Source organism: Pseudosulfitobacter pseudonitzschiae, from assembly GCF_900129395.1.
Classification (GTDB): Bacteria; Pseudomonadota; Alphaproteobacteria; order Rhodobacterales; family Rhodobacteraceae; genus Pseudosulfitobacter; species Pseudosulfitobacter pseudonitzschiae.
Window position 1 is genome coordinate 1 of sequence record NZ_FQVP01000005.1, and the last position, 111,643, is coordinate 111,643.

113 protein-coding genes and 1 riboswitch (1 of these 114 cut by a window edge) are annotated in these 111,643 nt (G+C 62.1%); of the genes, 59 read left to right on the top strand and 54 right to left on the bottom strand.

Translation table 11 applies throughout. The features are described from left to right. Positions 1 to 194 precede the first annotated feature (194 nt). Positions 195 to 686, top strand: coding sequence for a MarR family winged helix-turn-helix transcriptional regulator (locus BUC08_RS14570; RefSeq protein WP_037926298.1), 492 nt, complete (start codon positions 195 to 197; stop codon positions 684 to 686). A 24-nt stretch (positions 687 to 710) separates the two neighbouring features. Here the strand turns inward: BUC08_RS14570 and BUC08_RS14575 are convergent, their stop codons facing one another. The 5 genes from BUC08_RS14575 to BUC08_RS14595 form a co-directional block, all read right to left on the bottom strand. Next, positions 711 to 1,418 carry a DUF1194 domain-containing protein gene (locus BUC08_RS14575; protein WP_037926295.1) on the bottom strand — a complete coding sequence of 236 codons (708 nt, stop codon included), beginning with the start codon at positions 1,416 to 1,418 and terminating at the stop codon, positions 711 to 713. After that, positions 1,415 to 2,086, bottom strand: coding sequence for a DUF1194 domain-containing protein (locus BUC08_RS14580; RefSeq protein WP_051694355.1), 672 nt, complete (start codon positions 2,084 to 2,086; stop codon positions 1,415 to 1,417). Before BUC08_RS14580 ends, BUC08_RS14575 begins: the two co-directional genes overlap by 4 nt. 41 nt (positions 2,087 to 2,127) lie before the next feature. Continuing rightward, positions 2,128 to 2,556, bottom strand: a complete 429-nt coding sequence (locus tag BUC08_RS14585; protein ID WP_037926289.1) for a VOC family protein — start codon at positions 2,554 to 2,556, stop codon at positions 2,128 to 2,130. Between the two features lie 104 nt (positions 2,557 to 2,660). After that, positions 2,661 to 4,031, bottom strand: coding sequence for a tetratricopeptide repeat protein (locus tag BUC08_RS14590; RefSeq protein ID WP_037926286.1), 1,371 nt, complete (start codon positions 4,029 to 4,031; stop codon positions 2,661 to 2,663). Then, positions 4,015 to 4,869, bottom strand: coding sequence for a hypothetical protein (locus BUC08_RS14595; RefSeq protein ID WP_037926283.1), 855 nt, complete (start codon positions 4,867 to 4,869; stop codon positions 4,015 to 4,017). Before BUC08_RS14595 ends, BUC08_RS14590 begins: the two co-directional genes overlap by 17 nt. 323 nt (positions 4,870 to 5,192) lie before the next feature. On the opposite strand from BUC08_RS14595, the gene BUC08_RS14600 reads away from it, so the two are divergent. From BUC08_RS14600 to BUC08_RS14620, 5 genes are all read left to right on the top strand, one after another. Further along, entirely contained in the window at positions 5,193 to 6,026 is an 834-nt protein-coding gene (locus tag BUC08_RS14600) for a thymidylate synthase (protein ID WP_037926280.1), read from the top strand. A 3-nt stretch (positions 6,027 to 6,029) separates the two neighbouring features. Further along, entirely contained in the window at positions 6,030 to 6,509 is a 480-nt protein-coding gene (locus tag BUC08_RS14605; RefSeq protein WP_037926277.1) for a dihydrofolate reductase, read from the top strand. Positions 6,510 to 6,587: 78 nt separating this feature from the next. Beyond that, positions 6,588 to 8,396, top strand: coding sequence for an AAA family ATPase (locus tag BUC08_RS14610; protein ID WP_081855380.1), 1,809 nt, complete (start codon positions 6,588 to 6,590; stop codon positions 8,394 to 8,396). Between the two features lie 526 nt (positions 8,397 to 8,922). Next, positions 8,923 to 10,101 (top strand): cytochrome P450, encoded by a 1,179-nt coding sequence (locus BUC08_RS14615; protein ID WP_037926271.1) that lies wholly within the window; start codon positions 8,923 to 8,925, stop codon positions 10,099 to 10,101. A gap of 85 nt (positions 10,102 to 10,186) precedes the next feature. Then, positions 10,187 to 10,462, top strand: coding sequence for a hypothetical protein (locus BUC08_RS14620; protein WP_051694329.1), 276 nt, complete (start codon positions 10,187 to 10,189; stop codon positions 10,460 to 10,462). A 58-nt stretch (positions 10,463 to 10,520) separates the two neighbouring features. Here the strand turns inward: BUC08_RS14620 and BUC08_RS14625 are convergent, their stop codons facing one another. Further along, positions 10,521 to 10,727 (bottom strand): cold-shock protein, encoded by a 207-nt coding sequence (locus BUC08_RS14625; protein WP_028958257.1) that lies wholly within the window; start codon positions 10,725 to 10,727, stop codon positions 10,521 to 10,523. 188 nt (positions 10,728 to 10,915) lie between these two features. Between BUC08_RS14625 and BUC08_RS14630 the strand changes: the two genes are divergently transcribed. Beyond that, positions 10,916 to 11,236, top strand: a complete 321-nt coding sequence (locus BUC08_RS14630; protein ID WP_037926269.1) for an arsenate reductase family protein — start codon at positions 10,916 to 10,918, stop codon at positions 11,234 to 11,236. Positions 11,237 to 11,276: 40 nt separating this feature from the next. Here BUC08_RS14630 and BUC08_RS14635 read toward each other — a convergent pair whose 3' ends face one another. The 8 genes from BUC08_RS14635 to BUC08_RS24945 all read right to left on the bottom strand — a co-directional run bounded on the left by BUC08_RS14635 (position 11,277) and on the right by BUC08_RS24945 (position 18,210). Continuing rightward, the gene (locus tag BUC08_RS14635) at positions 11,277 to 11,822 is read right to left on the bottom strand and encodes a DoxX family protein (RefSeq protein ID WP_037926267.1); all 546 of its coding nucleotides are present in this window, start codon (positions 11,820 to 11,822) and stop codon (positions 11,277 to 11,279) included. Beyond that, positions 11,819 to 12,568 (bottom strand): HvfC/BufC N-terminal domain-containing protein, encoded by a 750-nt coding sequence (locus BUC08_RS14640; protein ID WP_037926264.1) that lies wholly within the window; start codon positions 12,566 to 12,568, stop codon positions 11,819 to 11,821. The genes BUC08_RS14635 and BUC08_RS14640 overlap by 4 nt, the downstream gene beginning before the upstream one ends. Beyond that, positions 12,565 to 13,416: an MNIO family bufferin maturase gene (gene bufB, locus BUC08_RS14645; protein WP_037926261.1), complete on the bottom strand. Its 852-nt coding sequence runs from the start codon at positions 13,414 to 13,416 to the stop codon at positions 12,565 to 12,567. Before bufB ends, BUC08_RS14640 begins: the two co-directional genes overlap by 4 nt. 64 nt (positions 13,417 to 13,480) lie before the next feature. Then, positions 13,481 to 13,786 (bottom strand): BufA1 family periplasmic bufferin-type metallophore, encoded by a 306-nt coding sequence (locus BUC08_RS14650; protein ID WP_037926257.1) that lies wholly within the window; start codon positions 13,784 to 13,786, stop codon positions 13,481 to 13,483. Positions 13,787 to 14,037: 251 nt separating this feature from the next. Then, positions 14,038 to 16,020: a threonine--tRNA ligase gene (thrS, locus tag BUC08_RS14655; protein ID WP_037926250.1), complete on the bottom strand. Its 1,983-nt coding sequence runs from the start codon at positions 16,018 to 16,020 to the stop codon at positions 14,038 to 14,040. 89 nt (positions 16,021 to 16,109) lie between these two features. Further along, positions 16,110 to 17,261 (bottom strand): MFS transporter, encoded by a 1,152-nt coding sequence (locus BUC08_RS14660; RefSeq protein WP_159436696.1) that lies wholly within the window; start codon positions 17,259 to 17,261, stop codon positions 16,110 to 16,112. Positions 17,262 to 17,465: 204 nt separating this feature from the next. Beyond that, positions 17,466 to 17,897, bottom strand: coding sequence for an SRPBCC domain-containing protein (locus BUC08_RS24940; protein WP_037926245.1), 432 nt, complete (start codon positions 17,895 to 17,897; stop codon positions 17,466 to 17,468). Continuing rightward, positions 17,884 to 18,210, bottom strand: coding sequence for an ArsR/SmtB family transcription factor (locus BUC08_RS24945; RefSeq protein ID WP_037926240.1), 327 nt, complete (start codon positions 18,208 to 18,210; stop codon positions 17,884 to 17,886). The genes BUC08_RS24940 and BUC08_RS24945 overlap by 14 nt, the downstream gene beginning before the upstream one ends. A gap of 117 nt (positions 18,211 to 18,327) precedes the next feature. On the opposite strand from BUC08_RS24945, the gene BUC08_RS14670 reads away from it, so the two are divergent. The 5 genes from BUC08_RS14670 (at position 18,328) to BUC08_RS14690 (ending at position 21,937) form a co-directional block, all read left to right on the top strand. Further along, positions 18,328 to 19,080 (top strand): alpha/beta fold hydrolase, encoded by a 753-nt coding sequence (locus BUC08_RS14670; RefSeq protein ID WP_037926237.1) that lies wholly within the window; start codon positions 18,328 to 18,330, stop codon positions 19,078 to 19,080. Beyond that, complete coding sequence (locus tag BUC08_RS14675; RefSeq protein ID WP_037926234.1) at positions 19,080 to 20,066, top strand: alpha/beta hydrolase; 987 nt, start codon at positions 19,080 to 19,082, stop codon at positions 20,064 to 20,066. The genes BUC08_RS14670 and BUC08_RS14675 overlap by 1 nt, the downstream gene beginning before the upstream one ends. After that, entirely contained in the window at positions 20,066 to 20,494 is a 429-nt protein-coding gene (locus BUC08_RS14680) for a VOC family protein (RefSeq protein ID WP_037926231.1), read from the top strand. Before BUC08_RS14675 ends, BUC08_RS14680 begins: the two co-directional genes overlap by 1 nt. A gap of 17 nt (positions 20,495 to 20,511) precedes the next feature. Next, positions 20,512 to 21,126, top strand: coding sequence for a hypothetical protein (locus BUC08_RS14685; RefSeq protein ID WP_037926437.1), 615 nt, complete (start codon positions 20,512 to 20,514; stop codon positions 21,124 to 21,126). Positions 21,127 to 21,223: 97 nt separating this feature from the next. Beyond that, positions 21,224 to 21,937 (top strand): alpha/beta fold hydrolase, encoded by a 714-nt coding sequence (locus BUC08_RS14690; protein ID WP_037926433.1) that lies wholly within the window; start codon positions 21,224 to 21,226, stop codon positions 21,935 to 21,937. Positions 21,938 to 21,995: 58 nt separating this feature from the next. Here the strand turns inward: BUC08_RS14690 and BUC08_RS14695 are convergent, their stop codons facing one another. Continuing rightward, positions 21,996 to 23,636, bottom strand: coding sequence for an ABC transporter substrate-binding protein (locus tag BUC08_RS14695; RefSeq protein WP_037926228.1), 1,641 nt, complete (start codon positions 23,634 to 23,636; stop codon positions 21,996 to 21,998). Positions 23,637 to 23,847: 211 nt separating this feature from the next. Further along, on the bottom strand, positions 23,848 to 25,176 hold the full coding sequence (gene phaZ / locus BUC08_RS14700; protein ID WP_051694327.1) for a polyhydroxyalkanoate depolymerase: 1,329 nt from the start codon (positions 25,174 to 25,176) through the stop codon (positions 23,848 to 23,850). Positions 25,177 to 25,304: 128 nt separating this feature from the next. Here phaZ and BUC08_RS14705 point away from each other — a divergent pair, with 128 nt between their 5' ends. The 3 genes from BUC08_RS14705 to phaR all read left to right on the top strand — a co-directional run bounded on the left by BUC08_RS14705 (position 25,305) and on the right by phaR (position 28,517). Next, entirely contained in the window at positions 25,305 to 27,110 is a 1,806-nt protein-coding gene (locus tag BUC08_RS14705) for a PHA/PHB synthase family protein (protein ID WP_037926225.1), read from the top strand. 171 nt (positions 27,111 to 27,281) lie between these two features. Beyond that, complete coding sequence (locus BUC08_RS14710; RefSeq protein WP_037926223.1) at positions 27,282 to 27,725, top strand: phasin family protein; 444 nt, start codon at positions 27,282 to 27,284, stop codon at positions 27,723 to 27,725. A gap of 216 nt (positions 27,726 to 27,941) precedes the next feature. Beyond that, a complete protein-coding gene (gene phaR / locus BUC08_RS14715; RefSeq protein WP_037926221.1) occupies positions 27,942 to 28,517 on the top strand; it encodes a polyhydroxyalkanoate synthesis repressor PhaR in 576 nt (191 codons plus the stop codon). 92 nt (positions 28,518 to 28,609) lie between these two features. On the opposite strand, the gene BUC08_RS14720 is transcribed toward phaR, so the two are convergent. The 14 genes from BUC08_RS14720 to BUC08_RS14785 form a co-directional block, all read right to left on the bottom strand. Continuing rightward, positions 28,610 to 29,797: a DegT/DnrJ/EryC1/StrS family aminotransferase gene (locus tag BUC08_RS14720; RefSeq protein WP_037926219.1), complete on the bottom strand. Its 1,188-nt coding sequence runs from the start codon at positions 29,795 to 29,797 to the stop codon at positions 28,610 to 28,612. Positions 29,798 to 29,925: 128 nt separating this feature from the next. Next, on the bottom strand, positions 29,926 to 31,230 hold the full coding sequence (locus BUC08_RS14725) for an NAD(P)/FAD-dependent oxidoreductase (protein ID WP_037926217.1): 1,305 nt from the start codon (positions 31,228 to 31,230) through the stop codon (positions 29,926 to 29,928). Between the two features lie 61 nt (positions 31,231 to 31,291). Then, on the bottom strand, positions 31,292 to 32,656 hold the full coding sequence (locus BUC08_RS14730; protein WP_037926214.1) for a glutamine synthetase family protein: 1,365 nt from the start codon (positions 32,654 to 32,656) through the stop codon (positions 31,292 to 31,294). Continuing rightward, positions 32,656 to 33,336 (bottom strand): type 1 glutamine amidotransferase, encoded by a 681-nt coding sequence (locus tag BUC08_RS14735; protein ID WP_037926211.1) that lies wholly within the window; start codon positions 33,334 to 33,336, stop codon positions 32,656 to 32,658. The genes BUC08_RS14730 and BUC08_RS14735 overlap by 1 nt, the downstream gene beginning before the upstream one ends. Before the next feature lie 63 nt (positions 33,337 to 33,399). Continuing rightward, entirely contained in the window at positions 33,400 to 34,734 is a 1,335-nt protein-coding gene (locus BUC08_RS14740) for a glutamine synthetase family protein (RefSeq protein WP_037926208.1), read from the bottom strand. A 122-nt stretch (positions 34,735 to 34,856) separates the two neighbouring features. Continuing rightward, positions 34,857 to 35,663, bottom strand: coding sequence for an ABC transporter permease (locus tag BUC08_RS14745; protein WP_037926206.1), 807 nt, complete (start codon positions 35,661 to 35,663; stop codon positions 34,857 to 34,859). After that, complete coding sequence (locus BUC08_RS14750; protein WP_037926204.1) at positions 35,660 to 36,541, bottom strand: ABC transporter permease; 882 nt, start codon at positions 36,539 to 36,541, stop codon at positions 35,660 to 35,662. Before BUC08_RS14750 ends, BUC08_RS14745 begins: the two co-directional genes overlap by 4 nt. A 41-nt stretch (positions 36,542 to 36,582) precedes the next feature. Beyond that, positions 36,583 to 37,311: a transporter substrate-binding domain-containing protein gene (locus BUC08_RS14755; protein WP_037926200.1), complete on the bottom strand. Its 729-nt coding sequence runs from the start codon at positions 37,309 to 37,311 to the stop codon at positions 36,583 to 36,585. 26 nt (positions 37,312 to 37,337) lie between these two features. Beyond that, positions 37,338 to 38,117, bottom strand: a complete 780-nt coding sequence (locus BUC08_RS14760; protein ID WP_037926197.1) for an ABC transporter ATP-binding protein — start codon at positions 38,115 to 38,117, stop codon at positions 37,338 to 37,340. Between the two features lie 255 nt (positions 38,118 to 38,372). After that, a complete protein-coding gene (locus BUC08_RS14765) occupies positions 38,373 to 38,810 on the bottom strand; it encodes a tellurite resistance TerB family protein (RefSeq protein ID WP_037926191.1) in 438 nt (145 codons plus the stop codon). A 53-nt stretch (positions 38,811 to 38,863) separates the two neighbouring features. Next, a complete protein-coding gene (locus tag BUC08_RS14770; RefSeq protein WP_037926184.1) occupies positions 38,864 to 39,310 on the bottom strand; it encodes a tellurite resistance TerB family protein in 447 nt (148 codons plus the stop codon). A 9-nt stretch (positions 39,311 to 39,319) separates the two neighbouring features. Beyond that, positions 39,320 to 39,997, bottom strand: a complete 678-nt coding sequence (locus tag BUC08_RS14775) for a hypothetical protein (protein WP_051694325.1) — start codon at positions 39,995 to 39,997, stop codon at positions 39,320 to 39,322. Next, entirely contained in the window at positions 39,987 to 40,283 is a 297-nt protein-coding gene (locus BUC08_RS14780; protein ID WP_037926172.1) for a DUF1330 domain-containing protein, read from the bottom strand. The genes BUC08_RS14775 and BUC08_RS14780 overlap by 11 nt, the downstream gene beginning before the upstream one ends. Before the next feature lie 10 nt (positions 40,284 to 40,293). After that, a complete protein-coding gene (locus BUC08_RS14785) occupies positions 40,294 to 41,073 on the bottom strand; it encodes a 23S rRNA (adenine(2030)-N(6))-methyltransferase RlmJ (RefSeq protein ID WP_037926170.1) in 780 nt (259 codons plus the stop codon). A gap of 139 nt (positions 41,074 to 41,212) precedes the next feature. Here BUC08_RS14785 and BUC08_RS14790 point away from each other — a divergent pair, with 139 nt between their 5' ends. Beyond that, on the top strand, positions 41,213 to 41,731 hold the full coding sequence (locus BUC08_RS14790) for a methanogen output domain 1-containing protein (RefSeq protein ID WP_037926168.1): 519 nt from the start codon (positions 41,213 to 41,215) through the stop codon (positions 41,729 to 41,731). Between the two features lie 58 nt (positions 41,732 to 41,789). Continuing rightward, entirely contained in the window at positions 41,790 to 42,671 is an 882-nt protein-coding gene (locus BUC08_RS14795) for a GGDEF domain-containing protein (RefSeq protein ID WP_051694322.1), read from the top strand. A gap of 17 nt (positions 42,672 to 42,688) precedes the next feature. Here BUC08_RS14795 and BUC08_RS14800 read toward each other — a convergent pair whose 3' ends face one another. Next, positions 42,689 to 44,335: a CTP synthase gene (locus BUC08_RS14800; protein WP_037926166.1), complete on the bottom strand. Its 1,647-nt coding sequence runs from the start codon at positions 44,333 to 44,335 to the stop codon at positions 42,689 to 42,691. 183 nt (positions 44,336 to 44,518) lie between these two features. Further along, on the bottom strand, positions 44,519 to 44,881 hold the full coding sequence (gene secG, locus BUC08_RS14805) for a preprotein translocase subunit SecG (protein WP_037926163.1): 363 nt from the start codon (positions 44,879 to 44,881) through the stop codon (positions 44,519 to 44,521). A 128-nt stretch (positions 44,882 to 45,009) separates the two neighbouring features. On the opposite strand from secG, the gene nthA reads away from it, so the two are divergent. Genes nthA through BUC08_RS14820 form a run of 3 tightly spaced genes read left to right on the top strand, consistent with a single transcriptional unit; the run spans position 45,010 to position 46,612 of the window. Beyond that, complete coding sequence (nthA, locus tag BUC08_RS14810; protein WP_037926160.1) at positions 45,010 to 45,627, top strand: nitrile hydratase subunit alpha; 618 nt, start codon at positions 45,010 to 45,012, stop codon at positions 45,625 to 45,627. After that, a complete protein-coding gene (nthB, locus tag BUC08_RS14815; protein WP_037926158.1) occupies positions 45,624 to 46,301 on the top strand; it encodes a nitrile hydratase subunit beta in 678 nt (225 codons plus the stop codon). Before nthA ends, nthB begins: the two co-directional genes overlap by 4 nt. Continuing rightward, positions 46,298 to 46,612 (top strand): nitrile hydratase accessory protein, encoded by a 315-nt coding sequence (locus BUC08_RS14820; RefSeq protein WP_037926154.1) that lies wholly within the window; start codon positions 46,298 to 46,300, stop codon positions 46,610 to 46,612. Before nthB ends, BUC08_RS14820 begins: the two co-directional genes overlap by 4 nt. A 2-nt stretch (positions 46,613 to 46,614) precedes the next feature. Here the strand turns inward: BUC08_RS14820 and BUC08_RS14825 are convergent, their stop codons facing one another. After that, a complete protein-coding gene (locus tag BUC08_RS14825; protein ID WP_037926152.1) occupies positions 46,615 to 47,010 on the bottom strand; it encodes a DUF6524 family protein in 396 nt (131 codons plus the stop codon). A 187-nt stretch (positions 47,011 to 47,197) separates the two neighbouring features. Between BUC08_RS14825 and BUC08_RS14830 the strand changes: the two genes are divergently transcribed. The 3 genes from BUC08_RS14830 to BUC08_RS14840 are packed head-to-tail and all read left to right on the top strand — an operon-like array spanning position 47,198 to position 49,104. After that, positions 47,198 to 48,490 carry an adenylosuccinate synthase gene (locus BUC08_RS14830; protein WP_037926150.1) on the top strand — a complete coding sequence of 431 codons (1,293 nt, stop codon included), beginning with the start codon at positions 47,198 to 47,200 and terminating at the stop codon, positions 48,488 to 48,490. A gap of 9 nt (positions 48,491 to 48,499) precedes the next feature. After that, positions 48,500 to 48,733 carry a DUF2842 domain-containing protein gene (locus tag BUC08_RS14835; protein ID WP_037926148.1) on the top strand — a complete coding sequence of 78 codons (234 nt, stop codon included), beginning with the start codon at positions 48,500 to 48,502 and terminating at the stop codon, positions 48,731 to 48,733. Continuing rightward, positions 48,733 to 49,104 carry a glyoxalase superfamily protein gene (locus BUC08_RS14840; protein ID WP_037926145.1) on the top strand — a complete coding sequence of 124 codons (372 nt, stop codon included), beginning with the start codon at positions 48,733 to 48,735 and terminating at the stop codon, positions 49,102 to 49,104. Before BUC08_RS14835 ends, BUC08_RS14840 begins: the two co-directional genes overlap by 1 nt. Before the next feature lie 62 nt (positions 49,105 to 49,166). Here BUC08_RS14840 and BUC08_RS14845 read toward each other — a convergent pair whose 3' ends face one another. Further along, on the bottom strand, positions 49,167 to 51,305 hold the full coding sequence (locus tag BUC08_RS14845; RefSeq protein ID WP_037926143.1) for a hypothetical protein: 2,139 nt from the start codon (positions 51,303 to 51,305) through the stop codon (positions 49,167 to 49,169). A 133-nt stretch (positions 51,306 to 51,438) separates the two neighbouring features. Here BUC08_RS14845 and BUC08_RS14850 point away from each other — a divergent pair, with 133 nt between their 5' ends. Beyond that, positions 51,439 to 52,098: a thiamine diphosphokinase gene (locus tag BUC08_RS14850; protein ID WP_037926141.1), complete on the top strand. Its 660-nt coding sequence runs from the start codon at positions 51,439 to 51,441 to the stop codon at positions 52,096 to 52,098. On the opposite strand, the gene BUC08_RS14855 is transcribed toward BUC08_RS14850, so the two are convergent. The 3 genes from BUC08_RS14855 to BUC08_RS14865 are packed head-to-tail and all read right to left on the bottom strand — an operon-like array spanning position 52,095 to position 55,126. Beyond that, positions 52,095 to 53,009 (bottom strand): DMT family transporter, encoded by a 915-nt coding sequence (locus tag BUC08_RS14855; RefSeq protein WP_037926139.1) that lies wholly within the window; start codon positions 53,007 to 53,009, stop codon positions 52,095 to 52,097. The genes BUC08_RS14850 and BUC08_RS14855 overlap by 4 nt on opposite strands. Positions 53,010 to 53,062: 53 nt before the next feature. Continuing rightward, complete coding sequence (locus BUC08_RS14860; protein WP_037926136.1) at positions 53,063 to 54,436, bottom strand: L-serine ammonia-lyase; 1,374 nt, start codon at positions 54,434 to 54,436, stop codon at positions 53,063 to 53,065. Continuing rightward, positions 54,437 to 55,126, bottom strand: coding sequence for a glutathione S-transferase family protein (locus BUC08_RS14865; protein WP_037926421.1), 690 nt, complete (start codon positions 55,124 to 55,126; stop codon positions 54,437 to 54,439). Positions 55,127 to 55,502: 376 nt separating this feature from the next. Between BUC08_RS14865 and BUC08_RS14870 the strand changes: the two genes are divergently transcribed. The 7 genes from BUC08_RS14870 (at position 55,503) to BUC08_RS14900 (ending at position 62,973) form a co-directional block, all read left to right on the top strand. Beyond that, positions 55,503 to 56,534: a Hint domain-containing protein gene (locus BUC08_RS14870; protein ID WP_051694320.1), complete on the top strand. Its 1,032-nt coding sequence runs from the start codon at positions 55,503 to 55,505 to the stop codon at positions 56,532 to 56,534. A gap of 72 nt (positions 56,535 to 56,606) precedes the next feature. Continuing rightward, positions 56,607 to 57,395 carry a ribose-5-phosphate isomerase RpiA gene (gene rpiA / locus BUC08_RS14875; protein ID WP_037926133.1) on the top strand — a complete coding sequence of 263 codons (789 nt, stop codon included), beginning with the start codon at positions 56,607 to 56,609 and terminating at the stop codon, positions 57,393 to 57,395. 18 nt (positions 57,396 to 57,413) lie between these two features. Beyond that, positions 57,414 to 58,883, top strand: coding sequence for an FAD-dependent oxidoreductase (locus BUC08_RS14880; protein ID WP_037926130.1), 1,470 nt, complete (start codon positions 57,414 to 57,416; stop codon positions 58,881 to 58,883). Between the two features lie 75 nt (positions 58,884 to 58,958). Further along, a complete protein-coding gene (gene hflK, locus BUC08_RS14885) occupies positions 58,959 to 60,128 on the top strand; it encodes an FtsH protease activity modulator HflK (RefSeq protein ID WP_037926127.1) in 1,170 nt (389 codons plus the stop codon). Next, positions 60,128 to 61,021 (top strand): protease modulator HflC, encoded by an 894-nt coding sequence (hflC, locus tag BUC08_RS14890; protein ID WP_037926125.1) that lies wholly within the window; start codon positions 60,128 to 60,130, stop codon positions 61,019 to 61,021. Before hflK ends, hflC begins: the two co-directional genes overlap by 1 nt. A 1-nt stretch (position 61,022) precedes the next feature. Continuing rightward, positions 61,023 to 61,220 (top strand): DUF2065 family protein, encoded by a 198-nt coding sequence (locus BUC08_RS14895; protein WP_037926122.1) that lies wholly within the window; start codon positions 61,023 to 61,025, stop codon positions 61,218 to 61,220. Between the two features lie 277 nt (positions 61,221 to 61,497). After that, positions 61,498 to 62,973 (top strand): DegQ family serine endoprotease, encoded by a 1,476-nt coding sequence (locus BUC08_RS14900; protein ID WP_037926120.1) that lies wholly within the window; start codon positions 61,498 to 61,500, stop codon positions 62,971 to 62,973. Positions 62,974 to 63,039: 66 nt separating this feature from the next. Here BUC08_RS14900 and BUC08_RS14905 read toward each other — a convergent pair whose 3' ends face one another. Then, the gene (locus BUC08_RS14905) at positions 63,040 to 63,567 is read right to left on the bottom strand and encodes a peptidoglycan-binding domain-containing protein (protein ID WP_037926115.1); all 528 of its coding nucleotides are present in this window, start codon (positions 63,565 to 63,567) and stop codon (positions 63,040 to 63,042) included. A 202-nt stretch (positions 63,568 to 63,769) separates the two neighbouring features. Between BUC08_RS14905 and BUC08_RS14910 the strand changes: the two genes are divergently transcribed. Both BUC08_RS14910 and BUC08_RS14915 read left to right on the top strand, forming a co-directional pair. Continuing rightward, entirely contained in the window at positions 63,770 to 64,093 is a 324-nt protein-coding gene (locus BUC08_RS14910; RefSeq protein WP_037926112.1) for a 2Fe-2S iron-sulfur cluster-binding protein, read from the top strand. After that, positions 64,093 to 64,809, top strand: a complete 717-nt coding sequence (locus BUC08_RS14915) for an FG-GAP repeat domain-containing protein (RefSeq protein ID WP_037926109.1) — start codon at positions 64,093 to 64,095, stop codon at positions 64,807 to 64,809. The genes BUC08_RS14910 and BUC08_RS14915 overlap by 1 nt, the downstream gene beginning before the upstream one ends. A 67-nt stretch (positions 64,810 to 64,876) precedes the next feature. Here BUC08_RS14915 and purD read toward each other — a convergent pair whose 3' ends face one another. Beyond that, entirely contained in the window at positions 64,877 to 66,142 is a 1,266-nt protein-coding gene (gene purD, locus BUC08_RS14920; protein ID WP_037926106.1) for a phosphoribosylamine--glycine ligase, read from the bottom strand. A 78-nt stretch (positions 66,143 to 66,220) separates the two neighbouring features. On the opposite strand from purD, the gene xseA reads away from it, so the two are divergent. Beyond that, entirely contained in the window at positions 66,221 to 67,771 is a 1,551-nt protein-coding gene (gene xseA, locus BUC08_RS14925) for an exodeoxyribonuclease VII large subunit (RefSeq protein ID WP_037926103.1), read from the top strand. Here the strand turns inward: xseA and BUC08_RS14930 are convergent. Together BUC08_RS14930 and BUC08_RS14935 are read right to left on the bottom strand one after the other, a co-directional pair. Then, complete coding sequence (locus BUC08_RS14930; protein WP_224769681.1) at positions 67,768 to 68,721, bottom strand: cyclase family protein; 954 nt, start codon at positions 68,719 to 68,721, stop codon at positions 67,768 to 67,770. The genes xseA and BUC08_RS14930 overlap by 4 nt on opposite strands. A gap of 227 nt (positions 68,722 to 68,948) precedes the next feature. Beyond that, positions 68,949 to 69,341, bottom strand: coding sequence for a hypothetical protein (locus tag BUC08_RS14935; RefSeq protein ID WP_037926415.1), 393 nt, complete (start codon positions 69,339 to 69,341; stop codon positions 68,949 to 68,951). Positions 69,342 to 69,568: 227 nt separating this feature from the next. Here BUC08_RS14935 and BUC08_RS14940 point away from each other — a divergent pair, with 227 nt between their 5' ends. Beyond that, positions 69,569 to 71,272: an NAD(P)H-dependent oxidoreductase subunit E gene (locus BUC08_RS14940; protein WP_037926101.1), complete on the top strand. Its 1,704-nt coding sequence runs from the start codon at positions 69,569 to 69,571 to the stop codon at positions 71,270 to 71,272. A 2-nt stretch (positions 71,273 to 71,274) separates the two neighbouring features. Here the strand turns inward: BUC08_RS14940 and BUC08_RS14945 are convergent, their stop codons facing one another. Then, a complete protein-coding gene (locus tag BUC08_RS14945) occupies positions 71,275 to 72,147 on the bottom strand; it encodes a lytic transglycosylase domain-containing protein (protein ID WP_143186754.1) in 873 nt (290 codons plus the stop codon). Positions 72,148 to 72,240: 93 nt separating this feature from the next. On the opposite strand from BUC08_RS14945, the gene ftsY reads away from it, so the two are divergent. The 3 genes from ftsY to BUC08_RS14960 all read left to right on the top strand — a co-directional run bounded on the left by ftsY (position 72,241) and on the right by BUC08_RS14960 (position 75,360). Continuing rightward, the gene (gene ftsY / locus BUC08_RS14950; protein WP_037926095.1) at positions 72,241 to 73,653 is read left to right on the top strand and encodes a signal recognition particle-docking protein FtsY; all 1,413 of its coding nucleotides are present in this window, start codon (positions 72,241 to 72,243) and stop codon (positions 73,651 to 73,653) included. Between the two features lie 169 nt (positions 73,654 to 73,822). Next, positions 73,823 to 74,725: an EamA family transporter gene (locus tag BUC08_RS14955; protein WP_037926409.1), complete on the top strand. Its 903-nt coding sequence runs from the start codon at positions 73,823 to 73,825 to the stop codon at positions 74,723 to 74,725. After that, entirely contained in the window at positions 74,722 to 75,360 is a 639-nt protein-coding gene (locus BUC08_RS14960) for an inner membrane-spanning protein YciB (RefSeq protein WP_174861651.1), read from the top strand. Before BUC08_RS14955 ends, BUC08_RS14960 begins: the two co-directional genes overlap by 4 nt. A gap of 69 nt (positions 75,361 to 75,429) precedes the next feature. Here the strand turns inward: BUC08_RS14960 and BUC08_RS14965 are convergent, their stop codons facing one another. Then, the gene (locus tag BUC08_RS14965) at positions 75,430 to 76,314 is read right to left on the bottom strand and encodes an alpha/beta hydrolase (protein WP_037926093.1); all 885 of its coding nucleotides are present in this window, start codon (positions 76,312 to 76,314) and stop codon (positions 75,430 to 75,432) included. Positions 76,315 to 76,424: 110 nt separating this feature from the next. Further along, positions 76,425 to 76,502, top strand: a riboswitch (SAM riboswitch). A gap of 68 nt (positions 76,503 to 76,570) precedes the next feature. On the opposite strand from BUC08_RS14965, the gene metZ reads away from it, so the two are divergent. The 5 genes from metZ (at position 76,571) to BUC08_RS14990 (ending at position 82,593) form a co-directional block, all read left to right on the top strand. After that, positions 76,571 to 77,749, top strand: a complete 1,179-nt coding sequence (metZ, locus tag BUC08_RS14970; RefSeq protein ID WP_037926090.1) for an O-succinylhomoserine sulfhydrylase — start codon at positions 76,571 to 76,573, stop codon at positions 77,747 to 77,749. A gap of 199 nt (positions 77,750 to 77,948) precedes the next feature. Beyond that, positions 77,949 to 79,055, top strand: a complete 1,107-nt coding sequence (folE2, locus tag BUC08_RS14975) for a GTP cyclohydrolase FolE2 (RefSeq protein ID WP_037926087.1) — start codon at positions 77,949 to 77,951, stop codon at positions 79,053 to 79,055. Between the two features lie 195 nt (positions 79,056 to 79,250). After that, complete coding sequence (locus BUC08_RS14980; RefSeq protein ID WP_037926084.1) at positions 79,251 to 79,496, top strand: hypothetical protein; 246 nt, start codon at positions 79,251 to 79,253, stop codon at positions 79,494 to 79,496. A gap of 71 nt (positions 79,497 to 79,567) precedes the next feature. Then, positions 79,568 to 81,016 carry a TrkH family potassium uptake protein gene (locus tag BUC08_RS14985; protein WP_051694352.1) on the top strand — a complete coding sequence of 483 codons (1,449 nt, stop codon included), beginning with the start codon at positions 79,568 to 79,570 and terminating at the stop codon, positions 81,014 to 81,016. Continuing rightward, positions 81,016 to 82,593, top strand: coding sequence for a thiamine pyrophosphate-binding protein (locus BUC08_RS14990; RefSeq protein WP_073194268.1), 1,578 nt, complete (start codon positions 81,016 to 81,018; stop codon positions 82,591 to 82,593). The genes BUC08_RS14985 and BUC08_RS14990 overlap by 1 nt, the downstream gene beginning before the upstream one ends. A 201-nt stretch (positions 82,594 to 82,794) precedes the next feature. On the opposite strand, the gene BUC08_RS14995 is transcribed toward BUC08_RS14990, so the two are convergent. After that, a complete protein-coding gene (locus BUC08_RS14995) occupies positions 82,795 to 83,061 on the bottom strand; it encodes a hypothetical protein (protein WP_037926076.1) in 267 nt (88 codons plus the stop codon). Positions 83,062 to 83,188: 127 nt separating this feature from the next. Further along, positions 83,189 to 85,012: a serine protease gene (locus tag BUC08_RS15000; protein ID WP_081855383.1), complete on the bottom strand. Its 1,824-nt coding sequence runs from the start codon at positions 85,010 to 85,012 to the stop codon at positions 83,189 to 83,191. A 228-nt stretch (positions 85,013 to 85,240) separates the two neighbouring features. Here BUC08_RS15000 and BUC08_RS15005 point away from each other — a divergent pair, with 228 nt between their 5' ends. The 10 genes from BUC08_RS15005 to BUC08_RS15050 all read left to right on the top strand — a co-directional run bounded on the left by BUC08_RS15005 (position 85,241) and on the right by BUC08_RS15050 (position 97,311). After that, a complete protein-coding gene (locus BUC08_RS15005) occupies positions 85,241 to 86,182 on the top strand; it encodes a glycine--tRNA ligase subunit alpha (protein WP_037926073.1) in 942 nt (313 codons plus the stop codon). Continuing rightward, positions 86,179 to 86,697 carry a DUF6446 family protein gene (locus BUC08_RS15010; protein ID WP_037926070.1) on the top strand — a complete coding sequence of 173 codons (519 nt, stop codon included), beginning with the start codon at positions 86,179 to 86,181 and terminating at the stop codon, positions 86,695 to 86,697. The genes BUC08_RS15005 and BUC08_RS15010 overlap by 4 nt, the downstream gene beginning before the upstream one ends. 53 nt (positions 86,698 to 86,750) lie before the next feature. Next, on the top strand, positions 86,751 to 87,572 hold the full coding sequence (locus BUC08_RS15015) for a DUF1206 domain-containing protein (protein ID WP_037926064.1): 822 nt from the start codon (positions 86,751 to 86,753) through the stop codon (positions 87,570 to 87,572). Between the two features lie 114 nt (positions 87,573 to 87,686). After that, the gene (gene glyS, locus BUC08_RS15020) at positions 87,687 to 89,948 is read left to right on the top strand and encodes a glycine--tRNA ligase subunit beta (RefSeq protein ID WP_037926400.1); all 2,262 of its coding nucleotides are present in this window, start codon (positions 87,687 to 87,689) and stop codon (positions 89,946 to 89,948) included. 146 nt (positions 89,949 to 90,094) lie between these two features. Beyond that, positions 90,095 to 92,632, top strand: a complete 2,538-nt coding sequence (locus BUC08_RS15025; protein ID WP_037926061.1) for a putative PEP-binding protein — start codon at positions 90,095 to 90,097, stop codon at positions 92,630 to 92,632. 129 nt (positions 92,633 to 92,761) lie between these two features. Continuing rightward, on the top strand, positions 92,762 to 93,391 hold the full coding sequence (locus tag BUC08_RS15030; protein ID WP_037926397.1) for a cell wall hydrolase: 630 nt from the start codon (positions 92,762 to 92,764) through the stop codon (positions 93,389 to 93,391). Positions 93,392 to 93,491: 100 nt separating this feature from the next. Beyond that, positions 93,492 to 94,412, top strand: coding sequence for a dihydroneopterin aldolase (locus tag BUC08_RS15035; protein ID WP_037926058.1), 921 nt, complete (start codon positions 93,492 to 93,494; stop codon positions 94,410 to 94,412). After that, entirely contained in the window at positions 94,409 to 95,419 is a 1,011-nt protein-coding gene (folP, locus tag BUC08_RS15040; protein WP_037926055.1) for a dihydropteroate synthase, read from the top strand. Before BUC08_RS15035 ends, folP begins: the two co-directional genes overlap by 4 nt. Next, a complete protein-coding gene (glmM, locus tag BUC08_RS15045) occupies positions 95,416 to 96,762 on the top strand; it encodes a phosphoglucosamine mutase (protein WP_037926048.1) in 1,347 nt (448 codons plus the stop codon). Before folP ends, glmM begins: the two co-directional genes overlap by 4 nt. A gap of 54 nt (positions 96,763 to 96,816) precedes the next feature. After that, on the top strand, positions 96,817 to 97,311 hold the full coding sequence (locus tag BUC08_RS15050) for a hypothetical protein (RefSeq protein ID WP_037926045.1): 495 nt from the start codon (positions 96,817 to 96,819) through the stop codon (positions 97,309 to 97,311). On the opposite strand, the gene BUC08_RS15055 is transcribed toward BUC08_RS15050, so the two are convergent. The 3 genes from BUC08_RS15055 to ilvC all read right to left on the bottom strand — a co-directional run bounded on the left by BUC08_RS15055 (position 97,305) and on the right by ilvC (position 99,938). After that, positions 97,305 to 98,237, bottom strand: coding sequence for a DMT family transporter (locus BUC08_RS15055; protein ID WP_037926043.1), 933 nt, complete (start codon positions 98,235 to 98,237; stop codon positions 97,305 to 97,307). The two genes, BUC08_RS15050 and BUC08_RS15055, sit on opposite strands and share 7 nt — an antisense overlap. A 146-nt stretch (positions 98,238 to 98,383) precedes the next feature. After that, positions 98,384 to 98,767: a hypothetical protein gene (locus BUC08_RS15060; protein ID WP_143186755.1), complete on the bottom strand. Its 384-nt coding sequence runs from the start codon at positions 98,765 to 98,767 to the stop codon at positions 98,384 to 98,386. Between the two features lie 148 nt (positions 98,768 to 98,915). Further along, entirely contained in the window at positions 98,916 to 99,938 is a 1,023-nt protein-coding gene (gene ilvC / locus BUC08_RS15065) for a ketol-acid reductoisomerase (RefSeq protein WP_028958172.1), read from the bottom strand. A gap of 132 nt (positions 99,939 to 100,070) precedes the next feature. Here ilvC and BUC08_RS15070 point away from each other — a divergent pair, with 132 nt between their 5' ends. The 3 genes from BUC08_RS15070 (at position 100,071) to BUC08_RS15080 (ending at position 102,168) form a co-directional block, all read left to right on the top strand. Beyond that, positions 100,071 to 100,526, top strand: a complete 456-nt coding sequence (locus BUC08_RS15070; RefSeq protein ID WP_037926392.1) for an Lrp/AsnC family transcriptional regulator — start codon at positions 100,071 to 100,073, stop codon at positions 100,524 to 100,526. Next, entirely contained in the window at positions 100,523 to 100,981 is a 459-nt protein-coding gene (locus tag BUC08_RS15075; RefSeq protein ID WP_028958170.1) for an Lrp/AsnC family transcriptional regulator, read from the top strand. Before BUC08_RS15070 ends, BUC08_RS15075 begins: the two co-directional genes overlap by 4 nt. Positions 100,982 to 101,043: 62 nt before the next feature. Next, positions 101,044 to 102,168 (top strand): aminotransferase class V-fold PLP-dependent enzyme, encoded by a 1,125-nt coding sequence (locus BUC08_RS15080; protein ID WP_037926036.1) that lies wholly within the window; start codon positions 101,044 to 101,046, stop codon positions 102,166 to 102,168. A 100-nt stretch (positions 102,169 to 102,268) separates the two neighbouring features. Here the strand turns inward: BUC08_RS15080 and BUC08_RS15085 are convergent, their stop codons facing one another. After that, entirely contained in the window at positions 102,269 to 103,462 is a 1,194-nt protein-coding gene (locus tag BUC08_RS15085; protein WP_143186756.1) for a UbiH/UbiF family hydroxylase, read from the bottom strand. Between the two features lie 49 nt (positions 103,463 to 103,511). After that, a complete protein-coding gene (locus BUC08_RS15090) occupies positions 103,512 to 104,159 on the bottom strand; it encodes a pyrimidine 5'-nucleotidase (RefSeq protein WP_037926386.1) in 648 nt (215 codons plus the stop codon). Between the two features lie 107 nt (positions 104,160 to 104,266). Between BUC08_RS15090 and BUC08_RS15095 the strand changes: the two genes are divergently transcribed. Then, on the top strand, positions 104,267 to 104,911 hold the full coding sequence (locus BUC08_RS15095; protein WP_037926030.1) for a GntR family transcriptional regulator: 645 nt from the start codon (positions 104,267 to 104,269) through the stop codon (positions 104,909 to 104,911). Between the two features lie 190 nt (positions 104,912 to 105,101). Continuing rightward, the gene (locus tag BUC08_RS15100; protein ID WP_037926027.1) at positions 105,102 to 106,100 is read left to right on the top strand and encodes a hypothetical protein; all 999 of its coding nucleotides are present in this window, start codon (positions 105,102 to 105,104) and stop codon (positions 106,098 to 106,100) included. Here the strand turns inward: BUC08_RS15100 and BUC08_RS15105 are convergent. Further along, positions 106,097 to 107,974, bottom strand: coding sequence for a glycosyltransferase (locus tag BUC08_RS15105; protein WP_037926024.1), 1,878 nt, complete (start codon positions 107,972 to 107,974; stop codon positions 106,097 to 106,099). The two genes, BUC08_RS15100 and BUC08_RS15105, sit on opposite strands and share 4 nt — an antisense overlap. A gap of 125 nt (positions 107,975 to 108,099) precedes the next feature. Then, positions 108,100 to 109,260 carry a glutamine-hydrolyzing carbamoyl-phosphate synthase small subunit gene (gene carA, locus BUC08_RS15110; protein WP_037926022.1) on the bottom strand — a complete coding sequence of 387 codons (1,161 nt, stop codon included), beginning with the start codon at positions 109,258 to 109,260 and terminating at the stop codon, positions 108,100 to 108,102. Positions 109,261 to 109,457: 197 nt separating this feature from the next. Here carA and BUC08_RS15115 point away from each other — a divergent pair, with 197 nt between their 5' ends. Beyond that, on the top strand, positions 109,458 to 109,919 hold the full coding sequence (locus BUC08_RS15115) for a GatB/YqeY domain-containing protein (protein WP_037926020.1): 462 nt from the start codon (positions 109,458 to 109,460) through the stop codon (positions 109,917 to 109,919). 99 nt (positions 109,920 to 110,018) lie between these two features. On the opposite strand, the gene BUC08_RS15120 is transcribed toward BUC08_RS15115, so the two are convergent. Continuing rightward, positions 110,019 to 110,501: a DUF2244 domain-containing protein gene (locus BUC08_RS15120; protein WP_028958161.1), complete on the bottom strand. Its 483-nt coding sequence runs from the start codon at positions 110,499 to 110,501 to the stop codon at positions 110,019 to 110,021. A gap of 159 nt (positions 110,502 to 110,660) precedes the next feature. Continuing rightward, positions 110,661 to 111,643 carry the 3' portion of a cytochrome c oxidase subunit I gene (ctaD, locus tag BUC08_RS15125; RefSeq protein WP_037926015.1) on the bottom strand. 709 nt of this gene lie beyond the right edge of the window, so the window shows 983 of its 1,692 coding nt (coding positions 710-1,692); its start codon lies off the right edge, out of view; it ends in the stop codon at positions 110,661 to 110,663.

The following is a 111,643-nucleotide window of genomic DNA, read 5'->3' on the forward strand; positions in this document are numbered from 1 at the left end:
CTCGGTAAAACGTGTCTTCTTCATCGGAATCTCCTCGTTCATCCTGCCGAGAAAATTCTACTTCCGCATCCCCTTAAGATCGGGGGGGATTACCCATCTCCCTGCACATACCGACCTTAAATCCCACGCCCCCCCCATCCCCCCAAACCCAACTTAACGGTTTCTTGTCAAATTCTCCCCATTCTCCCCCGCAGGTGCCCGGAGCGGCGAACAGTCCCCCGGGCAAGAGTTTCATATTCAGCTACCTCGAGGCGCTGTCGCTGGTCGAACGGCTGCACCGCCTGTTGCTGGACGTGATCAAGGATGAATTCGAACGGGTGGGCGTGCTGGAAATCAACGCCGTGCAGGCGCTGTTGCTGTTCAACATCGGCGACAACGAGGTGACGGCCGGCGAATTGAAAAGCCGCGGCTACTATCAGGGCAGCAACGTCAGCTACAACCTGAAAAAGCTGGTCGAAATGGGCTACATGCACCACCAGCGCTGCGAGATCGACCGCCGCTCGGTCCGCGTGCGCCTCACCGAGAACGGCCGCCGGATCCGCACCACCGTCAGCGACCTCTTCGAACGCCACGCCGAGGGATTGCAGGCCGCCAACGTGCTACAGGCCGACGGCATCGACGACATCACCGACACGCTCAAACGCGTCGAACGCTATTGGTCCGACCAGATCCGCTATATCTACTGACCGCGGACAGGGCAGGGGGCGGGCCTACTCCAGCCGCCCGATCACCAGCGTCAGCAACTCGCGCTCCAGCTTGCGCTGCATCGCCTCGGCATAGTTGTCAAACCCCAGCGCCGTTTCGACAAAGGCATCGCGCCCGAAAATCACCTCGGCCCGGAAATACGAACTCAGCGGCCCGATCCCCGATTGCCGGTCGTCGCCCGTCGCAGGGGCATCCTCCCCGATCACCAGCGCGTTGACCGTGATGCCGCTGTCCGCCAACTGGTGTTTCACATCGCGCGGACGCGGCCCCAGGTTCGACCGCCCGTCGCCCGAAATATCCAGCGTCCGCTGCGCGCAATCGGCCTGCTCCAGCAGCGCCGCACCATAGAGCATCGCCGACCCCAGCCCCGTGCCGGGCGACCGGGGCACGCGCTCAGTGCCGCGCAACGTCGCGATGATCCCGTCCAGAACCGCCTCGGATGTCACAGGCGTCCACGGCACCAGCAACGTCGTGTCCTGCGGCCCGCTCCATTCATAAACCGCCAGCGTCACCGGCGCCTGTGGCTGCTGCATCAGCGCCTGCCGCACCGGACCCGCGTCCAGCGCCACCGCCAGCCCGTCCAACTGCTGGCGGTATTCGCGCGCATCCACCGACCCCGACACATCCAGTCCCAGCGCCAGCGCCTGGCGGCACGCCGCCTGCACCGGCCCGCCCGCGACCAGCGCGCAGAACAACACCGCCAGCCGGATCATCCCGGCCCGCCGCCGCGTGATACCGCCCCCAGCACCGGCGGCGACAGCTCGCGCACCAGCTTGCGGCGCATCGCGCGCTCGTAATCCTCGAACCCCTGCGCCACTTCCATGAACGCGCCCGGCCCGTGCAACACCTCGGCCTTGTAAAAGGCGATCAGCCCCACCTCGGCCTCGTAATCGGCGGCGTTCACCACCAGCCCGTTGACCGTGACCCCGGCAAAGCCGAACTCGCGGTAGGCCGCCTGCGGGCCAAATCCCTCGTTGTTCTGCCCGTCGCCCGCCATGTCCAGCGTCTGCTGCAAACAGTCAGGCCCGCGCGCCAGAACCCCCGCGCCATAGCCCAGCGCATAGCCCATCGCCGTGGGAAAATCATTGTACGACCGCTGTGACGCGGCCACCGTCTCGGCGGCCATCAGCAACTCCGCCGGTCCCCGCACCATGACCCAGTCCAGCACCATTTCCTGATTGTACCGCCCCGACCACTCGTAAACCGCCAGCGCCACGGGGTCGTCCGTGGCGAAAAACGCCGCCCGCACCTCGGGCGCGGTCAGCGCCGCCACCAGCCCCTGCCGCTGCAACGTGTCCTCGGCGGCATCCACCGACGACGACACATCCAGCGCCAGAACCAGCGCCAACCGGCACTGTTCGGCGGCGGCGGGCAGGGCCATCAGGCCCCACCACACTGCGATCAGGGCGTGCTTCACCGGGCTTACCAGTGCCCGGTGTTTTCCATGCTGGCCCACGGCTCTTGCGGGTCCAGCCGGTCACCGGCCTGCAGCAACTCGATCGAGATGTTGTCGGGCGAGCGCACGAACGCCATATGCCCGTCACGCGGCGGGCGGTTGATGGTCACGCCATTGTCCTGCAATGTCTGGCACATCGCATAGATGTCATCGACCTCGTAGGCCAGGTGCCCGAAATGACGGCTGTCATCGGGCAGCGCATCGTCGCCGTCCCAGTTATGGGTCAGCTCGACAGGGCAGTCCTCCTGCCCCTCGGGCGCCATGAAGATCAGCGAAAACCGTCCCTGTTCGCTGTCCATGCGGCGGATCTCTTTCAGGCCCAGCATTTCGTAAAAGGCCATGGATTTCTCCAGGTCCTTCACCCGAACCATCGTGTGCAAATACTTCAGCGCCATTGTCGCGTCCTTTCGTCCTTGAAGTCAGGCCAAAGACTAGCACGCACAGGGCCGAGGGCCAGAGCACATTGGCGTGCACATTGGCGTGGGCGCGGGGCAGGGCCTCAGAACACCGATTGAAATCCGATGTTCAACCCCATGCTCTGCGTGTCGAAACGCCCGATGTTCGAATGATTGCGGCTGATGTCCAGCGTCACCTTGGGGGCAAACCCATAGCTGTCCAGTTCGGTGAACAGGAACGACGTGGACAGGCTGGCCGACACATCCTGGCGCGGATCGGGACCATAGACCGCATCGTCATAGCTGCGAAACTGTCCGCTCAGCGCCACCGAGGTGCGCGCGCCGAACACCTTCTGACCCAGAACATAGGTCAGGCCCAGCTTGGCACGGCTGTGGGTCAGCGTCTTGCTGTCGGTCACGGTGCGGCCCGCTTCGGCGTCCAGCGTCAGCCTGCCGTCGTCGGCGGTGGGCCGCGACCAGCTCAGCCCCAGCGATCCGGTGGTGCCCGACCGCACGTCATTGTCCTGCCGCTCGGCATAGCCGATGTCGGCCGACCAGGTCAGATAGTGTTTCTCGGGCAGGGTGAACGTGCTGCTCCAGTCGGCGCGCACCTCGTCCGACAGGTGACTGCCGCCATACCAGATGCGCCCGTAACTCAGGCTGTAGCTGTGGCGCGGCTTGCCCGGTCCGGTGGTGAAATCGCGGCCGATCTGGGCGCGCAGTTGCTGGTACAGGAAATCGCCATCCTCGACCCCCGCAGGCACCGCATCATCGGTCAGCACCACCCGCGTCTCCGCCCACCTCAGCGCGGCATAGTTGCGGTGTGTCTCGGTGATGTTGAAATTGTACCGCAGCCGCGCTTGTGACGAGATCTCGACCCCCGACAGCGGCACCGCCGTGGGATCGACAAAGACCAGACCGCCCAACACGATGGTGTTGTCACGCGGCGCGTTGTTGACGTTGTCGCTGGGCACCAGCCCGAACGACAGGTTGACCGACCACGGGTTTGCCATGCGCACGAACTGGTAATCGCGGATCGCGCGGGCGCGGGTGGCCTCCGAGGGGGCAACCTGCGCTGCACGTCTCAGCCACAGTTGCGCGCGGGTCTTGTGATTGTCCGACGACAGCGCCTGCGCCATCGCCAGCGCCGCACCGTATTTTTCGACATCGCGGTCGGCGGCTTTCCACGCCTGCCGCGCGGCATCCTGCGCCGCCTTGAAATCGCCCGTGGTCCGCAACCCCTGCGCCAGCAGGATCAGGCTGGTGGCGTCCTGCGGATCGCGCTGGACCAGCACGCGCGTCAGCTCGATCGACGCACGGGCATGGCCCTCGGACAACAGCTTGGCCGCCGCCATCCGCGCCTGATCCGGGCTCAGCGTCGTGGTCTGCGCCACGGCAGGCACGGCCGACACCGACAGGGCCAGCGCCAGCCACAGCGCCGCAGCGCGCCGCGTGGATTTACTGCGTCGTGACAAAGCCGCCCACTTCGCGGACGTCGTCGCCTTCGACGAACAGGATGCCCGCAATCTCTTCGCCGTTGGGTCCGGCAAAGACACCTTCCCATTTGCCACTGCGCGTCGCGTCGCCGCCGACAAATTCGGTCGCCTGCGCGGCAACGATGGTCTGGGTTTCAAAGTCGATGGTGCTGTCCTGCATCGAGATGAACCCGTCCAGCGTCCCGATCTGGGTGCCGGTCGTGTCATACAGCCGGCGGTTTCCCACCGTGCCGCCCACCGTGCCGGTGTCGTCGAAATCGCCGTAATCGACCCGCATCGCCACATCGCCGGTGACAAATTCGACCAGGTTGCTGCCGCCGGGGCCTGCATCCAGCGTCGTGCGCACCGCCGCATATTCACCGTTGTAGGAATAAATCCCGGTATTGGGCAGTGTCGGGTTCGCCCCCAGCCGCTGCGCCCCTGCGCCGCCGTAGCCAAAGTCGACATAGGCCGTGGTCCCCGCCGCCGCCACCTGTGACTGACCGCTGTCCGACCGCCGGAACACGGCGAAATACTGAACCTCGTTGGTGCCCGGCGCAGGGTCGCTTTCATAGGCGTTGAAGCCGTTGGCGAATGTCTCGGTCTGGATGCGCTTGTAGGCGTTGTTCGGATCGTCGAACGGAATGTTGTTGATCGTCAGCGTGTCCGACCCCGGATCGTAGGCGATGTTGTTCAACGTCAGGAACGTGCCTTCGTCGTCCAGATAGGCGCTGCCCGGGGTGGTGTCGTCACCGTCTTCGACCGTGTTGAAAGGATTGCCATCGCCACACGCGGCAACCAACGCCAAAATGGCGATGCCTGAATATAAACGGGTCATTTGCGACCACCTTTTTTTGAACTGCTGCCTCTTATTGCGGTCAAATTCACTGCTAACTCACGCAAAGTCAACGAATCTGTGAACATCCCTGCCGCAATGTGTCCATAAAGCGACCACGATATAGCGGTTCCCGTATGGGACGGCGCTAGATAAGGTGACGCCCTAACAGATTCTGTGCCAGAAGGATTCGCGCCATGCCGTTTCGCCCCGACCCGCGTCACACCCGCGCGCGCGCCGCGCACCGCCCGACCGGCACACCCACCCATTGCAAACCGCGAGCGCCGCAAACAGGTCTCCGGCAGACAGGCAAAGGACACTGACCCATGCAGCAGTACCACGACGCATTGCGCACGATCCTGGAGCACGGCGAAACATCGACCGACCGCACAGGGACCGGCACGATCTCCTATTTCGGACACCAGTCACGCTATCGCCTGTCCGACGGCTTTCCGCTGGTCACGACCAAGAAACTGCACCTGCGGTCCATCATCCACGAGCTGCTGTGGTTCCTGTCCGGCGACACCAACATCCGCTACCTGAAGGAAAACGGCGTCACCATCTGGGACGAATGGGCAGATGAGAACGGCGACCTCGGCCCGGTCTACGGACACCAGTGGCGCGCCTTTCCCGGCCCCGTGGCCACCGATCTGGGCACCGCGCAAGAGCCGCTCTTTCTCAACAAGCCGATCGACCAGATCGCGCAGCTTGTCGAGATGATCAAAACCTCACCCGACAGCCGCCGCCTGGTCGTGACCGCCTGGAACCCCGCCGACGTGCCGCGCCAGGCGCTGCCGCCCTGCCACACGCTCTGGCAGGTGCGCGTCTCGAACGGACGGCTGCACCTGCAACTCTACCAGCGCTCGGCCGACATGTTCCTGGGCGTGCCGTTCAACATCGCCTCCTACGCGCTGCTTCAGGTGATGCTGGCCCATGTCACGGGTTACCAGCCGGGGGATTTCATCCACACCCTGGGCGACGCGCATATCTATTCCAACCACCTCGACCAGGTTCAGCTTCAGCTCTCCCGCACCCCCAAACCGCTGCCGACCCTGCGCATCAAACGCGAGGTGTCGTCCATATTCGACTTCAAATACGAGGATTTCGAGATCACCGGCTACGATCCCGATCCCACCATCCGCGCGCCCGTGGCGGTCTGAGCCATGATCACACTGATCGTCGCCCGCGACCGCAACGGGGCCATCGGACGGGACGGGGACATCCCCTGGGACATCCGCGAGGACATGAAATCCTTTCAGCGTGAAACGCTGGGCGGGGCCATCATCATGGGGCGCAAAACCTGGGACAGCCTGCCGGTCAGGCCGCTGGCGCGGCGGCTGAACATCGTCGTGTCGTCGCAACAGGTGGACGCAGAGCATGTGGCCACATCCGTGGGTGACGCGGTCCGGATCGCCTCCGACCTCGGCTACAACCGCATCTACGGCATCGGCGGTGCCGGCATCTACACCGAGATGCTGCCGCTTGCGGACCGCCTGATGCTCTCCGAGGTCGCGACCGAGGTGGCGGATGCCGACACGTTCTTTCCAAGCGTTGATCTGGACGACTGGCGCCTGATCAGCACCCGCCACTTTGAGGGCGCGTCGCCGGAATGCGAATTGCGCGAGTATTTGCGGAAGGTCTAGGCGCGGGGCGTCGGGCAGGGGGCTTGATTGCGGTTGGGGGATGGTGAAGGGTGAACGTGGATTTAGGGGAGTGATCAGGTGAGCGGACGACGATACACCCTTAAAGGAAAATTGGGCGCTCTCCGGAGCTTGAATGATTTTGATCTGCCGGCACTGGCGGTCATAATTGGGAAGAATGGTGTTGGGAAAACTACCCTTTTAAAGGCAATAGAACTTGAAGAAATAAAATCGGATGGCCTCCCAAAGGCGGCGGTGAGTTACTACTCCCTTGAAAGCTTGAAGCCACAGAATCGTAGCGCGTCAGATAATTATGACAATCAAGCTGTTAAATATGGAACTGAACTTGATCGAAGCGTGGATGGCGTTTCCTTGCGAGAAGAAATTAAGAATATTTATTTAAATGCCTTAAAAAATGCTGGCAAAGCTGGGAGCATTGATGGAGAGACTGCAAGGAAAATTGGACTGCAGGTTCAAAGTGCGCGGCATCGTTTGAGTGACCTTTTAGATTACGCTACCCCGGAGCAAAGTGAGTTTATTCGAGAGTACTCGACATTTAAAAATGCTTTGCATGAACGGGAACGAAACGCAAAGCTGAAATCAGGAGAAGGCGGGTTTTCAGAAACTGTCCTTCTAGCTGCTTCCATGAAAAAAAAGCTGGTGCACGAGTTAGATGTCTATGACTTTCTGAAAACCTCAAGGCGGCTTGAGCCATTAATTTCAGATAGAATTTCGAGTTTATACACCACCTACAAACTTGAACAATATTATCGGGCGATCGATCTGGTTCAGGAGAATGAAATCAGATTTGAGGATGCAATGTTTGAATATCTTAATAACCATCCGCCACCATGGATTATTTTAGATGAACTTCTAGCCGAACTTCGTTTAGAGTTTTCAAAGGAAGGGCTTTTCTCTTTTAAAGTTTCGAATCCAGCCAAGGACAAGCTGTCAATATCAACATTTCAAGATTATAAGTTTTCGGCACATTTGCTTCATGCTGGGTCTAAGCAAAAATCTAAATTCGAATCTCTTTCATCGGGAGAACTGGTATTACTTTCAGTGTGTTTGATGCTCTTCAACCTTAATACGGGTGCAGTTGCCCCAAAGTTGTTGTTGCTTGATGAAATAGATTCAGTTTTGCACCCTGCGATGGTCCCATCTTTGTTGAGATTGCTGCAGCGGATGGTTGAAAGGCATAATATTGAGGTAATACTCACATCTCACTCTCCGACCACAGTGGTTTCAGTTCGGGAAAGTTCCGTCTTTCAGTTGGAATTGGAAGGTCGCCGTCATAGCCTAAAACAACATAAAATGTCAGACGTTGTTTCTTCATTGTCGAGTGGATTTATGACGCTAGAAGATGGCTTGTTGGTGTTAGGTGAACGCTATGGGCCGATTACAATAGTTTCGGAGGGTAACAATTCTATTATATTGAGTAAGTGGTGTGAGTTGTTTTTTCCGAAATTGAAGGTATTGAAAGGAGCAGAGTCCAAATCAGGTTTTCGTCAATTATGTACGCTGAGCCACTTTCTTGACGGACAGAATACCAGACATAAGTGGCTGATAGTTGTGGATTGCGATAAGTTTGGGGAGCTGGAGAAAATTAAAAGTGGCCATGCGGTCGAGTCTTTCGCGTTTGATTTTCACGAGAATAGAATTTGTAAGACTGGGATCGAAAACATGTTCAATGAAGATCTGTTGAAAGACTATGCTCGGTTGCGGACAGGCGAGAAAGGCGAAGCCTTAATTTTTGAATCGCCGCAGAAACGAGAATTTGCGAACTTCATAAAAGAGAAAGGTAAGGAAGAGCATTTTGTGAATTTTTTAAAATTGAAGGAAAAGGTCGAGAGTATGTTGACTTCTGTTTCATCCGAAAATCCCGATTAAATTTTTGATAACAGCATTTCGGCATGCACGTCGCTCTTTAGTGTCTCAATGTCGACGCAGCTACTCATGACTTGGGGCTTCGTTGCCCTATTGGTCCGGACGCTGCCCTCTCCAAACCACACCAACCAAACCGCCTGCGTCCTCGGCACAGTTCTCGCGGATTGCGCGTTCGGCATTTTGAATGATCCACTAGATCATCCGATCCGGATGCGCCGGACGGCGCTCCCGGGGCTCCGCCCGTTCGCGCCTGAAAACGTCCACTGGACGTTTTCCGGGACGGCGCTCACCCCCCCAAATTAACCATTCCGTTAACCCATCCTTAACCCGCCCCAAAATCCGTACAATTCCCCCCGGAATACGTACAACACCCGAAAAACGCGGGAATTTGCGCGCAAATTCCCACCGCAATCTTGTACAAGATTGCCTGCGATACGTACCAATTCGCCCGATTCCCCGCCGCACGCAGGCCCGAAAATCCGGCATTAATCCCCCGTGCGTTCTGTAAAATCCGCGCTACACTGCGCCCATGATTGACCTCGCAAACCTCCCCGCCGGCTTCCACGACAACCCGTTTCCGCACTATGACCGGCTGCTGGAATCCGCCCCCCTCTGCCTGCAGCCCGACGGCTCTGTGTTGCTGTCCCGCCATGCCGATCTCAGCGCGGTCTACAAGGACACCACCACCTTTACCTCCGACAAACGTATTGTTTTCAAACCGAAATTCGGCGCGGGCACGCCGCTTTATGAACATCACACCACTTCGCTGGTGTTCAACGATCCGCCCCTGCACACCCGCGTGCGGCGCATCATGGCCTCGGCCCTGGCCCCGCGCGCCATTCAGCGCATGGAGGCGGGCCTGGTCGACACCGTGGACCGCCTGCTGGATGACATGCCGCAACACGCTGATCTTATTGAGGATTTCGCCTCCACCATCCCCATCCAGATCATCGGAAACCTGCTGGATATCCCCCATTCCGACCGCGCCCCGCTGCGCGACTGGTCGCTGGCCATCCTCGGCGCGCTCGAGCCGGTCCTGACCCCTGCGCAACTGGCCGCCGGGCAGCAGGCGGTGACCGAATTCAAGACGTATCTTCAAGGACTTATCGCCCATCGCACCGCCCATCCGGGTGATCCCGACACCGATGTTCTGACCCGCCTGATCCAGGGCGACAGCGACGGCACCCTGACCGAGATCGAGCTGATCCAGAACTGCATCTTCATCCTGAACGCGGGCCACGAAACCACGACCAATCTGATCGGCAACGGCCTGGCCCTCCTGCACGATCACCCTTCGGAAAAGCAGCGTCTTATCAATAACATGGACCTGATCACCCCCTGCGTCGAAGAGGTCCTGCGCTGCGCCTCCCCGAACCAGTTCGGCAACCGCGAGACCGCCACCGACTGTGTGATCGCAGGCCACAGGATCGCCGCAGGCACCAACCTGCACCTGTGCATCGGCGCGGCCAACCGTGATCCGCAAGTGTTTGAGAATGCGGATGTTTTCGACATCACCCGCACGCCGAACCGGCACCTTGCCTTCGCCGGCGGTCCCCACGTCTGCGTCGGCCTGACCCTCGCCCGGATGGAAGGCCGCATCGCCATCGCCCGCTTCCTGCAACGCTTCCCGGGTTACGCCATCACATCCCGCGAACAGGGCGGCCGCATCCGCTTTCGCGGCTACAGATCACTTGGTGCAACCCTGTGAAACTACAGAAAAAACTGGACAGGTTAAAAGAGTGTGACCAAAATAAGGCACATTGAAATGCACATCACCCGAAACGAGGATCGACATGCGCCTGAAATCCATTTTGACCGCCACACTTGGCCTGACCGTCCTGGGCACCATGCCCGCACTGGCCTCTGACAGCCCCAAGATCTACGCCTATCCCAGCAGCGCAAATTACTGCCCTGCCGGCCTGCAACCCGTTACAATCAATGGGGTAATCTGCTGTGGCACACCGAACCAGACGATGACCTACAGCCAGGTCATGCAGCACCCCGTCCAGCGCCGCAAAGCCAGCACCTACGACTGCCCCATCGGCACCAAGGGCTGCACCTACGACTGAACCCTCTGCCGCCGGTCAACAGGCCCGACATCGCACCGGGCCTGTTGTCTGCAATCGCTCACAGCAAGCTCAGGTCCGAAGCCATCTGCCGCCCGTCGCGCCCTTCGGACAGCTCGTAGCTGACCTTCTGGTTGTCCGCCAAACCTGTCAATCCAGACCTTTCCACTGCTGAAATATGGACAAAAACATCATTGCCACCTTCGTCCGGTGCGATGAAGCCGTAACCTTTTGTGGTGTTGAACCACTTCACGGTGCCAGTTGGCATAATCCCGTGCCTCCTTCTGCCTTACATACACTCCCGTGGCCCCACGGGACATTGCCGTGACATCGCAAGGGGTTCTGGCCCGATGCACCGCCACATCTATCAAGATTGATCAACCTTGGAAAAAATCAAGAAAAAGCCATGCAATCCGGGGTCGGATTCCCTATTTGATGCTCAACAGGAGGACAATGATGCTGATTTACGGGCTGAAAACATGCGATACCTGCCGCAAGGCGATCAGGGCATTGCCACAGGCAACCTTTGTGGACGTGCGCAAGGAGGGCGTTCCCGCGGATGTGATGGCACAGGCGCAGGCCACCTTTGGCGACGCGCTGACCAACACCCGCAGCACCACCTGGCGCGGGCTGGATGACGCCACGCGGGCGCTGCCGCAATTGCAGGTGCTGGCAGAGCACCCCTCGCTGATGAAGCGTCCCCTGATCGTGGACGGCGACCGGATGCACCTGGGCTGGGACGCGGCCACGCGGGCGGCGCTCGGCGTCGAAGGTTAGTCCGCCCTGCGCGCTGGACTGAGGGGCAGGGCGGTCGGCGCTACAGCTCTGCGCGGCGTGTGGATCGCAGGGCTGCGTCCAGGCTCAGCGGTCCTGCGCCCTTGATCACAAGGATCATCAGCAACAGCACCCACAGCGCGCGCTGGTCCACAATCGCCGCGTTCGAGATATGGTCAAACCACGCGCCCGTGGTCTTTGCGCCCACGTCATGTCCGTAGATGTCCACATAGCTTTGGACCGCGACAAAAACGATCATCCCCAGCGCGCTGAGCCGTGTCATCAGGCCGATGGCGATGCACAGCGGCAGCAGGAATTCCGCCCAGGTGCCCAGCACCGCAACCAACCGATAGCCCCAGCCCAGGTGCGCCGCGTCATAGCCTGCGGCCTCGACCGCCTTGGGGAAGATCTGCATATAGGCCGTGTCCGACAGCCACAGCAGGCCGCCCGCGCCTTCGCCCAGCTTGGTCAGCGCCGACACCCAGAAATACAGCAGCAGCACGCCGACAAAGACCACGCGGGCCAGCGTTGGCAACAGCCATTCGGCACGGTCCAGGGCAGTGGTCAGGCGGGTGTATGTGCGGATCATGCAGGGTCTTTCGTGATCAGTCCCGTTACGGCGTTCTGCGCAAACAGCAACGCCATCGGTGTGGCGATGTCACAGGCGGGATCGACCGCACCGGCCGCATCTTGCGCGGCCTCCAGCGTTTCACCTGCCATCAATGCCGCAATCCAGGCACCTTGGGCCGGAGAGAGGGGATGCGGCACGGGATCATAGTCCGCGCGGGTGATCAGCACATGCTGGGCCACGGGCTGCGGCTTTGGCGCGCCGTCCTCGGTGTTGAACCGCCAGATGTCGTAGAGGGGCCACACGGACGGGATCAGGTGCACGGCAGGCGCAACCGCGAACCGCACCGCCCCAAGCTGTTCTGGCGGAAGATCACCCAGTCGTGCGGCATCCAATGGCACGCAGTCGGCAGCGTGATAGGACAGGCGCAGCGCCTGTTCCAGCCCGGCCACGTCGCTCAGATAGCCCAGATGCGCCAGTTGCGGCACCTCAGCCAGAAAGCTGTCAAAGCCGTCGCCATAGCGTTGCATGATCGGCAAGGTCGGCGGCTGTGCGCGGATGAAAGCACCGGCGACGAGGTCGAAATTCTGCGCTCCGATCAGCTTGCGTACCGCCGGAAAGCCTGCGCGCATCACATCCGTGAGCGATTGCATGACGTTGTTTCGGTAAACGTCAAAGCGTTTGCCCGCCACTGCACCCGTCCCGTCGTGCAGGCCTTCGGGGGCTGGCAGCACAGGGTCCAGAAGGGCGTCGTAAAACCGTTTCATGCAGGCGCCAGTGCGGCGGCGGCCCGGACCGCTTCGGCGCGCAAGGTGGGCCAGTCGGGCACATCATTGTCCCATTCCACCAGCACCGGCCTTGGCCCCGTGCGCGCCAGAACACGGTCCAACAGGGTCCAGACCGCGCCGACAACCGGCGCACCGTGGCTGTCGATCAACAATGGCGCACCGCGATCGTCGATGTCCTCGGCATGGCCGCCCACGTGCAATTCGCCCACGGCCTCAAGCGGGTAGGCGTCGATATAGGCCTCGGCGCTGGTGCCCAGATTGGTGGCGGAGATGAACACGTTGTTCACGTCCAGCAACAGCCCGCAGCCGGTGCGGCGCACCAGTTCGGCCAGGAATTCGGTCTCGGACCATGTGCTGTCGTCAAAGGCCAGATAGCTGGACGGGTTTTCCAGCAGCATCTGGCGGCCCAATGTGTCTTGCACCTGATCAATATGCGCCGCCACATGGGCCAGCGTCGCGTCCGTGTAGGGCAGGGGCAGCAGGTCGTTCATATACTCGGCCCCGTGGGTGGACCACGCCAGATGTTCGGAAAAGCTGTCGGGTTTCAGCCAGTCGCACAAGTGTTTCAGCCGCGCCAGATGGTCGGCGTCCAGATCCTGCGCCCCGCCGATGCTAAGCCCCACGCCATGCACCGAGGTGGCAAATTGTTCGGAAAGCGCCCGCAGTTGGGCGATCTGCCGGCCACCGTCGCCCATGTAATTCTCGGCATGGACCTCGATCCAGTGCGCGGGTCCGGGATCGTCGGTCAGCCCCTGAAAATGCGCAGGTTTGAAACCGACGCCGGGGGCGTTTGGCAATGTGTTGGGGGTGCGGCGTGCGTCCAGCATGGCGGCGGCCTTTCACGCAGGGGGGCGTGCACCGGGCCGGATAGGACCCGGTGCAACAGGTGCCTCAGGCAGAGGGCAGATCGCGGTCCAGTTCTTCCAGCGCGCCGGTGCGGGGCGTGCCGTCGGCCATGGCGGGCAGTTCGATTTCGGTGCAGGTGCCTGCATCGACCAGCGTCCAGGCGTTGCCCTGGTAATCCACGGTCGAGGTGCCCGCACAGGTGGTGCCTTCGCCCGCCTTGCACGAGTTTTCACCCGCCAGCGACACGCCATAGCATTTCTCTTTGGTCGCGGCGCTGACGCTTGTGGCTTGCGCGGTCATCGCCGCGGCGACAGCGCCCAGCAGGGCGGCGGTTTTCATCGGTTTGGACATCTTCAATCTCCCTTAAACATATCACCTTGGTGCGGGCACTCACGGCCCTTGCATCCAGAGTAGTGGTGCGTTCGTGTACTCTACCACTCACGAGCCTGTTATTCACATGTGTGTTAGCAGGTGGCGGCACAAGAGGGCCAAATCTTACAGGATTTCGGCAATCCGGCCACAGCATCGCGGGCTTTGATCGTGTTTTGTAACAATTTCCGCGGCGCGGCACCGGGGCTGATGCCGGTGCCGCGCCAAATGTGTCAGGCTTTCTGATCGGGCGGGGTGGCTTCATCCGCCAGCGTCACCAGAACGTCGTCCAGCGATTGCACGCTGGTCTGTTTTTCGCCCAAACGCCGTACGGACAGGGTGCGCTCCTCGACCTCGCGGGCACCCACGGCCAGGATGACAGGCACCTTGCCGACCGAATGTTCGCGGACCTTGTAGTTGATTTTTTCGTTGCGCAAATCCGCCTCGGCGCGCACGCCCTTGGCCCGAAGTGCGGCGACAACTTCCTGCACATAGTCATCCGCATCCGAAATGATCGACGCCACCACAACCTGACGCGGGGCCAGCCAGAACGGCAGCTTGCCTGCGTGTTCCTCGATCAGGATGCCGATAAAGCGTTCAAAACTGCCCAAGGTCGCGCGGTGCAACATGAACGGGCGCACCTTGGCACCGTCCTGCGCGATATAGGTCGCATCCAGCCGTTCGGGCAGGTTGGGGTCGACCTGGAACGTGCCACACTGCCAGACGCGACCGATGGCGTCGGTCAGGTAAAAGTCCAGCTTGGGGCCGTAGAACGCGCCATCGCCGGGTTCCAGCGTGTAGGTGCGGCCGGTCTTGCGGATCGCCTGCTCCAGCGCGTTTTCGACGTAATCCCACGACTCTTCGGTGCCGACACGTTTTTCGGGGCGGGTGGCGAATTTGATCTCGAAGGTGGGAAAGCCCAGCTCGGCATAGATGTCGGCCAGGAATTCGATAAAGCGGGCGCATTCCGCTTCGATCTGGTCCTCGGTGCAGAAGATATGCGCGTCGTCCTGGGTAAAGCCGCGCACACGCATGATGCCGTGCAGGGCACCCGACGGCTCGAACCGCGCGCAAGACCCGAATTCGGCCAGCCGCAGCGGCAGATCGCGATAGGATTTCAGGCCCTGGTTGAACACCTGCACGTGGCAGGGGCAGTTCATGGGTTTCAGCGCGTTGATGCGGGTTTGCGCCTTGTTCTTGACCTCGGCGTCGTCGTTTTCGCCGTCACGGCTTTCGTCGACTTCAACGATGAACATGTGGTGCTGGTACTTGTCCCAGTGCCCCGAAGCTTCCCACAGCTTGCGGTCCACGACCTGCGGTGTGTTGATCTCGCGGTAGCCGCCCGCGCGTTGCTTGCGGCGCATGTAGTCTTGCAATTCGGTGTAGATGGTCCAGCCGTTGGGGTGCCAGAACACCTGACCGGGGGCCTCTTCCTGCATGTGGAACAGGTCCATCTCGCGGCCCAGCTTGCGGTGGTCGCGTTTGGCGGCCTCTTCCAGCATGTTCAGGTGCGCGCGCAGCTTTTCCTTGCCGGTGAAGGCCACGCCGTAGATGCGTTGCAGCATCTGGCGGCTGCTGTCGCCGCGCCAGTAGGCACCGGCAATCGACATCAGCTTGAACGCGTCGCCGGGCACCTGGCCGGTGTGTTGCAGGTGCGGGCCACGGCACAGATCCTGCCAGTCGCCATGCCAGTACATGCGCAGCGGCTCGTCGCCGGGAATGCTTTCGATCAGCTCGACCTTGTAGGGCTCGCCCCGGTCTTCGTAGTATTTGATCGCAACATCGCGCTCCCAGACCTCGGTGCGGACGGGGTCGCGTTTGTTGATGATCTCTTTCATCTTCTTTTCGATCTCGCCCAGGTCTTCGGGGGTGAACGGCTCGGCGCGGTCAAAGTCGTAATACCAGCCGTCCTTGATGACGGGGCCGATGGTCACCTTGGTGTCGGGCCAGATTTCCTGCACGGCGCGGGCCATGATGTGCGCCAGATCGTGACGGACCAGTTCGTTGGCCTGCTCTTCGTCCTGCATGGTGTGAATGGCGATCTGCGCGTCGGCGTTGATCGGCCACTGCAAATCCCAGTGCTGGCCGTCTACGGTCGCGCTGATGGCCTTTTTGGCCAGGGATTTCGAGATGCTTTCGGCGACTTCGGCGGCGGTGATGCCGGCATCATAGTCGCGTGCATTGCCATCGGGAAAGGTAAGGGAGACTTGGGCCATCTTGGCACTCCTCGTCAGTTTGGCGCCCACGGAACGCCCGGTTGCGGGTTATATGTGTGCCAGCCTTTTGGCGGGGCTGCGCGGCTGCGTCAAGGGGCAGGGGCGGTTGATTGTGACATCCGGGCCGACAGCAGCAGGTGCGCAAGCGCCGCGACCATTCCGATTGTCGCGGCAAGGCCCAGGGCCGACAGGCCTGCGCGCAACAGCACCCAGCCGCCGATGGCCGACCCGACAGCCGCGCCCACGTAGATGGCGGCAGCGTTCAGCGCCAGCACCACCGTGGCCTGCGACCCGGCCAGCCCGATCAGCCGCGTTTGCTGTGCGGCCATGAAGGCCCAGCCGGTCATCGCCCACACGGTCGTCAGGCCCATCAGCATGATGTCCGACAGCGGCAGCAGCGAATAGACCGGCAACAGCACAATCTGGCACAGGCACAGCGCCACCAGCGTGCGCTTCCAGCCCAGCCGGTCGGTCAGGATGCCGCTGGCCAGATTGCCGATCACGGCGCCGACGCCGGACACCGCCAGCACCAGTGTCACGCCATCGCGGCCATAGCCCATCGTCTCGCTCAGCAGCGGGGCCATATAGGTGTAAAGGATATAGGTCGCGCCAAGGAATGTGCTGGTGAACAGAACCGCAAAGATCATCCGCAGGTCGCGCAGCACTTCACCCAGATCGCCCAGCGTGATCGGCTGGAATTTCAGGCCCGCTGGCACGTGCCGCCAGATCATCACGATACAGGGCAGGGCAAGGGCGACAACGCACCAGAACCCCCAGCGCCAGCCAAAGGTATAGGCGATGTAGCTGCCCGCAGGCACACCCAGCACCTGTGCCACGCTGAACCCGAAAAAGACCATCGCCAGCACCCGTGCGCGCTGCGCGGGGGGAAACAGGGCGGCGGCGGTGGCAGCGGCCACGGGTGTAAACAGCCCCGCACCGGCCGCGGCCAGCACTCGGGCGGCATTCAGCACCGGCATCGACGGGGACAGCGCTGACAGCAGCGCGGCCAAGGCGAACATCACCAGACCCAGCGCCATCACCCGCCGCCGCCCGATGCGGCCGGTTACGGCGACCAGCACCGGCGACAGCACCGAATAGGCCAGCGCATAGACGGTCAGCAATTGTCCGGCGTGGGCAGGCGTGACGTTCAGATCGGTGCCCAGCGGTTCCAGCATCCCGATGATGATAAAGGCCCCCACGCCGATCAGAAAGTTCGACAGAGTCAGGACAGGGATCAACATTTTCGGGGGCGCTTGCATGATTTTGCTTTTGGTCCGTGGGCACACAAAGAGCAAGGCCTGCTCGCGGCGCGGGCCTTTGACGTAGCGTTGTATCGCGTCGGGGTCAGACGGGCAGGACCACTTGGCTTGTCGGCACTGGGCCACCCGCAGCTGACATCCCCAGAAGACGCAGTTCGGTGGGGACCGTATCCATATCCGCGCCCCCTACATCGACGATTTCATCGCGGTGCCGGTTTCCAGCCACGACTTCAAGGACGACGCCATGCGCGCCCAGCCTTCGGCGACGCCATCCTGACCTTTGGGGAGGTCATAGTGTTCGATGGTCAGCTTGCACATGTCCCCCTGGGGTTCGATCAGAAAGGCCATGCGCGAGGCGGGGGCGTCGGGGGCGAAGAAATGCGGCTCGAAGGTTGCCTCGATGCGGGTCTTGGGCACGACCCTTGTCGGCCGTTGGGTCAGCAGCGGGTTGCCGTCGGGCAAGAGCCACGTCAGCGTGCCGCCTTCGATGGCCTCACCTTGGACGCTGTTACACATGAAGTGATAGGCCGCCATGCTGTCGGGATCGCTGAGCGCATCCCACAGCGCGTCCTGGGTGCAGCGGATAAAGATTTGCATTGCGAAATCAGGTTTGGTCATGGTTCGTCCTTCCAAGGCCGCTTTTGAGGTCAGGACCTGCAGGCGCCGCCGGCTTGACCGGCGATGGCTCGATCCAAAGCTCTATGGCCTCCTGCAGGGGCAGCGCGTTCAGGCAATGATAATTGAATCGCCCGACTTTGCGGAACACGATCAACCCAGTGTCTTCCAGCACATGCAGATGTTTCATGACGCCAAAACGGGCCGTATCCAGTTGCCCCTGAAGGCCGGTCAGGGTCTGGTCGTCGGTGCGGCGCAAGCAGTCCAGCACTATGCGCCGCGCGGGGCAGGTTAGGGCGTTGAAGATCGTATCCATGGTCCGCTTTTAAGCGATCCTGATATCACGTGACGATATGGTAACTAAACTTTCCAGGTTGAACGTGCCGCCCACCCTGCGCAGACTGCGCCCAACACCGCACTCAAGGAGCCGCCCATGTCCGACCCGCAGTATCTGGAAACGCCACAAGGCCGTCGCATCGCCTATCATCTGACGGCGGGGGACGGCCCTTGCGTGGTGTTTCTGGGCGGGCTGAAGTCCGACATGGAAGGCACCAAGGCGGTGCATCTGGAAGCATGGTGTGCAACACAGGGGCGTGCGTTCCTGCGGTTCGACTATTCCGGCCACGGTCAAAGCAGCGGGACATTCGAGGACGGGTGCATCGGCGACTGGGCCGAGGACACGGCTGCCGCCATCACCACGCTGACCACGGGCAAGGTGATCCCCGTAGGGTCGTCCATGGGCGGCTGGCAATCGCTGCTGTTCTGCCGCGCGCACCCTGAACGGGTTGCCGGGCTGGTGACCATCGCCGCCGCGCCCGATTTCACCGAAGATGGCTATTGGGCCAGCTTCACCGAGGATCAAAAGGCCACGCTGGAGCGTGAGGGTCAGATCGCCATGCCGTCGGACTATATGGAGCCTTACATCATCACCAAACGCTTGGTCGATGACGGGCGCAATCAACTGGTGCTGCGCGATCCGCTGCCCTTGCCCTTTGCCGTGCGTTGCCTGCAAGGCACCGCCGACAGTGCCGTCAGCACCGAAACCGCCGTGCGCCTGCTGAACCACGCCGAAAGCCCCGATATGCGGCTGCTGCTGGTCAAGGATGCCGACCACCGCTTTTCCGACGGGCCGTGTCTGGGGCTGATCGAACAGGCGGTGACGGATGTCATCGCGGCGGCGTCCTGATGGCGCGCGCGCTGGGCTGGGTGTTTATGGGGCTGCTGGTGGCGGTGGCCGCACTGGTGGCCTTTGGCCCGCGCGAACCGGCACCGCTGGACATGTATTTCGACACCGCGCAGCTTGACGGCGGCGTCGCGGCGCATTTCGCACGCACCGAGGCGCGGTTTGACGATATCACGCCGGGCACCGAAAAGCGGGTGATCTGGGCCGGGGCGCCAGAGACCAAGACCGAGTGGTCGGTTCTCTATGTGCACGGCTTTTCCGCAACCTCCGAAGAAATCCGCCCCGTGCCCGACCGTGTGGCGCAGGCGCTGGGCGCGAACCTGATCTACACCCGTCTGCAAGGCCACGGACGCGGGTCCGCCGCGATGGCCGAGGGCACCGTTGCCGGCTGGATGGCCGACATGGCCGAAGGGCTGGCCGCCGCGCGGGCGCTGGGGGACAAGGTGCTGTTGATCGGGACATCGACGGGGGCCACGGTGATCACGGCGGCGGTGAACAGCCCGGTGGATATGGACGGGGTTGCGGCCGTGGTCCTTGTCTCGCCCAACTACGGCATCAACAACCCCTTTGCCCGCATCCTGACGTGGCCTGCCGCGCGCACATGGGCGCCGTGGATTGCCGGCGACACCATCAGCTTTACCCCGCGCAATGCCGAGCAGGCGAAATACTGGACCACGTCCTATCCTTCGGTTGCGACCCTGCCGATGGGCGCGCTGATCAAGGCGGTGAACGGGTTGGATCACGGGCTGTTCCTGGTGCCTGCCTTGTTCTGGTATTCCGACAGCGATCAGGTGGTGCGGGCCGAGGCCACCGACCGCATCCGCCGCCGCTGGGGGGCGGATTGGGGCACCGTGGCGACACGCGCCTATCCCGATCTGCAACCGGGTGACGACCCCAGCGCACATGTGGTGGCGGGGGATATCATGTCACCCAGCCAGAACGATATGATGGTGGCGGGCATCCTGGGATGGTTGAAGGAGATCGAATGATGGAACAGCGGATCAGCCTGATCACACTCGGCGTGCGCGACATGGCAGCACAGGCCGCATTTTACACCGCGCTGGGCTGGCAGGCGGTGGACAGCCCTGACGGCGTGACGGCCTTTGACCTGATCGGGCAGACGCTGGGCCTGTACCCGCTGGCGGATCTGGCGCGGGACCTTGGGTTGCCCGAGGATGAACTGGGGCGCGGGGCGATGACCCTGTCCTATAACGTGCGCGCCAAGGACGAGGTCGCCCCGCTGCTGGCCCGTGCCGAAGCGGCAGGCGCGCGCATTCTGAAGCCCGCGCATGACGTGTTCTGGGGCGGGCATATCGGATATTTCGCCGACCCCGAGGGGCACATCTGGGAAGTGGCGCACAACCCATTTGCGCCGCTGGGACCGGATGGCGCGTTTCAGTGGAACGGGGCCGCCTGATGCGCCCGCCCCGCAGTATGCGCGGGCTGGAAGACCTGGGGCGCGTGCGGCTGTCGAAACATTTCTTCATGCGCGATTTCCTCTATTCCGAGATCGGCAGCCTGCACGGCATTCCCACCGTGCCCGTCGATCCCGACCTGGCCATCGCCAACGGGCGGATGCTGTGCACCGAACTGCTGGACCCGCTGACCGAAACCTTTGGCCGCCTGGCGATCCGGTCGGGGTATCGGTCGCCCGCATTGAACCGCTTTGGCAACGAAAACGGGCTGAACTGTGCGCGCAACGACAATCCGATGGAATGTCACATCTGGGACCGGGCAGGCGGGGACGCGGCCATCGCGGGCACCTCGCTGGCGATCCCGTGGTTTTCAGACCGCTATGCGCAGGGGCGCGACTGGCGCGATCTGGCGTGGTGGCTGCACGACCATCTGCCCTATTCCGCGATCTGGTTCTTTCCCAAGCTGTGCGCGTTCAACCTGGACTGGCGGCCCGCACCGCTGCGCACCATCTCAAGCTATATCGCGCCACGGGGGATGTTGTTACGGGCCGGCGAAGACCCCGAGGAGGGGCCGCAAGCGCGCCGCGCGCGCTATGCCGATTTTCCGGTGTTTCGGGGGTTGGGGTTGCCTTAGGCAAGTGCTTGCCCCCCACAAGGGTTAACACTTGTGACAGGCGCGTGCATACGACATGGTGCCGGACAAACGCAGCAGCAACAAGCGCGAGACAGGCATGGCCGAACCTTTGGTTCTTCTTCCCGAGATGATGTGCGACGCGCGGCTGTACAGCGAACAGATGGCGGCCTTTTCCAACGAGATTTGCGTGACCATCGCCCCCGTGACCCAGGGCGAGCGGATCGAGGAAATCGCGTCGAACCTTCTGGACCAGTTGCCCAAGCGCTTTGCGCTGGCGGGGCTTGGCTTTGGTGCGATGGTGGCGATGGAGATCCTGCGCCGCGCGCCGGACCGGGTCAGCCGCATCGCGTTGATGTGCACCAATGCGCAGGCCGAAACGCCACAGATGGCTGCCGCGCGCGAGCCGCATATCATTGCCGCGCGCACCGGTCGGCTGGCCGAGGCCGCGCGGGGACACATTCGCGCCGAGCACCTGGCCGCAGGCGGCTATGCGGCAACTGTGCTTGCTGCCTATACCCAGATGGCGCTGGATCTGGGGGCCGAGGTCTTTGTCCGTCAGTCCCGCGCGATGCAGCGTCGCCGGGACCAGCAAAGCACCCTGCGCAAGTGCAAGGTGCCGACCCTGATCCTGTGCGGGGCTGAGGATACGCTCATGTCAGCGAAACATCACAGCTTCATGGCCGAACTGATCCCCTATGCCAGATTGGTGGTGATCGAAGGCGCGGGTCATTTGCCCCCGTTGGAGCAGCCCGAAGACACCAATGATGCACTGAGAGCGTGGATGAAGCAGCCGCTGGTGCTGCGCAGCTAGGGCAGGGGCCCGGTGCGGCCCGACCCGTTGCCGGATCGGACCAGTTCGCAAAGCGCCTTCAGGCGGCGTAGCCCAGTTTGGCCACGTGAATTTCAAACGTCGGATGCATTTCCGCGCCGATCACTTCGGGTTTGTGGTGGCGATAGATCGACCGCCAGTAGGGCTGCACGATCACGCCTTCGTCCTGCATGATCTTTTCGATCTTGGCCATGACCTCGCGGCGCTGGTCGGCATCGGCAATCGCCAGCGCGTCGCTCAGCAGGCTGTCGAATTCGGCGTTGGAAAACGCGGTTTCGTTCCAGGCCTCGCCCGAGCGGTAGGCCAGCGCCAGCACCTGCACACCCAAGGGGCGCTGGGCCCAGTCGGTGGTGGACAGCGGGTATTTCAGCCAGTCGTTCCAGAAGGTCGAGCCGGGCAGGATCGTGCGTTTTACGTTGATGCCCGCGTCGCGCAGCATGGCGGCGGCGGCGTCGGTGGTGTCCTTGCGCCATGTGTCGTCGATCGAGATCAACTCGTGTTCGAAATCGGCCATTCCGGCCTCTTCCATCAGGGCCTTGGCGCCGGCGGGGTCAAAGACGGGCGCGGGCAGTTCGGCATATTCGGGATGGATGGGCGACACGTGGTGGTTTTCGGCCACACGTCCGTTGCCCGCAAATCCCAGCTCCAACAGGACGCTGTTGTCGATGGCCATCGCCAGCGCGCGGCGCACGCGGGCATCGGCATAGGGTTTCTGGCCGTCGATCTCGGCCTCCTGGTTGGCGCGCATCACGATCGTGTTGGCGGTGACCGCTTCGGATTTGGTCCAGCCGATGTCGTCCAGGATCGGGATGAACTCGCCGATGCTTTCATAGATCATGTCGACCTCGTCGGCATCGACGGCCGCCACGATGCTGGCCTGATCGGTGCCAAAGTCCAGGTATTCGATGCGGTCCAGATAGGCACCTTCGCCCCACCACTGGTGGTCGGTGTTCTTGACCAGAACCGCCTTGCTGCCGACGTCAAAGGACTCGGGCAGGTAGGGGCCGGTGCCGATGGGGTTGTCCAGCGGGTCGCCATTGAAGGACTGGTGCACAATCGCTGCCGGATAGTCGGAAAAGCCTGCAATCAGGGTAATGTCCGGCTTGGCCGGTGTCAGCACGACGGTGCTGTCGTCCGCCACGGTGATCGCGCCCTCGCGGGCCTTGCCGCTTTCCGGGTCGACCAGCGATGACATGCGCGAGGCCATCGAGTTGCCCTCGACGCCCTTGTCACACCAGCGTTCGATGTTGAACGCCACATCTTCGGCGGTAAAGGCGTCGCCGTTGCTCCATGTCACGCCGGGGCGGATTTTCAGCGTGTACTCGGTGGCGTCGTCGTTGACCTCCCAGCTTTCCAGCAGGGCAGGCTTGAAGCTGCCATCGATCTGGTATTCGACCAGATACTCCAGATAGCCACGGGTAAAGTTCGACATCTGCGGCCAGTCAAAGGTGCGTGGATCTTTCAGCGCCTTGATCGAGGATTCAATGCGCAGCGTGCCGCCCGTCTGGGCATGGGCAGCAGCACGGACGGGCTGGATCAGGCCGAGCAGGCCATAGGCGGCACTGGCACTGACGCCCAATGCGGTGGCGCGGGTCAGGAACTCGCGGCGCGACAGGGTGCCTGCGGCAACCTCGTCTGCGTAGTCGCGTGCGGCGGGATGGATCGGTTTGGAAATGGTCATGAAACTCTCATCTGTTCTCGTGAAGAGCCAAAAGCGATGCGTCACAATAAGGCGCAGCCACTCCGAACGCGGTCATCGCGCTCTGTCGTCGTGTTCCATGAAATAGGTTAAAAGTGACAATTTCAACAGAAACGGCCCTGTAAAATGAAAAGCGCCCCACCGGTGTCAGGAGGGGCGCCTTGTCAGGTCAGGACAAATTGTCAGTGCGGCTTCAGACCGGTTGGTCCGTGGTTCCGTTCTTGCGCAGGGCTTTGGGCGTCGCATCCGGCTTTTTGCTGGTGTTCGCTGCCGCCTTGGAAGGCGCCTCGGTGCCGCTGTTCTTCGAGATGAATTCCAGCACCATCGGGCGGATGTTGTTGCGCCAGCTGCTGCCTGCGAAAATGCCGTAGTGACCGGCGCGGGGTTCCACGTGGCTGGCCTTTTTCGAATCCGGCAGGCCGGTGCACAGGTCCAGCGCCGCGATGCACTGGCCGGGGGCGGTGATGTCGTCCTCGCCGCCTTCGACCGTTTTTACGGCAACCGTGGTGATCTTGCCCATGTCGACCTGACGGCCCGCGACCACGAATTCGTTCTTGGCAATCTCGTGGTTCTGGAAGATGCGTTCGACCGTGGACAGGTAGAATTCCGCGGTCATATCCATCACGGCAAGGTATTCGTCGTAGAATTCGTTGTGCTTGTCGTGGTCCGACGCTTCGCCGCGTGCGGCGCGCGAAATCTGGTCGTTGAACGCCTTGGCGTGTTTGTCCGCATTCATCGAGATGAACGACGACAGCTGCAACAGGCCGGGATAGACCTTGCGGCCGACACCCGCGAATTTGAAGCCGACGCGCTGGATCATCGCCTTTTCAAGCTGGCCCATGGTGACCCTGTGGCCGAAATCGGTGACTTCGGTTGCGGCCGCACCCGGATCGATCGGCCCGCCGATCAAGGTCAGGCTGCGCGGTTGGGCTTCGGGTTCTTCTTCGGCCAGATAGGCGGTGGCGGCCAGGGTCAGGGGCGCGGGCTGGCACACGGCGATCACGTGGGTGTCCGGTCCCAGATGTTTCATGAAGTCGACGAGGTACAGCGTGTAATCCTCGATATCGAACTTGCCCGCGCTGACGGGGATGTCACGCGCGTTGTGCCAGTCGGTGATATAGACATCACAGTCGGGCAGCAGCGAAATCACGGTTTTGCGCAGCAGCGTGGCATAGTGGCCCGACATGGGGGCCACCAGCAGCACGGTGGGCTTGTCTTCGCTGTGGCCCGGTACGTCAAAGTGGATCAGGTCGCCAAAGTCGCGCTCGACGACCTTGCTGATCGACACGATGTGATCCTTGCCGTCCTTGGCGGTGAAATGTGGGATGTTCCAGTCAGGTTTCACTACCATACGCTGGAAGCTACGTTCGGTGACTTCGCCCCATGCACGCATCCATTCGAATGCAGGGTTTGGGATCATGGAAAAGGCAGGGTATGATCCCATTGCAAGGGCCGAAGCGCCAAGCCATTGATTCGTCGTTCTGATTGTCTCCATCAGATCGTATGTGGCCATGTTACGCATTTCGGGTCTCCTGTTTCTGCCGGGTGTGCCCGGCGCAGTCGTCGCATAGCCTCCCCGAAGTCGGCGACGTGATAAAGGGTAGAATACTACATAATGCTGCAACTGCAAAGTACGAGGTTCGTTTCACTATGACAACAAAAGACGCTACATCTGGTGAAATGTCCGGGGAAACCCTCGATAAATTGACAGAAAACCTTTCCAAAGTGGATGAACTGCGCGAACGCCTGTCGCGGGTCATGACGCAGCGCAGCACACATAACGCTGCGTTAGACGGCCCGAATCAGGAGCTTTTCGGCAAGGCCGCGACCGCCTATTGGCAGGATGCGATCCACAATCCGGCGAAGCTGATCGAACAGCAGATGGGATATTGGGCGAAAACCATGGCCCATTTCGTCGAAGCGCAGCAGGCATTGACACAAAAGGGCATGTCGGCCCCGGAAGACACCGGCCCCACGGACCGCCGCTTTGCCAACCCGATGTGGAACCATCACCCCTATTTCAACTTCATCAAGCAACAGTATCAGATCAACTCGGCGGCCTTGCTTGAGGCGGTGAACAACGTCGAGGACATGGACCCCGCCGAAAAGCGGCGGCTGGGCTATTTCACCCGCCAGATCGTCGACCTGATGAGTCCCACCAACTTTCTGGCCACCAACCCCGACGCGCTGGAAAAGGCCGTGGCCACCGAGGGTCAGAGCCTGATCGACGGGCTGGAGAACCTGATCAAGGATCTGGAAACCAACAACGGTGAACTGGTGGTGAAACTGGCCGACGAACAGGCCTTTGACATCGGCAACAACATTGCCACCTCGCCGGGCAAGGTGGTGTTCCGCAACCGTATGATGGAGCTGATCCAATACAGCCCCAGCACGGACGAGGTGCACGCCACACCGTTGATCATCTTCCCACCCTGGATCAACAAGTTCTACATTCTGGATCTGAAGGCGCAGAACTCGCTGGTCAAATGGATCGTGGATCAGGGCTATACGCTGTTCATCGTATCGTGGGTGAACCCCGATGCCTCCTACCGCGAGGTCGGTCTCGAGGCGTACATCGAGGAAGGCTATATCACCGCCATCGAAGAGGTGAAGAAGATCACCGGTCAGAAGCAGGTCAATGCGGTGGGGTATTGTATTGCCGGCACAACCCTGTCGATGACCCTGTCGATCCTCAAGCAGCGGGGCGACACGTCGGTCAAATCCGCCACGTTCTTTACCGCGCTGACGGATTTCAGCGAACAGGGCGAATTTGCCCCCTTCCTGACCAACGATTTCGTGGATGGCATCGCCGCCGAGGTCGAGGACAAGGGCGTGCTGCCATCCGTGATCATGGCGCGGACCTTTTCGTTCCTGCGCTCGAACGACCTGGTCTATGCGCCTGCGATCCGCAGCTACATGATGGGCGAAACGCCCCCGGCCTTTGACCTGCTGTTCTGGAACGGGGACGGCACGAACCTGCCCGCCAAGATGGCGATGCAATACCTGCGTGGCCTGTGTCAGGATGACCGGCTGGCCCGTGGCGAGATGGAGCTGTTGGGGCACAAGCTGTCGCTGGCGGATCTGGAACTGCCCATTTGCGCCATCGCTTGCGAAACCGACCACATCGCCCCGTGGAAGGACAGCTTTCGCGGCGTGCAACAGATGGGGTCCAAGCAAAAGACCTTTGTCATGACACAGTCGGGTCATATCGCGGGGATCGTCAATCCGCCGTCGAAGAAAAAATATGGCCACTATACCAACACCGACCTTTCCGGAGATCATGCCGCATGGCTGGAGGGCGCGCAGTTCCATGAGGGCTCGTGGTGGCCACGCTGGGGCGCATGGTTGAAGAAGCGGTCGGGCAAGCTGGTTTCTGCACGTATGCCGGGTGATTCTACGCATCCCGTCCTGTGCGATGCGCCCGGAACCTATGTGTCGAACAAGCCAAAGGCCTGATTTTCCCCGAGAATTACGCTAGGTCAGCTTTTTTTGCTGCAATGCAGCATTTTACTTGCAATGCCGCAGTGCAGCATCTATATTGATGTCAGACGCCAAACGCGGGGATGCCCCGCAACCAAACGCCGAATGCGGGGATGCCCCGCTTTGCAACCCGAAAGGACAAGTACAATGGCCAAGACACAAGATATGACCGCGATGTTCAAAGACATGATGGGTGCATTTCCCGTCGACACAGCCGCGATGGAAGACGCTTTCAAATCCGCAACCACACTGAACGAAAAACTGTCCGGTGTTGCCCTGGAAGCAGCCGAGAAATCCACCGAAGTGTCCAACAAATGGACCAAGGAAACTCTGGCCAAGCTGGCAGAAATGTCGAAAGCGAAATCCGAGCCCGCAGACTATGCCAAAGCGATGACCGAATTCGCGTCGTCCACAGCCGAGTTCGCAGCCGAAAACATGGCCGCCTTTGCTGAAATCGCCAAAAAAGTTCAGATGGATACCGTTGAACTGATGATGGCCGCTGGCAAAGACATGAGCGAAGAAGCTCAGACAGCGATGAAAAAAGCGACAACAGACGCTCAAGCGGCTGTGAAAAAAGCCACAGCGAAGTAATTCGTTTCAAATAACCGCGCGATTTCCTCCCTGTCATTCGCGGTAAATCAGGGTGGGTTCCGAAAGGGACCCGCCCTTTTTTTGTGCCGCACCGCCTGACGGGCTTCAAACCGGTCCGGGCAGGGGGGCACTTCACCGCAATTTGATGATTTCCTTTCCATTTCTGATTTCGCCCCCTAAGCTGCATTGCAGCACGTAGTCTGGGAGGGTTATTCCGTGACGACCAAAGACAAGCCATTGCTGATCAAGCGGTACGCAAGCCGCAGGCTGTATAATACCGAAACGTCTGATTATGTGACGTTGGAAGATATCTCGGGGTTTATCCGCGACGGACGCGAGGTTCAGATCGTCGATCTGAAGTCCGGCGACGACCTGACGCGGCAATATCTGTTGCAGATCATTGCCGAACACGAAAGCCGTGGCGAAAGCGTTCTGCCGGTGGATGTGTTGAATGACCTGGTGCGCAGCTACATGGGTGGCAACGCCAGCGTGGTGCCGCAGTTCCTGGAAGCATCCTTTGAGATGTTGCGCAGCGGCCAGAGCCGTATGCTGGAAAACATGGGTGCCATGAACCCGATCGCCAAGATGCCCGGCCTTGAGGCGATGCAGAAACAACAGGCGGCTTTTGTCAAAGCGATGACAGGCGGCATTGGTGGTCTTCCGACCAACTGGTCCACCACGCCGCAGATGGACACGCCAGAGGACGACGTTGACGACGCGCCCGGCGAAGATCTGGATGCGATCAAGAAACAGCTGGCCGAGCTTCAGGCGAAGCTGTCAAAGTTGAAGTAACGCGCAGGCTGCTGTCCTGCGTGGTCTTGTCCATGCAAAAAAGGCGGCCATCGAGGCCGCCTTTTTCGTGGTCCGTGAGTGTGGTGGTAATCTCAGGTCCCGTAAGCGCGTGTCTCGCCAAAGGCTGTTTCGGCTGCACCCAGCAGGATGTCGGCGACGGCGTCATGTTCGGCGCGTGTCAGGTGCACGGGCAGGCGCACGTCACAGGCACGCATCAGCATCGCGCGTGTCTGCGGCAGCTCGGGCAGGTCTTTGATGAATTTCCAGTTCCAGAAAGCGCGGGCGTTGTCGTCGCTCAGGCCAAACACCTGAACGGTGACGCCCTGTGCCTTGGCCGCGGCGACAAAATCCAGAACCTGCGCGTCCGATACGCCTTGGACGTTGAACTGGATTGAATCCGGTGCGCGGGTTTCAGGGGCCATCGGGGCGGGCACGTCGATCCATGCGCTGGTGTTCAACTGGGCCGCAACATAGTCGTGGCCTGCCAGACCGTCGGTGACGCGGCGCGCCAGCTCGGGCAGCTGCGGGCGGATCACGGCGGCACTCAGGTTGCCCATGCGCAGGTTGTACAGGGGCAGGGTGTTCTGATGGGTGGCAAAGGCCTCTTGCAGAACCGGGTGTTTTTTCCAGTTGTGCTCGTACGCGCCCGACATGATCACTGCGCGCGCCACAAGGTCGGCATCGTCCGTGATCAGAATGCCGCCTTCGCCTGCGTTGATCATCTTGTAGGACTGGAACGAGAAACAGCCGATGCGACCCAATGTGCCGATTTTGCGCCCGTGCCACAGTGTGCCCAGCGAATGTGCGGCGTCTTCGATCACCGGAACGCCTGCGGCGTCGCACAGGCCCATGATCGCATCCATGTCTGACGTGTGGCCGCGCATGTGGCTGACGATCACGGCGCTGACGGTCGGCAGTTTGGCTGCGAAATCGTGCATGTCGATGCGATAGTTGTCGCCCACTTCACATAGCACGGGCAGGCAATCGGCGTGCAAAACGGAAGAGGGGACAGCGGCAAAGGTAAATCCGGGGATCAGCACCCGCGCATCGCGGGGCAGGTCCAGCGCCTTGAGCGACAAGAACAGCGCCGCCGAACAGGACGACACGGCCAGCGCGTATTTGCTGCCCATCATCTGTGCGAACTCTGCCTCAAGCAATGTGACGGGCGAGTCGGATGCAGCGGTGTAACGGAACAGGTCGCCCGATTGCAGAAGCCGGTCAATCTCGGCCTTTGCGGCCTCTGGGATCGGCTCGGCGTGATGCATGTTTGGCAGGGACATATTTGTGTTTCCTTAACTGCGGTTTTCAATTTCGTAAAACAGTTACGCAGAAAAGGAAACGCTTTTGTGACGGGGCACCCGTTTTCGGCGGTGTTGTGCAGTTTTCAAACGATGCGTGAAGGGGCGCGTCAGATGCCCAGACGGTCGCGCAGCGCGTACCATGTCATCGCCAGCGCCAGCAGCGGCGCGCGCATGGCCGGGCCGCCGGGGAAGGGCGTGGTGGGGATCGCGGCCATGGCGTCGAACCCGTCGCTTTGCCCCTCGATCGCCAGTGCCATCAGTTGCCCCGCGTGGGTGGCGGTGCCCAGCCCGTGTCCCGAATAGCCCGAAGCCGACAGGATGTTCGGCGCAATCCGCGCCAGATAGGGCAGGCGTTTCATCGTGATGCCCAGCGTGCCGCCCCAAGCATAGTCGATGCGCACATCTTTCAGATGCGGAAACACCACGGACATGGGCCCGCGCACCTTGGACGAAATATCGGCGGGGAATTTGTAGCCATAGCTTTCGCCGCCGCCGAACAGCAGGCGGCCATCGTGGCTGAGGCGGAAGTAGTTCACGACAAAGCGGCTGTCGGCCACCGCCACGTCTTGTCGCAACACGTCTTTGGCCGCTGCGCCCAGCGGTTCGGTGGCCGCGATGAAATTGTTGATCGGCATGACCCGCGCAGCCGTCTTGCGTTCCAGTCCGCCCAGATAGCCGTTGCAGGCCAGCACCACGTGATCGGCGACGACACGGCCGCCGTCGGTGCGCACCGACGCCTTGGTTCCGTGGTCGATGTGCTGGGCGGCAGACCCTTCGAATATGCGCACGCCTGCGGCCTCGCAGGCCCGGGCCAGTCCCAGCGCCAGGTTCAGCGGATGCAGATGCGCCGCGTCGTGGTCCAGAATGCCACCGCAATAGTCGGGAGAGGGGCAGACTTCGGCGGCAAAGCTGTCCGCGTCAAATGTCTCGATCTGATAGCCGTAAACCCGGTCCATATGCGCGGCATAGTCATGCAAGCCTGCGACGTCGCCCTTGTCCGAGGCGCTCCACGCGACGCCGGGTTTCAGGTGACAGTCGATCTGGTGCCTGGCGATCAGCCCCTTGACCAGGTGCTTGGCATCCTCGCCCAGATCCCACAGCGTGCGCGCGGCCTCGATCCCCAGCATCTTTTCCAGCTTGGGTTGCTCGACCCGCTGGCCCGACCCCAACTGCCCGCCATTGCGCCCGGACGCGCCAAAGCCCACGCGCTGCGCGTCGATCAGCACCACGTCACGCCCCGCTTCGGCCAGATGCAGTGCTGCGGAAAGCCCGGTGTAGCCGCCACCAACCACACAGACATCCGCCTTGGTCTCGCCTTTCAGTGGCGCAAAGGGGGGCAGGGTGTTCGCGGTCGCGGCATACCAGCTGTCAGGGTAGGCCCCCAAGGTGTCATTCGCGTAAAGCAGGTTCACTGGGGCTGCATTCCTTCGAAGGTTCAAAAAGCCCCCCGGAGAACCGGGGGGGCAACACGCGTTAGGCGTTCAGCAAGAGGTGCTCGCGTTCCCACGGGCTGATGACTTGCAGGAACTCGTCATATTCGGCGCGTTTCACGATGGAATAGACGCGGCCAAAGTCGGGCCCCAGCACTTCTTGCAACGCGTGGGCGGCGTCGAACCCTTCCAGCGCCTGACCCATGTCGCGGGGGATGTCGCCTTCGCCTTCATAGGCATCGCCCTTGAACTCGGGCTTGGGCTGGGTCGCTTCGATCAGGCCCAGATAGCCACAGGCCAGCGAAGCCGCGATGCCCAGATAGGGGTTGCAGTCCATGCCCGCGATGCGGTTCTCGACCCTGCGCGCTCCGGGTGAGGACAGTGGCACGCGGATGCCCGTGGTGCGGTTGTCGCGGCCCCATTCCAGGTTGATCGGTGCGGCGTGGTCCTTCACGTACCGGCGGTAGCTGTTCACATAGGGCGCCATCACGGCCAGCGCGTCGGGCATGTGGTTTTGCAGCCCTGCGATGAAGTGATAGAATTCGGGCGTTTCGGCCCCGTCGGCGTCGGAAAAGATGTTCTCGCCGGTTTTCAGGTCCAGCACCGAATGGTGGATGTGCATGGCCGAGCCGGGTTCCTGCGCGATGGGTTTGGCCATGAAGGTGGCGAAACAGTCGTGACGCAGGGCCGCCTCGCGGATCAGCCGTTTGAAGTAGAACACTTCGTCGGCCAGCTTGATCGGGTTGCCGTGGCGCAGGTTGATTTCCAACTGGCCCGCGCCGCCTTCCTGCGTGATGCCGTCGATCTCGAACCCTTGGGCCTCGGCGAAATCGTAGATATCGTCGATCACGGGGCCGAATTCGTCGACGGCGGTCATCGAATAGGCCTGACGCGCCGCGGCCGGACGGCCCGAGCGGCCCATCATCGGTTCGATTTCCTTGGCAGGGTCGATGTTGCGCGCCACAAGGTAGAATTCCATCTCGGGGGCCACGACCGGTTTCCATCCCTTGTCGTGGTACAGTTGCACCACGCGGCGCAGCACGTTGCGCGGGCTGAAAGGCACCGGCACGCCATCGCGGTCATAGGCGTCGTGGATCACCTGCAACGTCCAGTCGCCGGTCCACGGGGCGGCGGTGGCCGTGTCCATGTCGGGGCGCAGGATCATGTCGCGTTCGATAAACCCGTCTGCGCCCGCTGCTTCGCCCCAGTCACCGGTGATGGTCTGGAAAAAGATGCTGTCGGGCAGGTGGAAGTAATCCTGCCGCATGAATTTTGACGCAGGCACCGCCTTGCCGCGGGCAATGCCGGGCAGGTCCGAGACGATACATTCCACCTCGTCCAGACGCCGCCCCTCGAGATAGGCCTGCGCCGCTTCGGGAAGGTCTTCCAACCAGCTTTCGTCGGCCATTATGCTCTCTCTTTCTTGAAAAACTCGGCCATGAATGTGCCGATCTCTGAACTGTTGTCCGCGTCGTTCAAATGCGAACTGGCGTCCTGCAGCTGTGCATCCGGCACCACGCCCTTGCCGCGATAGCGGATCAGCCCGTCGATCACCTTGCTGTCAAACTCGGGGTGGGGCTGGATGGTCCAGATGCTGTCGCCATAAAGCAGCGCCGCCGTGGCGCAGAAATCGCTGGCCCCGACCACGCGGGCGCCGGGGGGAACCTCGACCACCTGATCCTGATGCCAGGCGTTCAGGGCCATCTTGGCCCCGTGAAGGTCGTATTCCGTACGCCCCACCGACCAGCCGCCATCGTATTTCACCACCTTGCCCCCCAGGGCTTGAGCGATGATCTGGTGACCAAAGCACACGCCGATCAGCGGTTGGCCCGCATCGCGGATCTGGCGGATGAAATCTTCGAGCGGGGGAATAAAGGGCAGGTCTTCGTATGCGCCGTGTTTCGAGCCGGTGATCAGCCATCCGTCGGCGTCGTGGATGCTGTCGGGGAATTTCATGTCCACCACGTCGAAGGTCACGAATTCCAGATCGTGCCCCCCAAGCAAGCGTTGGAACATCGCGTCATAGTCGCCGTGGTCTTTGTATACTTCCGCTGCGGCGTGGCCGGTTTGCAGAATGCCGATCTTCATGAGTCACCTGATTTGATCAAATTTCCGCAGGGCGACGGGTGTCGCCCTGCGTTGGAGTAAAGCCTACACGGTATCGAGGTAAACTTCGACCCGCTCTTCCGGGGTCAGCTCTTCCATGTATTTTGCCTCTTGGCGCTTGGTCATCGTAAAGTTGCGGATCAGGCCGGGGGCAAAGATGCGCGCAATCTCGGGGCTGGCTTCAAAGGCGTCTATGGCCTTGGTCCAGTTGGCGGGCACCTGCGGCAGATCCTGATCATAGCCGTTGCCGGTGATCGGCGCAGGCGGGTCGATCTTGTCTTCCAATCCGTTCAGCGCGGCACCCAGAACGGCGGCGACAGACAGATAGGGGTTCACGTCGCCACCCGCCTGACGGTGTTCGATCCGCCGCGCGGCAGGTGCGCCCGAGGGCACGCGAATCGCCGCTGTGCGATTTTCGTAGGCCCAGGCCACGCCCGTGGGCGCGTGCGCGCCGGGCACCAGACGGTCAAAGCTGTTGTGATGCGGCGCAAAGATCAGGGTCGAGCCGGGCATCGCCGCGAGACAGCCCTGGATGGCATGGCGCAGCGCGTCCGAACCCAGTTCGGTGCCGTCGTCAAAGATGTTCTTGCCGTTCTTGTCGAGGATCGAGAAGTGCATGTGCAGGCCCGAGCCTGCGTAATCTTCGTAGGGTTTGGCCATGAATGACGCGGCAAAACCGTGTTTGCGGGCCATGCCGCGCACCAACATCTTGAACAGCCACGCATCATCCGCTGCCTTCAGGGCGTCGGGCTGGTGCATCATGTTGATTTCGAACTGGCCCAGACCGGCCTCGGAAATCGCGGTGTCTGCGGGAATGTCCATCAGGTCGCAGGCGTCGTAAAGCTCGGTAAAGAACTGGTCGAACTGGTCCAGTGCGCGCAGGCTGAGGATCTCGCCGGCAACACGGCGTTTGCCCGAGCGGGGCGATACAGGCACCCGCAGGTCACGGCCCGAATCGTCGATCAGGAAGAACTCAAGCTCGACCGCGACCACGGGCGTCAGCCCCAGATCGGTAAACCGTTGCTGCACGGCGGCCAGCGCATGGCGCGGATCGCCCTCAAAGGGGCGGCCATCCTCGTGGAACATCCAGATCGGCATCAGCCCCGTGGGCGTGTCCAGCCACGGCATCCGCACGAATCCGCGGTTGGTGGGTTTCAGCACGCCGTCGCGGTCACCGCTTTCCATCACCAGCGGGCTGTCGTCGATGTCTTCGCCCCAGATATCAAGGTTCATCACTGACATTGGAAAACGGGTGCCGTCTTCGATCACCTTGTCGGCAAAGCGCACAGGTACACGTTTGCCGCGTGGTTGTCCGTTCAGATCAGATGCCGCGACGCGGATCGCGCGAATGTCGGGGTTGGATTTCAGCCAGTCGTCCATGGGGTGCTCTCGGTTTATTCTGCCCATGAATATCTCTGCGAAGGGTGTAAAGTCTACGAAATTTGATCAAAAGTTTTCGCAAGCTTCGAAAAACCCCTTATCCGACCAATTTCAGAGCAGTGTCATCTGATCAAATTCATGCGCATTTTGAGCCGTGGCCGCGTGTTTGCAGGCAGGTGCCGGTTCAGATGCCGGTTCACAAGCCCGAACAATGAGACGATGACCAGCGTCAACAGGATGAAATATCCCGCAAGGATCGGATAGGGCACGAAAGGGTTGAACGTCTTGTCAGCGAAATAGCTCGCGTAATAAAGAGCGTCGCCACGTTGCTGCCAGGCAGGAAAGCCGCTGAAGAACACCAGTGTCGTGGCGTGAAACAAAAAGATCGCCTCGTTCGTGTAGGCGGGCCAGGCCAGCCGCAGCATGGTCGGCCAGACGATGCGTCGGAACCGGGGCCAGCCGGACATGCCATAGGCATCGGCTGCTTCGGTGTCGCCCTTGGGGATGGATTGCAGCGCGCCATAAAAGATCTCGGCCGAGTAGGCGGCGGTGTTCAGGAACAGCACGATCAGCGCGCCCAGCCATGCAGCCGTGAAGTTGCCAAAGAAGGGATAGCTGCTCTTGAGCGACAGAAACAGGAAGTAGGCAAAGAAGAACTGGATGAACAGCGGCGAGCCGCGGAACAGGAAGATGAACCATTCGGCAGGCTTGCGCAGCGCTGCGCGCGGTGACGCCTTGGCCACGGCCAGGGCAGTGGCCATGAAGAAACCGGTCAGCAGGGCAAAGACGCCAAAGTAGATGTTCCAGATCATGCCCGAACCGATCAGGGTGACCTGCTCACACAAGGTAAAGTCGGACCGGGGCAGCAACCGTTCGCCAAAGCCCAGCGACCGGAAGGCGTAGGACTGGATGGTGTCGATACAGCTCATGCCGCTTTCCTTTGGGCTTCGCCGCCGGCTGTGGCCTGTCCCAATGTCAGCCGCGCCATCAGGCGACCCAGCAGGGTTTCGGACACTTTGGTCATCAGCAGGTAGAAAATCAGCAGCGCGAGGAAATACCACATGCGCCAGTCGCCATGCGGGTAGCTGGTGAATTTCGAGGTCTTGGTGCCACCCAGTTCGCGCGCCCAATAGACGATGTCCTCGATCCCCAGCAGGAACAGCAGCGGTGTCGCCTTGATCAGCACCATCCACAGGTTCGACAGGCCGGGCAGGGCAAAGACCCACATTTGCGGCACAAGGATGCGCCAGAAAGTCTGGCGCTGGGTCATGCCATAGGCCTCGCCGGTTTCCAGTTGCGCGCGGGGCACGGCGCGCATGGCGCCGAACAGCACGTTGGCGGCAAAGGCGCCGAACACGATGGCAAAGGTGATGACCGCCAGGCCAAAGGCATAGGTTTCGTGCATCCACTCCGGGCTGCTGCCCAAGGGCAGCTTGGCCGCCTGACACACAATGAAATCGTTGCCCTGGCGCACCGGCTGGTCCCAATCGGGGCACAGGATGCGGTGGCGGGTGTATTCGAACAGCTGATCCAGCGCGATCACGAAGAACAGGAAAAACGCAATGTCCGGCACGCCGCGCACGATGGCGATATAACCTTTGCCCAGCCATGACAGGGGGGCAAAGCTGGCGCGGGCAGCCATGGCCCCCAGAAAACCAAAGGCCAGCGCCACGGGGGCGGTGACCGCCAGCAGGCCCAGCACCTTGAGAAAGGACAGGTAGAACGACAGATGCACCCCTGTTGTCAGAAAACAGGAGAGCCAGGTCAGTCCGCCCAGTGTCGATGGATCAGTGCAATATGAAAACATGGGTGTTCAGGGCGGGGGAGTGATCCCGCCCTGATGCTTTATCAATAGGTTGCGGTTTCGTCGCCGAACCACTTTTTCAGAAGGGTGTTCAGCGAACCGTCGGCTTTCATCTCGGTGATGACCGCGTCGAATTTTTCTTTCAGCTCGGTGTCGCTTTCACGCAGACCCATGCCGATGCCGCCGCCCAGGGCCACGTCTTCGCCAACGAACACCAGTTCGCCGTTCGACGCTTCGACCAATGGCACCAGATAGTCACGGTCGGCGAACACCGCGTCCGCTTCACCGTTGCGCACGGCGGCGACGGTTTCTTCGGGGGTTGCGAATTCAACCAGTGTGGCACCGCTTTCGGCAATGTAACCGGCCTGAATGGTGGCGGTCTGTGCCGCCACGATAGCCTCTTTCACATCCACACCTTCGGCTGCGGCGACATAGGCCGACTCGGTGGGGGGGAAGTAGTCCTGGGTAAAGTCGATGACTTCGTCACGCTCGTCGGTGATGCTCATGCCCGCCATGATGGTGTCGTAGTTGCCCGACACCAGGTTCGGGATGATGCTGTCCCAGTCGTTCTTGACCCATTCACAGGTCAGTTCGGCGCGTTTGCACAGCTCGTCGCCCAACTCACGCTCGAACCCGTCGACTTCACCGGCGTCGTTGATGAAGTTATACGGAGGGTAGGCGCCTTCGGTGCCCATGCGGATGGTCTTGTCCTGGGCGATGGCAAAGGTGGCGCTAACAGCCAGCGCGGCGGATGCAAGGATGATCTTTTTCATGATTAACTCCCGTTTGGTTTTTTAGTTTACGCAGCGTGGGTTGTCGCAGAGAGGAACCCGCGCAGTCGTTCGGATGAGGGCGCGCCGAACAATGTGTCGGGCGGCCCTTGTTCTTCGATCAGGCCCTGATGCAGGAACACGACGTGATCTGACACGTCAGCGGCCAGTTTCATGTCATGTGTCACGATCATCATGGTGCGGCCCTCGGTGGCCAGGTCCTTGATAACCTTGACGACTTCCTGTTCCAGCTCGGGGTCCAGCGCGCTGGTCGGCTCGTCGAACAGCAGCGCTTCGGGTTCCATGCAAAGGGCGCGGGCAATGGCGGCGCGCTGTTGCTGGCCGCCGGAAAGCTGGGCGGGATAGGCGTCGCATTTGTCACCGATGCCAACCTTGTCCAGATAGGCGCGTGCGGCGGCCTCGACGTCCTTGTGGTCGCGTTTCAGCACCGTGATTGGTGCTTCCATGACGTTTTGGAGGATCGTCATGTGGGCCCACAGGTTGAACTGTTGGAACACCATACTCAGGTTTGTGCGGATGCGCAAAACCTGGGCTGCATCGCTCGGACGGCGGCCATGACCGGTGCCGCGCCAGGTGACCGGTTCTCCCTTGAACAGAACTTCGCCTTGCTGGCTGTCTTCCAGCAGGTTGCAGCACCGCAACAGCGTGGATTTGCCAGAGCCGGACGAGCCGATCAGGCTGATCACATTGCCGCGCGGCGCGGAGATATCGACGCCTTTCAGCACTTCGAGCGCGCCGTAAGCTTTGTGAAGGTTCTGGATTTCGATGACCGGTGACGTGTCAGACAAGGGCAGGCCTTTTGGGCTCGGTTGGCAGGTTAGAGGGTATAAGGGACAAATTTTGTGCAGTTTGCAATGTGGATTTGCGTGCAAAGTGATCTGTCAGGTCCGGTTGACGCCAAGGCAACGGGCATATGCCGCGAAAGCGGGCGGTTGCTGTGGCAGCGGAATGGAGGTGCTGCCCTCCCGGCGCTGATACGCGAACTTCGGGATACTTTGGCCCAAAACAGCCTGTGAGGGCCGTCATGGGACGTGCGGACGCGTTTAGGTGCCGGTGACCTGTTGGCGCGCGATGGCGCTGTCGCGGTCGGTGACACCCAGCAGGTTGGCGGCGAGCCGCAACAAAGCGTCCTCTTCCTGCGCGCGTTCACCGTCGGCCAGAACGACGGTCCACATGGCCTCGATCACGCCAAGACGGTGCTCGTAAGGCACGGCGTCTTTTATCGCGCGGGTAAAGCGGACGGTGTCAGGGGCCTGTGATTCGAGTATCTCCGCGTCGCGGCGCAGGGTTGTGGCGGCACCGGGTGTCAGCCCGTAGCGGGCGGCGATCACACTGTCGATGGTGGCTTCTTCGCCGCTGTCATAACTGCCGTCAGACCGTGCGATCCGTACCAGAAGGGCGGTTAACGCAAGACGGGCGTCGGTGTCGGGCAGTTGGGCGGGCTCCGGCTGAATCAGCCGTTTGAGGAAATCAGCAAACATGGGATTGATATAGGCGGCGCCGCGACCAAGGCCAATGGCCGTTTCATCACCGACTAGTGACCGGGGGCGGCCCCTGTGGCCTCGGCCTGAATCACGGCACTGTCGGCATCGGTGATGCCTAGGGCCGCTTCGATCTCGTGCAGCGAAAGCTCTTCCGAAGTTTTGCGGCGTCCATCCGCCAGAACCACCTTCCACATGGACATGGCCAAGGACAGGCGATCCTCGTATCCGACCTCCTGGCGCAGGATGCGGGCGAATTCCTTTGTGCCCGGTGCATGTCGCTCCAGCGCTTCGCACGAGGCGCGCAGCTTTGCGGCCTCAAGCGGCTTCAGCCCGAAAGTGGCCTGCAGGATGCGGTCGATCTGGCTGACCTCCTCGACGGTATAGCTGCGGTCGGCCAGGGCAACGCGGACAAGCAGGGCGCCAAGCGCAAGCTGGGCATCGGGCTCGGGCAGGGGAGCCTGGTCACGGGGGCGGCGGGGGAAAAGACGATCAAACATGCGATGATCCTAGCCCAAGTCCGGTGGCGGACCAAAGCGCAAATTGTCCAATGCCAGCCCCTGATCATCGAAATTTGAAAGCACGAAGCCTGCAATGTCGGATGCGCCGTCGCTGCGGGAAAACCCGAAACTGTCCTCGCCCAGGGGACCCAGTTGCAGCGTGCCGAGGCTGGAGCCGTCGCGGCGCAGGAATTGCACCTGTGCGGTGCCGCCTTCGCCGCCGCGCAGATCAAAGGCCAAGGCAGGTTGGTCGCGGTCGAATTGCACGGCGATTGCCCCTTCGCCCTGGGCGTCGCGTTTGGGAAAGCCTGCGGTGCCATAGCCCACCAGAACCGTCCGCGCCGCCCCACCCATATGCACCAGCGCCAGATTCTGGCCCGGGTCGCCGGCAATCAGCACCAGCGGCGGCCCAAGGGCAGCGCCGGTCACGTTGTCGTGTGTGCCCATCGTGCCCAGGCTTTGCCCCGAGAACCGTTCGCCAAAACGCGCACCATTGAGTTCCAGCACCGTATCGTGATGGATGCCGGGACCAAAGCTGGCCGGTTGGTCGTCAAAGGTGATGATCCGTGTCAGCGCCAGGGTGTCGGGATCGACAACGCAGACGGGGGTGTCGCAGGCCGCGGCGGCGTCTGCCAGGACAAGTGCAGCGCAGGCGCTGCACCACAGGGATGTCCGCTTAGGGATCATAACCTTCGACAATCACCAGATTGCCTTCGGCGATGTCTTTGCGCAGGTCATAGGCGGCCCGGTAGGCGTCACTTTCATAGCAGGCGACGGCATCGGCATAGCTGGGGAATTCGATCACCACGGTGCGGCTGTTCCACGTGCCCTCGGGGTTGACCTGCTGGCCGCCGCGCACCACGAAACGCCCGCCATATTCCGCCAGCGGGGCGGCATTTGCAGCTTGGTATTTCTTGTAGCTTTCCACGTCGTGCACGATATTGTGTGCGATCCAGTATCCTTTGGCAGCCATGGGTCGGTCCTTAGTTCAGCGTATCAATGCGATCTTTCAGCCGTTTTGCCTCGGCGTCCAGACCGAAGGGCGGATTTATCACAAAAAGCCCCGAGCCGATCATGCCGTGGCCCGGACGTGCAGGGGGAAAGCGGACCTCGGCGCGCAGGGCGTCGGGATAGGTTTTCGACAGGGTTTTCAGCATCGGCACGTGCAGGGCCGAGGTCAGCACCGGATACCACAGCGCCACAATCCCCACGTTCCAGGCGCGGGTGAATTTGGCGATATGGCGGGGGATCTCGTCATAGTCGTCCTTGATCTCGTAGGACGGATCGATCAGCAGCAGTCCGCGGCGTGGCATGGGAGGCAGCAGGCTGTGTGCCATGTCGAACCCGTCGCGCTGGTGGCAGGTGACGGGATAGGGCGACATCGCATAGGTCAACGCGCCGTGTTCGCGCGGGTGCAGTTCGGCCAGGTGGATCGTATCGGCAGGGCGCAGCAGGCGCGCGGCGATCATCGGCGATCCGGGGTAGGTTTGCGGTCCGTCCTCGGCGCGGACCTGTTTCAGAACACGGGTAAAGGGGTGATCGGGCGCGAACCAGCTCTGCGCCCGTTGAATCCCCCGCGCGGCCTCGCCGGTCTTGCGTGCCTCGGCGGCGTCCAGATCATAGCTGGCGCGGCCTGCATGGGTTTCGATGTAGGACAGCGGTTTGTCCTTGCGGGTCAGATAGGCCAGCATCCATGCAAGCAGGCCGTGCTTGTGCACGTCCGCCATGTTTCCGGCGTGATAGATGTGTTGATAGCTCAGCATGAGCCCTTGTGCGGTATGCGCTTGCAGCGCGCAAGGCAGGGCGGACAGGGGTGCTGCGGAAAATGGCGGTGGATAACCATTTGTTCAGACCTTGGTGCGATGGTTTTGTCCTGCACTGTTGTAAATATTGGATAGGTCGATGAAAGATACCGTTTCTTCTCAACCCGAGGCGGAAGGCCCGGGGCTGACACGTGATGTGTTCTTCGCCGATATGATCGGCGAACTTGCGGGCGCCTTGGAAGAGGTGATCGGGCTTGAGGATGCCGCAGGTTTTGTTGCGATGGTTGGCAACCGGATCGGGGACGATCTGTCGGACCTCTATGCCGGTTTGCCCGACTTTCCGAGCGAAACACCCGAAGACATCGGGCGCATCTGCGTCGATCTCAAGGAAAAGATCAGCGGAACCTTTGCTCTGGAAGAGGCGACCGAGGATCGCCTGATTTTCACCAATTGCGACTGTCCTTTTGGCAAGCGGGTCGAGGGACGTCCGTCGCTGTGTATGATGACAACCAACGTATTTGGACGGATTGCCGCAAATGCCACAGGTTATGCGCGGGTGCATGTGTCTGAATCCATCGCGGCGGGGCACGCGCGTTGCCGCGTCGAATTGGGTTTGAAGCCTGATGAAAGCGCCAATGGTCACGAATTCTTCCGTTAATTCGGGGTCGCCAGTTGCACAGTTGCACGCTGTTTTCGCGCGCGCACCGGAACCGGTCATGCTGCTGTCAGAAGAGGGCGACGTTGTATATGCCAACGAACGGGCCCAGGCGCTGTTGACCGCGGGGCCCGAGGGGTCGGACGGCGGTTTGATCGGGGCCATAATCCCGCAACTTGGCGTGGTCCGACGCTCTTCTGTGACAATTCCCTTGCGTGTGACTTTGAAAACCGGCCCCGTCTGGTTCAAGGCGTGGCGCGTCCCGGGGGACAGTTTGGGCATGGATGGGGCAATGGCCATGTTGTTTGGCGATTCCTCTGGCGTCATGCGCAGCCGATTCATGGTCTTGCGCAACGAGGTGGCCAACATCGAATGCCTCCGCGCCCGTGACCTGAAGGTGGCCCAGCAACTCAAGACCGAGGCGCAACACCTACGCCGTCTGGTCACCACCGACCAATTGACCAACCTCACCACGGGGCAGGAACTGCGGCGCTCTGTGACCAAGGCGCTGCAAAGTGGCACCAAAACCGGTGCGTTGCTGTTCGCCGATCTCGACGGGTTCAAGGAAATCAACGACACCCATGGTCACAGAGCCGGGGATGCGGTGCTGGAACAGGTCGGCCAACGGTTGCTGGAACACAAGCGGTCCGATGACGTGTCGGCCCGTGTCGGCGGGGACGAATTCGCCTTTTGGATCGCCGATGTGGACGCCGCGATTGCCACGCGGATTGCCCACCGCCTGCGCCGCCAGATCGAGAGGCCGGTGTCGTGGCGCGCCCCGGACGGGCAGCGGTCGGACCTGGTGGTCGGCGCGTCCTTTGGCATCGCCTGCTATCCACAGGACGGCGCGGATTACGCGGCGCTTGCCGATGTTGCGGACGCGCGGATGTACACCAACAAACGCGACCGCAAGGCGCTGCACTCACACAGCGCCCCACGGTAAGGCGGGGCTCACTCCAGTCAGACCAGACGGCTGATCTCTTTCGCCGCGCGCACGAAATCCTTGAACAGGGGGTGCGGTGCAAAGGGTTTGGATTTCAGTTCGGGATGGAACTGTACACCGATGAACCACGGATGGTTCGGCCATTCCACGATCTCGGGCAGGCGGCCATCGGGCGACATGCCGCTGAACACCAGGCCGGCTTTTTCCAGCGGTTCGCGGTATTTCACATCCACCTCGTAGCGATGGCGGTGGCGTTCGTCGATGGTGGTGGTGCCATAGGCGATGGCGACTTTCGAGCCTTCTTTCAGCACCGCGTCATAGCTGCCCAGACGCATGGTGCCGCCCTTGTCGTCGCTGACCTTGCGCGTCACCTTGGCGTTGCCTTGCACCCATTCTTTCAGGTGATAGACCACCGGCTCGAACCGTTTCTTGCCCGCCTCGTGGTCGAATTCTTCCGATCCCGCGGTTTCGATCCCGGCGACGTTGCGCGCCGCCTCGATCACGGCCATCTGCATGCCCAGACAGATGCCCAGATAGGGCACATTGTTCTCGCGCGCGTATTGCGCGGCCTTGATCTTGCCCTCGGTGCCGCGTTCGCCAAAGCCGCCGGGCACAAGGATTGCGTGGAACCCATCCAGATGCGGCGCCACATCGGCCGATTTGTCGAACAGTTCGGCATCGACCCATTCGATCCGCACTTTGACGCGGTTGGCCATGCCGCCGTGCGTCAGCGCCTCGGCAATGGATTTATAGGCGTCTTCCAGCTGGGTATATTTGCCGACGATGGCCACTTTGACCTCGCCCTCGGGGTGGTGCACCCGGTCGGACACGTCCTGCCATGTGCTCAGGTCGGGGCGCGGTGCCGGGCTGATCTGGAAGGCGTCCAGAACCGCCTGATCCAGCCCCTGTTCGTGATAGGCCAGCGGCGCGTCATAGATGGTGGGCAGGTCATAGGCCGCCACAACTGCCTCTTTGCGCACGTTGCAGAACAGGGCGATTTTCTCGCGCTCTTTCTCCGGGATTGGCTGTTCGGACCGGCAGACCAGGATATCGGGCGCGATGCCGATGGATTGCAGCTCCTTGACCGAGTGTTGCGTCGGTTTGGTTTTCAACTCGCCCGAGGCCGCCAGATAGGGCAGCAGGGTCAGGTGCATGAAAATGCACTGGCCGCGGGGTTTGTCGTGGCTGAACTGGCGGATCGCTTCAAAGAAGGGCAGGCCTTCGATGTCACCCACCGTGCCGCCGATCTCGCACAGCATGAAATCAACCTCGTCATCGCCGATGTCGATGAAATCCTTGATTTCGTTGGTCACATGGGGAACCACCTGAATGGTCTTGCCCAGGTAATCGCCGCGTCGCTCTTTCTCCAGCACGGTGGAATAGATCCGCCCCGAGGATACGGAATCGGTTTGCCGCGCGGGCACGCCGGTGAACCGTTCGTAGTGGCCCAGGTCCAGATCGGTTTCGGCGCCGTCATCGGTGACAAAGACTTCGCCGTGTTCAAAGGGGGACATCGTGCCGGGGTCGACGTTCAGATAGGGATCAAGCTTGCGCAACCGGACGGAAAAGCCGCGTGCCTGTAACAAGGCCCCCAGTGCTGCCGACGCGAGTCCCTTGCCAAGTGAAGAGACCACACCGCCAGTGATGAAGATATAACGCGCCATGAGTTCGGATGCTCCCCGTGTTGCAAATGCGATTTTTGGATGGACCAAAACCACCAGAATCGGCTGCGATTTTCACAGCACCACGGGGCCTCAGTATAACAGAAGATTTCAGTGCAAGGCAAGCCATGCCGCAACATGATGTTGCAGCGCGGCATCTTGCCTCAAGGTATAGCGATTAAAGGGTCATTCGCCTGCGGGAACCAGGGGCGCTTCGGCGTCGCCCTGGGTGGGCGGTGTCAGACCTTCGGCGGGCGGGGTCAGCGGTGTGCTTTCCTGCGTTTCAGGTGCGGCGCCCAACCGGTCGATGACCGAGGTGCCTGCTGCCTTTTCTGCCGCGATGATGGTCAGGGTGATCGACGTGGCGATAAAGCCTGCTGCCAGAACCCATGTGATCTTGCCCAATGCCGTTGCGGCCGCGCGCCCGGTCATGGCACCGCCGCCGCCACCGCCCATACCCAGACCACCGCCTTCCGAGCGCTGAAGCAGCACTACGACAATCAGCCCGAAGGCCAGAATAAGGTGGATGATCAGGACGACGTTTTCCATGGATGCTCACGATGCTCACGTTCGGTTTTGCGGGTATCTATGCAAGTTTCGCAGGCGGGGCAAGGGTGCGTGGCCGGTAATGCGGATGGCGCTGGACAAATGGCCGGGGGCTGCGCCATTCTGCGGCCATGCCACATGACCACCATGACCACGATCACGCCCATGCCCTGCTGCCGCCGGACCCTGCTTTGCGGGTCAGGGCGCTGGAGACAATCCTGACCGAAAAGGGATTGATTGACCCTGCGGCGCTGGACGAAATCATCGACACCTATGAAAACCGCATCGGTCCGCGCAATGGGGCGCATGTGGTGGCGCGTGCATGGTCTGATCCCGCGTTTCGCACCGCCTTGTTGGAGGATGCGACGGCTGTGGTGTCCGAACTGGGCTATTACGGGCGGCAAGGTGAACATATGGTCGCGGTCGAGAACACGGATGCGGTCCACAACATGGTCGTCTGCACCCTGTGCAGCTGTTATCCGTGGCCGCTGTTGGGCATTCCGCCGGGCTGGTACAAATCCGATGCCTATCGCGCCCGCGCAGTGCGCGAGCCGCGCAAAGTGTTGGCCGATTTCGGTGTGACATTGCCCGAAACCACCGCCGTGCGGGTTTGGGATTCGACCGCCGAGGTGCGGTATCTGGTGATTCCTCAGCGCCCGGCGGGCACCGAAGGGATGGATGAGGCTGCGCTGATGGATCTGGTCACCCGCGACTCGATGATCGGCACCGGTCTGGCGTTGAACCCATGACCCGCGTTCATGACATGGGCGGGCGCTTTGGCGACGGCGCGGTCGTGCCAGAACCCGAAACCGAGGTGTTCCACGCCGACTGGCATCCGCGCGCGTTGGCGGTGACGCTGGCCTGTGGATCGCTGGGTCAGTGGAACATTGACACCAGCCGTCATGCCCGCGAACGGTTGGCACCCAAGGATTACGCAGCCTTCAGCTATTACGAAAAGTGGATGGCGGGGCTGGCCGATATGCTGGTGGAAAAGGGTGTGCTGACGCCCGAGGAACTGGCCAGCGGTCATGCCATGGGGACGTCGCCACTGGCCGAACGCAAGATGACGGCGGATGCGGTCGCGGGTGTTCTGGCGCGTGGCGGACCAGCGGACCGGCCTGCTCAGATCGCGCCAAGTTTTGCTGCCGGCGACGCGGTGCGCACGCGGCGGCACGCTGAAAACGCATTCGTTGATGGCGGCCACACCCGCTTGCCGGCCTATGCCGCCGGGGCGCAGGGACGTATCGTGCGTCTGCATGGTCACCATGTTCTGCCCGATGCGGCAGCGCACGGGTTGGGCGACCGGCCCGAGCCGCTGTATGCAGTGGCCTTTCCCGCATCAGAACTTTGGGCGCGTCCCGAGCATCCGCGCGACGAGGTGGTGCTGGACCTGTGGCAAAGCTATCTGGAGCCAGCGAGATGACACGCCCCGAACCGGTGTTCGAGGCGCCCTGGCACGCGCAACTTTTTGCACTGACGGTGCATCTGAATGAAGCGGGCCGCTTTGATTGGCCTGACTGGGCTGCGCGGTTTTCGGCCACATTGGCTGAACATGGCCTCGCACGGGAGCTAAACGGCGGCGATGACTATTTCGCAGCTTGGCTGGAAACGCTGGAAGCGCTGCTGGCCGAAAAAGGCTGGGCCGAAGCCACCGCCGTCGCCGAAATGCGCGATGCGTGGGAGGCGGCCTATCTGCGTACGCCACACGGTGATCCGGTGACGCTGGACGGCTGATCCTATTCGTCGATGTCGTCCACATCGGCCTGACCGGACAGGCGGCGGCGCACCAGGCTCCACGACAGGCCAATGCCCAGAACCGCACTGAGCGCCAGCAATCCCAGCCAGGTGTTGACGTTGGTGTTTTCCAGGCTCAGCAAGTTCAAATCATAGAGCACCCACAGCCCCGATCCCATCACCGCAAGCACCAGCGCCATTCCGAACCCACCGATGGAACGCAGCGTTGCACGCAAATAGATGATGTAGCCGATCAACAACAAAAGCCCTACCAGCACCGCGATCGACAGGTTCTTAGAACCATAGTCACGCGCCCACCGCACATAGTTGAACTCGGTCGGATTGTAGGTCAGGGCCAGCAGCACAAAAGCCGCCAGCCAGCGCAGGATAAAGCCCATCGCGGTCTCCGGTGTCTGGTTTCCACAGGAATTGCCCAAAACCGTCCCTTGTGTAAAGGGTGTTGGGTCAACATCATTTATCCAGAGTTAATTGCAGATATGCGGGTCTGGGTTTCAGTTTGTGGTTTCGCGCATGTGTCTGGCGGACTATACCGACTCCGGTTTGCAAACATAAAGGACCTGCATCATGGCCAATGTCGTCGTTGTCGGCGCCCAATGGGGTGACGAAGGAAAAGGCAAAATCGTCGATTGGCTCAGCGAGCGCGCCGACGTGATTGCACGCTTCCAGGGCGGGCATAATGCAGGTCACACGCTGGTGGTCGACGGGACAGTGTACAAATTGCATGCGCTGCCTTCGGGCGTGGTGCGCGGCGGGAAACTGTCCGTGATCGGCAACGGTGTGGTGCTGGACCCCTGGCATTTGGTCAAGGAGATCGCAGGCATCCGCGAGCAAGGTGTAACCATCACCCCCGAAACGCTGATGATCGCCGAGAACACGCCGCTGATCCTGCCGTTCCACGGTGAACTGGACCGCGCACGCGAAGGTCAGAATTCGGTCGCCAAGATTGGCACCACAGGGCGCGGCATCGGTCCGTGCTACGAGGACAAAGTGGGCCGCCGCGTGATCCGCGTGGCTGATCTGGCGGATAACGCGACGCTGGAACTGCGGGTGGACCGTGCGCTGGTGCACCACAACGCGTTGCGTGCGGGATTGGGGCTGGAGCCGGTGGACCGCGCCGACCTGCTGTCGCAACTGCGCGAGATTGCACCGCAAATCCTGCCCTTCGCCGCTCCGGTCTGGAAAGTGCTGAACGAAAAGCGCAAGGCGGGCAAACGCATCCTGTTCGAAGGGGCGCAAGGCGCGCTTCTCGACATCGATTTTGGCACCTATCCCTTTGTGACCTCGTCCAACGTGATCGCAGGGCAGGCGGCCACGGGGACCGGCATGGGCCCCGGTGCGATCAATTACGTGCTGGGCATCGTCAAAGCGTACACCACCCGCGTCGGCGAAGGCCCGTTCCCGACAGAACTGCTGGATGAAGATGGCCAGCGTCTGGGCGAGCGGGGCCACGAATTCGGCACCACCACGGGCCGCAAGCGCCGCTGTGGCTGGTTCGATGCCTGCCTGGTGCGCCAGACCTGTGCCACCAGCGGCGTTGACGGCATTTCGCTGACCAAGCTGGACGTGCTGGACGGTTTCGAAACGCTGAAAATCTGCGTGGGCTACGAGTTGGACGGCGAACGGATGGACTACCTGCCCACCGCCGCCGACCAACAGGCGCGCTGCACACCAATCTACGAGGAAATGCCGGGCTGGTCGGAATCGACCGAAGGCGCGCGCAGCTGGGCCGATCTGCCCGCCGAGGCGATCAAATACGTGCGCCGTGTCGAAGAGCTGATCGAATGCCCGGTGGCCTTGCTGTCCACCTCGCCCGAGCGCGAGGACACGATCCTGGTGCGTGATCCTTTTGCGGATTAAGGGGGCGATATGGCGCTAAGCTACAAAGCACGGCGGCGCTGGTCGCTGATCATCCTGCTGGTGGGGCTGCCGCTCTATGTGATCCTTGCGGTCAACATTGTGGCGCTGTTCGACCGGCCGTCGATCTGGGTCGAACTGCTGGTTTATGTGGGGCTTGGCGTCTTGTGGGCCTTCCCGCTCAAGGCCGTGTTCAAGGGGGTCGGGCAACCGGACCCCGACGCGGACCACGGCAGGGGCGACTGATGCAGGCGGCAGCGCCGATCCCGATCCTGCGCAGCTTTGACGAAGCCAAGGCGCGGGAATTCTACGTGGATTTCCTGGGGTTCGAGGTGGTGTTCGAGCACCGCTTTGCGCCCGACCTGCCGTTGTACATGAGCCTGCGCATGGGCGACTGCGAAGTGCACCTGTCCGAACATCATGGCGATGCAGCACCGGGTGCCGCGCTGCGCATCGGATTGCCGGATGTGGCGGCCTATGCCGCAGCACTGTGCGCCAAGAATTATGGTTTTGCCCGCCCGGGCGTCCAGCGGCAGCCTTATGGAATGGACGATATGAGCGTGGCCGATCCCTTCGGCAACCGCCTGATCTTTTGCACCCCCGTGCCGGACAGCTGACCCCAAATGCCAAAACGGCGGCCCCCCAGGCCCGCCGTTTCAGTCTCTTTCAGCTGTGGCAGTCAGCCTGCGGCGCGTTGGTCGGGGCGGAACCCGATATCGCCCGAGACAGCAAAGCGCCCGCCTTTGATCTTTTCGATCTTCCCGGCCCGGAGCAGTTGGCCAAAGGAACGCAGGCCGTCTTCGCGGCTAAAGTCGGTGCCGATCACCTGACGCACCTTGGTCATCAGCTGCGGACGCGAGAACTGGTCACGTTCTTCCACAAAAGCCAGGTAGGCGGCGGCGGCCTCCAACAGGTCGGGCAATTCATGCGCGCCCATGTCTTCGGCGAATTCGGCAAAGCTGTTTGTGGTGCTGCTGGTGTCCACAACGGCAACGGGCTGTTCCACGCGGCGCGGGCGCACCGGGGTGGTCAAGGCGGCCGGTTGAACGGCGTCAACACGCTGTTCGGCCACCAGTTTCAACGGCGCGGGGCGTTGCGTGTCAGGGCGACGGTCGCGGCCTGCGCCACGCAGTTCGGGACGGCGCGGTTTGACCACGTCGGCCAGGTCGGTCTGATAGGCGCGCACTTCCAGCGCATCCTCGGCCAGTTTGTCGCCGACAATACCATCGTCCGAATTCTTCGCAGCCACAGCCGCCCGCAGGTGGGCGAAGGCATCGCGGCGGCGCGCGCTTTCGGGTTCACCCATTTCGGCGTCGGTCTTGGCCATCAGGCGGGCCACATCACTGTCGTCTGCGGCGTCTTCCAGCTTGGCCGCAGCGGCACGGGCCACGTGGGCGGCGCGGGCTGCCTCGTCCTCGTCGGCTTCATCCTCGATCAGGCCTGCTTCGACATCGGCCAGTTCGCGCAACAGGGCGTCTTCATCCTCCTCCGAAAGCGAGGAGGTCTTGGCCGTCGCAGCGGGGGCGCTCAGGTCGTCCTCATCGTCGGCCATCTCTTCAAGATTGCCCTGCGCGATGGCGGCTTCCAGATCGGCGCGCTTGACCTTGACGATACGGGTGATGCGCGGGGCAGGGGCAGCGGCGTCTTCTGCGCTGTCCTCGTCCTCGACGATCATGATCTCTTCGTCGTCGTCATCCCCATCATCGCTGTCGTCAAAGAGGTTCATGTCGTCGGCGTCCGTATCGTCGCCGGACATGACCTGGTCTTCCGCGTCCTCTTCCGGGGATTCGCCGTCCAGACGGGCCAGGATCGCCGCCACGTCGCCGTCGTCCTCATCTTCGGCCACGGTCATGGTGTCGTCTTCGTCCAACGCGGCGCTTGCTTCGGCTGCGGCTTCGGCGATCACCTCTGACGCGGTGCTTTCACGGGCCGCGTCCTGCGCGTCATCTTCGTCCTGCGCCATCATTGCGTTCATCAGCGCATCGTCTTCAGCGGTTTGCGCGTCTTCGTCTTCGAAAGCGTCGTCTTCAAAATTCTCGTCCGCGTGGATGGCGTCGGACAGCAGTTCCTCGGCGTGTTCATCCTCGGAATAGTCGTCGTCCAGATCCTCGTCGTCAGCTTGCGACACCACGGCACGGATACGCTCAAGTTTGGCGGCGATGCTGTCGGCATGGGGGATCACGCGGTCGCGGGGTGTGCTTTCGACGGTTTCGGCCACGGCCATCGCGGCCTGTTCGTCTTCCTCGGCGTCAGCTTCTGCGGTGTCCCCGGTCGCGTCGGCAAAGAAGGCCTCGGCGGCGCTGTCTTCAAGGGGCTCTTCCACGGCCTGTGCGTCGGGCGCTGTGTGCAGCATGTCGCCTGCTTTGGCGTGGTCAAAAGCGTCGTCGATATCGTCACCCTGTTGGGTGTCCGCAACCGTGTTGTCGTCCTGCAGCTGGACCTCATCGGTTTCCGGGACCATGTCGGGGGCGACGTCTGGGGTGGCTTCAGTTTCTTTTGGTGCAGCCGGGGCAACAGGTGCAGCAGCGGCCGGTGCGGCTTGTTCCGCAGGTGCCGCTTCGGGTGCGGTGGCACTCAGGAAAATGCGGCCCTCGTTCATGCGCGCCTCGACGCGGCGGGCGATCTCGCGCTCTGCGATACGTGCCAGCATCTCGGCGTCGGGTTGCGGGGGTTCAGCACCAAAGTAACGGTCATCGCTGGCCAAATCGCGGAAATACTCCGCAATGGCTTTCATTGTGTGGAAAGAATCGTCAAACCCTTCCAACGTGCACGAGAAGGTGCCGTAGGAGACCGTTAAAATTTTATTGTTACTGATCATAATAGGCGTCCTCTGCGGTGCTGCAGGCTTGGGTATTGTTGAATGGCGCGGCCAAACAAGCCCGAATCTGTGCCCGGCACGGTATCATTTTAAGGCGACTTTGTGACTTGTTTCCAAATATGAGGCTAATACCGTGAAAGATGGCGTGATCGTTGAAAGTGCTGTGCCGGTGACATTGATCGGCGGCGGCGCAGGCAACCCCGCTGATGTGGCTTTCTCACGCGCGCTTGCCCCGGTCTGCGTGGCCGCTGATGGTGGCGCCATGCTGGCCCTTGAGGCGGGCGTCATGCCCGATGCAGTGATCGGCGATTTCGACAGTTTGCCCGAGGATATTCGTGCCCGGATTCCCCCGAAACAGCTTTATCACATTTCGGAACAGTCCAGCACCGATTTCGACAAGGCATTGCGCAATATTGCGGCACCTTTGGTGATTGCTGTCGGTTTTACAGGGGAACGGCTGGATCATCAACTGGCGGCTTTTCACGTGCTGGCCGCCCACAACGCGCGGCCTTGTATCATGCTGGGGGCGACCGAAGTGATCTTTCACTGCCCCGCCCAGGTGGATTTGCCCGTGGCTGAGGGCGATGTCGTATCATTGTTTCCGATGCAGAAAGTGTCGGGACGATCGACCGGGTTGGAATGGCCGATTGACGGGTTGGATTTTGACCCGATGCGCCTGATCGGCACGTCGAACCGCGCCACGGGAGCGGTTCAATTGTGGATGGACGGGCCAGGGATGCTGTGCATCGCGCCACGGCGCATTCTGCCGGAACTGGTTCAGGCACTGATCTAGGCGATCGGCGGCACCCGCATCTGCCGCCGCGCGACGCTGTGTTCGCGCAGCACCACGTAAAGACCCGCAGCGATTGTTATCACGATGCCGACCGTCGCCAGCCCGTTGGGCAGATCGCGGAACACCACGTATCCGATGGCCGTGGCAAAAGGGATCTCAAGGTATTGCATCGGCGCCAGCGTCGCCGAGGGCGCAAAGCGCAGCGACCATGTCATCATCAGGTGCGCCAATGTCCCGAACAGGCCGATGCCGATCAGCAACAACGCCTCGCGTCCGTCGGGCATGCGCATTGCCAGCCCCGCGACATCATCCGAGAATAGCCATAACAGCGGCGACATGATCGCAATTGCCATGGCACCCGACACCATTTGCAGGCCGACGGGGTCCGTTTCCTTGGCGATCTGACGAGTCACCAGCATGAACAGGGCAAAGGTCACCGCCACGAACAGGGGCCACAGTGCGGGCCACCCAACATTGGCAAAGCTGGGCTGCACCACCAGCATGGTCCCGCAAAAGCCGACGGCACAGGCGATCAGGCGGCGGGGCCCGACCTCTTCGCCCAGAACGAATTTGCCCAAAAGCAACATGATGAACGGCATGACAAAGGCAATCGCCACCGCATCGGCCAGGGGCAGATAGCGCAGGGCGGTGAACATGCCCCCGATGCCAGCAATGTGCAGCAACGTGCGGATGAACGTCAGCCGCAGCACGCGACCGCGCATTTTCCAGTGTCGTCCGGTCAGCCAGACCAGCGGGATCAGCACCAGCACCTGCACCAGAAAGCGGCACCACAGAAGCTGGCCCAGTGACAGCGACTGGCCAATGACCTTGGCCAACGAGTCGCCCATAGGCGCCACGATGCAAAAGCCGAGCATCAGCATGATGCCTAAGAGGGGACGGTCCTGATCCATGGCGGCACGCTAAGTCCGGCATTCGGGATTGGCAATTGCCGGTGCGCAAAATGTCAGCAGTTCGGGACGTTGACCGCCAGTCCGCCCAGAGAGGTTTCCTTGTACTTCTCGGACATGTCCGCACCGGTCTGGCGCATGGTCTCGATGCACGCGTCCAGCGGCACCAGATGGGTGCCGTCACCGCGCAGGGCCAGCGACGCGGCGCTGACCGCCTTGATCGCGCCCAGCCCGTTGCGCTCGATACAAGGCACCTGCACCAGCCCTTTGACCGGATCGCAGGTCATGCCCAGATGATGCTCCAGCGCGATCTCGGCGGCATTTTCGACCTGTTCCGGCGTGCCGCCCATCACCGCGCAGAGGGCGGCGGCAGACATGGCAGCGGCGCTGCCGACCTCGGCCTGACAGCCCGCTTCGGCGCCCGAGATCGAGGCGTTGTATTTCACCAGCCCACCGATGGCGGCAGCGGTCAGCAGAAAATCCTCGACATGTTTCTCGGACGCGCCCGGTACATGGTCGAGGTAATAGCGCAGCGTCGCAGGCAACACGCCAGCCGCGCCATTGGTGGGGGCGGTGACAACCTGACCACCGGCGGCGTTTTCCTCGTTCACCGCCATGGCATAGACGCTCATCCAGTCGTTGATCGTGTGCGGGGCCTGTTGGTTCATCCCGCGCTCGGCCTGCAACGCATCATGGATCGCCTTGGCGCGGCGCTTGACCTGCAAGCCGCCGGGCAGGATGCCGTCGGTGTTCAGCCCCCGGTCGATACAATCGTTCATCACCTGCCACAGCCGTGCCGTGCCGCGTTTCAGGTTGTCGGCCCCGCCACGCGATTCCTCGTTGGCACGTTTCATGCCCGCGATTGTCTTGCCCGAGGCGTGGGCCATCTCCAGCATTTCCTTGGCGGATTTGAAGGGAAACGGGACCGGCGCGCCCTCATCCGTGTCCTTGCCCGCGGCCAGTTCCTCTTCGGTCATCACGAAGCCGCCGCCGATGGAATAGAACACCTGCCGCAATGTGACGTCGCCCTGGGCATCGGTGGCCATCAGGATCATGCCGTTGGCGTGACCCTTTAACTGGGTGTCATAGTCGAATGCCAGATCACGCTTGGGATCGAACTTCAGCGGCGGCAAGCCCTCGGGGTGCAGCAGGTGCGTGCTGTCCAGATCGGCCAGCACCGCCTCGGCCTTGTCGTTGTCATAGGTGTCGGGGACAAACCCCGCGAGGCCCAGAATGGTGGCACGGTCGGTGGCGTGGCCGACGCCGGTGAAGGCCAGCGAGCCATGCAGCGACGCGCGCACACCGGCAAAATGGAAGGGCGAAGCGCGCATCATGTCCAGAAACCGCGCGGCGGCGACCATGGGCCCCATCGTGTGGGAGGACGAGGGGCCAATCCCCACTTTGAACATTTCGAAGACAGACAGGAACATTCAGGTGGCACTTCCATATGGTGGGGTGGGCGCGCGGGGCGCGGTGAAGGGCGTGTTGCCCAGACCTTCGGCACGCTCCAGCGTGGCACAGGCGGGCAGGGTCTCGACGCGCGCACAGGTGGCGTGCAGGGCGGGATAAGCGGACAGGTCGAACCAGCCGCGATCGGTGTCCTCAGGATAAAGGGCACACCAGCGCAGGCAACCCGCGATGTAGAAATCCAGCACAGTCGGTGCGGATGCTTGCCAGTCGGCGGCAGCATCGTCCAGCCTGTGCAGCTGGCCCACGATCTGTGTTTGCATGTGGCGGCGCAGGCGCGCCTGGTCGCGGCGGTCCGTGCCTGTGTATTTCTCGGGATAGAATGTCATGCGCAGGGCAGGGTGCAGGGTGTTGGCGACAAAAAACAGCCATTTCAGCCAGTTGCCACGTTGCGCGTCCTCGGGTGCAGGGCCAAGCCCGCCGTGGGTGTCGGCCAGCCACAGCACGATCGCACCTGTTTCGAACAGAACGCCATGCGGCGTTTCCAATGCGGGGATCAGCCCGTTGGGATTCAGCGCGCGATAGGCTGCTGTCTCCTGCGCACGGGTTGAACGGTCCACCAGCCGCGCCTCGTAGGGCAGGCCGGCATGGTCCAGCGCCAACCGCACGATCAGCGACGCATTGTCCGGGGCAAAGTGCAGCACATAGGTCATGGCCGCAGACATAGCGCCCGCGCGGCACAACATGCACGCCATTTGCGACGTATCATCAGCGAAAGCTGACGCGGGTGACCGGGGCAGGGCGACGGGATGCCGTCACGCCGGTCTATTCGCAGGAACAGCGTGGATGAGGCCCCTTCAAGGGTGCTCTGGCAGGCCCTGAGGCGCAGGAGGTCTTTGGCAGCCGACTGTGCCTTTGAACTCTGCCTTGGGTTGCAGCTTGCCGTATTGGATCACAATAAGGCCATAACTTTACACAATACTTTCTTATTTTTTCCCAAAGTCGCGGCCACTTTCGGGGCGGCCTTTCAGGGATGCCCACGCAGGTGCTGCAAGGATTGGCCTTTTGTAAACCAATGGAGCCAGGCACATGCCAAGCTATACGTTCGATGCTTATGGATTTGACACGATTACCACGACCGGTCCCGATCCGTTCGACTCGAACAACACCGGCAACTCGGATTCGGTTGCCAATGGTTCCACGATCAGGATCGACCCTTCTGCTGTCGCCAGCGATCTGGTCATGATCGATAACGACAGCACTTTTGAAGATGGCGACGGGCAACAAGAGCTGGCCGATCCCCTGACCCTGAACGGCACCCAGTTTTCACCCGGCACCAGCGTCGAGACCGAATATGCCTATGTCATCCGGCCGGTGGGTTCGACAGACCCGGGCGACAACATCACGATCTACGTCCTTGAATTCGACGGTGATGTTGTCGGCATCGCGTCGGACAAACGGCTGATCCCGGGGCAGGAATACAAGATTGTCTCGATCGCTTCGAACGACCCGACGATTGCCTATGCGGACATGGCGGTCTGTTTCCTGCGCGGCACGCTTATCGCTGTGCCCGATGGTGAACGTGCGGTTGAGGACATTCAGGTGGGCGATCTGGTGACAACCGTGGATGACGGTCCGCAAGAGGTGGTCTGGTGCGGGCGGCAAAAGGTCAGCGGTCAGGGCAACCTGGCACCGATCCGCATCGCCCGCGGTGCGTTGGGCAACAACCGTGATCTTTTCGTATCGCCGCAACACCGCATTCTGGTGGCCGCGGACTGGCTGGCGGGCGGGCAGGAGCATCTGGTGCCGGCCAAGGCGCTTGTCGGTCTGCCCGGTATTGGCATCTCACCGCGATACGTGGTGCATTACCATCACATCATGTGCGCGGCGCACCATCTGGTGCGTGCAAACGGCGCGATTGCGGAAACCATGCTGCCGGGGCCCGAGGCGCTCAGGGTGTTGGGACCGGTGGCACAAGAGGAAATCGCGGCAGTTGCAGGACCACCCGAGTCCATGCCGCCCGCACGCCCCTGCCTGCGGGTGGGACAGTGGCGGCGGATGCTGCGCCACGCTGAACGCGTGTCGCGGATCGCCCCGGTGATGGCCCATCCCGTGCCCTGAAACGACGATTGCCCATAGCACCCAAGACGCATCTTTCCTATAAGCAGCAGGAGACACCAACGGAGCTGCCACATGTCCGGAGAACTATCGCCCATCGACAAGGCAAAATTCGTCGCGGCCAAACGGGCTGCCGACTATGTCGAGGATGGAATGCGCGTGGGTCTGGGCACCGGCAGTACGGCTGCGTGGCTGGTGCGCTGCATCGGTGAAATGGTGCGCAACGACGGGCTGCGGATCAAGGGCGTTCCGACCTCGACCCGCACGGCGCAGCTGGCGCGCGAGGTGGGCATCGAGGTGATGTCGCTGGACGAGGCCAAGTGGCTGGACCTGACCATCGATGGCGCCGACGAATTCGATGGTGACCTGAACCTGATCAAGGGCGGCGGCGGAGCGCTCTTGCAGGAAAAGATCGTGGCTACGGCCAGCGACCAGATGGTCGTGATCGCCGACATTGGCAAAGAGGTCGAGACGCTGGGCGCGTTTCCCCTGCCCATCGAGGTGATCCCCTTTGGCTGGCAGACCACGCAGGCGCTGGTCGAGGAAACGCTGATCTCGATGGATGTGTTGGGGCGGTCTTCGTCGCTGCGCATGAACGGCGCGCGGCCTTTCATCACCGACGAAGGCAACCACATTCTGGATCTGCACCTGCATCGCATCGGCAATGCGCGGCAGCTTTCGCTGGTGCTGAACCAGATGCCCGGCGTTGTCGAAAACGGGCTGTTCATCGATATCTGTGACGCGGTTGTGATCGGCTATGGCGATGGACGGGTCGAGGTGCGCGACATAAATGAAGGTACGATCGAACAGGACCGTCTGGACTTTGTCGAGACGGACAACCTGTTCTCGGACCTTGCAGACTAATTTTAGGGGCGCGCTTTCATGGCATCTTCATACGACTTTGATCTTTTTGTAATCGGCGGCGGTTCGGGCGGCGTGCGTGCGGCGCGCGTGGCGGCGGGCGACGGCGTCAAGGTCGGGCTGGCCGAGGAAAGCCGCTATGGCGGGACCTGCGTGATCCGCGGTTGCGTACCGAAAAAGCTGATGGTTTTTGCCAGCGAATACCGCGACACGGTGCGCGATGCTTCGGCCTATGGCTGGGACCTGCAGGAGGGACCGTTCGAATGGCTGGTGTTCCAGAAACGCCTGAACACTGAACTGGACCGGCTTGAAGACGTGTATCGCAACCTGCTGGCCAATTCCGGGGTGGAAACTTTCGACTGCCGCGCCACGCTGAAGGACAAGCACACCGTCGTGTTGTCCAACGGCGAGGAAAAGACAGCCAAGACCATTCTGATCGCCACCGGCGGGCGCCCGGTACGCCCGGATCTGCCCAATGCCGATCTGGGCATCGTCAGCGATGACATCTTCCATCTGGAAAAGCTGCCCAAGTCGATCCTGATCATCGGCGGCGGCTATATCGCCTGCGAATTCGCCTGTATCCTGCACGGGTTGGGTGTCGAAGTGACGCAATATTACCGCGGTGCACAAATCCTGCGCGGCTTTGATGACGAGGCACGCGGACTGGTGGCCGAGGCCATGCGTGAACGGGGCATCGACCTGCGCGTGGGCACCAACATCGTCGAGATGTGCCCCGACACCGAAGAACACGCACCACACGTGGGCTCGGACGCCGCAATGGGGGCCGACGCCCAGCAAAGCGCCGAGATCGCCAACCGCAAGACCAGCCCCGAAGCAGGCACGCGCGGCGGGCCGATCCGGGTGAAATCGACCACAGGCGGGGAAAAGGTCTTTGACGTGGTGTTCTTTGCCACGGGCCGCGCACCGAACACCCACGGCATGGGGCTGGAAGAGGCTGGCGTGAAGCTGGGCCGGGGCCAGCAGATTCTGGTGGACGAATATTCCCGGACCGACGTGGACAACATCTATGCCATTGGCGATGTGACCGACCGCGTGAACCTGACGCCGGTTGCGATCCGTGAAGGCATGGCCTTTGTCGAGACCGTGTACCGCGACAACCCGACGCCGGTGGATCACGATCTGATCCCGTCCGCGATCTTCACACAGCCCGAAATGGGCACCATCGGCCTGAGCGAAGAAGCCGCCGCCGAGCAGGAAGAGATCGAGATTTACGCCTCAAGTTTCCGGCCCATGCAGACAGCATTTGCCAAACGCGACGACCGGGTGCTGATGAAACTGATCGTGTCCAAGAAAACGCGGGTGATTTTGGGATGTCATATCGTCGCGCCCAATGCCGGTGAAATGATCCAGCTTGCGGGCATCGCGATCAAGATGGGCGCAACAAAGGAAGACTTTGACCGCGTGTGCGCCGTGCATCCGACCATGTCCGAGGAAATCGTGACAATGCGGACACCGACACGCACTGCTTGAATTCTCAAGTAAAATACACAGTTAATGATTTGATGCGCGTCCCCCACGGGTCGCGAACAGGAGGACAGAAGACATATGGCTGGCAACACAGGCGGCCCTTGGGGCGGCGGAGGCTCTGGCGGAGATGACGGGCGCGGGGGCAATCGCGGCTCAAACGGCGCAGGCAATGGCGGCAAACCCGGTGGCGGTCGTCGCCCCGGAGAAGGTGGCGGGCAGATGCCCGAAATCGACGAATTGGTCAAAAAGGGCCAGGAACAACTGCGCGTCCTGATGGGCGGACGTGGTGGCAACAACGGCACTGGCGGACGTGGTCCGGGCGGTGGCGGCGGCCCGCGTCTGACACGCGGGACTGTTGGCCTTGCGGTTTTGGTGGCGATTATCGCTTGGGGGCTTGCAAGCTTCTACACTGTGAAACCCGAAGAACGCTCGGTCGAGCTGTTCCTTGGCAAATACTCGGCAACCGGTGACCCCGGCCTGAACTTTGCGCCCTGGCCGCTGGTCACGGCTGTCGTTCTGCCGGTGACACGTGAACAGACCGAAACCATCGGTACCGGTACGCGCGGCGAAACCGGCCTGATGCTGACCACCGATGAAAACATCATCGACATCGATTTCCAGGTGGTTTGGAACATCTCGGACCCTGCGAAATACCTGTTCAACCTGGCCGAGCCGGAGGAAACCATTCGTGCCGTGTCGGAATCGGCCATGCGCGAAGTGATTGCGCGCTCGGAACTGGCCCCGATCCTGAACCGTGACCGTCAGGTCATAGCGGACGAGGCACAGGAACTGATCCAGACAACCCTGGACCAATACGACAGCGGCGTGAACATCCTGCGTCTGAACCTTGATAAAGCCGACCCGCCGCGCGAAGTGATCGACAGCTTCCGCGAAGTGCAGGCGGCTGAACAGCAACGCGACCGTCTTGAGCGCGAGGCAGATGCCTATGCCAACCGTGTGCTGGCCGGCGCCCGTGGTGAAGCGGCGCAAACGCTGGAAGAGGCCGAAGGTTACCGCGCCCAGCAAGTGAACGAAGCCCAGGGTGAGGCGGCGCGTTTCACCTCGGTTCTGCAAGAATACTCCAAGGCACCACAGGTGACACGCAAACGCCTGTATCTGGAGACGATGGAGAAAATCCTGGGGGATGTGGACAAGATCATCCTTGAGGATTCAACCGGTGGCAACGGCGGGCAGGGCGTCGTGCCCTATCTGCCGCTCAATGAATTGCGCCGTGGAGGATCGAACTGATGCGGAACACAACATTTATCATTCCCGCCGTCGTCGTGCTGGTGGCGATCCTGCTCAGCTCGGTCTTTATCGTGGACGAGCGTGAAAAGGCGCTGGTGCTGCAATTCGGCCAGATCAAGTCGGTCAAGGAAGAGCCGGGCCTGGCATTCAAGATCCCGCTGATTCAGGAAGTCGTGCGTTACGACGACCGCATCCAGGCGCTGGACACCGACCCGACCGAGGTGACACCTTCGGATGACCGCCGTCTGGTCGTCGATGCCTTTGCCCGCTACCGGATTTCCGATGTGGTGCAGTTCCGCCAAGCGGTTGGTGCCAACGGGATGCGCGGGGCCGAGGACCGGCTTGAGGGCATCCTGAACCCGGTGATCCGGGCGGTTCTGGGCTCGAACGGCGTGACATCCAACACCATCCTGTCGGCGGACCGTGCGGGCCTGATGGCGCGCATCACCGAACAGGCGCGCCAGCGTGCTCTGCCCCTGGGACTGGAAGTCATCGACGTGCGTCTCAAGCAGACGAACCTGCCCGAGCAGAACCTTGATGCGACATTCGCCCGGATGCGGGCCGAACGGGAACGCGAAGCGGCGGACGAAATCGCGCGCGGTGAAGAAGCCGCACAGCGGGTGCGTGCCCAAGCGGACCGGACGGTGGTCGAGCTGACCTCGGACGCAACACGGCAGGCGGACATCATCCGCGGTGAAGCCGACGCCGAGCGCAACGGTATCTTTGCCGAGGCTTTTGGCGCCGATCCCGAGTTCTTCGAGTTCTACCGCTCGCTGACCGCCTACGAGCGGGCGTTGAAAGGTGAAAACTCGACGATGGTCATGTCGCCCGACAGCGAGTTCTTCAACTACCTGCGCTCGGATCAGGGCGCACGGTCGGCCGAAGGCGAATAACATGGCCTGGGTCCTGATGGCCCTTGGACTTGTGATGATTGTGGAGGGGCTGGCCTATGCGCTGGCCCCTTTGCTTATCGAACGGGTGCTGGAGCTGTTGCGCAGCCTGCCCGAGGGGATGCGACGGCAGGTGGGTCTTCTCGCTTTGGTGAGCGGTCTTTTGCTGGTCTGGGCGGCGTTCCAACTGGGGCTGGAGTGATCGCGGCGCGGCTTCGCCACCTGATTTTATGCGAAATTCTTTGAATTTTTGTGCTGTGCCACCGGCTGGGATATTTCTGGCCAAACGACACTAAGCGCACCCATCGTGTCTGCCCCTCGTGCGGTTCACAGATGAGTAACGGGGTGTTGACAGGGTGCGATTGAATTCCATCTTTCATGTTGCAAGCCAGCAACGCTAGATGCACGGTAGTGCGCAGACGCGCAGCAATGTGTGAAAAGCGGGCGTCCCGCCCGCATGAAAAGCAGGAGAACGTCGTATGCAGACCAGAGCGGTCGCGGTGTCGACAACACGCACACCCATCCTTCAAATTCGCGCCTTGTGGCTGACGGCCCTGGCGATGGTCCTTGTGCTGGCGCAGGTGATTGCGGCACAGGCCAAACCCGAGAGCCTCGCGCCGCTGGCCGAGAAAATCAGCCCCTCGGTGGTGAACATCACCACGTCCACTGTCGTCGCAGGCAACACCGGACCGCAGGGCATTGTGCCCGAAGGCAGCCCCTTCGAGGACTTTTTCCGCGATTTCCAGGATCGCAACAACAACGGTGATCGTCCCCGCCGGTCGTCCGCGCTGGGGTCGGGCTTTGTGATTTCCGAAGACGGCTATGTGGTCACCAACAACCACGTGATCGAAGGTGCCGACGAGATCACCATCGAGTTCTTCAACGGCAAGGAACTGGATGCCAAGGTCGTTGGCACCGATCCCAACACCGACATCGCCCTGCTGAAGGTCGAGGCCGACGGCCCGCTGCCTTTCGTGCCCTTCGGCAACAGCGACGCGGCGCGTGTGGGCGATTGGGTCATCGCCATGGGCAACCCGCTGGGCCAGGGCTTTTCGGTCTCGGCCGGTATCGTGTCGGCCCGCAACCGTGCTCTGAGCGGCACCTATGACGACTACATCCAGACCGACGCCGCGATCAACCGCGGCAACTCGGGCGGCCCGCTGTTCAACATGGACGGCGAGGTGATCGGCGTGAACACCGCGATCCTGTCACCCAACGGTGGCTCGATCGGGATCGGTTTCTCGATGGCGTCCAACGTGGTGAACCGCGTGGTTAAACAGTTGCAGGAATACGGCGAAACCCGCCGCGGCTGGCTGGGCGTGCGCATTCAGGACGTGACCCCCGATATCGCCGAGGCGATGGGGCTTGAGAAAGCCACCGGTGCGCTGGTGACATCCGTGCCCGAAGGGCCCGCGATGGAAGCAGGCATGAAGGACGGCGACGTGATCGTCAGCTTTGCCGGTGTCGATGTGGCGGACACACGCGGTCTGGTGCGCCAGGTGGGCAACAGCCCCGTTGGTGAAGCGGTGCGTGTGGTCGTGTTCCGCGATGGAAAGACCGTGACGCTGAAGGTTACCCTGGGCCGTCGTGAAGAAGCCGAAGGTGCGGTTCCCGCGGTGGCGAAAGGGGACGGAGCCGAACAGGCGCCGGAATCCACCAAAGAGGTGCTGGGTCTTACACTGGCACCGCTGACCGACGAGATGCGCAGCGAACTGGGTGTCTCCGATGATCTGGTCGGGCTGGTGGTTGGTGCTGTCGACGAAAGCTCGGAGGCCTTCGAGAAAGGCTTGCGCGCCGGAGACGTGATCACCGAAGCCGGTCAGCAAAAGGTCGCGACGACGTCCGACTTTGAACAGCGTGTGGCCGAGGTCAAGGAAGCGGGCCGCAAGTCACTGCTGTTGCTGGTGCGCCGTGGCGGTGATCCGCGCTTTGTGGCGCTGGGCATTGCCGACTAAGCAACGCGCCTGACTGAAACAGCGACTGGCCGGGCCCCTTGGGTCCGGCCTTTTGCTTTTGGGGAATTACTCCGCTGGCTGGCGTTCGACTGCGACCAGCCCCAACTTGCGGGCGGTGGCAATGGTCAGGATGTCGCTGTCAAAGCCGTCAGGCGCCTGGAACCGGCGCACGGCTGCACGGGTACGCATCGTCATCTCGCCGTTGACCGGACCGTGATAGATGTTGCGCGCCGCCAGCGCGCGCTGCAGGGACGAGACGAACTCGGGCGTCAGGTCGGCGGCACAGGGCACCTGAAACCACGTGTCCACGCGCTCTTGCACGATTTCCTGCACGCTTTCGCGCTGGTACACGGCGGGCTGCTGGATCACCCCGTCAGCCGTAACCTGCGCGGGTTTCAACAGCACTTCGCGTTCCACGGTCTCGATGATCGCGGGTGATGTTTTCTTGCCCCAGCAACTGTCGGGGGCCGCTCCCTCGGGGCGTTCCGCTGTCAGGCGGATCATGCCCGGTCCGTCCAGCCCGTTCCCGTCAGACATGGGCACGCAGGCGGCCAGCAGCAAAATGCCGAGGGTCGCGGTTCGAAAGTGGATCATTGCTCGTGTCCCCGGGCCGGTTCAGAGGCGGCTTTGCGCGCCAAGCTAGCGGCATCGCCCGGCCGTGACCAGCCCCGCGGGGCAGGGTGCGCGGGGAAACTGTGTGCCCCACGCCACCAGCCCGCGCGTCGATGCAAAAGGGGCTGGCGCAGCCAACATCGGCTGGATAGACATGCAGGGATTTCGAACGAAGGGGGCGAGAATGGCCAAGATTACCTATATCGAGCACGGCGGCAAAGAACATGTGGTCGAGGTTGCCAATGGCATGACCGTCATGGAAGGCGCGCGCGACAACAACATTCCAGGCATCGAAGCCGACTGCGGCGGCGCCTGCGCCTGCTCGACCTGCCACGTGTATGTCGATCCGGCCTGGGTCGAAAAACTGCCGACCAAGGACGACATGGAAGAAGACATGCTCGACTTTGCCTACGAACCCGATCCCGCGCGGTCGCGTCTGACCTGCCAGCTCAAGGTCAGCGATGCGCTGGACGGTCTGGTCGTTCACATGCCTGAAAAACAAATCTGATGCGGCTGGCGGCGCTCTTTTGGGCGCTGCTGTCCGTCGCTGCGGCTGCGGCCCCGCGGGCCGAAACACGGCTAGGGGCCTATACCGCGTGGTACGAGGCCCCGACCCACCGCTATGGTCACGCCATCATGGGCGACCTGCCGGAATGGGGGCGGCTGTGCCTGACCGGCCCGGCAACGCAGGCCTGCGTGACCCTGCCCGAAACAGCGGTGTTCGAGGATATGGCCCCGCGTCTTGCCGATCTGGATCACGACGGCATCCCCGAGGTGGTCGTTGTGGAAAGCACCATGACCCAAGGTGCCGCGCTGGTCGTCTACCGTTTGGACAAAACAACGCTGATCCGCACCGCCACGCCACATATCGGCAGGCGCAACCGCTGGCTTGCCCCTGCGGGCATCGGCGATCTGGACGGCGATGGCCGGGTCGAGATTGCCTATGTCGACCGCCCGCATCTGGCCAAGGTCCTGCGCATCTGGCGATATGAAAACGGCACGCTACAGCACGTTACGGACCAGCAGGGGCTGACCAATCACCGCATCGGGGATGAGACAATTGCGGGTGGGCTGCGCACCTGCGACGGCCCGCCCGAAATCCTGACCGCCAATGCCGACTGGTCGCGTATCATCGCGACGCGGCTGGTCAACGGGCGCACGCAAACGCGCAGCTTGGGCCGCTACAGCGCCACGGCCCTACGGCGCGCGCTGACCTGCCGCTGACCTTCATCTTGCCTGGTAAACTCCGGGGACGCGTCGCAGACGCGGGGGCAGAGCTCCCTGCAACCTGTCAGTCCAGCGCCCGCCAGCCGATGTCGCGCCGACAGAAACCGCCGTCCCAGTCCACCGCGTCAACCATCGCATAGGCGCGGTCACGGGCTTCTGCCAATGACGCCCCACGGGCCGTGACGTTCAGAACGCGCCCGCCGTTGGCGATGAACTTGCCGCTCTCACGTTTGGTGCCTGCGTGGAACACCATGTTGCTGCTGTCCTCGGGCAGTGCGTCCAGCCCGTTGATGACGGTGCCCTTTTCATAGGCGTCGGGATAGCCCTTGGCCGCCATCACGACGGTGATCGCATGATCGTCGGCCCAGTTCACACGCGCCCCGGCAAGACGCCCCTGAGCCGCGGCGTGCATCAGGTCCAGTGCCTGCGCGCCCAGGCGCATCATCAGCACCTGGCACTCGGGGTCGCCAAAGCGCACGTTGTATTCCACCAGACGCGGCACGCCATCCTTGATCATCAGGCCCGCGTACAGAATACCCTGATAGGGCATGCCACGCTTGGCCATCTCGTCCATGCAAGGCTTGATGATCTGGTCCAGCGCCACCTGCGCAATCGCATCCGTCAGCACCAGTGCCGGGGAATAGGCCCCCATGCCGCCGGTGTTGGGGCCGGTGTCGCCGTCGCCCACGCGCTTGTGGTCCTGTGCGGTGCCCATCGGCAGAACGTCGGTGCCGTCGCACAGCACAAAGAACGAGGCTTCCTCGCCCTCCATGAATTCCTCGATCACCACCTCGGCGCCGGCCCCGCCAAAGGCACCGCCGAACATGTCGTCGATGGCGGCCTCTGCCTCGGCCACGGTTTCGGCGATGATCACGCCCTTGCCAGCGGCCAGACCGTCGGCCTTGACCACGATCGGTGCACCTTGCTGTTGCACATAGGCGCGGGCAGCGGCGGCATCGGTGAAATGCCCATAGGCGGCGGTGTTCGCACCGCAGGCATCGCAGATTTCCTTGGTAAAGGCCTTGGACGCTTCCAGTTGCGCAGCCGCAGCACTGGGTCCGAACACCAGAACACCCGCATCCCGCAAACGGTCGGCCACCCCGGCGGCCAGCGGTGCCTCGGGGCCGACGATGACGAAATCAATCGATTCCTCCTCGACCAACGCAATCACGGCGCTCCCATCCTCGATATCCAGCGTGGCGCATTCTGCCATGGTGGCGATGCCTGCATTGCCGGGTGCGACGATCAGCCTGTCACATTTGGGGTTTTGCACCACAGCCCATGCCAATGCATGTTCGCGGCCACCACCGCCGAGGATCAGAATATTCATGCCGCACACTCCTTGGCCTTTGTTGCCCCGCGTTCTAGTCTGCGCACACCCGCCACACAAGCACACAAGGCACGGCTTATGGACCTGATCGACGACCCGACCGAGGCTGGCAACTCGCCCGAGTTCAGCGTCACCGAGCTTTCGGGGGCGATCAAACGGGTGATCGAAGGTGAATTTGGCCATGTGCGCATCCGCGGTGAAGTGGGCCGTGTGTCCCGTCCGCGTTCGGGGCATGTCTATCTGGACCTCAAGGACGACCGCAGCGTGATTTCCGGCGTGATGTGGAAAGGCGTGGCCAGCCGTCTGCAAACCCAGCCCGAGGAAGGCATGGAGGTGATCGCCACGGGGCGCATCACCACCTTTGGCGGGCAGTCGAAATACCAGATCGTCATCGAGGACATCAAACCCGCGGGCATGGGCGCGCTGATGGCGCTTCTGGAAAAGCGCAAGGGGATGTTGCAGGCCGAAGGGTTGTTCGACGAATCGCGCAAGCGTCCCTTGCCCTATCTGCCGGACATCATCGGCGTTGTGACTTCGCCATCCGGCGCCGTGATCCGTGACATTCTGCACCGTTTACGGGACCGGTTCCCGCGCAAGGTGCTGATCTGGCCCGTGGCGGTCCAGGGCGAACGCTGCGCCCCGGAGGTTGCCCGTGCCATTGCAGGGTTCAACGCCATGACACCCGGCGGTGCGCTGCCCCGACCCGACCTGCTGATCGTGGCGCGTGGCGGGGGGAGCGTCGAAGACCTGTGGGGGTTCAACGAAGAGATCGTCGCCCGTGCGGCAGCGGCCTCCGAGATTCCGTTGATTTCTGCTGTCGGGCACGAGACCGATACCACGCTGATCGACTATGTCTCGGACCGGCGTGCGCCAACGCCCACGGCGGCGGCGGAACTGGCAGTGCCGGTACGCCACGAATTGCTGGCTTGGCTGGGCGGGCAGGGCGCGCGGATGTCGCAGGCTTTGTCGACCACGCTCGTGCGCCGACGTCAGCGGCTGAGCGATCTGGGCCGTGCCTTGCCGCGCCCCGAAGTGCTGGTCGAGGGGCCGCGACAGCGGCTTGACGTGTTGGGCGACCGTTTGGGGCCTGCGCTGATTGCCGGGGTGCAGCAGCGCAAGGTCAAGCTGTCCGAGGCCTCGGGCAGCCTGCGCCCCGCAACGCTGCGCCGGACGGTACAGACCGCACGGCGTGATCTGGACCGTCTCAGCGCACGTCTGGCCCCGGCGCTGTCTCGTGCGGTTGCCGCGAAATCGGAACGTTTCGCCAGCCGTACCGCCCGTTTCGATCCTGCTGCCCTGAAAGCCCAGACCGCTACGGCGCGGCGGGATCTGGACCGGCTGGTCACGGGCATCACCCGTGCGGGGCAAAGCCAGACGCAAACCCTGCGCCGCAAGATCGACGCGATGGACCGTTTGCGCGAAACCCTCAGCTACAAGGCGACGCTGGCGCGTGGTTACGCGGTGGTGCGTGGCGACGGGGATGTGGTCACGACCAAGGCGGGGGCGAAAAAAGCCGCCACGCTGGAGATCGAATTCGCGGACGGCAAGCTGGTGGTCGGCGGCAAGGCTGGTGGGGCGACCCCGAAAAAAGCCGCCCCCGAAGCTCCGGACCAAGGATCGCTGTTCTAGACCGTCGCCACGGGCGTCACCGGAGAGCCCACAGCCGAGGGCAGCCGCAGCGGTGGCGCCGTGATCAGGAACCGCGATCGCCCGTTGGCCCGCAGCCAATCGGCCAACGGCGTCAGGTGCCACAGCTCGCCCAGCATGATCCCGTTCTTGAACAGGCAATGTTCGTGCAGGGGCAGGGTGGAACAACACCCCTCGCCGGGGCTGGCCGGTGTGGCCTCGACCGCGTAGTTGTCGGCGGCAATCGCCGCGATCCCGCTGTCGGTGATCCATTGCAACAGCCGCGCGTCACGCCCGTCCAGCACCGCGCAGGCGTTGTGCAGGCGGTCCTCGTCCGGGGTTTTGTGCATGTCCAGAATCACCTGAGCAAAGCCTGTGTGCAGCACCAGCATGTCACCCGGTTCAATCTGCACGCCGTCGTCCTGCATCACCTGCATCAGCATGTCGTGATCAACCAACGTGCGGTCGTCGCCGAAATGCGCCCGCAGATCGACCATGACACCGCGCCCTTGAATGCCATGGGCGGCGGCGTTCTCGATCCCCAGCGCAGTCGCCTGTGACGTGCTGTGTGGCTTCATGTCCGATCCAACGCCCGCGTCCGACATCTGGTCGGGGGCGATGATATGTTCGCCCGCGCGGTAGCCGTTGTAAAACACCTTGTCCGCCGTGCCGGTGCCCATGCTGTCGAATTGACCGCCCACATGGCACAGTGCGTCCCATTGGGTGGAATATTGCAGGTGTATGATCGCCAGATCATCGCACAGAACATCCGAGGCGCCCGGCAGGGTCGCGTTAAAGTTCACGGCCCCCTCGCGCAGCGTGGGGCGGACGATGGGCGGCTTGCGACGCGGGTTCAGCCCGCTGCCACCGGGATAATCCAGCGGCAGGGACAGGCAGAATGTGATCCCCTCGACCGCCTCGGCCAGCCCCTGTTTGACCTTGGCGCGGTCCATCAGGTTCAGCCGCCCAAGCTGGTCGTCAGGGCCAAAATCCCCTTAGTTCGATCCGGGCGGCCTGTGCGTCCATCGGTCTGTCATCTTCGGGTCTCCTCCCCCTGGTTTCAGGGCATCATGACGCGCCGACAGCGCAGAGCGCAAGCGTGCAGGTCCGCATCCGACGGAATGGAAGAGGTTGGAAACAGGCGGTTATTGGCGCTGTCTGGTCAGGAAACGGTTGAGGATCAGACGCCGATCTTTGGTCCCAGGCACAGCATTTCCTCGCCCAGGTCCTGCGCCTCGTAGAGGGACAGCGCACCCGGTTCGTTCTGAAATTGCGCCAACAACCCGCCGCCACGCTGCTCGAACGTCCAGCATTGCGGCTCGGGGCGGTCCTCATAGACGAAACAGATGTTACCGGCTTCTTCGTACCAGTAGCCGTCCTTGCATTCTCCATCCAGGAACGACCAACGCACGCGTCGGTCGTCCAGGTAAACCTCGGCCCCGTAGGGCGCGCCGCCAGAGCCGAAAAACAGCGTTTTGCCCTTGGTATAGGCGTCAAAGGCAGCGCCATCCATCGGTTCGGCGGCCAAGGGGGCTGCGAAGAGGGTGGCGAGAAGGAATATGCGTGTCATCATGTCGCCAGATTGCCAGAGGCTGCGCCTCTGCGCCAGCCCGCGTCGCATGGATCGGCAGATATGTGTCAACCGCACGTTTCCGATGTGCGCCACCACACCACAATCGGCAAAGGCGGGTGGCACGAATTCTGCTTTCAAGGGTCGCTTTTGGGCTGAAGCGGGTGGCGGCGATGGGCTAGTGTGCCTCAAATTCGCCCCCTCGGGGGCACGCAAGGCAGGGACAGAAGATGGCAGTTCATCAGGAAAAACAGGGCGACACCCGGCGCGGGGTCTGGAAATCGGGCAAGGGCAAGGGACGCGTGCGCCCAAAGGGCCGTGCGCTGGAAGATCAGGCCTGGGACGAAGTGCGCGCGCTGCTGGGGGATGCGCCACGCCGTCGCGATTTGTTGATCGAACATTTGCATCTGATTCAGGACGAATATGGCCATTTGTCCGCCGCCCACCTGCGCGCACTGGCCGAGGAAATGCGGCTGTCGATGGCCGAAGTCTACGAAGTTGCGACATTCTACGCCCACTTTGACGTGGTCAAAGAAGGCGAGGCGCCACCACCCGCCCTGACCATCCGCGTGTGTGACAGCCTGTCGTGCGAACTGGCGGGTGCGCAGGCTTTGAAGACGGCGCTTGAGGATGGGCTGGACCCTGCCGAAGTGCGCGTCCTGCGCGCGCCATGCATGGGCCGTTGTGACACGGCTCCGGTGCTTGAGCTGGGTCACAACCACATCGACCACGCCACACCGGAAAAGGTAAAGGCGGCCATCGCCGAAGATCATATCCACACAGTTATCCCCAGGTATGAAAATCTGGAAGAATACAAGAAATCAGGTGGTTACAGCGCGCTGTTGAACTTGCGCATGAACGGAGACTGGGAGGCGGTTCAGCAGCAGGTTCTGGACAGCGGACTGCGTGGCCTGGGCGGCGCGGGTTTTCCGTCGGGTAAGAAGTGGGGCTTTGTGCGGGACAACGCAGGTCCGCGATATCTGGCCGTGAACGGCGACGAGGGTGAACCCGGAACCTTTAAAGATCGCTATTACCTGGAACGTACGCCGCATCTGTTTCTTGAAGGGATGTTGATTGCCGCATGGGCGGTCGAGGCGCAGACCTGTTTTATCTACATGCGTGATGAATATCCGGCGGTGATCGAGATTTTGCGCCGTGAAATCAAGGCGCTGGAGGATGCGGGGCTTGTCGGTGAGGGCTTTATCGATCTGCGGCGGGGCGCGGGCGCGTATATTTGCGGTGAAGAAAGCGCGATGATCGAAAGCATCGAAGGCAAGCGTGGCATCCCGCGCCACCGTCCGCCCTTTGTGGCGCAGGTGGGCATTTTTGATCGCCCGACGCTGGTTCACAACGTCGAAACCCTGTACTGGGTCGCACGCATCTGCCGCGAAGGTCCGCAAGTGCTGTCGGCAACGCAAAAGAACGACCGCACCGGCCTGCGCAGCTATTCGGTTTCGGGCCGCGTGGCGCAGCCGGGTGTCTATCTGCTGCCTGCCGGATCGACGATCACGGACGTGATTGCGGCGGCGGGTGGCATGGCCGAAGGGCACAGCTTTAAAGCCTATCAACCGGGTGGTCCGTCGTCCGGTTTGCTGCCTGCGTCTATGAATGACATCCCTTTGGATTTTGACACATTGCAACCTTATGGAACCTTCATCGGCTCCGCTGCGGTGGTTGTCTTGTCTGATCACGACAAAGCGCGCGATGCGGCGTTGAACATGCTGCGGTTCTTCGAGGACGAAAGCTGTGGCCAGTGCACGCCGTGTCGTGTGGGCTGCGAAAAGGCCGTCAAGCTGATGCAGGCCGACCAATGGGACCAGCCGCTGCTTGAGGATCTGTGCACCGCCATGGCCGATGCGTCGATCTGCGGACTGGGGCAGGCGGCACCGAACCCGATCCGTCTGACGATGAAGCATTTCGCGGACGAAATCTGACATCAGCCTTTGTGCTTGAGCACGCGGCACAAACAGCCGTCCCTGCGCAGGGTGGCGCAGATTTTTTCTGCGTCCTCCTTCGTGTCCCGCCCGATCCGCCCCAGATGATAGGGCGGCTGGCCGCGCACGCGGTTCGGGACGGTGACATATTCCACGGTTTCGCGCGCAACGCGGCTGCTGCACTGTGCGGTCAGCCGTTTCACATTGGCCTGTGCCTGTGCGCGTGTCTTGCCATAGGCCAGCTGCGCGCTCCACGGTTTCTGGGGTGATTTCAACGGTGTTATCCGCCGATCCTTGGCCAGTGCCAGACAGGCGGGCATAAAGGGCAGGGCGGCATCCAGACGGAAATCATGGGTGTCGGGCGGGTCATCGCGCCACTGCTCGGCGCCCAGGCCGGTGATAATACGTACATATTCCCAGGTTTCCTGTACCAGACCCTTGTCCTCTTGGGTAAAGCCGTCAGCACGCCGTTCACCGCCATTGTAAGCCACCGCCGCCAGTCCCGGGTTGCCATAGCGGCGTTGCAACTCGCCCAGGTAATGCGCCGACCGTTCCATCGCCTCGGCGGGATTGAACGCATCGGAAAGCCCGCGCAGCGCCGCCGTGGCGGGCATGAACTGTGCGATGCCCTGCGCGCCTGCGGGGCTGATTGCATGGGGATCAAAGCGGCTTTCCTGCCACAACAGCCGCGCGAAAAAGCCCGCGTCCAGCCCGTGCCGACGTGCGGCGTCTTCGATCAGCTGGCAGGTGTCAAAGGCGAAAAACTGCGGCCGGATACAGTTGATCGAGCCCAACGTGCCATCGCTGCACAGGGTGCCGGGTTGTGCATTTTCCGCCACGGCGCCCACCGGCATCAGACACACCATCAGTGCCATGCAGATCGCTTTCAGGCCGCTTCGGTTCATACTGGCCCTTTTCATAACCCTCTGCGCGTACTAGCTAAGGTTTAAACCATTTATCGGGGCATCATGGCGTTTTTCAAGAAACTCAAGGACCGCATGTTCAAATCCTCGTCAAAAATTGACGAGGGGCTGGAGGCGATTGTCGAAGACGGGGGCGAGGTCAGCGCCGCAGAACCGGAGCTGCCGCAACCCTCGGACCCGACACCTGCGCCGGAACCGGCACCCACGCCGGAGCCTGAACAGGTGCCCGCACCGGCACCCGAAGAGGTGCCTGAACCGGATCTGCCCTCTGACCCGATCCCGGCGCCCGATCCTGCGCCAACGCCGGAGCCGACACCGATCCCGGCACCGCAGCCGGACCTGCCGCCCGAGCCGACGCCGGAAATCCCGCAGACGCCCGAACCGCAGCCCACGCCCGAACCCGATCCCGTTCCGGCCCCCGAACCGGATTTGCCGCCATCGCCGACGCCCGGACCGGGTCCGGCAACCATGGCTGTCGATACGCTGATGGAAACGCCTGCTGCGGCCACCGCAGAACTGCCGCGCGCGGCTGATCCGGGCCAGCAAGAGGCGGACAACCGGCCCGCGTCGGGTGGCCTGTTGAACCGTCTGTTCAAACGCAGCCCCGCAGCCCAGCCCGTCGTGCGCCGCGTGCTGGATGACGACATGCTGGAACAGCTCGAAGAGTTGCTGATCTCCACCGATATGGGGGTCGACACCGCCCTGCGCGTCACCGCCAACATGGCCGAAGGGCGCATGGGGCGAAAGCTGTCGGTGGGCGAGATCAAGAACCTGATGGCGACCGAGATTGCCCGCATCATGGAACCGGTGGCGCGGCCTTTGCCGATCTACCCCAAGACACCGCAGGTGGTGCTGGTGGTTGGCGTCAACGGGTCGGGCAAGACGACGACCATTGGGAAGCTGGCCAGCCAGTTCCGCGCGGCGGGCAAGAACGTGGTGATCGCTGCCGGTGATACGTTCCGCGCCGCTGCGGTCGAACAATTGCAGGTCTGGGGCGAACGTGCGGGCGTGCCGGTGATGACAGCGCCCGAAGGGTCCGATCCCGCCAGCCTCGCCTTTGAGGCGATGACCAAGGCGCAGCAGGACGGGGCCGACCTGTTGATGATCGACACCGCAGGCCGCTTGCAAAACCGCGCCGACCTGATGGAGGAACTGGCCAAGATCGTTCGCGTCATCCGCAAGAAAGACCCCAGCGCGCCGCACAACACGCTGTTGGTGCTGGACGCGACCACGGGGCAGAACGCGCTGAATCAGGTCAAGATTTTCCAGGAAGTTGCCGATGTCTCGGGTCTGGTGATGACCAAACTGGACGGCACCGCCAAGGGCGGCGTGCTGGTGGCGCTGGCGGATAAATTCGGCCTGCCGATCCATGCCATTGGCGTGGGCGAACAGATCGACGACCTTGATGCCTTTGATCCCGAAGATTTTGCCCGTGCCCTGACCGGTGCGGATGTCTGACACGGCAACGCGATCAAGGGCAAAACCTCTTGCGGCTGCCCGCGTTCCGCGTCACTGGCTGTGTCATGATTTCTGATTTCCGACCCGCTCATTCTTCTCTGGTGCTGATCGATCCTTGGGGGGCGGCCACAGGCCGGAGCGCATGCACCCCGCTGTGCGGGCGTCGCCCATGACCGACTGGCTTTTGGCAATCGAGGGCACCGAAGCGGGGCACCGGCTGGCGCTGATCCTTGCGTTGTCAGCAGCGTTCCTGCACGCGGTCTTTGGCGCGATGCAAAAGGGGCGGCACGATCCCTGGCTGACACGGGGTGCGATTGATTTCAGCTATGGCCTGATGGCGGCCCCCTTTGCGCTGTTCGTGGTGCCCTGGCCCGAGGCGCATATGTGGCCGATCTTCTTCGGGGCCTGGGCGATTCACACTGTTTACAAGCTTTTGCAGGCCTGGGCCTATACCAAGGGCGCCTATACGGTTGTGTATCCCGTGGTGCGCGGCACCGGTCCGCTTTTTGCGGTCATCGGCGCCTATCTGATCTTTAACGAAGTGTTCACCTGGGTGCAGTGGACCGGCGTCGGGGTGCTGTTGTGCGGCATCTTCGGGCTGGCGATTTACAACCTGCGCACCCTGACGGCGGCGCGGGATACGTTGAACATGGCGCTGGGGCTGGCGGTGCTGACGGGCCTGTTTGTGGCGCTTTACACCACCTACGACGCCTATGGCATCCGCGCGACCGAAAACCCGTTCACTTTTCTGGCATGGTTTTTCATGATCGACGCGCTGTCGATGCCGCCGATTGCCTATATGCGCTGGCGTGCGATGCCGGACCGGCCTGCCGTGGCTCCGCTGATGCGGCGCGGCGTGTTGGGTGGGCTGGTGGCGTTTCTCAGTTTTGGCTCTATCATGATGGCCACGCGGCTGGACAAGGTTGGCGAAGCTGCCGTGTTGCGTGAAACCTCGACGGTATTTGCCGCCTTTATCGGCTGGCTGGTGCTGAAAGAAACCGTAGGCCCCCGCCGCATCGCGCTGATGGCGCTGATTGCTTTGGGTGCCGTGATTGTAGAGATGGGCGGATGACCAAGGACATTCCTGTGACAGACAAACGCGAGATCAACCCGTTCCTGAAATCGGCGCTGGATTTCGGCCCGATCCTTGTGTTCTTCGTGGCGTACCTGATGTTGAAAGACCGCGTCTTTACCATCGGCGGCACCGATTATGACGGTTTTATCGTCGTGACGGCGGCGTTCATTCCGCTGCTGATCGCCTCGACCGGCGCGCTTTGGTATCTGACCGGTCAGTTGAGCCGGATGCAGGTGGCGACGCTGGTGCTGGTGGTGATATTTGGGGGGCTGTCGGTCTGGCTGAACGACGACCGTTTCTTCAAGATGAAGCCGACGATGATCTACCTGCTGTTCGGCGGTTTGCTGGGCTTTGGCCTGCTGCGCGGCACATCCTATCTGAAATACGTAATGGAAGGGATGATGCCCCTGCAGGATGCAGGCTGGATGATCCTGACCAAGCGGCTGATGCTGTTCTTTTTCGGGCTGGCGGTGCTGAACGAGGTGATCTGGCGCACGCAAAGCACCGAAACATGGGTGTATTTCAAGACTTTTGGGCTGTCGATCGCGGTGTTCGCGTTCTTTCTGAGCCAGGGCAAGCTGTTCCAGACCTACGGGACCGAAGAGGCCAAGGACGACACGACACCGGACTGATCCGCGGCGGGATGGCGATTTGATGCCTCCGGCGGGAAAACCAGCGCCAGAAGAAAGCGGTCGCCTTGGTCAGGTGGCCGCTTTTTGCCATCCGGGCAGAGGCAGGCGCCAGCGTGTCCGGCTGGTCGGCAGGGGAGCTTGCAAGGCGCTGAGCGGCACGCGGGCGGGATCACGCAGCAAACGGTTGTAGAAGCCAAGCGCGCCGGGGCGGGTGTAGCCTGACCAGTGACAGATGCGCGCTGCGGGCGGGGCGATCTGCGCGCCGTAGCGTTGCAGCCAGTCCAGCGTGCGTGGGCAGTCCAGGCGCAGGGTGGTCGCGTTGCCTGCCTGCAAACGCGCACCGATCACACGGTCGCGGCGGCGCGGCGGGGTCACCAGACGTTCGTACATCAGATCGAACAATGCATTCTCGCGGCTGGCCACGTTGATCCATTCCAGCGCGCGCCCGGCAGGTGTCTGCAAGGCCTCATCTGCGGTGCTGTTATAGCTGGCCGGGACCATCGTCAGCATCCGCGTCACGGCACCGCGCGGCAGCACGTGAAGTGCTGCCAGGGCCACTTCGGCCCCCATGGAATGGGACATCAGGTGGATGGGGCGATGGGGCGCGGCGTGGTGCAGGATGCGCAGGACCCGGCCCAGTTGGGCACCTGATGCCCGCGCACGGCGTGCCGCGCGCCAGACCGGACCGCGCGCATTCCAGCCAAACCCCAGCGCCAGACCTTCGTCAGGGTCGCCCATGCCAAAGCCCATCTGCCGCAGCCACGCGCCATCGCGGCGCAGCAGGGTGCGGTGGGGGCAATGGTTGGGCAGTTCCGGGTTGTAGCTGTATCCGTGGATCATCACGATGATCGGCCCGGTGCCGCGTGCCGCGGACATCAACGCAGGGCGCAGAGGGCCATTTGTGAGGTGCAGACAGGGGCCGTGGGGGGCGGCGTTCACTCTGAGGACGGGCAAGAGCTTCTCCTTGCAACGTTTCGGTGCTGTTCGCGGAACCTCTAGGCAATCTATGTAAACTTTACATGACCCCGACGCGTGGTGTTGACGCTGGCGGGACAAGGGCCTATCCGTGTCGCCGTGGCGATTTGTTACCGGATTGCGGGCCACGTTAAATAATCCCGCTAAAAGGTCAGGATGAAGCCTCCCTTCGCTTGACCGCGTTTCGGGGGCTTTTTTGTGGCCAGCCCTTCCCAGGCCCGTGAGGATGACGACTATGACCGATTGGAAACCACGCACCCGCGCCGTGCACGCAGGCACCCGCCGCAGCCAGTACGGCGAGGTGAGCGAAGCGATTTTTCTGACACAGGGCTTTGTCTACGACAGCGCCGAAGCCGCCGAAGGGCGGTTCGAGGCGCTAGGCGAGGACGAGTTTATCTATGCCCGTTACGGCAACCCGACGGTTGCGATGTTCGAGGACCGCATCGCCTCGCTGGAAGGGGCCGAAGCGGCCTTTGCCACGGCATCGGGGATGGCTGCGGTCAGCGGTGCGCTGATGTCGATGCTGAAGGCGGGCGACCGCGTGGTCGCGGCGCGGGCCTTGTTCGGGTCGTGTCTGTACGTGCTGGAAGAGATCCTGGGCCGCTACGGGGTCGAGATCGTCCTGCTGGACGGCACCGATCTGGCCGCATGGGAACGCGAAATCACGCCCGAGACGGATGTGGTGTTCTTTGAAAGCGTGTCGAACCCGACGCTTGAGGTGGTCGACATCGCCGCTGTGGCCAAGCTGGCCCACGCGCAGAACGCCAAGGTTGTGATCGACAACGTCTTTGCCTCGCCGGTCTACAGCCGTGCGTTTGAACAGGGCGCGGACGTGGTGATTTACTCCGCGACCAAGCACATCGACGGGCAGGGGCGCGCCATGGGCGGTGTGATCCTGGGGTCGGAAGAGTACATTCGCAAGACTGTTGAGCCCTTTCTGAAACACACTGGTCCTGCGCTGTCGCCGTTCAGCGCGTGGATCATGTTGAAAGGCCTGGAAACCATTGACCTGCGTGTGCGCGCCCAGACCGCCACCGCCGAAGCCCTGGCCGAAGCCTTGGTGGGACACCCGAAGCTGGCGCGCGCGGTCTATCCGGGGCATCCGTCCCATGCGCAACACGACTTGTGTATGCGTCAGATGGGCAAGGGTGGCACGCTGCTGGCTCTGGACCTTGCGGGCGGCAAGGAGGCGGCGTTCCGCTTTCTCAATGCGTTGAAGGTCGGGGTGATTTCCAACAACCTGGGCGACGCCAAATCGATCCTGACCCATCCTGCCACCACCACCCACCAACGTCTGCCGCAGGATCAAAAAGATCTGCTGGGCATCACACCCGGCCTGGTGCGTGTTTCCGTCGGACTGGAAGACCCGGCCGATCTGATTGCGGATGTGTTGCAGGCCCTTGATCAGGCCTAAGCCTTGGTAAAAGCGCCCGAAGCTGCGGTTTCGGGCGCTTTTTCGTCGTAGATGTCCTAGAAAAATTCAAGGTTGCGCATGATTTATGGCGAGATTTTGAACCGATACGCAAAGCCGCACGTATCCTTCACAGACATTGGCAAACATCGGTTGCACACCTATGTAGTGTGTGGATCGATAGACAAAGGGGGGCCACTGCATGAATATTCATACGCCCGATATCCAACAAATACCCGAACGTGATGACGCCGCTGCGGCGCTGGATGTGCTGCGCCGTTGGGCGAAATCAGCCACACCCACCGAAATTCTGGAACTGGACGCTTCTGTGGCGCGCCTGTTGCCGGGGGATTCCGGCGTGGATTATCCTGCCTTTTCGCGCAGTTATCCCGAAGGGTTCGAGGTCGATGAAAGCTATAAGGCGACGCTGCCCGACCTGCAAAACGGGCCGTCCAGCCTGATCAAGGGCGCGCACCAGCAAATCCAGCATGTCGGCATCTCGAACTTCCGCCTGCCGATCCGTTACCGCAGCCGCAACACCGAGACGCCGCTGTTGCTGGAAACATCTGTTACCGGCACTGTCAGCCTTGAGGCGGACAAGAAGGGCATCAACATGAGCCGCATCATGCGGTCCTTCTATACCCATGCCGAACGAACCTTCAGCTTCGAGGTGATCGAGGCGGCGCTGGACGATTACAAGACCGACCTGGAAAGCTTTGACGCTCGCATCCAGATGCGGTTTTCCTTCCCGATCAAGGTGGAAAGCCTGCGGTCCGGCCTGTCAGGCTACCAATACTACGACATCGCGTTGGAATTGGTCGAACACAACGGGGTGCGCAAGAAGATCGTGCATCTGGATTACGTCTATTCGTCCACATGTCCCTGCTCGCTGGAACTCAGCGAACATGCCCGTGCCACCCGTGGACAACTGGCGACCCCGCATTCGCAACGCTCGGTTGCGCGGATTTCGGTTGTGCTGGACTGTGACGCGGGACCGCTGTGGTTCGAGGACCTGATTGACGCCTGCCGCCGTGCCGTGCCGACCGAGACGCAGGTGATGGTGAAACGCGAGGATGAACAGGCCTTTGCCGAACTGAACGCGGCCAACCCGATCTTTGTCGAAGACGCGGCACGCCTGTTCTGCGAACAGCTTCTGGCGGACCACCGCGTTGGCGATTTCCGTATTGTCGCCAGCCACCAGGAAAGCCTGCACAGCCACGATGCGGTTTCGGTGCTGACCGAGGGCGAAACATTTGCCGCCGACAGCCTGGACCCGCGCCTGTTCCAGTCGTTGTTCCACATCGGTTAAAGCGCTGGTTTACCCCTGCTACGCTGCGGTGCGGCGGGGGTAAAGCAGGCTATTTGCACAATAAATAAGCGAAAGCATATTCGAAATGCTGCAATGCAGCTATGCAATATCGTCGGTGGTAGGTCAGCCGGACATACCTATATGGTGGTCTACAGGAGGAGCGTTTCACTCTCCAAACCAAAAAGGCAGATCATCATGGCTACCCAAACCGCCACTCACATTTCCAACGCACCGGTCGCAAGCTTTTTCGCGGGCATCGGCTCGGTTCTTTCGCGCGTCTTCACTGCATTGATCGAAGCCGGTCAGAAATCGCGCAGCATGGAAGCGCGTATGCACCTGATCGAACGTCTGAACGCGATGTCCGACGCACAGCTGGCAGAGCTGAAAATCGAACGCGATAACATTCCCGCGTACGTGTTTCGCGATCTCTATTACGTCTAAGTGCGAAATGATGCTGGGCTGCGCCTGAGACTGCCTTGACAGTCGGCGCGGCCCGCGCCAACGCTGGCGAAATGTTAGACCTGCGCCCCGTTGGATATGTCATCGGACTTTTGGTTACCGCTCTTGGGCTGACCATGATTGTCCCGATGCTGGTTGATCTTGCCGAGGGCAGGGAACACTGGCCGGTTTTTGTTGAATCCGGTCTGATCACCATTCTGGCAGGCGGCGTTATGGCGCTGAGCTGTTCCAATGGTGTCCGAGAAGGTCTGACGATCCAGCAAACATTCCTGCTGACCACCGGTGTGTGGTTGATGCTGCCGATCTTTGGCGCGCTGCCCTTCGTGCTGGGCGCGACCGAGGCGCGCTATGTCGATGCGTTTTTCGAGGCGATGTCGGGGCTGACCACCACTGGGTCCACTGTTTTTACCGGCCTTGATAACCTGCCCAAGGGGCTGTTGTTGTGGCGCGGTATCCTGCAATGGCTGGGCGGTATCGGCATCATTGTTGTGGCCATGGTGTTCCTGCCCGAACTGCGTGTCGGCGGCATGCAGATTTTCCGGTCCGAAGCCTTTGAGACCATGGGCAAGATCCTGCCCCGTGCCACACAGATCGCCAGCCAGATTTCAGGCATTTACATCGCGATCACCCTGGCCTGTGCGCTGGTCTACCTGATCCTGGGGATGAACGTCTTTGACGCCACGGTCCACGCGCTCACCACGGTGTCCACCGGGGGCTTTGCGAACTATGATTCTTCCTTTGGCGGCTTTGTCGGGGCCAAGGAATATGCTGCTTCTTTCTTCATGATCCTCGCGGCATTGCCGTTCGTGCGCTATGTTCAGATGATCAACGGCAACACCACGGCGATCTGGCGCGATACGCAGGTGCACGCGTTTCTGGGCACCATCGCGGTCATTGTCGGGGTCAGCGCCTTTACCCTGACCTATATTTTCCCACACAGCGTCGAACGGGCGGTGCGCGAGGCGCTGTTCAACGTCGTGTCGGTCATGTCGGGCACCGGCTTTTCCAGCGTGGACTATATGGCGTGGGGGCCGTTCCTGATCGCGATTTTCTTCTTCGCGGGCCTGATCGGCGGTTGCGCGGGATCGACGGCCTGTTCGGTCAAGATCTTCCGCTACCAGATCCTGTTTTCTTCGATCCGCGCGCAATTGCGCAAGACCCGCAGCCCCCACGGTATCTTTACCCCGCGCTATGATGGCCGGGCGGTGGATGCCGACGTGCTTGGCTCGGTCATGTCGTTCTTTGTTTTCTTTATCGTGTCGCTGGGATTGCTGTCCGTTGCGTTGGGCATGACGGGGCTGGATTTCGTAACCTCCTTGTCGGGGGCGGCCACGGCATTGGCCAACATCGGGCCCGGTCTGGGCGACACGATCGGACCGGCGGGCAACTTTGGCCCGCTGAACGACACGGCGAAATGGTTGCTTGCGGGGGGGATGCTGGTAGGACGGCTCGAACTGATGGTGGTCTATGCCATCGTGACCGTGCAATTCTGGAGAGCCTGATGAAACGACCCCTTGGAGCCCAAATTTCCCACATGCTGAAGGCGCGCGGGGTCGATACGATCTTTGGCATACCTGGCGTGCACAATCAGGAAATGTACCGCGGCATCGAAGAGGCGGGGATCACCCATGTTCTGGCTCGGCACGAACAGGGCGCGGGGTTCATGGCCGACGGCTATGCGCGCGCTTCGGGCAAGCCGGGGGTGGCTTATGTGATCACCGGGCCGGGGCTGTGCAACATCATGACGCCCATGGGACAGGCCTACTCTGATTCCGTGCCGGTGCTGGTGGTGTCGTCCTGTCTGGACGAGGTCGAGGGGATCAAGGGTCAGTTGCACCAGATGAAAGACCAACGCGCGGCGGCGGCGACCGTATGCGACTGGTCCGCCGAGGCGCGCACGGCCGATGCGGCCTATACGCTGATTGACCGTGCCCTGACCGAATTTACGGCACAGCGACCGCGTCCAAAGCATATTCAGGTGCCGATTGCCGTCCTTGAGGCGTCAGCAGACGCAGCACCCGCGCCGCGCCCCTATACGGCGCCCAGCCTGCCGCAAATGGGCGATGCGCTGGACCGTATCCTGAGCGCCGAGCGGCTGTTGTTCGTGTTTGGCGGCGGGGCGTGCGTTGGTGCCGATGTGACCCGCAAGGCGCTGAAAGCCTTGGGCGCTGCCTCTTTCACCACCTACGCCGGACGCGGGATTGTGGGCACGGATGATCCGCTGCATTACGGCGCGGCCCTGTCGCAGCCCTCCAGCGCAGATGTGATCGGTTCGGCGGATGTGGTCGTTGTCGTCGGCTCGGAACTGGCCGAGGTTGACCTGTGGCGCGCGCATCTGGGGCACCAGAGCCTGCTGGTGCGCGTCGACATTGACCCGCAGGCCTTTACCAACACGGATGCGGGTGTCTTGAACATCCTGTGCGATGGTCCGCTGCTGATGCGTGCCTTGCTGGAACGGGCCGAGGCGTTGGGCAAGACCACCTCGGGCTGGACCGCCGAGGAGGTTGCAAAATCGCGGAAGGCCTGGCGCGCCGACAGCGATGCCCCACGCCCTGGAATCGCACCGCTGTGCGATGCCCTGCGTGCGGTGTTGCCCGAAGATACGATGATCTATTCAGACATGACGCAATTTGCCTATGTGGCCATGGATGTCTGGCCGATGACCAAGCCCGGTCACTGGCACCACCCATATGGCTTTGGCACGCTGGGCTATGCCACCCCCGCCGCCATCGGCGGTGCCATCGCGCGGCCGGGCAAGCCCACGCTGGCGATCATTGGCGACTATGGCTTTCACTACACGATGCAGGAGCTGGGCGTGGCCGTCGAACTGGGGCTGCCGCTGCCGATCATCCTGTGGGACAACGGCAAGCTGAAAGAGATCGAAGACAGCATGACCCGCGCCCAGATTGCCCCCAATGCGGTGATCGCGCGCAATCCCGATTTCTGCAAGCTGGCCGAAGCCTTTGGCGCATATGCTGCGGCACCCAAAACCATCAAGCAGATGCAGGAGGCTGTCTTGGGTGCCTTCGAGGCAGATGGCCCCACGCTGATCTACCTCACGCCGGACATCACAGACTAGACCGGCCACTTCACTGGTTCAAAATGCTCTTCTCGAGAGCCAGGCCAGCCTTGCAGCCTGCCCCCGAGATAAGGCGTGAATAGAAACGGGCGGCACCCTTGGTCCCGCCCGTATGCCTGTCACAGCTACTGTTTACTGCTTTTGCCTCGTTACCCTATGCCAGGCCCGCGCCGCCCCGCGGGGCCGCGCGTTTTGACGTGGTTATTTCAAGATTTTCCCATGTGCGCGATAAATGCCGCCCCAGGTGTTGCCCGCAATATAGGTGGGGCAGCCGGGTTTGGCGGTGTTGATGATCAGGAACCACATCGTCTCGCCGGGGCGACCGGCGCGGGAATATTCACAGCCCAGCGGATTGGTCCACCATTGCCCTTGATGGTTTACGGGCGGCGTTGCCACGGTGGCGGCCGCCTGCGAAACGCCAAGGACGGTTGCGCCCAAAGCCAGCACACTCAGAATTTTCGGTATCATGGTCCACTCCATTTTGATCGACATTCACGTGCCCCCACGCTTGATCGTCAAAATGATGGACAGCCCTTAACAGGCGGCTAACGCGGCACCGGGGAGTGCCGCGCATTTGTTTCAATCCGCAAAGGGTTCAGTCCCAGCAGCTGACCAGAACGGTCATGCCCACGGCAGTCTGGGTGATGTCCTCGGGTTCCGAAGGGCCGGTTTCGGCGGCGGCCTTGATGCTTACACCTGCGCTGGCCAGAACCTGGCGGATCACGTTTGTATCTGCGGCAAAGACGACCTCGTCGGGCAGGGCGCGCGACCCTCCGGGTTTGGGCAGCAACATGCCCATGACCGATCCCATGGCGTCGAAGACCGGACCGCCCGCGTCGCCGGGCAGGGTGGTCATGGCCAGACGGTAAACGCCGGTTTCACCCTGCAAGCCACGCACATCGGCCAGTTTGCCGAAGGTCATGCTGGGGGCACTCAGGACACCGTCATAGCTGTAACCTGCGACCGCCACTTCGGATTGCAGGCGCGGCGCACCTGTGCTGAAGCGTGCGACCGACAGCGGGGCCAGCGGTTCTTGCGGGCGCAGCACGGCGATGCCGGATGCGGCGTCATCGGCCACCACGTCGGCGTCATATTCGTCGTCGATGGTCAGCCGGGTGCAGGACTGGACCGCCTCGGAGGTGGTCATCACCAGTCCGGCGCTGTCCACGTAAAAACCCGAGCGTGCGATGCGCGGCTTGCGCACGTCCAGTCCGGCCACAAGATCAACCGCCTGTTCGCTGGGGTCACCCGCCGCGGGGTCAAGCGCGGCCTCGAGGCGGATAAAGCTCTTGTCCATCTCACCAATCAGGCGGCGGCGGCGTTCTTCATCGCCTGCGGGCCAGATCAGGGTAAAGCCCTTGATCTTGCCGTCCTGCAAGGTGGCGCGGGTTTCCGACACCATGGTGCCGTTTTCTCCGATCAGTACAAAGTCCTTGTCGCTGCGTTCGCGCGGCCCTTCCAGCGGCACGATTTCCAGCGTCTGCATGATGTCATAGAGGCCATACAGCGTATCCCGATCGCCGCGCTGGCTGATCAACAGCACCTTGGCCGGAATGTCGCCGGTGGCGTCATAATGGGCGAAGGGCGGCTCGTAGCGGTCAAAGGCCACCACGCCGGTGGGGATCATCATCTCGATGCCGGCCTGCGCGTCCAAAACACGTTCCAGGCCCAGCCCGTCCAACACCGCGTTGTACTGGTTTTTCAGTGTCTCGCGTTGCAGGGTGGTCAGGATACCGGTCACATCGAATGCGTTGGCTTCCTGCCAGGCGGCCATCGAATTGCGCGTGCCACGGCCAAAAGCGCCGTCGATGGCCGCGTCATAGAAACCGGCCCATTTCAGCATCACTTGCAGATCCATCCGTTCTTCGCGGGTCAGCAGTTGTTCGCTGCGGCGCGCTTCGGTCGGGGTTTCGTCCGCGGGTTCAGGTTCGGGCAGCGGGGCGGCTTCGGCCTCGGTTGCAGCCTCGGGTGTCGCTTCTGTCGTGGCCACCTGCGTGTCGGCCGGTGCGGCGGGCTCCTCGGCTGCGACGTCGGGGGCGTCGATCACGCCCTGGTTCAGCACGTTCGCACCCAAGGGCCAGAACTGTTGCCGGTAATCCGAAGTTTCAGCGATGTAGGCGTCGCGCGGGATCAGACCATCGGCGCGGTAGACGCGCAGCACCTGTTCTGCATCATCGCGCGCGTAGGGACCCAGCGCGATACCGTACCATCCGCCACCCAGGGCAAAGCCGTTCACGTCATCGATCGACCCGGCATAGATGCGGGCGCGGGCCGTTGCGGTGGCCAGGCTGGGGTGCGCTTCGATCTGCACCCAAACGACCTCTTGCGCGGACTGAGCCGCCGCAGGCGTCGTCGCCACTCCTGCCGCCAACCCTGACATCCCTGTTGCCAGCATTGCCGCAACCACCATCTTGCGCATCATTTTAACCAGAACTCCTGCTCGGAAATTATTTGGCACAATTAAGCAGGATTTCGCCGCATTGGCCATATGGTCACACGGGGAATTCATCGGATCAGGCATCTATTATCGCGATTTGCAGCCGGAATTTATCCTGCATCTCCCTGTGGCCTGCGACAAAGCCGCGATTGACCATTGTCGGGGGGCTGCGTAGGTAAGGCGCGCACGAAACTGGAAAGCGTATCCCCCATGTCCGACACGTCCACAGCTCCCCGTTCGTTTCAGGAAATCATCCTGCGGCTTCAGACCTATTGGGCGTCCAAAGGCTGCGCCATCCTGCAACCCTATGACATGGAAGTGGGTGCGGGCACATTCCACCCGGCAACCACCCTGCGGTCGCTGGGCGCACAGCCATGGGCCGCGGCATACGTTCAACCCTCGCGCCGTCCCACCGACGGGCGTTATGGCGAGAACCCGAACCGTTTGCAGCACTACTATCAGTACCAGGTGCTGATCAAACCCAGCCCGCCCGATCTGCAAGAGCTGTACCTTGGCAGCCTGCAAGCCATCGGCATCGACGCCAGCCTGCACGACATCCGCTTTGTCGAGGACGACTGGGAAAGCCCGACGCTGGGCGCTTGGGGGCTGGGCTGGGAAGTCTGGTGCGACGGCATGGAAGTGTCGCAGTTCACCTATTTCCAGCAGGTCGGGGGCCACGACTGCAGCCCCGTCTCGGGCGAGCTGACCTATGGTCTGGAACGTCTGGCGATGTATGTTCTGGCGGTCGATCACGTGATGGACATGCCGTTCAACGATCCGCAATCGCCGATCCCGCTGACCTATGGCGACGTGTTCAAGCAAACCGAAGAAGAATACGCCCGCTGGAATTTCGACGTGGCCAACACCGAGGTGCTGCTGCGCCATTTCGAAGAGGCCGAAGCCGAGTGCAAGGCGATCCTTGACCAAGCGCACGACGACCCCAAGACCGGAAAACGCATCGTCATGGCGCACCCCGCCTATGATCAGGCGATCAAGGCCAGCCACATCTTCAACCTGCTGGACGCGCGCGGCGTGATCTCGGTCACTGAACGCCAGGCCTATATCGGCCGCGTGCGCGCCCTGACCAAAGCCTGTGCCGATGCCTTTGTGCAGACACGGGCAGGGGGCTGGACCCCGGAAGCGGTCGCATGACCGGCAAGATACTGGCGGCATTGATCGTGATCATGGCACTCATTGCAGGCGCAGGTATGTATTACCTGCAGGTTTACGGCTTTTACGACGAGGTGACGCTGGAAGAGGTCAACCTGGTCTCGGTGGTCTCGGACCAGCCCGAGCCGATCCCGTTCACTGATTTTCAGGCCATCGACGCCAACAGCTCGCCCATCCGCTACCGGGCCTGTTTCCACACCGATATGTCGCTGGCCACGCTGACAGAAACCTTTGTCGGTCTGGACAAGGCCGAGCCGCGCAATGCGCCGGGCTGGTTTGACTGTTTCGACGCCGCCGCTATCGGAGCCGAGCTTGAGGCAGGCACCGCGTTGCCGTTTCTGTCGCAAAAGAACGTGCACTATGGCGTCGACCGGATCGTGGCGATCACGCAGGACGGGCGCGGTTATATCTGGCACGAGCTGAACGATTGCGGTGACAAGGCCTATGACGGCACAGTTGTGGGCGAGGAATGTCCCGAACGGCCTGCCGCGGATTGAACCATTTCACGACCCTGTGAGTTGTCCTTTGTATCGCATGAAGGATTAGCCAGATGGCCGACGCCGCACACCAGGGCACAAAGTGGATCATGCGCGCGGGCTACGGCGCGCGCGGGGTGATTTACATTATCGTTGGAGGCTTGGCGCTGACGGCGGCCCTGCGCGGCGGTGATGCCAAGGGCACCAAGGACGCCCTCGCAACCCTTCAGAACGAACCCATGGGGCTGACAACGCTTTGGTGTATCGCAGCAGGGCTTGGGGCCTATATGATCTGGCGGCTTGTCGATGCGGTTCTGGATCTCGAAGACCATGGGACCGACCTCAAGGGCATATTCGCGCGTTTTTGCACGGCTGCCACAGGTGTGATCCACGGGGCCATCGGCGTGTCGGTGGCCGGACTGGCACGCGGCGGGGCTGCGGACAGCGGCGGTGCGCGGGACTGGACCGCCCAGGTCATGCAGATGCCGATGGGGCCGTATCTGGTGGCGTTCGTGGCCGCCGTGTTCCTGGGCGCGGGCATTTACTATGCACATAAGGGGCTGACAGGATCGTATCGCACACATCTGTCAACGGCCCCCTTCACCCAGCGTGCCCAACCTGTCCTGACCTTTGGCCTTGTCGTGCACGGCGCGATGCTGGCGCTGGTGGGCGTGTCGCTGGGCTTTGCCGCATGGCACACCGATCCCTCTGACGCGGGCGGCATCGGGCAGGCGCTGGAGACGTTGCGCGCACTGGCCTGGGGCCGCTTTCTGCTGGCAGGCGCCGGTTTGGGCCTGCTGGGTTTTGCCGTCTACAATCTGGTCGAAGCGGTCTATCGGGTGATCCCGCACATCTCGGGTCCGAACGTGCCCACATTGGCCGACCAGACGGCCTGACCACGCGTCACACCGGTTTCCCTGCGCGCGCGACGATTGTTGGTGTTCCGCCTCTGGACCCTTGGCCCGAGGGGCGCTATCCACCCCGCAGCGCAATTTGATGGGGAAATGCCCGTGCCCGACCTGCTGATCGAACTGTTTTCCGAAGAAATCCCCGCACGGATGCAAACCCGCGCGGCGGGTGACCTGAAAAAGCTGGTGACAGACGGGCTGGTCGAGGCCGGTCTGACCTACGCCTCTGCCGCTGCTTTCTCGACACCGCGCCGCCTGACGCTGACCATCGAGGGCGCGCTGGCCGCATCGCCCACCACGGTCGAGGAACGCAAAGGCCCCAAGGCCGACGCCCCCGAAAAGGCCATCGAAGGGTTCCTGCGCGGTGCCCGTCTGACCCGCGACGATCTGGAAGAGCGCGACACGCCCAAGGGCAAGATCCTGTTCGCCAAGATCACCAAACCGGGCCGCCCCGCCGCCGAGATCGTGGCCGAGGTGCTGGAACAGACCATCCGCAATTTCCCCTGGCCCAAGTCGATGCGCTGGGGCAGCGGCACGCTGAAATGGGTGCGCCCGCTGCATTCGATCCTGTGCATTCTGGTGACCGAAGAGGGCGCCGAAGTGGTGCCGATGGATGTGGACGGCATCAAGGCTGGCAACACAACCCAAGGCCACCGTTTCATGTCGCCCGGTGCCATCACCGTGCGCAGTTTCGACGACTACACCACCAAACTGCAACGCGCCCACGTGGTTCTGGACGCATCCGAGCGTGCCGATGCGATCTGGCACGACGCCACCAATCAGGCCTTTGCCCAGGGGCTTGAGGTGGTCGAGGACGCGGGCCTGCTGGCCGAGGTTGCGGGGCTGGTCGAATGGCCCGTGGTGCTGATGGGCAAGATTGACGACGATTTTCTGGGCCTGCCGCCCGAGGTTTTGCAAACCTCGATGAAAGAGCATCAAAAGTTCTTTTCCGTGCGCAACCCCAAGACGGGCCGGATCGAACGGTTCATCACCGTTGCCAACCGCGAAACCGCCGACAATGGCGCGACCATCCTTGCGGGCAACCAAAAGGTGCTGTCGGCCCGTCTGGCGGATGCGAAATTCTTCTGGGAAAACGACCTGCGCACCGCCCGCGCTGGCATGACCGACTGGCTGGACGCGCTGAAAAACGTGACCTTCCACAACAAGCTGGGCACTCAGGCTGATCTGGTCGACCGCATGGCGACACTGGCCCGCGAGATTGCCCCCGCCGTGGGCGCCGACCCCGATCAGGCCGAACGCGCCGCGCGTCTGGCCAAGGCGGATCTCGCCTCGGAAATGGTCTATGAATTCCCCGAACTTCAGGGGCTTATGGGCCGCTATTACATCGAGGCGATGGGTGAGGACAAAGCCGTCGCCGCCGCCGCCCAAGACCACTATGCGCCGCTGGGGCCGTCCGACGACGTGCCGACCGCGCCGGTGTCGGTGGCCGTGGCGCTGGCCGAGAAGATCGACAAGCTGACAGGCTTCTGGGCGATTGACGAGAAGCCGACAGGGAGCAAGGACCCCTTTGCGCTGCGGCGGGCGGCGTTGGGGGTTATTCGTTTAATTTCGCACAACGATTTGACTGAAAGTTTATCGATTGTCTTCAATCAACTGATCTTCGACCACTTGATGTCGCCCGTATATAGTGCGGGAAACTGGGGCGAAGGAAGTCTGGCCTTATTGGAGGCGGTTCGTGAAAAGCTTGGGTCAGGGATTTCGGCCGTTCAAGCGACACAAGAGCTTTTGGAAGAAGTTGCCAACGGCAAATCCGATTTGATCAATTTGGACTACGACGATGAGTCTCAGAGCCTCGTCACGAAGACCGACGAAAAATCCGCCGACCTCCTCGCCTTCCTCCACGACCGCCTCAAAGTCTACCTGCGCGATCAAGGCATCCGCCACGACATCATCGACGCCTGCATCGCGATGCCGAACAACGACGACCTCAACCTGCTGGTCAAACGCGCCCGCGCCCTGTCGGACACGCTGAAAACCGACGACGGCGAAAACCTGATCCAGGGCTTCAAGCGTGCCAACAACATCCTGACCCAGGCGGAAGAGGCCGACGGCGTCGAATATTCCTACGGCGCGGACCCCAAATTTGCCGAAACCGACGAGGAACGCGCGCTGTTCGCGGCCCTTGACGCGGCCGAGGCACAGATCACCCCCGCGATGCAGGCGCAGGATTTCAGCACCGCCATGTCCGCCATGGCCGGCCTGCGCGCACCGATTGATGCGTTCTTTACCGCTGTGCAGGTCAATTCCGACAACGCCACCGTGCGCCGCAACCGTCTGAACCTGCTCAGCCGTATCCGCCAGATCTGTCTGGCCGTGGCCGACCTGACCCGCATCGAGGGCTAAGCCCCTTCATCTTGCCAGATAAACTCCGGGGGAGGCGCAAAGCGCCGGGGGCAGCGCCCCCCAAAGCATCTCCTCCAAAGGCCCCCGCGCCCCCTTGTCACATAATCATTACCTTCTATGCTGCCCCCAAATCAAAAGGTGCCGCAGTGCAGAATAACCCCGACACGACGCTGGTCACGCAGACCGCCCCGATCACCGCTGAAACCCACGGCGGTCGGGCAAAATGTCTGCAACGGCTGGTGCGGTTGAACCTGCCTGTGCCTGCCACCGTGGCGCTCAGCTTTGGTGCGGTGCACAACATCGCCTCGGGCCATCTGCCTGATATTCCCAGTATCCTCGCCGAATTCCCGCCGCACGCGCTGCTGTGCGTGCGCCCGTCGTCGCAGGACCCCGATTGGGGCGGGCCCGGGGCGGTGCTGAACATCGGCATGAACCACGACCGCCACGCCGAGCTGTGCGAGACGCTGGGCACGCAGGCTGCGACAAAGATTTTCCTGCGGTTCGTGCAGGGCTATGCCGTACACGTCGCGCGGCTCGACCCGGATATGTTCGACGCCATTGACGGCGAGGGGGCCGAAGCGCTGAACGCGACGCTGAGCGCCTATGAGCAGGAAACCGAAGAGCCGTTCCCCGAGGACATTGCCACGCAGCTGGCGGGTGTGCTGAAATCCATGGCCCGCGCATGGGAGGGCACATCGGCGCGTCTGTTGCGCATGGCCAAGGGCGCGCCTGCGGATGCGGGGCTGGGGCTGGTGGTGCAACAGATGGCGCTGGGCGTTGGGCGCGGCGAATGTGGCTCTGGCGTCTTGCAACTGGTCGAATCCGAAACCGGGCTTGAACAGATCACCGGACGCTATTTGCGCCAAAGCCAGGGCCGTGATGCGCTCAGCCCGCATGCCGAGAGTATCTTTATCACCCGCGACCCGCGCGGCCCCTCGCTGGAAGAGCTGGTGCCCGAGTGTTTTGACCAGCTCAAGGCCCATGCCGCGCTGATGCGGGCGCGCCTGCGTGAAGAGATGCAGGTGGAATTTGCCATTGATAACGGAAGCTTGCACATCCTCGACGGGGTGCGGGTCACCCGGTCAAGCCGTGCAGCCGTCCGCATCGCCGTGCAACTGGCACGTGATGGCATCATCACCCGCGAAGAGGCGTTGATGCGGGTCGAGCCGCGCGCGTTGAACGAATTGCTGCACCGCCAGATCGCCACCGACGCCCCGCGCGACGTGTTGGGCCACGGCATTGCCGCCAGCCCCGGTGCCGCCACCGGGCGGCTGGTGTTCTCGGCGACCGAAGCACAGGCCAGTGCTGCGCGGTCCGAACCCTGCATCCTGGTGCGCCGCGAAACCTCGCCCGAGGACATTCGCGGGATGCATGCGGCCAAGGGCGTCATGACGGAACGGGGCGGCATCACCAGCCACGCCGCCGTGATCGGGCGCGGCATCGGATTGCCCTGCGTGGTGGGCATTTCGGACATGAAATTCCAGATCATCAACAAGACCATTCAGGCCAGCGACGGCCGCACCCTGCGCGAAGGCGATATCGTCACCATCGACGGCACGTCGGGGCAGGTGCTGCTGGGGGCGCCGGACATGCACGAGGCCGCGCTGGACGATGCGTTTCAGGAGCTGATGGACTGGGCCAGTGCCGCCAGCGACATCGGCGTGCGCGCCAACGCCGACACGCCCGCCGACGCGCAGACCGCGCGCAACTTCAATGCGCAGGGCATCGGCCTGTGCCGGACCGAACATATGTTCTTCGAGCCGGGCCGGCTGACCGTCATGCGCGAAATGATCTTTGCCGACAGTTCGAACGACCGGCGTGCGTCGCTGGAACGTCTGCTGCCGATGCAGCGCGACGACTTTACCCAACTGTTCCGCATCATGCAGGGCCAGCCCGTTTGCATCCGGCTTTTTGATCCGCCCTTGCATGAATTCCTGCCCACCAGCCGGTCCGGTCAGCGGGAATTGGCCGAGGCGCTGGACCTGCCGCTGTCCACGGTCACCCGCCGTGTCGACAGCCTGATGGAATACAACCCCATGTTGGGGATGCGCGGTGTGCGTCTGGGCATCACCGTGCCGGAAATCTACGAAATGCAGGCCCGCGCCATCTTTGAGGCGACCATCGACGCCAGCAAGGACGGCGAGTCGGTGGTGCCCGAAATCATGATCCCACTGGTCAGTGCCAAGCGCGAGGTCGAACTGGTGCGCGCCCGTGTGGATGGCATTGCCGCCGCCGTGCGCAATGAACGCGGCGCGGCCTTTGACTACCGCTTGGGTGTGATGGTCGAAACCCCGCGCGCGGCCCTGCGGGCGGCAGAAATCGCGCCATATTGCGCATTTATGAGCTTTGGGACCAACGACCTGACCCAGATGACCTATGGTCTGTCGCGCGACGATGCGGGCCGGTTCATGTCGACTTATGTCAAACAGGGCGTCTTTCCCGAGGACCCGTTCCACACGCTGGACGTGGACGGGGTGGGCGAATTGATGCAGATGGCCGCCGAGCGCGGACGCGGGGCGCAGCCGAATATCGTGCTGTCGATCTGTGGCGAACACGGCGGCAACCCCGAATCGATAGCCTTTGTGCGACAGGCCGGATTCGACTATGTTTCCTGTTCTCCGTTTCGCGTACCGGTTGCACGGCTTGCTGCGGCGCAGCTTGCGATAGGCCACAAGACCGGGTAGCGCGCCCCCTTATTCGCCGCCAGATACTGTGTCGAAACGGGTCTGCCTGCGACATAAAGGCATCAGAGGTGGATTCTTTACCCCGATTTCGTTAGATGACCGCCATTGAAACTGCCTGCGATGGATCTGATGAAATTTTTGCTGCTGTGCCTCTCACTGGCCTTTGGTCTGTGTTCTGTTCCTGCTCATGCCTCGGAGAAAGAGGCGTTGACCCTGCTCAAGACCGAACGTCAGGGTTTGCAATCACTCTCTCAGGAACGCCTGCAAGCAATGATTTCGCCCCCGACCACCAGCCACAAGGGCATTCAGTTCACCAGCGCATGGCTGGACCACCAGCCCAAGGCCACCGGCGGCGACCAATGGCGCTGTCTGTCCGAGGCGCTGTATTTCGAAGCGCGTGGCGAGACGGTCAAAGGCCAGTTTGCCGTGGCCGAGGTGATCATGAACCGGGTCAAGTCCGGCCGTTTTCCCGGATCGGTCTGCGGCGTGATCAAACAGGGCACCGGCAAGAAATACCAGTGCCAGTTCACCTATACCTGTGACGGCCACGCCGACAAAATCCGAGAGCAGGCGGCGTTCAACCGCGTGGCCAAAGTGGCCCGTGCTGTTCTGGATGGAACCGCGCCCAAGCTGACATCGGGTGCCACACACTACCACACCACTGCCGTGAACCCGCGCTGGAGCAAGGTCTATACCCAGACGGCGCGCATCGGTGTGCATTTGTTCTACCGCGACACCTATATGACCGCGTCCAACTGAGATCGCGCCGTCTTTGACCTGTCGGGCGACGCCTTTGGCACTGTCGTTTCGGGGGCGGGGGCGTTAGAAGGGCAGTCAATTGCTCTTGGGACGCGAACTTATGGCTTCTGAAATCCACCTTGCCTTTGCGCACCCGTCGGAACGTTCGGTGGCCACTGATGATGGGATGCCGCTGGACCGGATATCGGTGCGCGATTATGCGGTGGATGTCGAGATCGGCGCCTTTCAGGCCGAGCGCGGCAAGACGCAGCGGATCAAGTTCAACATCGTTGTCGAAGTGCAGCCGCTGACAGGTCCCATCGACGACGACGTGGATCGCATCCTGAGCTATGACAAGGTGACAGAGGCCATTGCCCACGAGTTGGCCGACGAGCGGTTGAACCTGCTGGAAACGCTGGCCGAACGTGTGGCGGATCGCATCCTGATCGAACCGCAGGCGGTCCGCGCCTTTGTGCGGATCGAAAAGCTGGACCGGGGGCCGGGCGCCTTGGGCGTCGAGATCGTACGCGCCCGCACCGAGGACACGCAGCCGGTCGATGAAGAAGAGACGCTGCACCCCGAACTGGTGTTCTTTGGCAACGCGGCCATCGCATCGCCGCATCTGACCGGCTGGATCGACCAGCTGCAGGCCGCGGGCCGTCCGCTGATCTTTTGCGTTGGTCCATCCGACGTGCCCGCGCCCCAGACCGGCCACCGCTGGACCCAGCGGCGCATCGACCTGCTGGCGATTGAGCAAAACGCATGGGTGCTGGCTGCGCGCGATGCACGCTGTGTGGTGGTCGAAACCCACACCGAACTGGAATGGGCGATGAAGAACGGCCAAAGCTGTGTCTGGGCCCCTTCCAAGATCGTTTTGGACGCGGTCGCAGGGCCATCGGTCCAGCCCAGCGATGCCGTGGCCTTGGCGGCATGGTTTGCCTCGACCTATCACGCGTCTGAACTGCTGGTGATCGGTGCGGACCTGCCCGCTGACGCCTCGGTGCCGCTGCGCGCGGTTTCGGTGCAGGATGCCGTTCTGTGACGCAGTATTTTCGGCCCTTGGTACAGGTCGGCGCCGCCCGGCCTGACACGGCACTGACGCTGGCGGGCGGCTGGGGCTGGTTCACCCATGTCGAAGTGTTGGAACGGGGCCGCGCGCCGGTGGTGGTTTCGGCAGATCAGGCATACGGTGACCTGTCCGCGCTGACCCACCCGCGCGCGCCGATTGCGGGCCTTGAGTGGGACAGGCCGCATGTCATGGGCATTCTCAACGTGACCCCTGACAGTTTCTCTGACGGGGGACAGCATCAGGGAGCCGCGGCCACTGCCCATGCGGTCCAGATGGTGCAGGATGGGGCTGCCATGATCGACGTGGGCGGGGAATCCACGCGACCGGGGGCCGAAACCGTCGATCCTCAGGATGAGATCACCCGCACGGCCCCTGCCATCGCCGCCATCCGTGCGGCCGGCATCGAAACGCCCATCTCCATCGACACCCGCAAGGCTGCCGTGGCGGCGGCTGCTCTGGATGCAGGTGCGGATGTGGTCAATGACGTGGCAGGCTTTACCTATGATGCGGCGCTTGCACCGCTTTGCGCCTTTCGCAGTGCGCCGGTGTGCGTGATGCACGCGCAGGGCGATCCGGCGACCATGCATCACGATCCGCACTACGATGACGTGCTGCTGGATGTGTACGATTACCTTGAAGAGCGGATCGCAGTCCTGACCGCGCAAGGCATTGTGCGTGACCAGATCATTGCAGACCCCGGCATCGGCTTTGGCAAGACGCTCGCGCACAACATGACGCTGCTGAACCGTCTGTCGCTGTTCCACGGGCTGGGTGTGCCGATCCTGCTGGGCGTATCGCGCAAACGCTTTATCGGCACATTGGCGGATGAACCGGACGCGGCCAGACGCGGCCCGGGTTCGGTCGGCGTGGCGCTGGCGGCTTTGGGGCAGGGGGTGCAGCTGATCCGCGCCCATGATGTCGCCCTGCACACACAGGCCATTGCGCTGTGGCAGGCCTCTGTGGCACATCGGTCGTCATGAAAAAACTCTTTGGCACAGACGGCATTCGCGGCACTGCGAACACCGGCAACATGACAGCCGAAACCGCCCTGCGTATTGGCGCGGCGGTCGGACGCTATTTCAAACGCGATGACAGCGGTGCGCACCGCGTGGTGATCGGCAAGGACACGCGGCTGTCGGGCTATATGTTCGAGAATGCGCTGACGGCCGGTCTGACCTCGATGGGCATGAACGTGCTGCTGCTGGGGCCGGTGCCGACGCCGGCGGTCGGCCTGCTGACCCGCTCCATGCGCGCCGATCTGGGCGTGATGATCTCGGCCAGCCACAACCCGGCCCATGACAACGGGATCAAGTTCTTTGGCCCCGACGGGTTCAAGCTGTCGGATGCCGCCGAAGATGAAATCGAGGCGCTGGTGCGCGACGGGGTCGATTTGATCGACGCAGGCCAGATCGGCCGCGCCAAGCGGATCGACGACGGGCGCTTTCGCTATATCGAGCGGTTGAAGTCCTCTTTCCCGCGCCAGATGCGTCTGGACGGGCTGAAGGTCGTGATCGACTGTGCCAATGGCGCAGCGCACCGTGTCGCGCCCGAAGCCCTGTGGGAACTGGGCGCCACCGTGATCCCCGTGGGTGTCAGCCCCAATGGCCACAACATCAACCAGGGCTGCGGCTCGACCCACCCGCAGGCTGCTGCGGAAACCGTCGTGGCGCATGGTGCGGATGTCGGGATTTGTCTGGACGGCGATGCAGACCGCGTGATCCTGATCGACGAGCACGGGCAAGTGGGCGATGGCGATCAGTTCATGGCACTGATGGCGGCCCGCTGGGCGGATGAGGGCAAGCTCAAGGGCAATGCTCTGGTTGCCACTGTCATGTCGAACCTTGGCCTTGAACGGTTTCTGGAAGGGCGCGGCCTGCGGCTGGAACGCACCAGCGTGGGCGACCGTTATGTGGTCGAGCGGATGCGCGAGGGTGGCTTTAACCTGGGCGGCGAGCAATCGGGCCATATCGTGATGACCGACCATTCCACCACTGGCGACGGGCTGATGGCGGGTTTGCAGTTCCTGGCCGAGATGATCCGTTCGGGCCAGCCCGCCAGCACGCTGTTGCACAACTTTGATCCGGTGCCGCAACTGCTGAAGAACGTGCGTTATGCCGAAGGACAAGCCCCGCTGGAGGCCGCATCGGTCAAGGCCGCCATCGCAGAGGCCGAGGCTCAGTTGCGTGGCAATGGCCGTCTGCTGATCCGCACCTCGGGGACCGAACCGTTGATCCGCGTCATGGCGGAAAGCGAGAACGCACAGGTGCTTGAGGATGCGGTGAATGCGGTTGTGGACGCGGTCGAGGCGGCTGTCGGGGGTTGATCCAAGGGGATAATTTGGCAAAGCTGGGCGGGTTAACGCTCAGGAGCCTTTGTTATGAAATCCCTTTTTCTCTCGTTGCCCATTATTGCCCTCTCTGCCGGTCTGGCCAGCGCCGAAATGCGCGCGCAGATCGGTGCGCCCTGGAACGGCAAGACCGTACCTGCGGGTCAACAGTGTACCCTGCACGGCGGCAAGGGAAAAACTCCGCCCTTTCAGGTTACAGGCATCCCGGATGGCACGGTGATGCTGGTCGTGGAATACAACGACAAAAGCTTTCGCCCGCTGTCGACCAAGGGGGGCCACGGCACGCTGGGCTATCCGGTCAAGGGCAGCTCGGGCAGCTATCCGGCCGTGCCCGGCCTGACGGCCAAATTGCCGGGTGGCGTGCGCGTGATCAAGAAGGCGCGCAGCACGGGCGAATATGCCTCTGCCGGTTATCTGCCCCCGTGTTCGGGCGGCAAGGGCAACCAGTATCAGGCCGAGATCAAGGCCATCAATGCCAAGGGCAAGGTGCTGGCCAAGACCAAGATGGATCTGGGCCGCTATTGACCTGCGCGGGCTGAAGCAAACAGGCGGCGCAGCGCGCCGTACTGGCTGAGCCCCACACCTGCAAGGATCAGCGCCATCGCCAGAAACAAGGATGGTGGCGCTGGCTCGCCCAGCAGGACGATGCCCATCAGCACAGACCAGACCGGCACCTGGTAGTTGGTCAGGGACATGAACACCGGACCGGCCGTTCGGATCACCGTGACGCGCAGGAAATTGGCCGCCGCGGTGGGCACCAGTCCCAGAAAGGCGATGATCAAAAGGGTTTTCGCCGATGGCAGGGGCGGCCAGCCTTCAACGATCAGTGCTGCGGGCACAACGATGGCCGCTGCGATCAACAGCAGCACAGTGCTGAGCCCGATGGGATCAACCTGTGGCAACCGCCGCATCAGCACCGACGAGATGCCGTAACACAGCGCCGCCCCGACACAGGCCACACGTCCCGCCGTTTCCAGCCCTGCGCCCGTGCTTTCAAAGGCACGCCCCCCGATCAGGACACAGACACCGGCAAAGCCGATCAGAAACCCGATTGCCCGCCGCAGCGTCAGACGCTCGCCCGGCACAAAGAAATGCGCCAGCGGCAGCACGGTCAGCGCCACAGACGCCATGGTCACACCGGCAAACCCTGAGGTCACGTGTTGCTGACCCCACGCCAACAGCATGAACGGAATGGCCGAGCTGAACGCCCCAATTGCAATCATTGCGCCCCAGGTGCCCCTGTTCGGGGCCTGTGCGAACAGCCGCCCGCCCAAGGCGCGCCAGATCGCCAACATCAAAAGCGCCGCAAAGCCGATGCGGCCCGCAGCCAGCCAGAAAGGTGTGATACCCTGAAGCGCCAGTTCGGTCACCAGGAACGTCCCTCCCCAGGTAAAACCAAGAACGGTGACCATGGCCCAGCTTTTGCCGGAGATGTCAGAGGTTTGCGTCATTTAGCTATGCCTTCGTGTTTCAATGTCTGAACCAGCGGGTGCTGCCGGACACATTCGCACGTCTTGGCCGCGCGATGCTTTGATGACGCTCAAAGCATCTGTTTCAAACCGTGTCGAGCGGTTTGAAACCAATTGTCACAGGCGTTTCACGGGCAGCGTGAATATTTCTGCGCACCCGGGATGGCGCCAGCGCCATATTCGCGCGTGATCAGGGTTTGACCGCCATCTTGCACGTCCAGGACCATCTGCCGTTTCCAGGTCTGGCCTTCTCCTTCAAAGGCAAACTCACCCACAAGGCGCGTGGGTGTTTCCTCGATGACAGCGGTCAGGGTTCCGCGTGCTTCGTAATATTTCAGTTCGCTGCCGGAAATTCTGACCAACCCCTTGGCCGCAGCATCGTTTTTGCAATCGGCCAGGTTCATGCCCCACGCCCCCACCAGGGCATTGGGGATATCGCCGGATACTGCAGGGCTGCCGACCATGTTGCAGGCTGCAGTCAAGGCTACGATCGGTAGGGCAAACTTTAACATGGCGGTGTCCTCGTAAAGATGTTCAGGGAATGAACGCCTGTGGAACTCGGGCTGTTCCATGCCCATTCGGGGGCATGGCAAGAGTCAGCGCAAAGAAAAAGCCCCGGCAGCGACGCCGGGGCTTTGGATTTTTGACGATGGGTACGGTTTAGTTCTTGGATTTGTCGACCATCTTGCCTGCGGAAATCCACGGCATCATGCCGCGCAGTTTTTCGCCTGTGGCTTCGATCTGGTGTTCGTCGTTGATGCGACGTGTGCCTTTGAAGAACGGCTGACCCACCTGGTTCTCCGCCATGAAGTCGCGCACGAACTTGCCGGTTTGAATGTCGGTCAGAACCGCTTTCATCCGTGCCTTCGTCTCGTCGTAGGGCAGGATGCGCGGGCCGGACACGTATTCGCCGTACTCGGCTGTGTTCGAGATCGAGTAGTTCATGTTGGCGATGCCGCCTTCATAGATCAGGTCCACGATCAGCTTCACTTCGTGCAGGCATTCGAAATAGGCCATCTCGGGGGCGTAGCCCGCCTCGACCAGGGTTTCAAAGCCCATGCGGATCAGTTCAACCAGACCGCCACACAGAACCGCCTGTTCGCCGAACAGGTCGGTTTCGCATTCTTCGCGGAAGTTGGTTTCGATGATGCCCGAACGGCCGCCACCGATGGCGGAGCAATAGGACAGGCCGATTTCCAGCGCCTTGCCGGATGCGTCCTTGTCCACGGCCACCAGGCAGGGCACGCCGCCGCCTTTGGTGTATTCGCCGCGCACGGTGTGACCGGGGCCTTTGGGCGCCATCATGATGACGTCGACGCCTTCTTTCGGCTCGATCAGGCCAAAGTGCACGTTCAGGCCGTGGGCAAACGCGATGGCCGCGCCTTCGCGGATGTTGTCGTGGACGTATTTCTTGTACGTATCTGCCTGCAATTCGTCAGGCATTGTGAACATGATCAGGTCGGCCCATGCGGCCGCTTCGGCGATGCCCATGGTTTTCAGGCCTTCGCCTTCGGCCTTGGCGATCGAGGGCGAGCCTTCGCGCAGGGCGACGACAAGGTTCTTGGCGCCGCTGTCGCGCAGGTTCAACGCGTGGGCGTGGCCTTGGGAGCCGTAGCCCAGGATGGCCACTTTCTTGTCCTTGATCAGGTTGATGTCGCAATCGCGGTCATAGTAAACGCGCATGTTGGTATCCTTCCATATGTCTCTGGGCCGCACCATATGCCCCGCATCAGGGATGGTCAGCGTTGGATTTTGAGTTTATTTGGCAATATGAAGGGTGAATCATTCGCCGAAATTGCAAAAGGCATAAAATTCATGCTTGATGATCTGGACCGACGCATTCTGCGCCAATGGCAGGCCGACCCGACGTTGTCACCGGCGGAGCTGGCCGAACGCTGCGGCATGACACCAGCGCGGGTGCAGCGGAGGCAGATGCGGCTGATGGACACCGGTGCGGTCAAGGGCGTGCGGGCCGTGATCGACTGGCAGGCCCTGGGCTATTCGGTCGAGGTGTCGCTGCGCGTGACGCTGGACAAGACGGTCGCGGCGGCCTTTGACGAGTTCCTGAAAGCGGCGCGTGAAGTGCCCGAGGTGGTCGAGATCCAGACTTTTCTGGGCCGCGTCGATGTGCGCCTGTCGGTGATTGCGCAGGATATGGCGCATTACCAGCGGGTGTACCGCACGCGGGTGCTGACCCTGCCACACATTTCGGACATCGAACCGCTGATGCATGTGGCGCGGATCAAGGCGGACGAGCGGTTGCCGATATGATGGAGCTGGACGACATCGACCGCGCCTTGCTGCGCGCGCTGGCGCTGGATGCCACGCAAAGTGCCGGCGCGTTGGGCCGCGATCTGGGCCTGTCGCAGCCCGCCACATGGCGGCGCATCAAACGCCTGAAAGACAGCGGTGTGATTGCCGGACACCGCTTGCAGATTGATGCCGAGGCCGTGGGCTTTGGCGTGACGGTGTTTCTTGGGGTCAAGCTGGCCACCAAGGGGCGCGTCAGCCTGGAGGACTTTGAACGCGCGGTGACGGCAATCCCCGAGGTGCAGACGGTGGAACACGTCCTTGGCCTGTACGACTACCGCCTGCGCGTGGTGGCCCGCGACTTGCCCGATTTCGAACGGGTGCTGCGGCGGCGGATCATGACCCTGCCGGGGGCGGGGGATGTCGAGGCGAACGTGCTGCTGAGTGAAGAGCGGCTGACCGGTCCCATCGGCTGAACTGGCATTTGTCACATATCGGGCGTAGGACTGGCGCAACGTCAGACTGAAGGAGGCCACACATGGCATTGCTCGACACTGTTGACCCGCAAGGGCTGGATGAATTCTCGGTGGTCTTCACCGACCGTTCGCTGAACCATATGTCCGCTGCCTTTCAGAAGGTGATGAAAGACATCTCGGCGATGCTGAAAGAGGTCTATGCCGCCGATGCCGTGGCCATCGTGCCCGGCGGCGGCACCTATGGGATGGAGGCGGTCGCCCGCCAGTTCGCCCGTGGGGCGCGCGTGCTGGTGGTGCGCAATGGCTGGTTCAGCTACCGCTGGAGCCAGATCATCGAAAGCGGTGATCTGACCGGCGAGGCAACCGTGCTGAAAGCGCGCCAGACCGGAAATGCGTCGCCGTCCCCCTTTGCGCCCGCTCCGATTGACGAGGTCGTGGCCGCCATCCGCGAGGGCAAGCCTGAGATCGTCTTTGCCCCGCACGTGGAAACCAGCGCCGGTGTGATCCTGCCCGATGACTATGTGGCGGCCATGGCAGCCGCGGCGCACGAGGTCGGCGCGTTGATGGTGCTGGACTGCATCGCCTCTGGCTGTGCCTGGGTCGATATGCGCAAGTTGGGCGTCGATGTGTTGCTCTCGGCCCCCCAAAAGGTGTGGAGCGCTGCCCCCTCGGCTGGTCTGGTGATGATGTCCGACCGTGCGCTGGCGCGGATGGAGCAGACCACGTCGGACAGCTTTGCCATCGACTTGAAGAAATGGCACCAGATCATGCAGGCCTATGAAAACGGCGGCCATGCCTATCACGCCACCATGCCCACGGATGCCCTGCGGGCGTTCCGTGACACGATGGTGGAAACCCGCGACTACGGCTTTGGCCGGCTGAAAGAGGCGCAGTGGCAGTTGGGCGATGCGGTGCGCAAGATGCTGGCGGACCGTGGTGTGACCTCGGTGGCCGCAGACGGATTTGGGGCGCCGGGTGTCGTGGTGTCCTATACCGCCGACCCGCAGATCCAGAACGGCAAGAAGTTCGCCGCCGAGGGGATGCAGATTGCCGCCGGGGTGCCGCTGGCCTGCGACGAGCCTGCGGATTTCTCGACCTTCCGGCTGGGGTTGTTCGGGCTGGACAAGCTTTATGACGTGGACGCCACGCTGGCGCGTCTGGAAACCGTTCTGGACAAGGTGCTTTAATAGCACTTTCGAAAAAAACTGGATCACTTAACGCTGCCTGAAATCATAGATTTCAACGCGTTAAGTGATAACCTTTATTTTCGGTTTTCCGAGAAGTGCTTTAACGCACCCCAAGACCCATTTGCATCAGCGTCTTGCGCACCGGTGCCAGCGCATAAAGCGCATTCAACCCCAACGCCCGCGCATCCCTCAGTGCGGGCGTGCTGACTTGGGATGCCCGGTTCAAAGCGTCGATGCCTGCCACCCGCACGCGCACGTCGCGAATGCGCGCGTCGTGATAGGCATCCAGCATCTGCGCGTCGCCCAGATGTTCGTGCCGTGCCAGTGCGAGGTCCAGCAGGGTCGACAGATCCGACAGGCTCATGTTCAAACCCTGCGCGCCGATGGGTGGCACCACATGCGCGGCCTCGGCCATCAGGGCGATACGCTGCCCGCTGAGGCGTTCGGCCTGTTGGCTGATGATCGGCCAGATCGTGCGGTTCGAGGCCAATGTGAGCGGCCCGAACAGGTGGCAACTGCGCGTGGACATCTCGGCCTCGAAGGTTTCAGTGTCCAGCGCCATCCGTGCAACGGTTGCAGGGCCGTCGTCCATCCACACCACGGCCGAACAAGGCAGCCCCTCGTGATCGGGCAGCGGCACCAGCGTGAACGGCCCGCCGGTGCGGTGCACTTCGGTCGAGACGTTGTCGTGCGGGATCGGGTGGGTCACGGCAAAGGCCAGCGCCTTTTGCCCGTAGCGCGTTGTTTTCACGTCAATCCCCGCCGCCTGACGCATGGGGGAATTGCGCCCGTCGGCGGCGATCACCAGCTTGGCGCGCACACTTGTGCCATCGCTGAGCTTGACCCGCGCCTCGGCGGTGCGGGTCAGCAGACCGGCGGTGCCGGAACCGGGGCGGAAATCGACGTTGGGCAGTTCCTGCAGCCGCCCCACCATTTCGCGCCGCAGCCGCCAGTTGGGCAGGTTCCAGCCAAAGGGCAGGTCCGAGATATCCGCCGCGCGGAAATCACGGGTCAGGCGGGGGGTGCCCTCGGCCCCGCCCGCGTCAACGATGCGCATGATCTTCAGCGGTGCGGCATGAGGTTCCAGCCGCTCCCACAGCCCTGCGGTTTTCAACACTTCGCGGGCCGGTTGCAGCATCGCGGTGGTGCGCATGTCCGCGCCTGTGGCCTCACGCTCGGTGATGGGCGGGGCGGGATCGACGCAGATCACGTCAAAGCCCGCCGTGCCAAAGGCCGCCGCCGCAGTCAGCCCGGCGACGCCACCACCGGAAATCAGGATATCGGTTTCAATCATGTCGGTGATCCTAGTACGGTGCGCGGCGCAGGAAAGGCGGCAAAGCGTCCTATCCGACCAGCCGCGCCAGAAACCCCGACAGATCGTCGGTGTGGTGGTGGATATGATCGGCGGGGGCGGCCACGTCAGCCACATGCACGGTGCGCATCCCCATCGCATGCGGGGCTGTCAGGTTGCGGGGGTCGTCCTCGAACATCGCGGCAACCTCGGGGCGCAGCTTGTCGGTGGCGAATATTGTTTCGAAGGCCCTGCGGTCGGGCTTGGGCAGGAAATTGGCGTGCTCGACCCCGTAGATCGCATCGAAACATCCCGCCAGCCCGCGTGCGGCCAGCACCCGTTCGGCATAGGGACCGCTGCCGTTGGTGTAGACGATCCGCCGTCCCGGCAGGGCGCGCAGGCGTGCGGCCAACACGTCATCGGCGGTCAGGTGGCTTAGGTCGATGTCGTGCACGTCCGTGAGGTAAGGTGTCGGATCGACGCCATGTTCGCGCATCAGCCCCGCCAGCGTGGTCCCGTGGGTGCGCCAATAGTGCAGGCGCAACCGGTCCGCCTCGGCGCGGTCGACGCCAAGCGCGTCCATCACATAGGCCGTCATGCGCACCTCGATCTGGTCGAACAGGCGGGCAGAGGGGTGATACAGCGTGTTGTCGAGGTCAAAGACCCAGGACGTGACATGGGAGAAATCTGGATTAGGCATGCCCCCGTGGTAGGCCCGCCCGCGCGCTTCTGCAAGCGCCAAGGCTTGCGCACCCGCGTCCCGCGCCCTTAGGGTGCGCGCAGGACTGCCAAAGGCCGGAGCGCGTGATGAAACCAGTGAACACCGATGCCTATTCGATGATCCTCGAAGCCATTGATATCGGGCAATACCGCCCCGGCGACCGGCTGGTGGAAAGCGAGCTGGCCGACCGGTTCGGCATGTCGCGCACACCCATCCGCGAGGCCTTGCAGCGGCTTGAGACGCAATCGCTGCTGGCGCGCGATGGGCGCAGCCTGATCGTGGCGTCGCTGGACCACAACCAGATGGCCGAGCTTTACGTGGTGCGCGGCGAACTGGAAGGGCTGGCCGCCAACCTGGCCGCCCGCCATGCCACCGCCGAAGAGGTCCGCGTGCTGCGCGAGATGGTTCAGGCCGACAACCAGCTGTTGGATGACCCTGCGGCGATGGCCCGTGCGAACCGGCGGTTTCACAAACAGATCCACCTGGCCTCGCACAACCGCTATCTGGTGCAGCAACTGGATCTGGTGCACCGCAGCATGGCGCTGATGGCGACCACGACGCTGGCCGCCGAAGGGCGCGCCGAAATCGCGCAGCAGGAACACGACGCCATCGTGCGCGCGATCGAGGCCGGTGACGGTGCTGCGGCGGGCGCGGCGCTACGCGAACATATCTCGGTGGCGTTCATGACACGGCTGAAGCTGGATGCCGCCCGGCGCGAGGAAGAGGGCTGAGGTGAACTTTCCCCTCGCTGGCACGCAGTTGCGAAAACACGAATGCGTATTGGGGCATCCTGAAACGTTCAAGACAATCACCGAAGACCAAAAGGCAGTGCTGCTGGCCTTGCCTGCGCAACGCCCGATTTTGTCCACATTCGCCGTATAGCTGTCTGGTCAAACAGATTGAGGAACAAGGAGCCAGGCCATGGCACGTCTTTTGCTGAGCATCGCATGGATCGCCCTGTTTCCCTTGGCCTTATGGGCGCAGGTGCAGGGGGAAGACGATCCACGCTACCAAAAGCTGCGGACAGAGTGGCTGGCGGGCGCGGATGATCTGGCCACGCTGCGCGACATGGCTGCTTTGGCGAACGATGGCAATGTCGCGGCACAGGTGACGCTTGGCCTGATTGAATATGCGTTTCCGACGCATTATTATGTGACTAGCAGGCTTTCCCCCGATTCACGAAAGGCGATTTTTCGCAAACCGAACGGTCGGTTCGGTGTCCCTTGGATCAGGTTCGCGGCCCCCAACAGTCCCTTGGCAGCGTTGCTGATGCACTACAAGGACACGGATTATACGGCCCATTCCGCTGCGCTGGCGGATGCGGGCGTGATCGGTCTTGCGATTGCCTACGCGAATATGCCAATGAACCTTGGCGATACACTGTCTACTATGCGCGCATTGGGCCATCCGGCCTTGCTGCCCTATACTGGACCTTCGCTATTTCCCTTTATGCAGGCATTTGAGGCGGGTGTACGTGGGACCAAATATGAGGACCTTGCCAATGGAATCTCGGACCTGAGGCAATCGTTGCCTGCGCTGGACAGCGGAGATCAGATTTTGGTGGCGCCGTTCTTTTCGTCCCAAGGGGCAGTGTCATGGGAAGAGTCAGAGGACGCATGGCGCGCACGCGGTGCGGACCTGTTGCAGCATCCAAAGCTGGCCGCGGTGGTGCGTGCGGCATGTCCGCAGAATGCCGACGACGTCATGGGGGTATTGTTTCACCTGCGCGGCAGCCAGCAGGCTCGGCTGGATCTGATCAGCCCGCTTGCGCCCCTGGTATCGACCGAAGACTGGCTTGCATCCGCCCGCTTCAAAGGGGATCTTTTGCGCGTCTGGTACCCGACGTCATCCAAATTCAAGGATCTGGAACAGCGCGCCCCTTGCTATGCCAAGGCTGTGATCGAGGCCTATAAACCCTAAACATCCTCGGTCGCCTCGGCGTAACCATGCTGGGTCTTGTCCCAAAAAAACGGCTGCGCGATCATTTCGTGCAAGGCCTTGTAGGCCGCCAGCGCCCCCAGCGGGAAGTAGAACGGCATCGTCGGCACCCACGGCAGCAGATGCCGGTGCGCGCGTCCCGACACGGCGGCAAGGCCTAGGATCAGGCTCAGCCCTTCGGCGCAGAGGAACAGCGCCGTCATCCACCACAACGCCGCTGACCCCAGCGTCATCTGCACCGGATGCGGCACCCCCAGCGGGATCAGCCAGAACGACCACAGGAACGGCGCTGCGGCAAACTGTGAAAACGTCGCCAGAAAGATCACTTGCAGGCCCATCACCCGTTTCCACCCCAGCTCGCGCAGCAACTGGCGCGGGTGTCTCATGTGGACGAAATAGGTGATCATGAACCCCTTGAGCCAGCGCGACCGCTGCCGCACCCAGCGCCAGGGGCGGCAATTGGCCTCTTCATGGGTGACGGTGGGCAACAGTTCGGTGCGATAGCCGTGGCGCGCCAGTCGCACGCCCAGATCGGCATCTTCGGTGACGTTATGCGCGTCCCATCCGCCCAGACGTTCCAGAATATCGCGGCGGAAAAACAGCGTCGTGCCCCCCAGCGGGATCACCAGCCCCAGCCGCGCGATGCCCGGCAGGATCAGCCGCCACCAGGTCGCATATTCGATGGTGAAACAACGCGACATCCAGTTGGTACGCGGGTTGTAGTAGTCCAAGATCCCTTGCAGACAGGCCACGTTTGCCGGTGCGTTCTGGAACCGCAGCACCACCTTTTCGATCTGATCGGGCTCCGGCGCATCCTCGGCATCCCAGACGCCGATGATCGACCCCTTGCAGAAATCCAGCGCATAGTTCAGCGCCCGTGGCTTGGTGGTCAGGCAATCGGCATCGGGCACCTCGATCACGCTGATCCACGGTGGCAGATCGGTGCGCGCGATGGTGTCGCGGGTGACGGTGTCGCTGGCCTCGAGCACCAGCACCACCTCAAGCAGGGATTTGGGATAGGTCAGCCGTTCCATGCGTTTGATCAGCGCATTGGCGATCTCTTTCTCGTGCAACAGCGGCACCATCACCGATACCCGCGGCAGGCGGAAGGGCGGGGGTACAGGCGGTGCGCTCGACAGGTGATCATGCAAGCCCCCAATGATCTGCGCGCCAAAGGCCGCCGCTTTCATCAGCGTTGTCATCATCAATGTCAGCACCGCCCACAGGCAGGCCATGGTTACCGTCCAAGCGGGTGACAGGATCACGCAGGAGGTCAAAGCAAAGCCTGCCGACCACAGCCACAGCGCATTGCCACGTCTGCCCCAGTTGCGGCAGCTTTCGACGCTGGCCACGCGGGTGATCGCCTTGTGCGCCAGCTGGGTGCAGTACAGGCGGTTGATTTGCGTGCGAATGGCGCCGGGGCTTGCGATCACGGGCAACATCGCCGGGCCAAAGGCCCCCATGCACCGGCGGAGATGGTCGAAAAGGTCAGGTCGCGCCGTGGCCACCAGCAAGGTGTTGCCCACCCAGATCCACGGCACCACGTGATGCTGCAAACACAAGGACGATGGCAGCGCCGATGCGATTTTCCGGCGTGGCGGGGTGGCGTTCAGATCAACCAGTTGGGCATTGTGTTGTCGTGCCAGCGCAGCCAACAGGTCGTCAGGCTGCACCACGCCCTCGGCCATCAGGATGTCGCCCAATTGCGCATCGACCCGGCGTTGCAGCCCCAGGGCGTTCAGCAGCTCGGTTTGGGTGATCAATCCTGTTTCGACCAACTGACGGCCCAGCGGTGCGGGCAGCCCTGGCTCTGGCACCCCCTCGGGATGGACAAGTCGCAGCCGTGGATCGCTCATTCAAGGCCCCTGCGCAGATGGCAAAGCCTAGCTTGGGCAGAACGCGGTTAATGACGTGTTAAGGGAAAGGGGCACCGTTAACGGAATCACCCCGTTTTCCGTAAATTTTCCTAAGAAGAGAGGAGTCAGCCTGCGCGGGCGGCCATTGCTTCGGCGAAACGCTCGAACAGATAAAAGCTGTCTTGCGGGCCGGGGCTGGCTTCGGGGTGGTGCTGCACGGAATAGACCGGGCGGCCTTCCATGCGGATGCCACAGTTGGACCCGTCGAACAGCGAGGTGTGGGTTTCGACCACACCTTTGGGCAGGGTCTGGCCATCGACAGCAAAACCGTGGTTCATCGAGGTGATCTCGACCTTGCCGGTTTCGTGGTCCTTCACCGGATGGTTCGCGCCGTGGTGGCCGTGGTTCATCTTGACGGTCTGCGCGCCAAGTGCGAGCGCCAGCATCTGGTGGCCCAGGCAAATGCCAAAGACGGGCAAGTCGGTCTGGTCCAGAATGCCCTTGATCATCGGCACGGCATAAACCCCTGTGGCCGCTGGATCGCCGGGGCCGTTGGACAGGAACACGCCGTCGGGATTGTGCGACAGCACTTCCTCGGTGGTAGCACTTGCGGGCAGGACAGTCACATCGCACCCTGCCGAGGCAAGGCAGCGCAGGATGTTGCGCTTGGCGCCGTAATCAACAGCCACGACCTTGTATTTGGGGTCATTCTGCGGCTTGTACCCTTCGGGCCAGGCCCACCGCATTTCGTTCCAGTGATAGGATTGCGCACAGCTGACTTCCTTGGCCAGATCCAGCCCTTCGAGGCCGGAAAAGGCGCGGGCGGCGGCGACCAGTTTTTCGGTGTCGAACACACCGTCAGGATTGTGGGCCAATGCCACATGCGGCGCACCGGCCTGTCGGATCGCGCGGGTCAGCCGCCGGGTGTCGACACCGCCCATCGCAATGCGCCCGCGTGCAGCCAGCCAGTCGGACAGCGTACCGGCGCTGCGCCAGTTTGACGGGTCGGTCGGCATCCATTTCACCACCATGCCCGCAGCCACCGGGTCGGCGGTTTCATCGTCTTCGGGTGTGATGCCGGTGTTGCCGATGTGCGGAAAGGTAAAGGTGACGATCTGCCCCGCATAGGACGGGTCGGTCATGATCTCCTGATAGCCGGTCATCGCGGTGTTAAAGCACAATTCGGCCTGTGTCTGGCCCGTGGCGCCAAAACCCACCCCGTAGAATAGCGTGCCATCGGCAAGGGCAAGACAGGCGGTCGGGTGCGTGGGAGCGTGCGCGGACATGGGCGGCCTCATGTGTACAGGGATGCGAGCAAAGTCGCGCGAAACTAGTCATTGCGGCAGGCAGGGTCAAGGGCGGGTGCTATTTTGCGAAATCTTTATTTATCAATTGCTTAGTCGTAATCTCAACTGTTGCGGCGCGGTCGGCGTTTCGGTATTGTCACAAACTTATCATCAACCCATGGGGATGGGACACACATATGGATATGCGAACCCGGATTTCGACTGCGTTGAAGCAGGCGATGAAGGAAAAGGCCACCGACCGGCTTTCCACGCTGCGTCTGATCAATGCTGCCTTCAAGGACAAGGATATTGATGCACGCGCTGCGGGGGCCGAAGACGGAGTGGACGAGGCCGCGCTGCTGGCGATTCTCAGCCGCATGGTCAAGCAACGCCAGGAAAGCGCGCGCGCCTATGAAGAGGGTGGGCGACTGGATCTGGCAGAGCGGGAACGCTCGGAAGTCGAGATCATCGAAGAGTTCCTGCCACAGCAGCTGAGTGAAGAAAAAAGCGCCGCAGCCGTCGACGCGGCCGTGGCCGAAGTGGGTGCCGACAGCATCCGCGATATGGGCAAGGTGATGGCTGTGCTCAAAGCCAAGTACACCGGCCAGATGGATTTTGGCGTCGTGGGACCGATGGTCAAGGACCGTCTGAGCACCTGATCCGATCGCGCCCTGGTGGGCGCGTTTCTCCTGAAAATTGTTTTGTCGCCCTGATCGGGGCGGCTGCGCTGCAGCAGGCGCTTCGGTGCTTTTGCGTGTCTAGCGACGCAGCGCGCGGTTCAGGTCGTCATACAGGGCGATGCGTTCGTCCTCGGACAGAAACGCACCGATCTCGACCTCGCGGCCCATGCCCTTGAGCGTGATGTAATGGGGTACGGGACCATCTTTTTCGTATTTGGTCACTTGCGTCCAATAGCGGTTGCATTCCCATTTCTGCGTGTCGCCCTTGGGATTGGTGCGGACCAATTGCGCGGTGCTGCCTGACAGGGACAGCAGTTCGGTGATCTGGCGGGCCCGGTAATTATGCTGCAACGCGAAATACAGCCCCCAGACCGCCAGCAGGGTAAAGGGCAACAAGCCCCACAGCAGCGGCGTGCCCAGCAGCGGCATTGTCGGGATCAGCAACAGCGTGAATGTCGCCAGAACAAAGGCCGCCATGCCGCGCGCAGGCAGGGACTGATGCGGCCACAGGTGCAGCAATTGGGTCGGGGCGTCGGGTTCAGAGGTCCAGCGATAAGGCATGGTCGGGGCTTTGTTGCTTGGGTTGGCGAAACCAGTCGGGGCTAAGATAGCATTGCATCGCGATGCTGCAATCCGGCCGGCTGAATTGTTCTCATTTTGTAGTTGCGCGGCACTGGCGCAATAGAAAAAGGGCCCCGACCGCCGTCGGAGCCCTTTGTTTTAGGGTGTGAAGGGGGCCGGTGCCCAGTGGCGCTGGTGGTCCCATTCTTCCTGCTTGGGCAGGATTTCGAACGTGTGCTCGGGCGGCGGGCTGGGCAGTGTCCATTCCAGCGTGTCCGCATATTCGTTCCACGGGTTGTTCTCTGTGACGCGTGCGCCTTTCATCAGCGAATAGATCACGATGCCGAAGAAGAACACGAAGGACGCGAAGGACAGGAAGGCACCCAGGCTCGAAACATAGTTCCATGTGGCGAATGCATCAGGATAGTCGATGTAGCGACGTGGCATACCCTGACGGCCCAGGAAGTGCTGCGGGAAGAAGGTGATGTTCGCACCGATGAACATCATCCAGAAGTGCAGCTTGCCCGCCCACTCGGGGTACATGCGGCCGGTCATCTTGGGGAAGTAGAAGTAGATCCCCGCAAAGATCGCGAACACGGCACCCAAGCTCATCACGTAGTGGAAGTGTGCCACAACGTAGTATGTGTCGTGATAGGCGCGGTCGACGGCAGCCTGAGACAGAACGATGCCGGTGACGCCACCCACGGTGAACAGCACCAGGAAGCCAAAGGCCCACAGCATCGGTGTCTTGAACTCGATCGAACCGCTCCACATGGTGGCGATCCACGAGAACACCTTGACCCCGGTGGGGACCGCGATGACCATCGTTGCCAGCATGAAGTAGGACTGCTGGTTCAGCGACATGCCGACGGTGTACATGTGGTGCGCCCACACGACAAAGCCCAGCACACCAATGGCGATCAGCGCCCAGACCATCGGCAGGTAGCCGAAGATCGGTTTGCGCGAGAAGGTCGCGATGACGTGGCTGATGATGCCAAAGCCCGGCAGGATCACGATGTACACTTCGGGGTGACCAAAGAACCAAAGGATGTGCTGGTACAGGATCGGATCGCCGCCACCGGCAGGATCGAAGAAGGTGAAACCAAAGTTACGGTCCATCAGCAACATGGTGATCGCACCCG

What these genes read in the sequence shown, in the direction of transcription:
- BUC08_RS14705 (WP_037926225.1), top strand. Translation starts at nt 25,305, where the DNA reads ATGACAACAAAAGACGCTACATCTGGTGAAATGTCCGGGGAAACCCTC.
- BUC08_RS14795 (WP_051694322.1), top strand. Translation starts at nt 41,790, where the DNA reads ATGCTGCTGTCAGAAGAGGGCGACGTTGTATATGCCAACGAACGGGCC.
- BUC08_RS15060 (WP_143186755.1), bottom strand. Translation starts at nt 98,767, where the DNA reads ATGTTAAAGTTTGCCCTACCGATCGTAGCCTTGACTGCAGCCTGCAAC.
- BUC08_RS14580 (WP_051694355.1), bottom strand. Translation starts at nt 2,086, where the DNA reads ATGGCCCTGCCCGCCGCCGCCGAACAGTGCCGGTTGGCGCTGGTTCTG.
- BUC08_RS14855 (WP_037926139.1), bottom strand. Translation starts at nt 53,009, where the DNA reads ATGGATCAGGACCGTCCCCTCTTAGGCATCATGCTGATGCTCGGCTTT.
- BUC08_RS14800 (WP_037926166.1), bottom strand. Translation starts at nt 44,335, where the DNA reads ATGGCGCGTTATATCTTCATCACTGGCGGTGTGGTCTCTTCACTTGGC.
- BUC08_RS14745 (WP_037926206.1), bottom strand. Translation starts at nt 35,663, where the DNA reads ATGAGCTGTATCGACACCATCCAGTCCTACGCCTTCCGGTCGCTGGGC.
- BUC08_RS14900 (WP_037926120.1), top strand. Translation starts at nt 61,498, where the DNA reads ATGCAGACCAGAGCGGTCGCGGTGTCGACAACACGCACACCCATCCTT.
- BUC08_RS14650 (WP_037926257.1), bottom strand. Translation starts at nt 13,786, where the DNA reads ATGTCCAAACCGATGAAAACCGCCGCCCTGCTGGGCGCTGTCGCCGCG.
- BUC08_RS14825 (WP_037926152.1), bottom strand. Translation starts at nt 47,010, where the DNA reads ATGGGCTTTATCCTGCGCTGGCTGGCGGCTTTTGTGCTGCTGGCCCTG.
- BUC08_RS14770 (WP_037926184.1), bottom strand. Translation starts at nt 39,310, where the DNA reads ATGTTTGATCGTCTTTTCCCCCGCCGCCCCCGTGACCAGGCTCCCCTG.
- glmM (WP_037926048.1), top strand. Translation starts at nt 95,416, where the DNA reads ATGAAAAAACTCTTTGGCACAGACGGCATTCGCGGCACTGCGAACACC.
- BUC08_RS14915 (WP_037926109.1), top strand. Translation starts at nt 64,093, where the DNA reads ATGCGGCTGGCGGCGCTCTTTTGGGCGCTGCTGTCCGTCGCTGCGGCT.
- BUC08_RS14820 (WP_037926154.1), top strand. Translation starts at nt 46,298, where the DNA reads ATGACACGCCCCGAACCGGTGTTCGAGGCGCCCTGGCACGCGCAACTT.
- BUC08_RS14910 (WP_037926112.1), top strand. Translation starts at nt 63,770, where the DNA reads ATGGCCAAGATTACCTATATCGAGCACGGCGGCAAAGAACATGTGGTC.
- BUC08_RS14750 (WP_037926204.1), bottom strand. Translation starts at nt 36,541, where the DNA reads ATGTTTTCATATTGCACTGATCCATCGACACTGGGCGGACTGACCTGG.
- BUC08_RS14625 (WP_028958257.1), bottom strand. Translation starts at nt 10,727, where the DNA reads ATGCCAACTGGCACCGTGAAGTGGTTCAACACCACAAAAGGTTACGGC.
- BUC08_RS14940 (WP_037926101.1), top strand. Translation starts at nt 69,569, where the DNA reads ATGGCAGTTCATCAGGAAAAACAGGGCGACACCCGGCGCGGGGTCTGG.
- BUC08_RS14895 (WP_037926122.1), top strand. Translation starts at nt 61,023, where the DNA reads ATGGCCTGGGTCCTGATGGCCCTTGGACTTGTGATGATTGTGGAGGGG.
- bufB (WP_037926261.1), bottom strand. Translation starts at nt 13,416, where the DNA reads ATGCTGGACGCACGCCGCACCCCCAACACATTGCCAAACGCCCCCGGC.
- BUC08_RS14755 (WP_037926200.1), bottom strand. Translation starts at nt 37,311, where the DNA reads ATGAAAAAGATCATCCTTGCATCCGCCGCGCTGGCTGTTAGCGCCACC.
- BUC08_RS15090 (WP_037926386.1), bottom strand. Translation starts at nt 104,159, where the DNA reads ATGCCTAATCCAGATTTCTCCCATGTCACGTCCTGGGTCTTTGACCTC.
- BUC08_RS14860 (WP_037926136.1), bottom strand. Translation starts at nt 54,436, where the DNA reads ATGTTCCTGTCTGTCTTCGAAATGTTCAAAGTGGGGATTGGCCCCTCG.
- BUC08_RS15035 (WP_037926058.1), top strand. Translation starts at nt 93,492, where the DNA reads ATGGCTTCTGAAATCCACCTTGCCTTTGCGCACCCGTCGGAACGTTCG.
- BUC08_RS14695 (WP_037926228.1), bottom strand. Translation starts at nt 23,636, where the DNA reads ATGACCATTTCCAAACCGATCCATCCCGCCGCACGCGACTACGCAGAC.
- BUC08_RS15055 (WP_037926043.1), bottom strand. Translation starts at nt 98,237, where the DNA reads ATGACGCAAACCTCTGACATCTCCGGCAAAAGCTGGGCCATGGTCACC.
- BUC08_RS14635 (WP_037926267.1), bottom strand. Translation starts at nt 11,822, where the DNA reads ATGATCCGCACATACACCCGCCTGACCACTGCCCTGGACCGTGCCGAA.
- BUC08_RS14620 (WP_051694329.1), top strand. Translation starts at nt 10,187, where the DNA reads ATGCGCCTGAAATCCATTTTGACCGCCACACTTGGCCTGACCGTCCTG.
- BUC08_RS14575 (WP_037926295.1), bottom strand. Translation starts at nt 1,418, where the DNA reads ATGATCCGGCTGGCGGTGTTGTTCTGCGCGCTGGTCGCGGGCGGGCCG.
- BUC08_RS15050 (WP_037926045.1), top strand. Translation starts at nt 96,817, where the DNA reads ATGAAATCCCTTTTTCTCTCGTTGCCCATTATTGCCCTCTCTGCCGGT.
- BUC08_RS14740 (WP_037926208.1), bottom strand. Translation starts at nt 34,734, where the DNA reads ATGGACGACTGGCTGAAATCCAACCCCGACATTCGCGCGATCCGCGTC.
- BUC08_RS15005 (WP_037926073.1), top strand. Translation starts at nt 85,241, where the DNA reads ATGTCCGACACGTCCACAGCTCCCCGTTCGTTTCAGGAAATCATCCTG.
- carA (WP_037926022.1), bottom strand. Translation starts at nt 109,260, where the DNA reads ATGTCCGCGCACGCTCCCACGCACCCGACCGCCTGTCTTGCCCTTGCC.
- BUC08_RS15120 (WP_028958161.1), bottom strand. Translation starts at nt 110,501, where the DNA reads ATGCCTTATCGCTGGACCTCTGAACCCGACGCCCCGACCCAATTGCTG.
- BUC08_RS15085 (WP_143186756.1), bottom strand. Translation starts at nt 103,462, where the DNA reads ATGATTGAAACCGATATCCTGATTTCCGGTGGTGGCGTCGCCGGGCTG.
- BUC08_RS15080 (WP_037926036.1), top strand. Translation starts at nt 101,044, where the DNA reads ATGGCATTGCTCGACACTGTTGACCCGCAAGGGCTGGATGAATTCTCG.
- BUC08_RS15075 (WP_028958170.1), top strand. Translation starts at nt 100,523, where the DNA reads ATGATGGAGCTGGACGACATCGACCGCGCCTTGCTGCGCGCGCTGGCG.
- BUC08_RS14985 (WP_051694352.1), top strand. Translation starts at nt 79,568, where the DNA reads ATGTTAGACCTGCGCCCCGTTGGATATGTCATCGGACTTTTGGTTACC.
- nthA (WP_037926160.1), top strand. Translation starts at nt 45,010, where the DNA reads ATGCCACATGACCACCATGACCACGATCACGCCCATGCCCTGCTGCCG.
- secG (WP_037926163.1), bottom strand. Translation starts at nt 44,881, where the DNA reads ATGGAAAACGTCGTCCTGATCATCCACCTTATTCTGGCCTTCGGGCTG.
- BUC08_RS14995 (WP_037926076.1), bottom strand. Translation starts at nt 83,061, where the DNA reads ATGATACCGAAAATTCTGAGTGTGCTGGCTTTGGGCGCAACCGTCCTT.
- BUC08_RS14945 (WP_143186754.1), bottom strand. Translation starts at nt 72,147, where the DNA reads ATGGCACTGATGGTGTGTCTGATGCCGGTGGGCGCCGTGGCGGAAAAT.
- BUC08_RS24945 (WP_037926240.1), bottom strand. Translation starts at nt 18,210, where the DNA reads ATGGATACGATCTTCAACGCCCTAACCTGCCCCGCGCGGCGCATAGTG.
- BUC08_RS15010 (WP_037926070.1), top strand. Translation starts at nt 86,179, where the DNA reads ATGACCGGCAAGATACTGGCGGCATTGATCGTGATCATGGCACTCATT.
- BUC08_RS14955 (WP_037926409.1), top strand. Translation starts at nt 73,823, where the DNA reads ATGACCGACTGGCTTTTGGCAATCGAGGGCACCGAAGCGGGGCACCGG.
- BUC08_RS14675 (WP_037926234.1), top strand. Translation starts at nt 19,080, where the DNA reads ATGGCGCGCGCGCTGGGCTGGGTGTTTATGGGGCTGCTGGTGGCGGTG.
- BUC08_RS15015 (WP_037926064.1), top strand. Translation starts at nt 86,751, where the DNA reads ATGGCCGACGCCGCACACCAGGGCACAAAGTGGATCATGCGCGCGGGC.
- BUC08_RS14785 (WP_037926170.1), bottom strand. Translation starts at nt 41,073, where the DNA reads ATGCTGAGCTATCAACACATCTATCACGCCGGAAACATGGCGGACGTG.
- BUC08_RS14935 (WP_037926415.1), bottom strand. Translation starts at nt 69,341, where the DNA reads ATGATGACACGCATATTCCTTCTCGCCACCCTCTTCGCAGCCCCCTTG.
- ilvC (WP_028958172.1), bottom strand. Translation starts at nt 99,938, where the DNA reads ATGCGCGTTTACTATGACCGCGATTGCGACATCAACCTGATCAAGGAC.
- folE2 (WP_037926087.1), top strand. Translation starts at nt 77,949, where the DNA reads ATGAATATTCATACGCCCGATATCCAACAAATACCCGAACGTGATGAC.
- hflK (WP_037926127.1), top strand. Translation starts at nt 58,959, where the DNA reads ATGGCTGGCAACACAGGCGGCCCTTGGGGCGGCGGAGGCTCTGGCGGA.
- BUC08_RS14865 (WP_037926421.1), bottom strand. Translation starts at nt 55,126, where the DNA reads ATGACCTATGTGCTGCACTTTGCCCCGGACAATGCGTCGCTGATCGTG.
- BUC08_RS15095 (WP_037926030.1), top strand. Translation starts at nt 104,267, where the DNA reads ATGAAACCAGTGAACACCGATGCCTATTCGATGATCCTCGAAGCCATT.
- BUC08_RS15115 (WP_037926020.1), top strand. Translation starts at nt 109,458, where the DNA reads ATGGATATGCGAACCCGGATTTCGACTGCGTTGAAGCAGGCGATGAAG.
- BUC08_RS14690 (WP_037926433.1), top strand. Translation starts at nt 21,224, where the DNA reads ATGGCCGAACCTTTGGTTCTTCTTCCCGAGATGATGTGCGACGCGCGG.
- BUC08_RS14605 (WP_037926277.1), top strand. Translation starts at nt 6,030, where the DNA reads ATGATCACACTGATCGTCGCCCGCGACCGCAACGGGGCCATCGGACGG.
- BUC08_RS14990 (WP_073194268.1), top strand. Translation starts at nt 81,016, where the DNA reads ATGAAACGACCCCTTGGAGCCCAAATTTCCCACATGCTGAAGGCGCGC.
- BUC08_RS14660 (WP_159436696.1), bottom strand. Translation starts at nt 17,261, where the DNA reads ATGTTGATCCCTGTCCTGACTCTGTCGAACTTTCTGATCGGCGTGGGG.
- BUC08_RS14630 (WP_037926269.1), top strand. Translation starts at nt 10,916, where the DNA reads ATGCTGATTTACGGGCTGAAAACATGCGATACCTGCCGCAAGGCGATC.
- BUC08_RS14840 (WP_037926145.1), top strand. Translation starts at nt 48,733, where the DNA reads ATGCAGGCGGCAGCGCCGATCCCGATCCTGCGCAGCTTTGACGAAGCC.
- BUC08_RS14600 (WP_037926280.1), top strand. Translation starts at nt 5,193, where the DNA reads ATGCAGCAGTACCACGACGCATTGCGCACGATCCTGGAGCACGGCGAA.
- BUC08_RS14830 (WP_037926150.1), top strand. Translation starts at nt 47,198, where the DNA reads ATGGCCAATGTCGTCGTTGTCGGCGCCCAATGGGGTGACGAAGGAAAA.
- BUC08_RS14775 (WP_051694325.1), bottom strand. Translation starts at nt 39,997, where the DNA reads ATGATCCCTAAGCGGACATCCCTGTGGTGCAGCGCCTGCGCTGCACTT.
- phaZ (WP_051694327.1), bottom strand. Translation starts at nt 25,176, where the DNA reads ATGCGTAACATGGCCACATACGATCTGATGGAGACAATCAGAACGACG.
- BUC08_RS14585 (WP_037926289.1), bottom strand. Translation starts at nt 2,556, where the DNA reads ATGGCGCTGAAGTATTTGCACACGATGGTTCGGGTGAAGGACCTGGAG.
- BUC08_RS14670 (WP_037926237.1), top strand. Translation starts at nt 18,328, where the DNA reads ATGTCCGACCCGCAGTATCTGGAAACGCCACAAGGCCGTCGCATCGCC.
- rpiA (WP_037926133.1), top strand. Translation starts at nt 56,607, where the DNA reads ATGTCCGGAGAACTATCGCCCATCGACAAGGCAAAATTCGTCGCGGCC.
- BUC08_RS14765 (WP_037926191.1), bottom strand. Translation starts at nt 38,810, where the DNA reads ATGTTTGCTGATTTCCTCAAACGGCTGATTCAGCCGGAGCCCGCCCAA.
- BUC08_RS14930 (WP_224769681.1), bottom strand. Translation starts at nt 68,721, where the DNA reads ATGGACCGCGCCAAGGTCAAACAGGGGCTGGCCGAGGCGGTCGAGGGG.
- BUC08_RS14790 (WP_037926168.1), top strand. Translation starts at nt 41,213, where the DNA reads ATGAAAGATACCGTTTCTTCTCAACCCGAGGCGGAAGGCCCGGGGCTG.
- BUC08_RS15070 (WP_037926392.1), top strand. Translation starts at nt 100,071, where the DNA reads ATGCTTGATGATCTGGACCGACGCATTCTGCGCCAATGGCAGGCCGAC.
- BUC08_RS14730 (WP_037926214.1), bottom strand. Translation starts at nt 32,656, where the DNA reads ATGGCCGACGAAAGCTGGTTGGAAGACCTTCCCGAAGCGGCGCAGGCC.
- BUC08_RS14905 (WP_037926115.1), bottom strand. Translation starts at nt 63,567, where the DNA reads ATGATCCACTTTCGAACCGCGACCCTCGGCATTTTGCTGCTGGCCGCC.
- BUC08_RS15030 (WP_037926397.1), top strand. Translation starts at nt 92,762, where the DNA reads ATGAAATTTTTGCTGCTGTGCCTCTCACTGGCCTTTGGTCTGTGTTCT.
- BUC08_RS24940 (WP_037926245.1), bottom strand. Translation starts at nt 17,897, where the DNA reads ATGACCAAACCTGATTTCGCAATGCAAATCTTTATCCGCTGCACCCAG.
- ftsY (WP_037926095.1), top strand. Translation starts at nt 72,241, where the DNA reads ATGGCGTTTTTCAAGAAACTCAAGGACCGCATGTTCAAATCCTCGTCA.
- BUC08_RS14735 (WP_037926211.1), bottom strand. Translation starts at nt 33,336, where the DNA reads ATGAAGATCGGCATTCTGCAAACCGGCCACGCCGCAGCGGAAGTATAC.
- BUC08_RS14720 (WP_037926219.1), bottom strand. Translation starts at nt 29,797, where the DNA reads ATGTCCCTGCCAAACATGCATCACGCCGAGCCGATCCCAGAGGCCGCA.
- nthB (WP_037926158.1), top strand. Translation starts at nt 45,624, where the DNA reads ATGACCCGCGTTCATGACATGGGCGGGCGCTTTGGCGACGGCGCGGTC.
- BUC08_RS14710 (WP_037926223.1), top strand. Translation starts at nt 27,282, where the DNA reads ATGGCCAAGACACAAGATATGACCGCGATGTTCAAAGACATGATGGGT.
- metZ (WP_037926090.1), top strand. Translation starts at nt 76,571, where the DNA reads ATGACCGATTGGAAACCACGCACCCGCGCCGTGCACGCAGGCACCCGC.
- purD (WP_037926106.1), bottom strand. Translation starts at nt 66,142, where the DNA reads ATGAATATTCTGATCCTCGGCGGTGGTGGCCGCGAACATGCATTGGCA.
- BUC08_RS14980 (WP_037926084.1), top strand. Translation starts at nt 79,251, where the DNA reads ATGGCTACCCAAACCGCCACTCACATTTCCAACGCACCGGTCGCAAGC.
- thrS (WP_037926250.1), bottom strand. Translation starts at nt 16,020, where the DNA reads ATGGCCCAAGTCTCCCTTACCTTTCCCGATGGCAATGCACGCGACTAT.
- BUC08_RS14870 (WP_051694320.1), top strand. Translation starts at nt 55,503, where the DNA reads ATGCCAAGCTATACGTTCGATGCTTATGGATTTGACACGATTACCACG.
- BUC08_RS14640 (WP_037926264.1), bottom strand. Translation starts at nt 12,568, where the DNA reads ATGAAACGGTTTTACGACGCCCTTCTGGACCCTGTGCTGCCAGCCCCC.
- BUC08_RS15105 (WP_037926024.1), bottom strand. Translation starts at nt 107,974, where the DNA reads ATGAGCGATCCACGGCTGCGACTTGTCCATCCCGAGGGGGTGCCAGAG.
- xseA (WP_037926103.1), top strand. Translation starts at nt 66,221, where the DNA reads ATGGACCTGATCGACGACCCGACCGAGGCTGGCAACTCGCCCGAGTTC.
- BUC08_RS15100 (WP_037926027.1), top strand. Translation starts at nt 105,102, where the DNA reads ATGGCACGTCTTTTGCTGAGCATCGCATGGATCGCCCTGTTTCCCTTG.
- BUC08_RS14615 (WP_037926271.1), top strand. Translation starts at nt 8,923, where the DNA reads ATGATTGACCTCGCAAACCTCCCCGCCGGCTTCCACGACAACCCGTTT.
- BUC08_RS14845 (WP_037926143.1), bottom strand. Translation starts at nt 51,305, where the DNA reads ATGATCAGTAACAATAAAATTTTAACGGTCTCCTACGGCACCTTCTCG.
- BUC08_RS14835 (WP_037926148.1), top strand. Translation starts at nt 48,500, where the DNA reads ATGGCGCTAAGCTACAAAGCACGGCGGCGCTGGTCGCTGATCATCCTG.
- BUC08_RS14595 (WP_037926283.1), bottom strand. Translation starts at nt 4,869, where the DNA reads ATGACCCGTTTATATTCAGGCATCGCCATTTTGGCGTTGGTTGCCGCG.
- BUC08_RS14680 (WP_037926231.1), top strand. Translation starts at nt 20,066, where the DNA reads ATGGAACAGCGGATCAGCCTGATCACACTCGGCGTGCGCGACATGGCA.
- BUC08_RS14960 (WP_174861651.1), top strand. Translation starts at nt 74,722, where the DNA reads ATGACCAAGGACATTCCTGTGACAGACAAACGCGAGATCAACCCGTTC.
- BUC08_RS14685 (WP_037926437.1), top strand. Translation starts at nt 20,512, where the DNA reads ATGCGCGGGCTGGAAGACCTGGGGCGCGTGCGGCTGTCGAAACATTTC.
- hflC (WP_037926125.1), top strand. Translation starts at nt 60,128, where the DNA reads ATGCGGAACACAACATTTATCATTCCCGCCGTCGTCGTGCTGGTGGCG.
- BUC08_RS14780 (WP_037926172.1), bottom strand. Translation starts at nt 40,283, where the DNA reads ATGGCTGCCAAAGGATACTGGATCGCACACAATATCGTGCACGACGTG.
- BUC08_RS15000 (WP_081855383.1), bottom strand. Translation starts at nt 85,012, where the DNA reads ATGCGCAAGATGGTGGTTGCGGCAATGCTGGCAACAGGGATGTCAGGG.
- BUC08_RS14880 (WP_037926130.1), top strand. Translation starts at nt 57,414, where the DNA reads ATGGCATCTTCATACGACTTTGATCTTTTTGTAATCGGCGGCGGTTCG.